The sequence below is a fragment of the Chryseobacterium sp. 6424 genome, from assembly GCF_003692615.1.
GTDB lineage: Bacteria > Bacteroidota > Bacteroidia > Flavobacteriales > Weeksellaceae > Kaistella.
The window spans coordinates 2,364,527-2,479,869 of the sequence record NZ_CP023540.1; the positions used below are offsets into that span (position 1 = coordinate 2,364,527).

Below are 115,343 nucleotides of genomic sequence, written 5' to 3' on the forward strand. Positions count from 1 at the left end.
CATTGGCGCCAACGGGAAGGGTGTGGACGCCATTTTCAACGGTGCCGATGACAATGCAAGTGGCGTTACCCTGATGCTGGGACTGGCAGATTATTTTAAAGACACCGATCCTGCATTTTCTATGATGTATGTTGCCTTCAATGGGGAAGAGAAGGGCATGAAAGGCTCGCAGGCGATTGCGGAAGTGCCTTCTTTACAGTCTCATTTTAAAAACATCACTGCGCTGTTCAATTTTGAGATGGTTGCTACCGAATCTCAGTTCGGGCCGAATACACTGTATATGACGGGTGATAACTTTTCGGATCTTGATGAACTTATTAACGCATCTGCTGAAAACAAACTGAAAATACACCCAGATCCTTACGTGGGACAACAGCTTTTCTACCGTTCGGATAACGTGGTCTTCGCGAGGAAAAACATCATCGCCCACTCCTTCTCAACAGTGGATATGCGCACTGCCACCCATTATCATAAGGCCAATGATGACATCAGTGTAGTGAAATTCGGTAACCTTACCAATCTCATCAACAGTTTCGGGAAAACAGTACAGAAACTTACCCCACAGAATTTCAGCCCGAAATATAACGATACGGTAAAACTACAGCGATAATCTTTTTACATTCTAAATTCCGTAATTTTGCGCGAAATTTCTTTCAATGAAACCATTACACCGCATACTTTCCTTCGCTGGCCCTCATCAGAAATATCTTTTCGGCAGCATGTTTTTTAACATCATGTATTCTTTACTGAATATTTTTTCCGTGGCCACCATGTTGCCCATCCTGGGACTCATGTTTGGCACGGTGGAAAAAGTGGATACCACTGTGGTCCCCACGTATAGCGGCCGGTTGGTAGACTTTTTCGCGTTTGCGAAAGATTGGGTGTACTATACCATACAGACCAATATTGATACGCATGGTACCGTTCGGGTATTGGCGATACTCTGCGCTGTTACGGCGTTTGCCTTTCTGTTGCGCAATATCTTCCGTTATCTTGGCGCGTATTTACTCGTAAATTATCGTGTAGGCATTACTAAAGACCTGCGGACTGCGATGTACGAGAAATTCCTGAAACTGCCGGTATCATTCTTCACAGAGAAACGGAAAGGTGATATGATGAGCCGTATTTCCAACGATATCGGTGCCGTAGAAAGCGGTATTATGGGCAGTTTGGTAGATGTCATTAATGCGCCGTTTATGATTATCACTTCCCTGATAACACTGTTCATTCTGTCACCAAACCTTACACTTTTCTCGTTGTTGGTTTTCCCACTGATGGGCGGATTGATCGCCTGGGTAGGCAAAAGCCTCAAAAGAAAAGCCACCGCCGCCCAGGAAGAACTCGGGAATCTTTTTTCACTTGTAGATGAAACATTGAAATCATCAAAAGTCATTAAGATCTTCAACGCGGACCGTATTTTAAGAAACCGCTTCAACACAACGACCAACAACTGGAAAAAATACGCCATCGGAATGAGCCGCCGCCGCGAGTTAGCCTCACCCATGAGCGAATTTTTGGGTTCCGTAACCATTTTAATCATCACGTGGTTTGCCGGCGTACAAATTCTTAACGAACAAACGATGGAGCCTGAAACATTCTTGGTGTTCATCGGGATGTTCTTTCAGATTTTAGAACCCGCAAAAAAACTCTCAAGCGCGGTATCGAACATCCAGGGTGGACTTGCGAGTCTGGACCGGGTTTCAGAGGTGTTGGATTATGACTTAAAAGTCGAGGAAATCGCAAATCCTATCGGACTCTCTACCCTTCAGGATAAAATTGAGTTCAAAAACATCGGTTTTTATTATGATAAAGACAATGTAATCCTGAAAAACTTCAGCCTTACCCTTCCAAAGGGAAAAACCGTGGCACTCGTAGGCCAATCTGGCTCAGGTAAAACAACGATCGCGAATCTTTTAGCCCGTTTTTATGATGTTTCTGAAGGCGAAATACTGGTGGACGGACAAGACATCAGGAACCTGAAACTACAGCAATACCGCGATCTTCTGGGAATGGTAACGCAAGAATCAGTACTTTTTAATGATTCGGTTTTCAATAATATTTTGATGGGGAAACCCGAGGCGACCGAAGCGGAGGTAATCGCCGCGGCAAAAATCGCCAACGCCCACGAGTTCATCGAAAATCTACCGGAAAAATACTATACCAATATTGGTGACGACGGGAATAAACTTTCCGGAGGCCAAAAACAAAGGGTTTCCATCGCACGTGCTGTACTGAAAAATCCACCCATCATGATTCTGGATGAAGCAACTTCCGCCTTGGATACCGAATCTGAAAGATTCGTGCAGGATGCATTGGAGAAAATGATGGAAAACCGAACTTCTCTCGTGATCGCGCACCGACTTTCAACCATACAAAAAGCCGATTGGATCGTAGTGATGGAACGCGGAAACATTGTAGAGCAAGGCACACACGAAGATTTGATGAATAACAACAATGTTTACCGAAAACTGGTGGAACTGCAGAATTTTGGGTAAGGATGTTAAAGAAAATGAACGTTTAATTCACTTTCCAATCATTTTTTTGATCGAATTCAGCTTCATCAAAGCTTCAATCGGCGTCAAGGTATTGATGTCGATTTTTGTGAGTTCCTCACGAATGTTCTCCAAAACAGGATCGTCCAGCTGAAAGAATGAAAGCTGCAGATTTTCGTCGGTAAGTGCCTTGGTTTTACCTTTAGACCCGCTCTGGCTTCGACTTTTTTCTAAAGTTTTCAACACTTCGTTTGCGCGGTTCACCACTTTTGATGGCATGCCGGCAAGTTTCGCCACATGGATCCCGAAACTGTGTTCGCTGCCGCCAGGAAGCAGTTTCCGCATGAAAATAATGTTGCCTTTGTTCTCCTGAATGGAAACATGGAAGTTTTTAATCCGTTCGAAAGTCACCGTCATTTCATTCAGTTCATGGTAATGTGTCGCGAACAGCGTTTTGGGCTGAGTCGGGTGCTGGTGTAGGTATTCTGCGATCGCCCACGCAATCGAAACACCATCGTACGTTGATGTTCCACGCCCGATTTCATCCAAAAGAATCAGGCTTCGCTCGGAAATATTATTAAGGATATTCGCGGCCTCATTCATTTCCACCATGAACGTAGATTCGCCCGCCGAAATATTATCTGTGGCGCCGACTCTGGTGAAAATCTTGTCCAAAACCCCGATTTCAGCGTGTTTCGCCGGAACGAAACTTCCGATCTGTGCCATCAGGCAGATGATTGCAGTCTGTCTCAGAATCGCGGATTTACCCGCCATGTTCGGACCGGTTACCATGATGATCTGCTGCGCATCTTTATCTAAAAACACATCATTCGGGATATACTTTTCGCCCAGTGGCAAAGCATTTTCGATGATCGGATGTCTGGCTTCCTTTAAGTTTATCTCAAAACTGTCATTTAAAACCGGTCTTGTATAACTTTCCGAAACCGCCAGTTCAGATAATCCGACGCCACAGTCGATTTCGGCTATGATTTGTGCATTTTCCTGAATGCTGTCAATAAAAATCATCACATAGTTGCACACTTCACGGTAAAGTTCATGTTCAATTTTCGAGATTTTTTCTTCAGCGCCGAGGATTTGGTCCTCATATTCTTTAAGTTCAGCGGTAATATACCTTTCGGCGTTCACAAGTGTTTGCTTCCTGATCCAGTCCTGTGGTACTTTATCTTTATGCGTGTTACGAACCTCGATGAAATAGCCAAATACGTTGTTGAAGCTGATTTTCAGGCTGGATATGCCGGTTCTTTCAGTTTCGCGTTCGCACATTTCGTCAAGGAAGTTTTTGCCTTTGCTCTGTAAACTCCGCAGATGGTCTAATTCTTCAGAGATACCGCTTTTAATCACATTACCTTTGGCAATGTTTACCGGAAGCTCCTCATTCAGGTAATTTTGCAGATAGGTGATAAGTTCCTCAAGGTTGTTCAGTGGTTGTACCCACGCCAACACCTCATCAAATGGGTGTAAGAGCTTTTTAATCTCATGGATGTTGAGCAGGCTTTGGCGCAAATAACCAAGTTCTTTAGGGCAGATTTTCTCCGAGGCCAACTTCCCCATCAGACGGTCGAGATCCGAGATGGATTTCAGGAGTTGCTGAATTTCATATTTCAGATGGTCTTCCTTATTGAAAAACTCGATTAAATTGAGCCTTCGGTTAATCTCATCCACCGATTTTAAAGGTAAAATAAGTCTTCGCCTAAGCAACCTTCCGCCCATTGGGGTAGCGGTTTTATCAATAATATCCAGCAGCGACTTTCCCTGGGGATAGCTTGGATAGACGATTTCGAGATTTCTGAGCGTAAAATGATCCATCATCAGATAATCTTCCTGCGGAATTACCCGAATCCTGGTGATATGCTGCAAAAGCGCATGGTGCGTATCTTCCACCAGATAAGCGAAGATGGCGCCCGCAGCCACAATCCCCAGCTTGAAATCTTCAGCCCCGAACCCTTTTAAAGAGTTGGTCTTAAAATGGCTGGTGAGTTTTTCGTACGCATAATTATACTGAAATGCCCAATCTTCTAACTTGAAGGAGTTTTTGTTTCTTAACTGGCTCGGCAGTTCGATAGACCTTTGATAGATGACTTCGCTGGGATCAAATGTGTGGCAGATGTGCAGCAACTTTTCGAGGTTTCCCTCGGAGATCAGGAATTCGCCGGTAGATACATCCACCAAAGCCACGCCGTATTTTTCTTTCTCACGGTGTACAGAGAGGAGAAAATTATTCTTTTTGGAGGACAACACCTGCTCATTGAATGTCACACCGGGCGTTACCAACTCTGTCACGCCACGCTTTACAATTCCCTTTACGGATTTAGGGTCCTCTAACTGGTCACAGATGGCCACGCGCAACCCCGCACGCACGAGTTTTGGCAGGTAAGCATCTACCGAATGATGCGGAAAACCAGCCAGTTCTATAGCGCTTTCCCCATTGGCACGCTTGGTTAGAACAATACCCAGGATCTGCGATGCTTTAATGGCATCCGCACCGAAGGTTTCGTAAAAATCCCCTACCCGAAACAGCAACAGCGCATCCGGATATTTCGCCTTGATGGTGTTATACTGCGTCATTAAAGGAGTCTCTTTCTTTGCCATCGGTTACGGTTGGGTGGCGGTGAAGCCTTTATTTTAGTTAATTTTGCCAAAAATACAAAAATGTCATCCATCAAGAAACTGAAACTGGAAGAATTAGGCCGCATAGATGTTGAAACCTTTAAGGAAACCGAAAAAATTCCGCTGGTTGTAGTGCTGGATAATGTTAGGAGCATGCATAATGTCGGCGCGATTTTCCGTACGGCAGATGCCTTCGTGATCGACGAAATAATCCTTTGTGGAATTACGCCCCAACCGCCACACCGCGAAATCCATAAAGCAGCCTTGGGAGCGACTGAAAGTGTAGCGTGGCGTTATGAAAGAAGCATTGCTGAAGCGCTACAAAACCTAAAAGAACACGGATTTAACATTATTGGGATCGAGCAAACCTCGGCTTCTGTGCCGATTACTGATTTCCCGGTGGTTAAGGACCAAAAATATGCGCTGGTTCTGGGAAATGAAGTGGAAGGGTTAAGTGATGAAGCCTTCACGCATTATGACACTTTTCTGGAAATCCCGCAACTGGGTACCAAGCATTCACTAAACGTGTCGGTTTGTGGCGGTATTGTGATGTGGGAATTCTTCCGGAAACTGATATAAAAAAAATCCCAGCCGAGGCTGGGATGATAATGTTGTAATTCTCAGTTCTAGAAACTGCTTTGTGTTTGCGTATTTGGTTCGCCCGCACCGGCATCTGTGTTATGCGCAGCTCCTTCATTACCATTACCTGTTGCTGCTACTTTACTCTGTACCTGAGAAGCTACTTCACCCGCTTTAGTCTTCAGATCGCTGCCAAACTTATTGAAGTTATCTTTGGCGTTGTTCAGGGTATCTTTTACTTTCTGTTTGTCTTCAGGGGTAGCGTTTTTATATTTCCAGTATGCTACCGCTCCTAAACCTAATAAAGCTAATAAGCCATTTCTTTTAGTGCCCATGATTTTAATATTTTTGTGTTTGTTTAATTAACGCCAATGATGTAAAAACTGTGCCACTAACGCTCCGCTTGCCGTAAATTATGTTAAAACTTTACCAAAAAAATACCCTGCCGAAGCAGAGCATCTTTAATTATCCTAAATATGGATATTTATAATCTTTAGGAGAGACAAAAGTTTCTTTGATGGTCCGTACCGAAGTCCAGCGCAATAAATTCATCTTAGAACCGGCCTTATCATTGGTTCCCGAAGCCCTGGCACCACCGAATGGCTGCTGCCCTACTACCGCGCCCGTAGGCTTATCATTGATATAGAAGTTGCCTGCCGCATTCTCCAGCGCGTTATACGCTTCCTCAATCGCGTAACGGTCCTGCGAGAAAATAGAGCCTGTTAAAGAATAAGGTGAAGTTTCATCCACAATCTTCAGGGTTTCTTCCCACTGCGCGTCTTCATATACATAAACAGATAGTATCGGGCCGAAAATCTCTTCACAGAAAGACTCATATTTAGGGTTGGTGGTGAGGATTACGGTAGGTTCCACAAACCAGCCTTTCTTATCATCGCAATTGCCACCAAAAATTACTTCAGCTTCAGCAGAACTTTGTGCCCGTTCGATATAGGCTTTACATTTATCGAATGAACCTTTACTGATTACCGCGTTTACGAAGTTTGAAGGGTCTTCCGGGCTACCCATTTTCACCGTCTTCAGTTGTGCGCCCATGATTTCTTGTACTTCGCTCCAGAGCGACTGTGGGATATAAGCCCGCGATGCCGCGGAGCATTTCTGCCCTTGATACTCGAATGCGCCACGCACCAATGCTGTTGCAACAGCGGCGGCATTTGCTGAAGGGTGTACCATTACGAAATCTTTTCCGCCGGTTTCTCCTACAATCCTTGGGTAGGTCCTGTACTGATGGATATTGTTACCAATTGTTTTCCACATATCCTGGAATACCGTTGTAGAACCGGTGAAGTGCAATCCGGCAAAATCAGGATGCGTCAATACTTTCGCAGCGGTATCCTTACCATCAGTAAAAATCATGTTGATGACCCCGGCTGGCAATCCTGCTTCGGTAAGTACATCCATAATAACCTTAGCAGAAAGGATTTGTTTATCTGAAGGTTTCCATACCACCACGTTGCCCATCATGGCCATGCAGGTGGGCAGGTTACCGGCAATTGCCGTGAAGTTGAAAGGTGTTACCGCAAAGCAGAAACCTTCCAGCGGACGGTACTCAGTCCTGTTCCAAACACCGGCATCGGATACAGGCTGTTCGGAATAAATTTCCGTCATAAATTCTACATTATACCGCAGGAAATCTATGAACTCACAAGCCGAATCGATCTCTGCCTGGTGTACATTTTTACTTTGACCAATCATGGTAGCGGCATTCAGGCGGTCTCTGTAAGGGCCTGCCACCAGTTCGGCTGCTTTCAAAAAGATAGAGGCGCGTTGCTCCCAGCCCAGTTTGTTCCATTTTTCTTTGGCTGCGAGTGCCGTATTAATGGCCTCATCCACATGTTGCATAGTGCCTTTATAATAAAAGCCAAGATCGTGCTGGTGATCCTGTGGGGACTGTAAGGCCACTTTTTCCTCAGTCTTCACTTCTTTTCCATTAATGATCATGGGAATTTCGGCTTTTTCACTCCACATTTGCTTGTACATGGAAATAAGTGACTTTACCTCTGCAGAGCCTGGTTCATAAGTCCTTACGGGCTCATTTACAGCAAAAGGCACCTGCGATATTGCTTTGGTCATATTAAATATTTTAGGATTAATTTTTATAAGAGTTACAAAGTTACATGAATTAAAGTAATGTTCCAAAAGCCAAAAACTGGCCTATACTTCAACTTTTACCAGCATTTTTTCTGTGACGGTTTTACTAAGAACGGTAGTGCGGTTCCCTACTTTTATCGTCATGGAGTGGTCGTAAGGCTCGATTTCGTGTACTTGTATTTCGGTGCCGAGTTGCAAATTTTTAGCATTCAGGAAATTCAGGAAATCATCATCACTGATGGTTACAGCGGTAAAAACAGACTGCTCACCCAGGCTACAGTCGCTGAGTTTCTTCAAATCCTGCGCAATGATGTTGCCATATTTATCCGGGATCGGCTCACCATGCGGATCGAAGCGCGGGTAGTTCAGCAGTTCATCCATTTTATCAAAAAACGTTTCGGAATGTATATGCTCCAGTTGCTCGGCAATTTCGTGTACGTTTTCCCAGCCGAAATTCATTTTTTCAACAAGAAACATCTCTGTAAGACGGTGTTTACGCACCACCAGAGCAGCCTGTTTTTTCCCCAGACCTGTGATTTTTAATGGTTTATAGCTTTCATAAATCACCCATTCTTTCTCCGCAAACTTCTTCATCATGTTATTAACGCTGGGCATCTTCACATCCAGAAATTTACTTATTTCATTGATGGTCACCGTATGATCCTGGCTCATTAAATGGAAAATGGCTTTAAGATAGTTTTCTTCGGTTAGGGAAATCATAAAGTTAGATTATAAACTGTGCAAATCTAACATTAAAATTTAACTCGGAATATTTGACAAATAGTTAAAATATCAATGAAATCACCCACGTAATAACCTCTTTTTATTATTTTTAAACAATGAATTACTCCTTTAAAAACGATTATGCCGAAGGCGCGCATCCAAAGATTCTGGAAGCTCTGTCACGCACCAACCTGCGCCAGCAAGCAGGTTATGGCCTTGATGATTATAGCGACGAAGCAAAAAAATTGATTCAAAAACGGCTCCGCCATCATTCAGAAATACATTTTGTGTCGGGTGGCACGCAAGCGAATCTTACCGTTATCGCTGCTTTATTAAGACCTCATGAAAGCATCATTTCCGCGGAAACCGGGCATATTTTCACCAATGAAGCCGGCGCGATTGAGGCGACAGGTCATAAAATACACGCAGTGGCCACTGCTGATGGGAAATTACGCCCTGATGACTTACAGAAGGTATTAGACGCGCATCAAAACATCCCACATCAGGTAAAACAGAAACTCGTTTACATCTCTAACTCTACTGAAATCGGCACTATTTATTCCGCCGGAGAATTACAGGACCTTTACCGATACTGCCAAGCAAAAAAAATGTATCTCTTCCTGGATGGTGCACGTTTGGGACATGCTTTGACCGCCGAAAACAATGATCTAACCTTAGAAATCATTGCCAAAAATACGGATGTCTTCTACCTCGGCGGCACCAAAAACGGTGCGCTTATTGGGGAAGCCATTGTCATCAATAACGAAGCACTGCGAGAAGATTTCGGTTATCATCTTAAACTGCGCGGCGCACTGCTTGCCAAAGGCCGGTTACTCGGCATACAGTTTCTGGAGCTTTTCCGTGATGATCTTTATTTTGAACTGGCAAAACACGCCAACGCACAGGCGATGAGGATTAAAGAAGCCTTCAGCCAGGCTGGCTGCCACTTTCTTGCTGAAACCTACACCAACCAGATCTTCCCGATTCTTACACAAGATCAAATTGAACATTTATCTTTGAATTATGAATTTTATATCTGGAAAAAGCTTGATGACCAACATTCCGCCATCAGAATCATCACTTCGTGGTACACACCGGAGGATATTGTAAACCAGTTCATAAACGAAATAAAACAACTGAAATGAAAAAACTTGCCCTTATCTGCAGTGCTGTAATCTCCTTGTCGGTATCAGCACAGCAATCAACGAAAGACCCGGAACTTGTCCGTTACGCCGCATCAGTCAATCAAGACACCCTGAAAGCGCATATCGAAAAACTCGTAAGTTTCGGTACCAGGCATACAATGAGCAGCACCACTGACCCGAAACGTGGTATTGGTGCCGCACGTAACTGGGTATTGAATAAGTTTAAACATTACGCGAAAAATACGGGCGGCGGCATGGAAGTCTTCCTGCACACTACAGACTTGGCCCCGGACGGCAAACGCATCAGCAAAGCCACGAACTTGGGCAATCCCACCGCAATTTTGCGCGGCACCAATCCCGAGGACAAAAGGATATTCATCATCTCCGGCCACCTGGACTCTCGGGTTTCTGATGTGATGGATTTCTCCAGCGACGCACCGGGCGCTAATGATGATGGCAGCGGTGTTGCGGCAGTTATTGAAAGTGCCAGAATATTAAGCAAATCAAAATTTCCGGCCACCATTGTCTTCGTTGCCGTAAGTGGCGAAGAACAGGGACTGCTCGGCGCCAGGCTATTAGCCGACAAAGCAAAAGCAGAGAACTGGCAGGTAGAGGCCGTTCTTAATAATGATATGATTGGCAGCAACCGCTTTGATGCGCCTGAACATGAAATAAAATCAAAACTCAGGATCTTCAGTGAAGGTTTGCCCGCATTCGAAACAGAAAAAACGGCTGCTGCGCTGCGGAATCTCGGTTTAGAGAATGACGGAAGGGCACGGCAACTTGCCCGATACATCAAAGAAACCGGTGAGATTTACATACCTGAAACTGATATTAAACTGATTTACAGGAATGACCGCTTTTTGCGTGGCGGAGACCATACCCCCTTCGTGAACCATGGCTTCACGGCGGTGCGGCTTACTGATTATTACGAGAACTTCGATCATCAGCATCAGGATCTACGGACAGAAAACGGCATAAAGTACGGCGACCTCATCGAATTTATGGATTTTGAATATCTTAAGAACAATACCGCACTGAATATTACCGTACTGGCCAATCTTGCAAAAGCCCCGCAGCAGCCTCAAAAAGTATTGATGGACGTTAAAGACCTTAGTAACAAAACAAAACTGAGTTGGGAAAAACCACTCACCGGCTCTGTAAAAGGATATTATATTCTGATCCGTGAGACTGACAGCCCTGTTTGGACCGAAAGAATCTTCACTACCGAAACCAGCGCTGAAATAGCATATTCGAAAGATAATTATCTGTTTGCCGTACAAAGCGTTTCGCCTACCGGAAACCCCAGTTTGCCTGTGGTCCCGAGAATCTCGAGATAAAAAAAAGTCCGTTTCTGCTTGAAGAAACGGACTTTTGATTTTTTTTAAAAGTAATTTTATAGATCCTCAAATTTATCCACAATCTTCTGGGACACACCCGTCTTGCTGAAGCCACCATCGTGGAAGAGGTTCTGCATGGTGACTTTTTTGGTAAGATCCGAGAAAAGGCTCACGCAATAGTTAGCACAATCCAACGCGTCAGCATTACCCAGTGGCGACATGCTGTCCGCAAAATTGAAGAAGCCGCTGATGCCCTTCACGCCGGCGCCGGCCTTGGTCATCACTGGTGACTGCGAAATGGTGTTTACGCGCACTTTTCTGTCGCCCCAATAATACCCAAAACTTCTGGCGATACTTTCGAGGTAAGATTTGTTATCAGCCATATCACCGTAGTTAGGGAACGTTCTTTGTGCTGCGATATATGTAAGTGCGAGGATAGAGCCCCACTCGTTCATAATATCTTTGTCCCAAGCCGCTTTCATCACTTTATGGAAAGAAACTGCCGAGACGTCCCAACCTTTTTCTAAAAAATCATAATTAAGGTCTGTATAAGCTTTTCCTTTTCTGATATTTACGGACATCCCGATGGAGTGCAGGATAAAATCGATCTTGCCGTATTTTTCCTGTGCATGGGCAAAAAGTTTCTCAAGGTCTTCCACGGAAGTTGCGTCTGCAGGCACCACATCGGACCCTGTTTTTTTGGCAAGTTCATCAATTTCCCCCATTCTCATCGCGATGGGTGCATTGGAGAGGATGAATTCTGCTCCTTCTTCGTGGCATCTTTCGGCTACCTTCCAAGCGATTGACTGGTCGTTGAGTGCGCCAAAGATGATTCCTTTTTTACCTTTTAATAATCCGTATGACATAATCTTAAGTATTTTGCAGACAAATTTATAATATTTATTGTTTAAAGCATAAAAAAAGGGAACCAAATTGGCTCCCTTGTGGAATGATATAATTAGGATCAGTTGGTACGTTTGTTCCATTCGGCTTTTACATCTTCGCCGGCATCTTTTACGTCGTCGGCCGTGTTATCTGCCCAATGTTTGGTTTTTTCCCAGGCTTCTGCTAGGGCATCCTTGGTATCTTCCCAGGCATCTTTTACATTTTCTTTGGCCCGCTCCATCCATCCTTCGCTGGTTGCCTCACGGTCGTTGGCTTTTTGCTCGCGGATGTAATCTTTGGCTCTGTCTGCATAATCGTTAACGGTCCATTTGGTTTGGTCTACTGCTCTTTCGGCATTGTCATAATGTTGTGATTCCATAATACTTTTTTAAATTAATATTTTGTGATTCGTGAAAAATGAAATTTGATGGGTTGGTTTATTCAAGTTCTGTTCCCAACTCGTGCTACAAATGTTAAATATTTCCTAATTAAATATTAATATGATTACAGAATCTTTATTTCTGAAACATTCAGGCGTACCACAAAAAAATTGCCGGAAAGAAATTCCGGCAATGATATTTTTTATTTAATGATCCTTTCGAGCACCCAATCGATCATATTCTTTTCAGATGCTTTATGATCCGCTGAAAACTCGCCCCGGCGGCGGTTGGCTATCACCGCATTTACTGTAAGTGCCTTATGACCGAGGAGTTTCGCAAGGCCGTAAATGGCGGAAGTTTCCATTTCGAAATTGGTGATGCCCAGGTCATTCAATGTTTCCAAGAAACGGTCATCAAGGGCTTTTAGACGGAGTTGGCGGCCCTGTGGCGCATAAAACCCAGGGAAGGTCGCGGTATTCCCATGATATTTGGCATCTTTATAATAGTCGGAAATATCCTCTGCCCAATCCGAGAAATACAGCATCGGCTTGATTTTCTGATAAGGGAATTTTTCTAGAAACTGTCGGGAAAAATCATTCTCGAACTGGTAATCGGAGTAGAAATGCATCAACCCATCAAGCCCAACCACGTTTTGTGTCACCAACATCTGGTCCACCTCCACTTCAGGATTCACACTTCCACAAGTTCCCAAACGGAATAACTGTAGCGCTTTATGTTCGGTCTTAAACTCTTTGTTCTGAAGATCGATATTCACTAAAGCATCGAGCTCATTCATCACAATATCAATATTTTCAGTACCAATGCCGGTTGACATCACGGTAATACGCTCTCCGCGCAGCGTACCGGTGTGGGTATAGAACTCTCTTTTGTTTTTCTTGATTTCTACCGTATCGAAGTTCTGTGAAACTTTGGCCACACGGTCGGGGTCGCCCACCAAGATAATTTTTTCTGCGATATCTTCAGGTAAGAGATTCAGGTGGTACACACTGCCATCGGGGTTTAACACCAGCTCCGAGGCTGCTAACTTATTAAGCATAATCCGTATATTTTTAAAATTAAAAAAAATTCCTCTTTTGAAAAAAGGAATTTAAAGGTACGTAGTTTTTTCGTTCCGGTGAAATGATTTTCCTGATTTTTATCCTCCCACGCGCTTGGTTTTATAGCCCATTTCCTGCAGGATTTTCATTATTTTATCGCGGTTGTCGCCTTGTATGACAATAACACCGTCCTTTTCAGAGCCCCCGATACCAAGGGTGGTTTTTATCTTCTTTGACAGGCTTTTCAGTTTGTCATCATCACCTTCGAAGCCTTCGATTAAAGTTACAGGTTTACCGTTGCGCCCTTTTTTCTCAAACTTGCAGACAAGCGGTTCTTTCTGTACAAACGTTTCTTCAGGCATCTCAAATTCCTGCTCCTGATGGTCGGGGAAAAGATTTTTCAGTTGATCTCGTAAATCCATGAAACAAAAGTAATAAATCCGCCACTAATATTTTAACACACATTTAAAATGAGTTAATTGGTTCGTTTTTTTCCGAACTAAAGGTTATCTTTGCTCGCTTATTAAAAAATATGCCTGCAAGTTTAGTTATAGATCAAGAAATTTTTCAGGATCTGGTGAAGTTTTATGGTGAAACTTTCCAGTTGCCGCCATTAGGCGCCAAGATTTATGCATATGTAATCTTCGATTTCGAAAAGAAAGGGATTTGTTTCGAAGAATTCGTGCAGGTGTTTGCCGCGAGTAAAAGTTCGGTCTCAGCCAACCTGAATCTTTTATTGAACGCCAAGCTCATCAAAGATTTTAATACCCTTAATGAACGTAAACGTTTTTTTGTAATCAATGATGACTTCGTTACACTCCGCTTCCTTAATATCATTAATAAAATGAAGCAGGAAATTGTAATTTTGGATAAACTGCAGGCATTTTGGCCTATTAAAGACGAAAAAAAGCAACAACGACTTGAAAGTTATAAAATGTTGCTTAACAAAAATATTACAAACATTGAAGAAACCCTACATAAGATTTAAGATGAGAAATACGCTATTCACACTTTCACTGGCCTTACTATCGGTAACAGCCTGTAAAAAGAAAGAAGAAACAAAGCAAGAAGGCCCTAAAGAAGTACCGGTGGTCGAAGTGCAGGTGCGCAATGTAACGGGATACCAAAGCTTCCCGACCTCTATTCAGGGGCGTGTGAACAATGACGTCCGTGCAAAGATCCAAGGATATATCACCCAGGTTTTGGTGGATGAAGGGCAATATGTTACCAAAGGACAGCCGCTTTTCCGTCTTGAGACCAATACACTGAATGAATCTGCAGATGCGGCACGCGCCGGCATTGGAGCCGCCCAATCTGGCGTTGCGGCAGCACGCGCTAATGTAAATGCTGCACAGGCCGCGGTAAACGCCGCACAGGTAGAGGTAAATAAACTCGTGCCACTGGTTCAGAAAAACATCATCAGTAATGTGCAGCTGGAGACTGCCAAAGCCAACCTTGCCCGTGCGCAGGCACAGCTTTCGCAAGCACAGGCCGCACAGCAGCAAGCCAACGCCGGGGTTTCCCAGGCTTCTGCCAATTATAAGGGCGTACAGGCCAATATTGATTATTCTGTCATCCGTGCCCCCATTTCCGGGGTGGTAGGTAAACTTCCACTTAGGGTCGGCAGCCTTGTAGGACCTTCCGATCCGCTGCCTTTAACTACAGTTTCCGATACCAGTGAAATCTACGCTTATTTCTCCATGAACGAGCGCGAATATCTTGACTTTCTGGCAAATTCTTACGGAGCTACACTTCCTGAAAAAATTAAAAATCTTCCGATGGTAGATCTTATTCTGGCTAACGGAAGTCCTTACAGTGAAAAAGGGAGAATACAGGCGGTAACCGGGCAGATCGATCCGCAGACGGGTACCATACAGTTCCGTGTATCCTTCAATAATGCCTCTAAACTCCTCAGTAACGGAAACAGCGGTACGATTCGGGTGCCTAAACTGTATAACCAGGCATTGGTGGTTCCTGAAAGCGCCACTTTTGAACAGCAGGGATTGGTGTACGTATTCCGGGTAGAGCAGGATACCGCACGAAATATACTTATTGGCGTTACCGACCGTGTGAATAATCTTGTTGTCGTAAAAGAAGGCCTTAAAAAAGGCGAAAAAATTGTGGCCCAAGGAGTAGGAACTTTGAAACCCCGAACTGCCGTAAAACAGAAACCGGCGAACTTTGATGAAATCGTAAACGCCATAAAACCCATCTTCTAATGGTAAAACAATTCATAAACCGGCCTGTCGCAGCCAGTGTCGTATCTATTCTTATTGTCATCTTAGGAGTCTTGGGTCTTCAGGCGCTGCCCATTACCCAATATCCTGATATCGCACCGCCCACCGTAAGCATCTCGGCAAACTATACCGGTACAAGCGCCGAAACGGTAATGAACAGCGTCATCATCCCGATAGAAGAGCAGGTAAATGGTGTGGAAGGGATGGATTATATTTCGTCCTCAGCCAGTAATAACGGTTCGGCAAACATCCAGATTTTCTTTAAACAAGGCGTAGATCCTGATATTTCCGCGGTAGAAGTACAGAATAAGGTGCAGCGCGCTTTGCCGCTTCTTCCTGGGGATGTAACCCGCTCCGGTGTAACGGTACAGAAACAGCGTACCAGCGCCCTGATGTTCCTGTCTTTTTATACAGATAATAAAGACCTGAGCGAAGTATGGCTGCAAAACTATTTGAACATCAACGTCATCCCTGAACTGAAAAGGGTAAACGGCGTAGGTGACGCGCAAGCTTTCGGTGGTAAGAACTTTTCCATGCGGGTATGGATTGATCCTGCTAAAATGGCCGCTTACAGCCTGGAACCTTCTGAAGTCATTGCTGCCATCAACGAGCAGTCGCGCGAAGCCGCTGCGGGCCAACTCGGGCAGAACAGCGGTAACGCCTTTGAGTATGTTATTACCTACAAAGGCAAATTCAATGAAGCCGAAGATTATGGCGACATCATCTTGAAATCCCTAGGAAATGGACAATTCCTGAAACTGAAGGATGTGGCTGAAATCAATCTTGACGCGCAGTCTTACAGCACCATCGGTGAAAATAACGGACGCCGGTCAGTGAGTATGGGGATCTTCCAAACCCCAGGTTCCAATGCGCAGCAAATCATTAAAGATATTAAAATCTTCCTCGAAAACAACCAGAAAACCATGCCTGAGGGTGTAGGGTATACCATTAATTTCGATACCAATGACTTTCTTGAAGCGTCTATCGGGAAGGTTGTTACTACCCTTCTTGAAGCTTTCGTGCTGGTATTTTTGGTAGTGTATATTTTCTTACAGGACTTCCGCTCTACACTCATCCCCGCCATTGCGGTACCGGTTTCCATTATCGGGAGCTTCTTCTTCCTAAACCTGTTCGGTTATTCACTTAATCTATTGACGCTGTTTGCTTTAGTATTAGCGATTGGGATTGTGGTCGATGACGCTATTGTGGTGGTAGAGGCAGTACACGCCAAAATGGAGAGCGGCGTTAATGATGCCAAGAAAGCCACGGTAAGCGCCATGAACGAAATTACCGGTGCTATTATTTCTATTACGCTGGTAATGGCGGCGGTTTTCATTCCGGTGACTTTCATTACCGGGCCAACTGGGGTATTTTATCAGCAGTTTGGGATAACACTTATTGTGGCCATCCTAATTTCGGCTGTTAACGCACTTACCCTCAGCCCTATGCTTTGTGCACTTTTCCTGAAACCCAATGCCGCGCATCATAAAGAATATGCACAAATGAATTGGGGACAGAAATTCTTTTATAAATTCAATACTGCTTTTAATACGGCTACAGACCGGTACGGGCGTTCGTTCGTGTTCCTTTTAAGACACAAATGGGTTACTTTGATAATCTTTGCCGTTGGCGGACTGTTTTTCTGGTGGTCAAACGCCAATATGCCTTCCGGATTTGTACCCAAAGAAGACCGTGGGATCATCTTTACGGATGTCGCGTTGCCACCAGGCGCTTCCATGGAACGCACCTATAATGTACTGAAGGACTTGCAGAACGACGCAAGAAAAATCCCCGGGGTAGCGAATGTGACCTTTACCGCCAGCCGTGGCTTTATGTCTGGTAGCGGCTCTAACGCTGGACAGGCCTTCATCAGGCTAAAACCTTTTGATGAAAGATCTTCTGATGCTGAACAGTCGGTAGAGGCGATTACCAAGAAACTTTTTGGGCTTGCGGGTAAATATCCGGATGCTAAAATTGTATTCTTTTCCCCGCCAAGTATCCCAGGATTTGGTACCAGTGATGGTTTCTCTGCGGTATTGCTCGATAAATCGGGCGGAAGCCTGAAGCAATTGGATGAAGTTGCAAAACAATATCTTGGCGCACTGATGGAAAGACCGGAAATTCAGTTTGCGCAGACTTCGTTCAACACCAATTACCCTCAGTTCGAGATGGTGATTGATGTACCACGCGCCAAAGAAACCGGTGTTTCAGTCTCGGATATCCTAAGCACCATGCAAGGATATATTGGTGGGGTGTATGCGGCAGATTTCACCAAATATGGTAAGCAGTTCCGGGTAATGGTACAGGCCTTTCCCGACTCGCGCAACGATCCTTCAGACCTCAGCAGTATTTTTGTGAAAACAGCTTCCGGGCAAATGGCTCCCATCTCTCAGTTTGTAACCATGGAGAAGACCTTCGGCCCGAAATCGGTAGAACGTTATAACTTGTTTACTTCCATCTCAATATCAGGCTCCAATAATCCTGGCTTTTCAACAGGTGATGCCATTAAAGCAGTGCAGGAAGTGGCTGCCGATAAGTTACCAGCAGATTATGTGGTGGAATTTACCGGTCTTTCAAAAGAAGAATTGAGTTCAGGTTCGCAAACAGCGGTGATATTTATGCTCAGTCTGGTATTCGTGTACTTCATCCTTGCCGCACAGTATGAAAGTTTCTTGCTACCCTTGGCGGTCATCTTTTCACTTCCGTTAGGCGTTGCCGGCGCATATTTCGGGCAGAAAATCGCTGGTCTTGAAAACAACATCTATTTCCAGATCGCACTTATCATGCTTGTAGGACTACTCGCTAAAAACGCGATTCTTATCGTAGAATTTGCCGTACAGCGCCGACATCATGGCGAAACGCTGGCCATGGCTGCCATAAACGCTGCAAAAGCACGTCTGCGACCTATCCTGATGACTTCTTTTGCATTTATTTTCGGCATGTTACCATTGGTCTTTGCCTCAGGTATCGGTTCTGTAGGAAACAGGTCTATCGGCACGGGCGCCGCGGCTGGGCTTTTAATCGGTACGTTTTTCGGTTTGCTGGCCATACCTGTGCTGTTTGTGATCTTCCAATGGCTGCAGGAAAAAGTAAAGCCTATCAAAGCAGAAGACATTCATCTTGCAGAATAATTTTAATTGTGAAAGACATAACAATGAAAGTTAACATTAAATATATTATCGCAATCATTGCGCTCCCGCTGATACTCGCTTCTTGCGCTGCGGGGGAGAAATACACCAGGAACCCAGAAGTCTTGAACGAAAACCTGTTCCGTACAGATATGCTGCCGACAGATTCTGCCAGTATCGCGACCGTTTCCTGGAGAGCTCTTTTTACAGATCCCATTTTACAGAAGCACATACAAAAAGGTTTGGATAACAACCTGGATATCCGCATCGCATTACAGAACATCAGTGCTGCCGAAGCTTACCTGAAACAAAGTAAAGCTGCCTACCAGCCCACGGTAAGTATCGGCCCGTCGTACAACTTCCAAACACAGTCATTGAACACCCAGTTAGGCCAATTGGTGGGCGAACGCCGCTACAACCATATTTATGATTTCGGTGCCGATATCGTTTGGGACATCGACATCTGGGGAAAAATGAAAGCGGAGGAACGCGCACGTGCAGCCGAATATTTCGGGGCGGTCTCTACACATCAGGCAGTAAAAAGCGACTTGGTTGCCGCCATTGCCTCAGCATATTATCAATTACTGACATTTGATGAACAGAAGAGAATTATTACAGAAACCATCTCTCTGCGCCAAAAAAACCTGGAAACCACACGCGCCCTGAAAGACGCGGGGACCTTCACCGAAGTGGCAGTCCAGCAGAGTGAAGCCCTGGTCTTCAACGCCCAATCAATGCTAATCGACACCGAGACGCAGATACAGTTGCTGGAAAATGCCATGAGCTATCTCTTGGCCATCCCTTCCCAAAGGATCGAACGCAGCACACTTGCGCAACAGAAAATGCCTGAAAACTACAAACTGGGGTTTTCAGCGAGCCTGCTTTCTAACAGACCAGATGTAATGGCTTCGGAATACAACCTGATCTCTGCTTTTGAACTTACCAAGGCAGCTAAGGCACAGTTCTATCCTTCGCTCCGCATCAGTGGCAGTGGCGGCATCCAAAGTTTGGATATTGATAAATTATTCAATGCCAACTCTTTATTTGCGAGTGTTGTAGGTGGTCTCACACAACCGGTACTGAACCGCAGACAAATCCGCACGAATTATGAAGTAAATATTGCCAACCGCGAAAGGGCTTATCTGAATTTCCGCAAAACGCTTTTGACAGCGGGCCGGGAAGTGTCTGACGCATTACGGGTTTACGAAGTGCAGGACAGTTTCATCGATCTTAAACGTAAAGAACTTGAAGCATACCGACGTTCGGTAAACTATTCCGAAGAACTTGTGAATTTCGGGATGGCCAACTATCTGGAAGTAATTAATGCCAGTGTAAATGCCCTGAATGCAGAACTGAACATTTCTAACGCTGAATATAATAAAATGCGTGCAGGAATAGAACTCTATCAAGCCCTTGGTGGCGGATGGAGATAGAACCAAACAATAAAAAGCCGAAGCATGAACTTCGGCTTTTATTTTTTAGAATCATTTAAGCAAGACACGGAAGGTGTCGCCCTGCCGGATGTCTCCGCTGTTATAGCCTTTCAGGAACCATTCTTTACGTTGGGCGGAGCTACCGTGGGTGAAACTTTCCTGGTTTACATATCCCTGCGAGCGCTTCTGTATATTATCATCCCCCACTGCTTCTGCTGCAGAGATGGCAGACTCTATATCCCCTGGTTCAAGGAATTTTTCCCGTCGTTGCGTGTGATGTGACCAAAGGCCGGCATAAAAATCAGCCTGAAGCTCTGTCGCCACCGAAACACGGTTGATATCCGCTTCAGAATATTGTCCACTGGTACGGATGCGGTTGGTTTCCTGAAGAGTTCCCAGCAAGTTCTGTACATGATGCCCCATTTCGTGAGCCATCACGTAAGCTATGGAAAACTCGGTTACCTGTGCGCCGAAGCGCTGTTGCAGTTCCTGGAAAAAACTCATATCCATATAAACCGTTTGGTCTGCCGGGCAATAAAAAGGTCCCATGGCTGCTTGTGCGGTACCACATCCCGACTGTGTCACATTCTCAAACATCACCACGCGCGCCGGTTGGTATTGTAGGCCGTTTTCTCTGAAAATTTCATCCCACGTCTGCTCGTTTTCGGCAGTAATCATCTGTACGAACTCCCGGACTCTCAGTTCGTCGGCTGTAAGATCGCGCTGGGAGGTCTGTGCTCCTTGGGTGATGCCTGAAGACAGGATCGCCGAAGGGTCACCGCCTAAAAAAAATACAATCGCGGCAATGATCAACGAGCCAAGGCCACCACCGACCAGCATCCCGCCACCGCCTGAACCTCTTCTGTCATCCACATTACCGCTTCTGTCGTTTGTCCATTTCATAGTTTTTAATTTTTAAATAGATAGAGTCTTATAGTAAATAATTATTTCCCGAAGTAATTTGCTATTTTTGAAATCAATTTGAATCCCATGATACAAAAAATAAGCCGCCTTAGCGCAGTTGCCCTACTGCTGTTATTAAATCTTTCCTGCACGCAGGAAACTACCAAGGAAGACACTGTCACTGCTGTATCTAAAAACGGTGCTGTAGAGACCACTGTGTCTGTAGAACATGCAGATTCCGCCGATGTGCTTATCACGAGGCACAAAGTTTGGGTGAAAAATAATCTTGTGAAAGAAGTTACTACACGGGATACGATTCCGGCGTTGGGAGACACTATTTTACCGGTCACCAGCAATGGTAATGAAATACAGCAAAAAGCCAGAAAAGATTACGAGTTCTACATCACCGTACAATAAAAAATCATGAAAAAAAGTAAACAAATCACCCTGCTCTTTCTTACCGGCATCTTGGCCAGCTGTACTACAGAACCGGAAGAAAAATCTTGGGGAACCGAAAAAAAAGTGTACATGAGGTCAGATTCTACCGCACAGTACAGCCGTTCCAATGGTTTCCTTACGGGGCTGCTGCTGTATCATGCTTTCCGCCCATACGGTTATTATGGCGCAAACGGTTTCCAGCGGGGTTATTACAGTGATGCTATTTCTACGAAATCCAATACCGGGACCAACCCTTACAAAGGAGCTGTGGTGCGTGGCGGCATGGGCAAATCGGGCTTTCAGGCATCTTCATAATTAAGCATGAACAGAATTTCTACCATTCCGCGTAAAAACTGGCAGCACAAACTTGAGGCTTTAGGTTTCGGGTATCACTCTTTGGAGGAAGCCTACTGGGACGAAACGGCTTATTACACGTTTAACCCTACAGAAATACAGGAACTCGAAAAAGCTACAGCACAACTCTGGCAAATGTATCTGGAAGCCGTGGAACATGTTATATCAAAGAATCTTTTCTTCAAATTCCATATCCCGGAATGGTTCAGAGCCGCCATCATCGATAGTTGGGAACAGGATTTTCCTTCGGTGTACGGACGTTTCGATTTGGGTTTCGATGGTGAAAACATCAAACTGCTCGAATTCAACGCAGATACGCCTACATCATTGCTGGAGGCTTCTGTAGCTCAGTGGTACTGGCTTCAGGATAAATTTCCGGCGCACGATCAGTTCAATTCTATTCATGAAAAATTGATTGATTATTGGGCGTATTTAAAACCTTATCTTCAAAGTGATGCTGTACATTTCGCCTCGCTCACGAATATGGAGGACGTTACCAATGTAGAATATATGAGAGATTGCGCCTCGCAAGCCGGTTTAGAAACAGCCTACATCGCTGTTCAGGACATTGGCTGGGCAGAGGATATTAAAGAATTCATTGGCGCCGACAGGGAAATCATGAAAGTCATCTTCAAGCTCTACCCTTACGAATGGATTATTGAAGAGGATTTCGGGAGAAAACTTGCTGGGAACATCAATAAAACCCAATGGATTGAACCTGCATGGAAGATCTTAGCGTCTTCTAAAGCGATGCTGCCTATTCTTTGGGAACTGTACCCAAATCACCCTTACTTGCTGGAGTCTTATACGGAAGCCAGAAATTTGTTGAACTACGCCAAAAAACCGCTTTACTCGAGGGAGGGCGCTAATGTTACGCTGTATAAAAACCATTTACCCGTTGAGCAAAACTCAGGAATATATGGTAAGGAAGGATTTATTTATCAGCAACTGTTTAACTTGCCAAATTTTTCAGGTAATTATCCTGTGATCGGCAGTTGGGTTATCGGGCAGGAAGCAGCCGGCATAGGCGTTCGAGAGAGTACAAACCTAATCACCAATAATCAAAGCAGATTCGTACCACACCTTATCACCGAGCATTAATGGCCGAAGCCAATGTTCCCTTTCTTTGCGGAGCGCTTTCTTATAAAATCAATCATCTGTAGTGCGGTAGCTGCTGCCTCCACGCCTTTATTACCATGTTTACCCCCACTGCGGGCTATGGACTGTTCTTCGGTATCATCCGTCAGCACGCAGAATATCGTAGGCGTATCTGTAAGGATATTACAGTCTTTGATGCCTTCCGCTACCGCGGAACATACATAATCGAAATGCGGGGTCTCGCCACGAATGACGCAGCCGATGGCGATTACCGCATCGAACTTCCGTTCCTTGCAAAGCTGCATGGAGGCATAACTGAGTTCAAAAGCGCCCGGTACATTAAATACGGTGATGTTATCTGTGGATACACCTTCGGCTTCTAGAGTGGCTAAGGCACCATCGCGGAGGTTGTGGGTTACAAAACTGTTCCATTCCGAAACAACGATGCCAATTCTGAAAGAACCGGCATCATCAATCTGTAATGGTTGGTAATCGGAAAGATTTACGGTAGCCATTTATTTTAATTTAGTAGTATTTCACCATTTCGATATAGGCATCAGACATCCCATTGTCGTAATCCTGATATTTTTCATCGATGGATGAGAAGTATTTTTTAGCGTCTTCTTTCTTCTTCAACGCCAGTGCTACAATGCCTGCTTTTCTTGTAAAGTAATAAGATGTATAAGGATCATCAGAGGCGGAAGTGGCCTTGTCTAACAAAGACAGCGCCTCGTCGTTCTTATTAAGATTAAGCTGTGCATCAGCCATCGCGCCATACTTCAATGCCATGAGCACTTTATTTTTAGACGAAAATTTATCTAAAAGATCATACGCCTCCTGATATTTACCGGCTTTGAATTTCAGAAGGCCTGCATTATACGCAGATAATTTACCGGCTTTGGTATCAGAGAAATCTTTGTAAGTCCCAAGGTAACCAGGATTTGCGGCAGTCTTACCACCTAAAGCCAGGTCTTCCTTCCCTTCGGAGAGGTTTTTCTGTGCAGACAGGTAGCTCAGCGTAGCTTCCTCATTTCGTGGACCTACATAAAACTGTTCATACGCAAAATATCCCAAAACCGCCGCAATCAGCGCTACAAAAACGGTGACTAATGTTTTTGCATGCCTCTCGATGAACCTTTCGGTATCCAGTGCGCCGCGGTCCAGATCTTTGAAAACTTCCACGGTTTCTTTACCCTCAAGTTCTTTATTGTTTGGATTGTTGATATTTTTTGCCATAATTGTTTAAAAAATTGAAGTGCAAATTTAACTGTTTTGGAATGATTTACAAAATAATGCTTGAAAAAACATTTCCGCTGTTAATCGGCTAAAATGTGCCCTGAAAATTCTGTAAAATAGATAGAATCCTGAATTAATAATTTAAAATACTATAAACCTCTGCATTGAAATGCTGGAGACGTTTTTCACCCTGAAGAGCTTCCAGACCAATCAAAAAACTAAACTGTGAAACGGTTGCGCCCTGTTTTTCCACCAATTTGGCAGCAGCTTCGGTGGTGCCGCCTGTCGCCAGCAGGTCATCATGGATCAGGATTCGCTGGCCGGGTTTTATCTGCCCTTTACGCATTTCAATTTCCGCGGAGCCGTATTCGAGTTCATACTTTTGTCCGATATATGGTGGTGGCAATTTGCCGGCTTTTCTGATGAGTACAAAAGGAACCTTCAGTGCCACAGCTATAGCGATACCGAAAAGGTAGCCACGGCTTTCGATGCCACAAACCGCATCAATCTTACCACGACTGAAATCAACAAGATCTGTTATAATGTCTTCATAAAGTTCTGGCTTCAAGAAAATCGGGGTGATATCCTTAAACTGAATCCCGGGTTTCGGGAAATCAGGGATGTTTTCTATGGTTTGCTCTAATTTAGCAATCAGATCAGTGTTCGTCTTCATTTAGTTGATTTTATAACTAGAGATTTTCCATTCACCGTTTACATTTTTCAGCCCGAAGGTTACCTGCAATGCTGTGGTGTTGCCATTCTTATCTGTAACGTCGTACGTCGCATTTACATTGGCAGCAGTGGCAGAGGTATTGGTGGTGGTTAAGTTTTTCACAGCGATATTTTTCACACCTCCAAATCCTGAATTGGGGTTGGAAAAGTTTTCATAAGAGCCCCAACTTGGGTTATCCGCGACTTCATAAGCCCCACGGAGGTTTTGTGAGCTAAGATTATTGAGGAAACGTGATACACTGGTTTTGGGATCTGTGGTTGGTGCTGCTGGCTGTATTTCAGTGCCGGGATTCTCTCCGGTAAGATCAGTGCTGGTATCCGTGCCTGAAACGGTTTGGTCCGCAGCGCCCCAGATGGCATCAGTAATGCATTTGGGTTAACGGCTACCCCAATTTTAGACATTTTAAAGGTCTTCTTAGTGGTTTTAACAGAAACGGTGATATCAATCTTATTATCCGAGATTTTCTCTGAAGGTAAAGACGCAAATTTCAAGTTAAATCCTTTGAAATTGTTGTCCTGCATCAGATTCTTTGAGGTAAGGATCTTATTGCCGCCGCTGTACACCTCCAGTGTAACCTCCAGCGCCGCACCGTTGAAGATGGCAGGTTTGCCTGTGGCATCCATCAACCTTGGAACAATCTGTAGTGATTTCGGTCCTAAAATACTGTCGTTTCCTACAGGTATCGTGGTTATCGAGAGCGATTTTGCAGACACATCATTCTGGTCCGATTCTTTGGCCTCTTCGGTACCGAAAATATTCATTTCCCCGAGCGATGGTGGGCCGGTGCTGGTCCATTCTATGCCGTGTCGTTGTGCCACCTGATCTGCCAGCGCAAAGATTTGCGGCACTCTCATCCCATCAATGAGTTTACCAAGCGCATTAAGTTCATTAACATCACCTTCTGCATCAACCCCAAATGTTTTGAGGATATACAAAGCCTCATTGAATTTTACCTGCTGCAAAGTCGTAAGGCTGGATGCCATATCGTTGATACTGGCTTGCAGGGCTTTCGTAGAACTCGCATCTACTTTATCTTTTTTACAACCTATTAAAATCAGGCAAAGTGAAAAAAGGAACAAAAATCTTTTCATAAAAGAAGGTTTCGTACAAATTTATAAAAAATCCCGACATGAAGCCGGGATATGAGTACACTCGTGTAGTATGTAATTAGAATGGATATTCGTAAATTTTTGATTCCTTCACGAATGGGTTTCCTTCTGGGATCAATTTCAGTTTTGAAAGTGCTGTAAGTACGACAAATACGAACAAACCTAACCCAAACAGCACTGAACCTAAATTAAGTAACAATACTTCTACCGTTTGCCAATAAGGTCCTACAGTCCCTGGCATTACCATGTTGAAATAATCTAACCAGTGGCCGATAAGTACGATAACCGCTACTGTGGTAACTACGGTGTAATTTCTCTTAATGCTTGAGCTTACTAATACCAATAATGGGATAAGGAAGTTAAGGATCAGCATTGGAAGGAAGGTTGCTGAGTAATATTTGAATCTTCCAAAGAAATAATTCACCTCTTCCGGTACGTTGGCATACCAATACAGCATAAACTGGCAGAACCAAGTGTACGTCCAAAGCATGCTGGTAGCAAACAGATACACCCCAAGGTCATGCAGGTGATTATCATTGAATTGGGGTAATACACCTTTCTTCTTCAAATAAACACTGATGAGGGTAATCGCAGCAATAGCGGAAGCCAGACAGCTTACCATCGCATACCAGATGTACATGGTGGAATACCAGTGCGTATCAATCGACATTAACCAGTCCCAAGCCCAGGCAGCGGAAGCAAATCCGAAGAATGCGATATAACCTACACTCCAGCTATAATATGTTGCATACACTTTCCTGTCTTTTGTATCATCCACTTTACGTGAAAGTGATTTCAGTTTCCAGGCAAAGAAAGAGGCACCAACTACATAAATGATGTTACGGATCACATATCCAGGGATATTTAGGAAACTGCTTTTTTCAAAGATGATGGAGTCGAAATGTGGGTCGCCCTGGGTAGTGGTAGCCGGATCCATCCAGTGGAAAAGGTGTCCCATATGGGTAATGTTCAGCAACATGATGATGAGCAGAAGCCCCCCAGCCCAAGGAATGAAAGATGCTATAGCTTCCATTACTCTGAGGACAATGATAGACCAACCCGCGTGTGCAGCATTCTGAATACTATAGAAGAATAGCGCACAGCAACTTAGCGCGAAAAGGAATACCGCTACCGTGTGAATAGCTGCCAAAGGCTGGTTGTGTACCTGCATCTTCGCGTGATCTAGATGTGCCTGATGATCCTGTGGTCCCACCAACTCGCTGGAGTGTGTCGGGGTGTGATCGCCGCCAGCATGTGCGATTTCCATCATGTGCTCAATTCTAGCATCATCAATATTATGATTCATCAAATAACCTGCTCCGAAAAGCACCAATCCCAAAACGATTAATATGATGGAATATAATCTTAACTTAGGTGAAAAACTATACATTATAAAATCTTTTTAATTTTTAGGACTTGTTGAAACATTTCCTGTATTAACCTGTGTGGAAACGGTAGGAGTTCCGGCACCAGGCGCTGGAGAATCTGTAAGGGCTGCGGCAGCACCAGGTACAGAAGTCGTAGTACCCATGGTTGTAGATGATGCGGTGGCTAAACCTCCTTTAAATTCGTTCATCACGTACATCGCCACTCTCCACTGGTCGCCAGGCTTTAACTGTCCTGCATAAGAGCCCATTGCGTTTCTACCGTGCTTGATAACATATTTTACTGAAGCGACAGTAAGCTCACGGTCTTTGTAATTCGGCACTCCGCTGTAGGCACCGCTTGCGACTATAGAACCTTGCCCATCCCCACCGGTACCGTGGCAGGCAGCACACGCTTGGTTATAGAGCACTTTTCCACGTTCGATATCCTTCTTCTGATTTGCAGGATTGAGTGGTGAAGTGTTCTCGAGTTTCGCCGCCTCATAACCCGCATTATAATCATCAATCGATATCCCTGAATTTGATGCCGCATCTGTGATACCATCAGAATTCTGTGCGACAGTACCATCAACTGGGCGAAGACCTGTGGCTCCCCCGTTCTTTACAAACGCAGGGATTTCATTTTCATGGTCTGAATAAGCATCTTTAGCTTTCATCAAAGGATCATAAGCTACCGGATAATACATATCGGGAAAATATACCAAAGGCGGATTTTCTTTACTGCAGGAACTTATTGAAAGCACTGCAAATCCTAAGATTGCTGTAAATTTTAATATATTCGGTTTCATCTTAAGCATCTTTTACAGTTATTTCTTCAACTCCGGTATCAATAAGGATTTGTTTTACCGCATCGATGTTATCTGCATGCAGCTCAATCATAAACTTATCGTCAGTAGTACGCGGGTCCGGATTTTGTGGCGGACAGCCCGGGTACATCTTATTTCTGATCAGGAAGGTAAGCGACATCATGTGTGCGGCGCAAAATACCATTAACTCGAACATTGGCACTACAAACGCAGGCATGTTCTCTGCCCAACTGAACGCTGGCTTACCACCGATGTTCTGTGGCCAGTCATGGTTCATGGTATAGTAAGTTACCAAAGCACCTATGGTTACCCCGTACACTGCATAGATAAAGGCAGCATCAGAAATACGGGTTTTCTTCAGCCCGAGTGCTTTGTCAAGACCATGCACCGGGAATGGGGTGTACACTTCAGCAATTGCGATACCTTTATCGTTAAATGCATGAACGCCCGTCATTAAATCATCATCGTCGGCATAGATACCGTATATTTTTTTAGTGGTGCTCATCTTCTTCTTTTGCTTTATAAGTTTCACCGGATATTTTCAAAATAGACTTCAATTCTGCCTGTGCGATTACAGGGAAAGTTCTTGCGTATAATAAAAACAGTACTCCAAAGAAGCCAATTGTTCCTAAATATACCCCAACATCTATAATGGTTGGTTTAAACATTGTCCATGAAGACGGCAAATAATCTCTTGAAATGTTGATTACGATAATATCAAATCGCTCGAACCACATCCCGATATTAATAATCAGTGCAATGATAAACGTGGCGAAGATATTTGTCCGTACTCTTTTAAACCAGAAGGCTGCAGGAACTACAAGGTTACAGATAATCAGCGCCCAGAATGCCCACCAGTAAGGACCGGTTGCCGCGCCCGGCGAAAGATATACGAAATCCTCGTACCGTGAACCCGAATACCAAGCGATAAAATATTCACAGGCATAAGCCACAGTTACCATACCGCCAGTTACCACGATTACGATATTCATGATTTCGATGTGGTACATGGTGATGTAATCTTCCAGATGCGCTACTTTTCTTGCAACAAGCAAAAGCGTCTGTACCATCGCGAATCCTGAGAAGATCGCACCTGCAACGAAATATGGTGGATAAATGGTGGAGTGCCAACCTTTAATTACTGAAGTAGCAAAGTCAAAGGATACTGTGGTGTGTACCGAGAATACCAGCGGCGTCGCTAAACCAGCCAGTACCAGTGACAGTTCCTCGAATCTTTGCCAGTGCTTGGCCTTACCACCCCAACCGAATGCCAGGAAGGTGTAGATTCTTTTAGTCCAAGGTGTTTTTGCACGGTCACGGATCATCGCGAAATCGGGGATAAGTCCCATGAACCAGAATACTGTTGATACCGAGAAATAGGTAGAAATCGCGAATACATCCCAAAGTAGCGGCGAGTTAAAGTTCGTCCAAAGTGAGCCGAACTGGTTTGGCAAAGGGAATACCCAGTAACCTACCCAAACTCTACCCATGTGAATTACCGGGAAGATGGCTGCCTGCACTACCGCAAAGATCGTCATTGCTTCCGCGGAACGGTTTACAGACATTCTCCAGCGTTGTCTAAATAATAAAAGTACTGCGGAGATAAGGGTTCCGGCGTGGCCAATACCTACCCACCATACGAAGTTGGTAATATCCCAACCCCAGTTATTGGTTCTGTTAAGTCCCCAAGAACCGATACCGGTACCGATGGTGTAAGCGATGCAACCAAATCCGTAGATGAAGAGCACCAAGGCGATCCAAAATGAGATCCACCAGAGTTTTCCGGCTCTTTCTTCGATAGGTCTGGCGATATCTTCTGTAATATCGTGATAAGTCTTATGACCAATAATTAAAGGTTCCCTTATCGGAGCTTCGTAATGTCCTGACATTTTTTACCTATTTATTATTTTAAACATTTTGTTCTTTTCTGTTTCTCACCTTCGTATGGTAGAAAACGTTTGGTTTCGTACCAATCTCTTCTAACAGGGTGTATCTTCTGTCAGACTGGAAGAGGCTTCTTACTTCTGAGGTATTATCGTTCATATCCCCAAACCTCATAGCTCCGGTAGAACATGCATTCACACAAGCGGTAGTAAACTCTCCGTCACGTACTTTTCTGCCTTCTTTCTTCGCTTCAAGGATGGTTCTTTGTGTCATTTGGATACACATTGAACATTTTTCCATAACCCCTCTTGTTCTTACTACCACATCTGGGTTCAGTACCATTCTACCTAAATCATTGTTTTGATTAAAGTCGAATTTATCATTAAGGTTATAAGTAAACCAGTTGAATCTACGTACTTTGTAAGGACAGTTGTTCGCACAATATCTTGTACCGATACATCTGTTATATGCCATTTGGTTTTGGCCCTGCTTACCATGTGATGTCGCCGCTACCGGACAAACAGTCTCACAAGGTGCATGGTTACAGTGCTGGCACATTACCGGCTGGAAAATCACATCTGGGTTGTCTGCCGGGTGATTAAGGATACCACTGTCTTTATCGAACGCATGCCCGTACATACCAGGAACATCCAGTCCGCCTGCTACAGCTTCCTCTGGTGATAACTTACCATCTCTGTTCTTATCAAGTTCCGCAGGTACAGAAGTAGAGTAATAGCGGTCGATACGCAACCAGTACATATCACGCGACATTCTTACTTCTTCCTTACCTACTACCGGCACGTTGTTTTCTGCCTGGCAGGCGATGATACACGCGCCACAACCGGTACAGGAATTAAGGTCGATCGATAGGTTGAAGTGTGGCCCATCAGTTTCATCAAAAGCATCCCAAAGGTCGATTTTGCCTGCTGGCATCGCACCACCGATGGTATGATATTCCAAAGGCTTGTTCCAGCCTAATTTTTCGTCGTCAAATTTTACATTGAGGAAGGTGTCCAGAGAAACTTCTCTTGCGATTTCGTAACGTCCCATCAGGGTGTTCTGAAGCTGCATGCCTGCAAACTCGTGCATATCGCCGGTTTTCTCGATCTTCACGTTGCTTACGGCAGAATTTACGCCATCAAATAATGGGAACGCATTAATACCAGTTTCTGCAACTTTACCGGAATTCTTTTTACCATACCCTAACGCCAACCCAAGTGAGCCTTCGGCTTGCCCAGGCTGAATGAATACCGGCACCCCTTCAAGAGTAACGCCATTGGCTGTAAGGTTGACCTTGGAACCGTTCAACTGCATTCTGGCGTTCAGCTCATTATCGATCCCAAGTCTGGCAGCATCCTTTGGTGAAATGGTTAAATAGTTATCCCATGACAGACGTGTGATTGGGTCCGGAAGTTCCTGAAGCCAAGGGTTATTGGCCTGTGTACCGTCTCCGATGGAAGTCTTGGTATAAAGTACAAGCTCAAGATCGGAAGCTTTGAAGTTGCTTAATTCGGCAGTTGCCTGCGCAGCATTACCCCCTGCATAAGAAAGCGTGGCTGTGTTCCCGCCCGAAAGTACCCCGTTATAAAGGGCTTTGTTAAAAGAAGTCCCACCAATCAGTGTAGCAGCGTTAGCCTTTAGATAATCGTAATAATTATTTGCCGGACTGTTTTTACCGTTAATCCAAACCAATAAAGATTCCTCAATCTGTCTGGATTTATAGATTTTCTGAATAGTTGGCTGCATCAGGGTGTAAACACCGGTTTGCGGCGCCAGATCTCCCCAAGACTCCAGCCAGTTGGCTACGGGGATCACTGCCTTGGCAGCTTTATACATTTCGTTTTTCTTATCAGCAACAGCAATCACATAAGGTACGCGTGCAAGGGCTTTTTTAAAATCTTCGCCTTTGTTACTGGAGTGGATTGGGTTGATGTTATTGGTAATAAGCACCCCAACCTGTCCACTGTTCATCCATCCTAGAAACTCTTGATATCTGCGTGCATCAAATTCTTTAAGGAAGTTGGCCTTCCCGGTAAATGCAACAGAACCTAATTTTTGGTTGATAAGGTGTGCCAATACGTGTGCTCCTTTGGAGCCGTCAGCGAATACTACAGCGTTGCTGCCTTTCGCCTGAAGTTCTTTTACAATCTCTGCGGCTTCTTTGCTGGTGGTTCCGCCATTCAGCCCGTTGTACACTTCTACAAGCACTTTATTAACAGCGCTTGGCTTGAGTTTAATTCTAGTATCGGCGTTAGCACCTGTAAGCGACATGTTAGACTCTATCTGAATATGTCTTAACATGTTTGGCCCAGGAACTCTGGCTGCGGCATAAGACCCTTCAAGGGAAGTACCGTTATGCTCTCCTAAGAAATCTGCCTGGAAGGACACTATCAGTTGCGTGGCGGAAAGGTCATATACAGGTAATGCCCGCTGACCGAAAACCTCCTCTGCGGCATCCAATGCAGCTGTAGAAGGAACGGCATCGTAAGTTACGAGTTCCGCTGTAGGATATTTTGCTTTGAAATCACCAAATAATTTCTTGAAAGTCGGTGAAGGGAAAGAATGTGAGAGTACCACAATTCGTCTGCCGTTCGCCTGGGCTTCGGACAATCCTTTGAGGACGAAATCATCAACTTTATCGAAAGTCTCATCTTTACCATCAAGTTTTGGCTGCTTCACTTTATCATTATCATATAACGAAAGTACAGCTGCCTGCGCTCTTGCGTTGGTTTTACCCAACTCGCCAGCCATAGGGTTCGGCTCTATTTTAATAGGGCGCCCTTCTCTGGTTTTTACAAGTACGCTTGCGAAATCATACCCATCGAAATAGGTTGTTGCGTAATAATTGGGTACGCCAGGGATGATTTCATGTGGTTTTACCACATAAGGAATTGTTTTGATTACGGGAGCTTCACAGGCTGCAAGTGTTACTGCAGCGGTAGAGAAACCTAAGAGTTTTAAAAAGTCCCTTCTGGAAGATCCGCCGGATTTTTCTTCGCCCAAGACCTCATCTACCGGAATCTCATTCTGAAATTCTTTCTGAGCCAACTTGCCGTTGAGGCTTGGATCTTTCAGTTCGTGAATACTTCTGAATTGTATTTTATTTGAAGCCATTGATACTTCTAATTTTTGTTATTAATAATGACATTTACCACACTCAAGACCTCCAATTGCATCGACGGTAATTTTGGCTTGTGAGCCGTACTGTTTTTTCAGTTTGTCGTGCAGATTTTTGAAGTATTCTTTATTATAACCATTGTTCATATCAACTTCGGTCGTACGGTGACATTCCACACACCAACCCATGGTGAAATCGTTGGCCATCTGTACCACATTCATGGTGTCAATCTGTCCGTGGCACGCTTTACATACCACATCAATCTTCGCGTTCGGGTTTTTCTTATTGTGGGAGTTGATGATTGCTTGTTCACCTGCAACAACGTGCTGAGAGTGATCGAAATATACAAAGTCTGGCATATTGTGGATTCTCACCCATTCAACCGGCTGTGTTTTGCCCGTATACTGCTGTGTGGAAGGATCCCAACCTGTTGCGGCGTATATTTTCTGGATTTCTCCGTCATAAAACGCTTTGTCTTTTCCTGGCTCCATGTATTTCCCGTTATATTCGGAAATGGTACGGTGACAGTTCATACACACGTTCATGGATGGGATTTCTGATACCTTACCATATTTTGCACTTGAGTGACAAAGTTGACAGTCAATCTTGTTTTCGCCTACGTGGATTTTGTGTGAGAAATAGATGGGTTGCTCCGGCTTATATCCTTTGTAAACCCCAATCCACATTAGTGAATTCCAGATCCCGTAAGCAGCCAAGATTGCCAGTACACCGAGGATACCTTTACCTACATAATGATATTTCTGATACAAACGTCCCCATGAAACCGCCTGGTTAGCCTGCGAACCCGCAAGCTCCTCGCTTTGCTGCAATTTCACAAGTTCGTTAAGCTTCATAAGCAACCACAGCAACAATGCGCCAATGGCCAACATAGAGATCAGAATGATTTTTGAGTTTTGGGATTCTGTTTTAGCAGTTTCCAGCGCTTCCGCGGATACGGTCGCATTATCCCCCGCGCCTGCGGCATCGGCAGCTGGCTCAGCGGCTGGCGGATTAGTGGTATACTCTAAGATATCATCAATGTCCTTATCCGAAAGATTCGGGAACGGGAGCATCTCTACCTTATTGTATTTTTCGTAAACTTCATTGGCATACTTATCACCAGAAGCTCTTAAGGACTTATTGTCTTTAATCCATTTATGGAGCCAATCGGTATCGAGATTCTGCTCTGTTTTAAGTCTGTCTACCACACCACCGAGTGAAGGACCGATGAGGTCTTTATCCAATGCGTGACATGCCGTACAGTTAGCTTTGAAAAGCTTTTCACCGTTCTTGGCATCTCCTTGGGCGTAAATAGAAGCACTGGTCGACAGCAATAGACCTATTGCGATAAGACCCCTCTTGTAATGCTTTCTCCAACTAATCATTTATAAAATATTGGGTTAGTAAAATATTTGAGTTTACTTTTCAATTGGGCAAAAATAAGACTTTTAACAGAAAATTAACGCCCGAATGATAAACCACCGCGTATTTGCGGTAATTTATACTAATTCTAAATAAGTGTGGTTGGTATAAATTTTATTTGTTATATTTTTGCCTAAAATTACTTAATGAAACCGATACTCCGAATATTTTTTGCACTTTTTTTAATTTCTTCCCAGACTATTGATGCCCAGCAGATTGTAAAGACCGACACCCTCGGCAGCACACCACTTACAATGAGTATGGATAAAGATGTGGACAACCTTCTCAGCAACTTCGAAGATAAATGTGCTACAAACCTGGCGCGTGCTGAAGACAACCCGAGAACGACTACCCCCAGAGTTACTGTGCCTGAAAGAGAGCTTTCCAAAGCAGAGATTTGCCGCAGAAACCCGCGTATTATGGGTTATAAGATCCAGGTAGCTGTAGTGAAAAGCAATGAAGAAGCCCGTGAAGTCGGGGCGTATTTCAGACGACGCTTCCCGAATATGAAGGTGGAAATTGATGCTTCACTAAGGCCTAATTACAAAGTACTCGCAGGCAGCTATCTAAGTAAGCAGAGCGCCGCGGCAGACCTGTCCCGTATAAGACAACATTTTAAATCTGCCATTTCCGTGCAATACCGCGTTTTCTGTGTGGAAGCAAAGTAACTATGAAGCACCAAAAAACAGACTTTCCCCAAAAAGTTAATAAATTATACTTTTATTGATGACTTTTAAATATAAAGAGTTCGGTATTGTACCGGACTCTTTCCTTTTAAACTTAGTCGAGTTCTGTTGGGAAAGTATTAGTGGATATACATTACCTCAAATCGAAACCCAGCGGTGGAACGGAACTTTTTGGTGTAAAAAGTTATGAATTTAGGGTTCCGAAGTAGTTTTCAATCACCTTGTTACCGAAACAAGTACGAAATACCGGACCTAAAAGTGATGTCAAAGCGCTTTGTCCCATAAAAAATGCCCCAAAAGCGTTACTTTTTGGGACAGTCTAAAATTCGGGAACTTTTTTATTGGAGTTATTTTAGTTTTTCACCAATAGCCGGAAGCCTTCGCCATGTACATTGATGATTTCCAGGCCTGGATCATCCTTTAACAGCTTCCTGAGTTTAGCGATATACACATCCATACTTCTGGCGGTGAAATAGTTTTCTTTTTTCCAGATTTTCCTGAGGGCTAAATCCCTCGGCATAAAATCATTACGGTGCATACAAAGCAGTTTTAGCAGTTCGTTTTCTTTAGGAGAAAGTTTATACTCGTGATCACCGACACGCAATTGCCGCAACATGGAATCAAAGAAAATATTGCTGATCTTAAACTGCTCTTGTTCATCATCCTCCGCCACGGTACTACGCTGTAGGATGGCTTTTATCTTATACAGAAGCAACTCCGTATCAAACGGTTTGGTGATATAATCATCCGCGCCCAATTGATAACCTTTAAGGATATCTTCGCGCATATTCCGGGCGGTAAGGAAGATAATCGGTGTGTTTTTATCAATGCGCTTTACGTCTTCCGCAAGGCTGAAGCCGTCTTTTTTGGGCATCATCACATCAAAGATGCAGATATCGAATTCGTTTTCGGTGAATTCTTTCAATCCTTGTTCCCCATCTGTCGCCAGTGTGACTTCAAAGTTATTTATGGTGAGATAATCCTTGAGAACTGCGCCAAAACTTTGGTCATCTTCTACTAATAAGATCCTGTTACTCATAATTTATTGATTTTTAGTTTATGCCAGCTTACGCTTTCGGCTGTTTAATTTTATTTATACCATCGGCAATTTTACAGTAAAGGTACTGCCAATGCCTTTCTGCGATTCTACCGTAATCTGCCCTTTATGGAGCTCGATAATCTTCTTCACATAGGAAAGCCCCAGTCCTTGCCCTTTTACGTTATGGATATTGCCTGTCTCTTCGCGGAAGAACTTCTCGAAAATGCGGGTTTTATTGGTCATATCCATCCCCATGCCTTTATCAGAAATCTCTATTACGTACCAGTTGCCTTCGTTTCTTGTCCGTACACGGATTTGCGGTGCCTCTGGTGAATATTTATTGGCGTTATCGAGTAGATTTACAAGAGCGTTTGAGAGATGAAATTCATCCACTTTAAAATGATATTTGTGGGTGTTGAATTCCTGTACCAACGTTCCGTTTCGCTGGGCAATCAAAATGCCAAACGATTCCGATATTTCTTTTATAAGCGAGCGCACATCCGTCTCTTTCAGGAAAAGTTTGACTTCGTTTCTTTCCAGTTTCGACATATTAAGCACGTTTTCCACCTGTTTTTTCATCCGCAGGTTTTCCTGTTTGATGAGGCCGGAATAGTATTTCACCTTTTCTGGGTTGGTGGCGATTTTATCATTCGCCAATGAATCTGTGGCTACGGAAATGGTGGCCAACGGTGTTTTGAACTCATGCGACATATTGTTGATGAAATCGGTTTTCACTTCCGCGATCTTTTTCTGCCGCATCATGTAATTAATCGAGATGATATAAATGCCCAGGATGGTAAGCAATGACATGAAGGTCCCGAGCAGCATGGGCAAATTATTCTTCGCCAAGGAATAATCTTTGCGTGGGAAAACCAGTGCCAGCGTGTACAAAGTACGGTCTTTACTATCTGTAAACAGCGGATAGGTATAGTTGCTTTTATCTTTCTGGTCGAGATAAGTGCCGTTTACAATCTTCGTCAGTTTGTTTTGCTTATCCATCACCGCGAAACCGAATTTGGTGTTTAGTCCATTCATTTTCAACTCTTTGGAGAGTACCGAATCTAAAAGTTTCAGGTTTACACGTTTCTCAATCGGAAGGTTAGAGGCGCTAAGTTTCGCAAACTGGCGCAGGGCATACGTATTGTTATTGATATCTTGGCTGAGTTGCGCGGTAAGAGGCTCCGTATTTTCTCTTTTGATCTTCAGGATGCCCTCATCGGTATAAAGTTTGGTCAACAAAAGACTGTCGCCGCGTGCCGAGATGGGGACGTTCTGGTTTTCGATGATACTTTTCTGCCATATTACGGTAGAACGGTTCGCCGAGTCGGAATTTTGCTGTATATAAGTTCCGGTAGGCTGCTGACTGCTGTCAATAACATTTTTGGCAAAATTTTTATAGTCCTGATTGAAGTATTTATCCAACTCCAGTTGCTGGGTTTTAAGGGCCGAAGTTTCCAGCGCAGAATATACGCGGTTCGAAAAATCCTGATTGAGCGCAGAGTACAGTTCTTTGATCCAGTAAAGTTGCAGCGTAACAAAAACGATCATCGAGATCGTCATCAGTACAGAAATAAAAGGAATAAACCTGTTATTCATTCTTTAAATTTAGTTTTTGAATGTTAAAATTACTCTTTTTAACAATATCTAAACCAAAAAACACATGAAATATTGTATTACCTGTGTTAAATAAAACGATTTTAACGAATTATATTTAATTAAATTTGAATAACAGACAGTATATAAGCCAATTAAAAACTTAAAAATATGAACACAGAAGTTATCTTCAATGCCGACAATGAAGCAAAGCAAATCTACGTAATGCAGGTTTTCCCGGTGGACGTTACAGTTTTATGGGACCATTTTACCAACGCCGAACTGCTGGATCTTTGGTGGGCGCCAAAACCCTGGACCTGCGAAACCATCACCTTAAATTTTCAGGAAGAAGGCGTTTGGCAATACGCCATGGTTGGCCCGGAAAACGAAAGACACCACGCCGCCGCCACGTATCATGAGATCAATCTGCACCGCAGTTTCGACTGGACGGATTATTTCACCAATGAACACGGCCAGGAAGACCGAAGGTTCCCCTCAGTAAAATGGCTTTTTGGTTTCACCGGTGTTGAAAATGGTACTAAACTAACGATCAACATCCACTTCAATGATGTTGCGGAAATGAACCAGATGCTTGAAATGGGTTTTGAACAGGGCTTCCGGCAGGCGCTCTCGCAACTATCTAAGATTCTTTCGGAAAAAGGTCTTCATCAATAAAATACTGAATGATCGCTTTCTTCATCAGGATCTGCTGTTCATTAGGCCGCAACTCCGGCAGTTTGTCTACCTGATTGAAGTGCGGGTATCCATCATCATCATAATGCGAAAATGTGTAGTAGCCAAACGGCTCCAGAAGTCGGCATACCGCGATGTGCAGAATATTCAGTTTATCGTCTTTGGTATATTTCTGTTGCCCACTGCCCAACTCCTGTACACCGATAAGAAATAGGATGGTATCAATTGGCGGATGCGCGTCGGTCCCGAAATTTTCAGTAAAGAAAGCTTCTACCAGTTCCCAAAGTTGGCTGTCGGTTTTATTTTCCATGGTGGTTCTGTTCTAATTTCAGGATGAATGCGTACTCCAACGCGTCTTCTTTTAACGACTCGAATCTTCCGGATGCGCCGCCGTGCCCGGAACTCATGTCTGTTTTGAAAAGCAGCAAGTGGTCATCAGTTTTCAGTTCACGTAATTTGGCTGTCCATTTTGCGGGCTCCCAATATTGCACCTGCGAATCATGAAACCCGGTTGTAATCAACATATTAGGATAATCTTTGGCTTCTACGTTATCATACGGCGAGTAGGATTTCATGTAGTCGTAATACTTTCTGTTTTTCGGGTTTCCCCATTCATCATACTCACCGGTCGTCAGCGGTATGGTTTCATCAAGCATGGTAGTAACTACATCCACGAAGGGCACCTGCGCAATGATGCCGTTAAAAAGTTGCGGCTCCATATTTACCACAGCACCCATCAGCAGGCCACCAGCACTGCCGCCCATCGCGTACAGATGTGCGGCAGATGTGTAATTTTCTGCTATTAGATGTTTGGCAGCATCAATAAAATCGTAAAACGTATTCTTCTTACGGAGCATTTTCCCGTCCTCGTACCACTCGCGGCCCAGATATTCGCCACCACGGATATGCGCGATAGCATACACAAACCCACGATTGAGCAACGATAACCGAACATTTGAGAAGCTTGCGTCCACCGTATGACCATAACTTCCGTATCCGTAAAGCAATAATGGTGTTTCCGCGGATTTTTCTGTATCACGGTGATAGACTAATGAGATGGGGATTAAAGTTTTCTTGTCGCGCGAAGGTGCCCAAATACGTTCTGAAACATAATTTTCTTGTTTGAAATCTCCACCCAAAACTTCCTGCTGCTTCAGCACCGTGGAAGTCCTGGCCTGCATATCATACTCAATAGTGGCATGTGGACGGGTTAATGAAGTATAACCAAAACGTAACTTCTGGGTATTAAATTCAAGATTCAAACCAATATAGGCGGTGTATGTAGGATCTGAAAACTCCAGATAATGGGCCTTTCCGGTTTCGTTTTCAATGATTTTGATCTGCAGCAAGCCTTCGGTACGTTCTTCCAGCACCAGATAATCACTGAAAATCTCAAAACCTTCCAGCAGCGTGTCTTCCCGGTGTGGGATCACTTCCTCCCAATGCGCTTTGCCGGGCGTAGCGACTTTGGTTTTCACAATCTTGAAATTGGTGGCATCATCGGCATTTGTAATGATGTAAAACTCATCTTTATAATGCTCAACCGAATACTCCAGGTCTTCGGTACGTGGATGTATGATGTGCCAGTCTGCGTGCACATCCTCAGCCGGGATATAGCGCACCTCATCGGAAACCGTGCTGGAACTTGCAATGAAAATATACTCCAGCGACTTGGTTTTGAATACATTTACATCAAAGGTTTCATCTTCCTCATGAAACACCAGTAAATCATTGGCCGGATCATCACCAAGGCGGTGGCGGTACACCTGAAAAGCCCGTAGGCTCTCATCTTTCCGGATGTAAAATACGTGCTGATTATCATTTGCCCAAACGGCTTTCCCGGTCGTGTTGGGTATCGCATCGCCCAACATCTCGCCGGTTTCCAGATTTTTAAACTGTAAGGTATAGATGCGGCGGCCCACATTATCGGCAGAATAAGCCATCAGCCGGTTATCAGGCGACACTGCTACACTGCCCACCTCCATATAACTTTGGTTCTCTGCGAGCTGATTTACATCTAATAGCAATTCTTCTGGGTTCTCCAGCGAATTGAGTTTCCGACCGAAAATAGGATATTCTTTCCCCACTTCGAAACGTACGAGATACCAATATTTATTGAAAAAATAAGGTAAACTTTCATCATCTTCTTTATAGCGCGCCTTCATTTCATCGAAAAGTTGCTGCTGAAGCTCTTCTGTATCTTCCATCTGCGCATCGCAGTATTGGTTTTCGGCTTCGAGGTAAGAAATTACCTCAGGATTATCGCGTTCATTGAGCCAGAAATAAGGATCAACACGGCGGTCACCGTGCATCTCGAGGATTTTATCTATCTTTTTTGCTTTAGGAGCATTCATAGGACATTACTTTGGTTAAAAGGCTTTTAAAGCCTGATGTAAAACAAAAACCATCTTAATCCAAAGGATAAAGACGGCTTGCATGGTATTTTAGGTAAGAAGTTTATTTATTGACACTTCTTATATATTTCTCTATCGCCATCGTCATTGAAGGGCTTTCCTTGGTTGGCGCCATCACATCCACACGAAGCCCGGCTTCCTTGGCCGCCTGCTCGGTAGTTGTTCCGAAGACTGCGATTTTGGTATCTTCCTGCTTGAAATCTTTAAAATTCATGCCTAAGGATTTAATCCCTTGTGGACTGAAGAACACCAGCATATCATAATCAGTAATCGAGATATCACTAAGGTCGCTGCAAACGGTTTTATACATGGTAGCGCGGGTCCAGTCGATATTGGCAGAATCCAGGGTTTTCTGAATATCCGCACTTAGAATATCTGAGGCTGGCAAGAGGTATTTCTCTGTAGGGAATTTCTTGAAAAGTGGCAACAGATCAGAGAATGTACGCTCCCCGAAAGAGATCTTGCGCTTTCTGTACACGATATGCTTTTGCAGGTAATTGGCAATAGCCTCGGACTGGCAAATGTATCGCATCGTATCAGGCACTGCAAAACGCATTTCTTCTGCCAGACGGAAGTAATGGTCGATGGCGTTTTTACTGGTGAAAATGATCCCGGTAAACTGAGAAAGATCAATCTTTTGTGCGCGCAGCTCCTTCGCATCTACTCCTTCCACATGGATAAAAGGCCTGAAATCTATCTTAATTTTTTCTTTTTTAGCCATCTCAAGATACGGAGATGATTCATTGGGAGCAGGCTGTGAAACAAGTATTGCTTTAATTTTCATCATTAAAAATTCTTAGATAAATAATAGTTTCCATAACACCAAAACAGGTATTATTTGAAGGGTGCAAATATACAAAAATTTATAATACCACTTTTGAGGCAATACGCGGTCCTTATGGAAGATATAGTACAGCAACTTGCCTGAAAAAAGTGCGATGATGCTGTAAAAGAAAACCTGCAGCATCACCTCCCGATCGAGTGGGAAATAAAACTGTAGCACACAAAAAACCATCAGTACTACCGAGAAGCAGAAATAAAATTTGGAAGCTACGAAACTGAACAACTCCCAGCGCGTACCTGCACTGGTACCTGCAAAGAAAAGATAGCTAAGTATGGTTCTTAAAATATAATACAGCGTTACTACCATGAAGGTGAAGCCAAACTTATTCAGTTCGTAACCCAAAAGGCGATAATCTGTAACAAACTTCGGCACTACCGGGATATTAGGTGATATCAAAGCTGAAAAAACCAGGCTGAAAACCAAACTGATGATGATACCGCTAAGGAAATTATTCGCCGAATCCGGAAACTTCTGCAGTAGAAACTCCAACACCGAAGAGTCCCTTTTAAGCGACCGCAGCATGAATACATACAGAAAAATGCAGCCTATCAAGAGGAAAACTACCCAGTCATTCTGTTGCGGGATACGTATCAATTGTAATTTTTTTGCAAAAGTAAGAATATTAGTGCACCTGGCGACTGCCACCGCAAATTATCTGCCAACCTGCCACGCAAGACACCTACAACCAAAGCCGGAAAAGTTTATCTTTGCAAATTATTTATCCGGATGAAGAAACTCGTCATAATCCCCACCTATAACGAAAAAGAAAATATCGAAAACATCATTACTGCAGTTTTTGCCTTGCAGCAGGATTTTCATATTCTTATCGTAGACGACACTTCACCCGACGGCACCGCCCAAATCGTAGCAAACCTACAGCAACGCTACCCGGAACATCTGCATCTTACCGTAAGAAAAGACAAAGATGGCCTTGGCAAAGCCTATATCCACGGTTTCCGCTGGGCGCTGCAACAACAGTATGACTTTATTTTCGAGATGGATGCTGATTTCTCGCACAACCCGCAGGATCTTATAAGACTTTTTGATGCCTGCCAAAACGCGGACATGAGCATCGGCTCGCGCTATTCCCGCGGCGTGAATGTGGTAAACTGGCCCATGGGGCGCGTGCTGCTCTCTTATTTCGCTTCCAGATACGTGCGGTTTATATTAGGAATACCGGTGCACGATACGACCGCAGGCTTTGTATGTTTTTCAAGAAAAGTGTTGGAGAATATCGGTCTGGAGAATATTAAACTGAAGGGCTATGGCTTCCAGATCGAAATGAAGTACCGGGCTTTCAAAAAAGGTTTCCGCATCGTTGAAGTCCCGATTATTTTCACCAACCGCGAACTGGGCGAAAGCAAAATGAACGGCGGCATCATCCACGAAGCTGTTTTTGGCGTACTGAACCTGAAGTTGAAATCAATCCTCGGAAAGCTATGAAAAAACTCCTTCTCCTATTCATGTTCGCCATCATTGGCTGTACCGAGTTGATAGATAAGCCCAAAAACCTGCTCCCGAAGGAAAAAATGTCGAAGATCATCGCTGAAATGGCTATAAACGACCAACTGAACACATATTTGCCACCCACCAATATGGAGAACGCTACGCGCTACGTCCTTAAAAAACATCAGGTAAATGCAGCGGCTTTCAACGACAGTTATACCTATTATATAGCAACGGGAGACCTTGATGACATTTTGTCTGAAGCACAAAAATTACTTCTAAAGAAAGATCCAGCAGCAGAAGATTACATTAATAAGAAAATGAAAGACAATAAGAATACACCTGTCTTTGCACGATAATTATGAGCACACCTTTTTTTGAAATAAACAATACCACCACCGGAAAGGCCAGAGCAGGCACCATCACTACCGATCACGGACAGATAGAAACCCCCATTTTCATGCCGGTAGGCACCGTAGCTTCGGTAAAGACCGTACATCAGCACGAACTGAAGAACGACATCAAGGCGCAGATCATCCTGGGGAATACCTATCATCTGAACCTTCGCCCAACCATGGATGTGATGCAGGCCGCAGGCGGACTCCATAAATTCATGAACTGGGACCTGCCAATCCTTACCGATTCCGGCGGATACCAGGTGTTTTCGCTTTCAAAATCACGCAAACTTAACGAAGAAGGTGTAAAATTCAAATCACATATCGACGGAAGCACGCATTTCATCTCACCAGAAAAATCCATGGAAATCCAACGCCAGATAGGTGCCGACATCTTCATGGCTTTTGATGAATGTACGCCTTACCCTTGCGAATATAATTTAGCCAAAACTTCGATGGAAATGACGCATCGATGGCTAAAGCGCTGTATTGAATGGACAGAGAATAATCCTGAGATATATGGTCACAGGCAAAGGCTTTTCCCAATTGTCCAGGGCTCTGTATATTCAGATTTAAGAAAAATCTCCGCGGAATTTATTTCAGAGCAGAATGCGGCAGGAAATGCCATCGGCGGGCTGTCCGTAGGCGAACCTGAAGAAGAAATGTACCACATTACCGATGAGGTAACGGATATTCTACCGAAAAACAAACCGCGCTACCTGATGGGAGTCGGCACCCCGTGGAACATCCTGGAGTCTATAGGCCTGGGAATTGATATGATGGACTGTGTGATGCCTACCAGAAACGCACGTAACGCCATGCTGTTCACCTGGAAAGGCGTGATGAACATGAAAAACGAAAAATGGAAGAACGATTTTTCCCCACTCGATGAAATGGGCACAAGTTATGTAGACTCGGCTTATTCGAAAGCGTATGTACGCCATCTTTTCGTGGCCAAAGAATACCTCTCGAAACAGATCGCCTCGGTGCACAATCTGGCTTTCTATCTCGATCTCGTACGCGTAGCACGCCAGCACATCATCGCCGGGGACTTCTATCAATGGAAGGACTCGGTAGTTCCGGTACTTAAGCAGCGCCTGTAAAAAACGCATTTCGCTAATGAAGATTATTGATTTATATATCATTAAAAAATACCTTGGCACGTTTGTGTTCATGCTCGGGCTTTTAACCATTATCGTACTGATTATTGATGTACAGGCAAAAGCCCCGCGTATTGAATCGAACGGATTTTCGGTAGGTGAATTCCTGATTAATTTCTATCCCTTTTGGATTGTCAATCTCATCATCACCTTCATGTCGATACTGGTTTTTATTTCAGTAATTTTCTTCACTTCCAGAATTGCCAATAATACCGAGATTGTTGCCATCATCAGTTCAGGCGCCAGCTTTCACCGTTTTGCACGGCCTTACTTTATAACATCGACCTTTATTGCGGTAATGGCTTTATTACTGAATCATTTTATTCTGCCCATTGCCAACATCAAGAAAAACGAGTTGGAGCCTTATACCTATAACGCCAAGAACAGGGCCGAATTTACAGGCAATTCCGAAGTCAGCACACAGCTTTCCCGTACCGAATACATTTTCATCAAAAGCTATAACCGCCAGGAAAAAAGAGGCTCGGGATTCATGTATCAGAAATATGATGCCAAGCGGCAACTCACGTACCAACTGATTGCCAATGAGTTTCAGTGGTCTGCCGAGAAGCAGCACTTCATGATGAATAATTATCTGGAAAAAACCATCCTGAAGAACGAAACCGAAAAACTACGAAACGGCGACTCTATCACCAAAAGTTTCGGGCACCCGCCGGAAGAACTTTTCCCTGATGTGCTGTTGGGACAGAATAAAACCACGCCAGACCTTATCGCCTTCATCAACCGTGAGAAGGAAAAAGGTAACGCCAACCTTAATAATTATCTGAACGAGCTTTACCAGCGGACATCCATGCCCGTCTCGGTCATCATCCTTACATTTTTAGGGTTATCGCTGGCTTCGCAGAAAAAACGCGGTGGCTTGGGACTGAATTTGGCGCTTGGGATCGCACTGGCCTTTGTATTTGTATTTTCCTTTGAAGCGTTAAAGGTCGTTTCCGAGAACAAAACGCTTCCCCCCATGCTCGCCATGTGGCTGCCAAACATTGTCTTCGGGCCGATCGCCCTTTGGCTTTATATAAAAAGAGCCAATCAGTAGAGTAATTGTATCTGCTTGTGGAAGAAACGCTGTAACCCATCGTTCTCGAGGTCTACCCAAAGATATCCTTCGCCATCCATTTGTTTAATGATGCCATTTTGTCGCACTCCATTCAACTCAAAGACAGAGATACGTTCCTTACGGTACAAATGATCGTTAACGGCTTTGGTTGTTTCATCGGCTGAAATGTGCCGTGCAAACCCTTCTTTCAGAAAATCAAACAGTTCCGCAGCGACTTGCTTAGGTTTAAAAGAAATGCCTGTTTGTGTGAGTAATGAACCGGCTTTAGGAAGCTTGGAGAAATCAGTCTGAAGAATATTTAACCCAATTCCAACGATTAAATACCGCTCACTATTTATATTTTTCTTTTCGGTGAGGATCCCGGATACTTTTTTATCCCTTATAATAATATCGTTCGGCCACTTTATATCTACGGCGACAGCAGCCATTTTGGCCAAAAATTCGGCAAGCAGCACTGCGGTACGAAAATTGAACAATTCTGGAAGCAAATGCACCTGCTGCTTTATTGCCATGGTAAAAGCGAGATTCAGCCCGGCTTCAATATCCCACGTATTGCCATACTGGCCTCGGCCTTGGGTTTGGTTACATGTAAAGAGCGCGAAATAATCTGAAGGGTTGGCACCCAGATAACCGAGGATTTCCTCATTGGTAGATTTGCACGCATCAATGTAAACCAAGTGACTCATTTATGAAAAATTTAAGATTTACGCAGGCGCAAAGGTGGCTTAATTTAAATAAAAAAACAATAAATTTGCAGTTTATACAAAATTTTTAATGAATAAAATTACAGAAAAACAACAGCTTACTGATAAAATTGTAGAAGCAATACAAGATACAAAAGGGGAAGACATCATGATCTTCGACCTTTCAGGCATAGAAAACTCCGTTACGCAAACCTTCATTATCTGCACCGGAAACTCTAATACTCAGGTCTCCGCCATCTCCGGAAATATCGAGAAAAAAGTTCGTAATGAACTGCACGACCGTCCTTGGCATGTGGAAGGTACTGATAACGCCATGTGGGTCCTGCTGGATTATGTCTCCGTAGTCGTACACGTGTTCCAGAGACAAACCCGCGAGTATTACGACATCGAAGAACTTTGGGGTGACGCGAAAATCACTAAAATTGAAAATAACTAATGATGTTTGACGAAATAATTTTCGTCAAAATTTTTATAAAAAAGATATGAATAAAAACAAAGGATTCAACTGGTTTTTCCCCATTCTTATTACCGCAATCCTGCTGATTTTCTTTACGAATATGAACAGCAGCTCCAGCAGTAATACCCTGGATGAGGAAGGCTTTTACCAACTGCTGAGGCAAGGCAAAGTACAGGATGTACTCATCTATAAAGACACCGAAAAAGCGGATGTATTTTTAACAAAAACCGCTAAGACAGAACAGGCAAATAACACACAACAAGACAGCAGTCCCTTTTCTGCGTTTGATTTTGCGCCAAAACCCGATTACACCTTAAGTTTCGGTGACCTGCAACTATTTTTGGAGCAATTCGACCAAATCAAGAAAGAAAACCCTGCCATTACGACTAAAAAAGATTACGGCATCGGTAAAAACCCAATGACAGAGCTGCTGTTTACTGCACTCTTCTGGATTGGGATCATGGCACTCTTCTATTTCGTCATCTTCCGCAAGATGATGGGCGGCGGTGGCGGTGGCCCCGGCGGACAGATCTTCTCTATCGGGAAATCTCGTGCGAAATTATTTGACGAAAAGGATAAAATACAGATCACATTTAAAGATGTAGCCGGCCTTGAAGGTGCTAAAGAAGAAGTTCAGGAAGTTGTTGATTTCCTTAAAAATTCTGATAAATACACGAAACTGGGTGGTAAGATCCCGAAAGGCGTATTATTAGTAGGCCCTCCCGGGACTGGTAAGACACTTTTGGCTAAAGCCGTTGCTGGTGAGGCTAAAGTGCCGTTTTTCTCACTTTCAGGATCAGATTTTGTGGAAATGTTCGTGGGAGTAGGTGCATCACGTGTACGTGATTTATTCGCTCAGGCAAAAGCAAAATCACCCGCGATCATATTCATTGATGAAATAGATGCGATAGGACGTGCTAGGGGGAAAGGAAACTTTACCGGTGGTAACGATGAAAGAGAAAACACCCTGAACCAGCTACTGACGGAAATGGACGGTTTCGGTACCGATACTAACGTGATTGTAATGGCTGCTACCAACCGTGCGGATATCCTCGATAAAGCGTTGATGCGTGCCGGACGTTTCGACCGTTCCATCTACGTTGACCTGCCTGAACTGCACGAGCGTAAAGAAATCTTTAACGTTCACTTAGCTAAGATTAAACTGGATGATAATATCGACCGCGAGTTTCTGGCTAAACAAACCCCAGGTTTCAGCGGTGCGGATATTGCCAACGTTTGTAATGAAGCAGCCCTTATCGCTGCCCGAAACGGCCACGAATCTGTTACCAAGCAAGACTTCCTGGATGCGGTTGACCGTATCATCGGTGGTCTTGAAAAAAGGAATAAAGCCATCAAACCATCTGAAAAGCGCCGTGTAGCCTACCACGAAGCCGGACATGCCACTATTTCTTGGCTGGTAGAACACGCGGCTCCATTGCTGAAAGTGACTATCGTACCGCGTGGCCGTTCATTAGGTGCAGCCTGGTATTTGCCAGAAGAAAGACAGCTTACGACTACAGAACAGATGTATGACGAGATCTGTGCAACACTTGGTGGTAGAGCTGCGGAGCAGACTATTTTCGGAAATATCTCAACCGGCGCGCTTTCTGACCTGGAAAGAGTAACTAAACAAGCCCTGGCCATGGTAACCATCTACGGATTGAATGATAAACTTGGGAATATCTCTTACTACGACAGCTCTGGCCAATCGGAATATAATTTCGGTAAACCATATTCTGATCAGACTGCGAAAATGATTGATGAAGAAATTTCTAAAATCATTGAAACACAATACCAGCGTGCTTTAAACATCTTAACCGAAAACCGCGATAAACTGGATGCTTTGGCCAATAAATTATTGGAAAAAGAAGTCATCTTCCGCGAGGATCTTGAAGAGGTATTTGGGCAACGTGCCTGGGATCCGGAACTTACAGAACATCCTGTATCCACCGTAATTCCAGGTAATGAAGCTTCCGAGACTATTCAGGCTCCGGAATCAGACACTCAATTATAATTAATTTTTCATTATCCTGATTGTTGTGTGAAAAACACTGCAATCAGGATATTTTTATTAAATACCAATTCTTATCAAATATTTTCTATTTTTGTAATAACAATCGCTAATTCAGTAGAAAATTGAGTTTATTCAAAAAAATTGTCGGGAAAATTTTCAATCAGCCAGAAGTAGAAGATGCGCGGGATGTGATAAAACTCGGGGACCAGCTGAAAAACGCTGATCTGGATTATAAGTTTGCACAACTGTTCACCCATTCGGGTGGTATTTTCAACTATTGTGCGGATGAGGCCGAAGCGCTGCAAACCCTTAATCAGATCCTTAAGATTGAAGGGATAAAATCTGTATTCTGCTGGGATGAAGACCTGAAGAATTTTCTTGATGTGGTGAATGTTCCTTACACTACCCAACTTGAGCTTTTTAATGATTGTGCGTTTATTACCTGCGAATATCTTATCGCTTATGATGGCCGCATCATGCTGTCCCATCATAATATCCTGCACTACCACTCCTCGAGACTGCCCTCAAAAATCATCATCATGGCTAATGTTTCGCAGATTGTCACCAATCTGAACGATGCCATGAGCAAGATAAAACGCAACGGAAATATCCGCAATCTGACATCCATCAGCGGCAGCAATTCAAAGCTTGACACCCCCAACAAAGACAATACAAAACTTTTCTTACTTTTGCTCGAAGATTAAGGCACTGCTCTTAAAATTTGTTTAATTACCAACCCGTTTATTTTGGATAAAAATTTGCTTCAGCGGCTGTTTGGCGGCGCACTTTATGGTTTGCTGGTCCTTCTTTGTACAACCCCGCTGGGCGCTGCAATGGTAAATCAATTGTCGCCCGGGCTTGTAAGACAAGAGAGTCTGTATTATGGCATGATTACGCTTTTTCTGTTTATTGGTGCGTGGGAATGTATGAAGATGATGAAATTCGATCCTAAAAGTTGGGAGAAATGGCTATTGGTACCCATCATCGGTTTTGTTTTCTACCGTTTTTCAAAAAGATATTTCGAGCACGGTTTTTACTTTGATTTCAACCTGTCAGAAATCTTGGCCCTGTCGCTTATCGTAATTGCGGTGGTGACGCTTTTTAAGTTTTCAAAAGAACTTTACTATGATAACGGTAAACTGATCTTTACTGTTATTTATACAGCTTTGCCCTTCAGCTTTGCGCTCGGTTTGCCCAAATTTTCACCGTTCGACAACACCTTTACGCTTGAAGTATTCTTTCTTTTTGTATTGATTTGGAGTAGTGATTCCTTTGCCTATTTTACCGGAAAATTCTTCGGGAAACATAAGATGGCACCAAAAATCTCACCTAAAAAGACTTGGGAAGGGTTTGCGGGCGGTGTCGTGTTGACGCTGGTGCTCGGTTATTTCATCGAGATTTATCAGCCAGACCTTCGTGGTAACTGGGTGGTAATGGGCTTTCTGGTTGCGGTTTTCGCTCCGTTGGGAGACCTTGTAGAAAGCCAGTTGAAACGAACATTCGGGGTAAAAGATTCAGGTAATGTAATCCCGGGCCATGGTGGCATCCTCGACCGGCTGGATAGTTTTATCATCTGCGTACCTGTTGTATATTTGTATTTTATTTTAGAAAAATTTATTTAGTCGTACTGCTATGAAGTTACATAAAGAATCTAAAGGGACCATAATTGTTGCGAGTATCGTATTTGCTGCAGCAGCCTTTCTGTCCGTATATTACCTTCAGCAGTGGTCTTTGCTGATTATTGTTCCGCTTTTGGTCATTTACGGGCTGGTATTTTGGTTCTTTCGGGTGCCAAACCGCGAAATTCTGGATCATAAAGAGAACGTTATCGCCCCCGTTGACGGCAAGGTGGTGATGATCAAAGAGGTACAGGAAGATGAATTCATTAAAGGAAAAGCCATACAGATTTCCATTTTCATGTCACCACTGAATGTGCATATCTGCCGTTATCCGGTCTCAGGAAAAGTGATTTACAAAAGATACCATCCGGGGAAATATCTGGTGGCGTGGCACGAAAAATCTTCTACCGAAAATGAAAGAACCACGGTAGCCGTACAGAGTCTTACCAATCACCAAGTCGTCTTCCGCCAAATCGCAGGGTATGTAGCACGGCGTATTGTATTTTATTGTAATGAAGGCGATCAGGCAAAAGCAGGCCACGAGTTTGGCTTTATTAAATTCGGCTCACGCATGGATATCTTTCTGCCATTAGATACCGAAATCACTTGTAAGATCGGTGATAAAACCAAGGGCGGACTTGATGTGATTGCCAAAATGAAAGAATAACATTCCCCGAAGAATTGATTAAGAATAGCCAGGATTTCCCAGTCTTGGCTTTTTTTATTATTTTTAAGAGCACCAAAACCTCCGAATCATGAGAACACTCGTATATATACTCTGCATTCTTGCGGTCATCAGCTGCAATGATGAAAAAGAAAAAAGCCTTGAACTAAGAGAACAGCACCTCTTAGAAAAAGAAAAAGCGTTTGCCACCAAAGAGATAGAATATGAAAAACTGATGGCACTGCGCGACAGCCTCGAGAATGAAACCATCGCCCCTGTGGTAGAGGAAAACTTTCCTGAGGAAATCCTGGGAAGCTGGAGTGGCAAGATGATTTGCACAGAAACCTCGTGTGCTGAACATGTGGTGGGTGACCAAAGGACAGATTCCTGGGAATTTACGCCTGATGGCCTGAAGATGGTTAACAAAACCGGTGGCGAACGCCTTTTCACCGGTAAAATCTCTGGAAATGAGTTGGTGTTGGCCTCCGATATCAGTTCGAATACCACCAATACCTCCGAAATCGTGCTAAGCCTCACCGATTTGCAGACCGGCCGTCTGAAAGGCACACGTTCTCTTACCGGTAAAAACGACTGTATTGCCAGGTTCTCTGTAGAACTTGAAAAAGTAAAAAAATAATCATGCTCACCATCCTTAATATCTCTCATTTCATACTACCGCTTGAAGATCCGGTGCTTAAATTTCTGGTCGTACTCATTATTATATTGTTCGCACCCATCTTACTGAATAAAATCAAAGTCCCACACCTGCTAGGATTAATTATCGCCGGTGCGGTGGTGGGGCCCAATGGTTTCAATATCCTCCCACGCGACAGCAGTATCGTGGTTACCGGCACTACAGGTCTGCTCTATATCATGTTCCTGGCGGGGTTGGAAATCGACCTTACCGAGTTTAGAAAGAACAAATGGAAAAGCCTGGGTTTTGGCGCCTATACTTTTATCTTCCCGTTCGGTTTGGGCTTTCTAGCGGCTTACTTATTAGGTTTCAGTACACTTACGGGCCTGCTATTTGCAAGTTTATTCTCTTCGCATACCCTTATTTCGTATCCTATCATCAGCAAAATGGGCATCACCCGTAATCCGGCAGTGAATATTACGGTAGGCGGCACCATGATTACCGACATTCTGGCGCTTTTGGTTTTGGCTGTGGTAGTGGGCATGACAACGGGTGAAGTAAACGCGATGTTCTGGACGAAGCTGTCCGTAGGGTTGGTACTCTTCGCTGTGATTGTGCTTTTTGTATTCCCTATTATCGGGCGATGGTTTTTCAAAAAAATCAATGATAAAATTTCGCAATACATCTTTGTGCTTGTGATGATATACCTTGCCGCACTGCTTGCTGAACTTGCAGGCGTTGAGGCGATCATCGGGGCGTTTCTGGCAGGTTTAGCGCTTAATAAACTGATACCGCATTCTTCCTCATTAATGAACCGGATAGATTTTGTCGGGAATGCGATCTTCATCCCTTTCTTCCTCATCAGTGTAGGCATGTTGATAGATGTTCGTGTGTTTTTCAAAGATTTTGAAACTATAAAAGTAGCTTTACTGATGCTTTCGGCTTCAATTGGCGGGAAATATCTGGCCGCGATCATTACACGTAAAACCTTTTCGTTCACAAAAGCGGAAGGTGGGATGATTTTCGGTCTCAGTTCCGCCTCCGCAGCCGCCACACTGGCGGCCGTGATGGTAGGTTACAACATTGTCATCGGCGAAACCGAAACAGGCGAACCTATAAGATTACTGAATGAAAGTGTGTTGAACGGCAGTATTTTACTCATCCTTGTCTCATGTACCATTTCTTCTTTCGTTACCCAAAAAAACGCAGAGATAATATTGAATGCCGACAATGAAAACACATTGGCAGAAACCGATCCTGATGAGGAGAAAATCTTGCTCGCGCTGAATTATGAAAGCACCGTGGAGCCGCTTACAAATCTTTCTCTACTACTGAAATCTAAAAACAATAGCCAAAACATCCTCGCGATCAATGTCATTAATCATGAAACACAGGATTCCTCGGAAAAAAACGCTGAAAAAATCCTTGAAAATTCGGTGAAGATCGGGGCCTCCGCTGATGTTCAGATAACACCGCTGAAAAGATTCGATAATGATGTGCAGAACGGCATCAGTAATGAAATTAAAGAGCATAAAGTAACCGACCTTGTAATTGCGGTAGATCCTGCCAAAGGCTTTTCACCGAGTTTTGTGTATAACTTATACAACGGCTATCTGAACAATTATTCTGTCAACGTGCTGGTATATCATGCGGTGCAACCCATAGCGACCATCCAGCGACATATTGTGGTGCTGCCTGAAAACGCGCATCTGGAGTCGGGTTTCTTTCATTCTCTACTTAAAGTTTGGAATATCGCACGGAACTCAGGCTCAAAAATTGAGTTCTACGGAAGTGAAAAAACCATAAAAGTCCTAGAAAATATCCGAAAGAAAATTAACATCAACGCTTCTTTCTACATCTTCAATCATTGGAATGAAATGGAGAAAATCTTCGGGAAAATGAAAGATAATGATGCCTTCATCCTCTTCATGGCCAAAAGAGATATGATTTCCTATCAGCCGCAGATGCGACAGGTACCTAATTACCTGAACGGGCACTTCCGCGACCGCAATTACCTGCTTATCTTCCCTTCAAAAGAGACAAAGCATGAGTATGAAAGACTCACCCGCGATATTGGCAATGCCGATGATTTCGTGGAAATCGGCAACATCATCGGGAAAATATTCAAATAAAAAAAAAGGAATCAGTTCTTTTTAACTGGTTCCTTTTTTTAATCTACTTGGATGTACTTTTTAGATCGGAACGAAAATTACAGCAGCCACCGCGGCCAAACCTATCGCTACTGAAGAAAACACATCTATTTTCTTAGCCTCGCGGATCTCCTCCCTTTTCAGGATAATGGATTGTCTTTTACGGTCTTTCCCATACACATTTTGCTCATCTACTTTCAGGACTTCCATTTTTACGTAACGTGCGTCCTTTAGCTGGAAGGTGTAACGTTGGTACAACTCCAAAGAATTATTTCTGAGCGGCTTATCCGGTGTCACTACGCGGGTATGGCAGGAAGATAAGGCAAATATGACGATGGTAAACAGCAAAGCGCGGAAGGTTTTCATTTTTTTATTTTCTCAAATGTAATAATTAAAGATCAATTCCCAAAGGATGCATCAGTATCTTGCATTCAGGTCCTTGGCAATCAGCCAGGCTTCACTCCAGCACGCTTGAAAGTTAAAACCACCTGTAACCGCATCAATATCAATAACTTCGCCAGCGATATAAAAATTAGGCAAGACTCTCGAAGTCATATTTTTGAAATTAATTTCCTTTAAATCTACGCCGCCGGCGGTTACAAATTCATCTTTGTAGGTAGATTTTCCGGTGACTGACATCTCATTTTGACAAAGGTTTCTGATGATACTCTCAATTTCCTTAGAAGTCAGCGTCGAAATGTTTTTGTCTAAATTCACCTTTGAGAGCCAAAGAATCCTGTGCCAGAATCTTGTCGTAACATCAAATATTTTCGATGCACCGATGGTTTTCTTTGGATTTTGCTGACGGTAATTTTTAAAAGTTTGTACAGCATCTTCAAGGTCAATGCCCAGAAAATTAACTACAATCTGAAACTGGTATTTCAAATCGGCCAGTTCGCGGGCTTTCCAGGCTGAAATTTTAAGGATTGCCGGACCTGAAAGTCCCCAATGTGTGATGAGCATCGGACCGGATTCATCCATTTTCAGTTGCGGAATCGAAACTTCTGCATGGGCGAAACTGGTTCCCATCAAATCTTTCAGCGTATCGTTCTTAATGTTAAATGTAAACAGCGAAGGCACGGCAGGTACAATTTTGTGACCCAGACTCTGAATCAGCTTTAAAGATTTCGGTGAACTTCCGGTGGCGTAAATGACGTAATCGGCCATGAAGGCTCCGCTGTTGGTTTTAATCTGATATTGATTCTCAATTTTTTCAATTGCGGAAACGACACTCTGGGTTCTTATTTCAAAATTCTTTGCCTTTACAGCCTCCAAAAGTGTATTGATGATGGTTTGCGATGAATTGCTTTCGGGGAAAATGCGGTGGTCGCCTTCTATTTTTAGTGGAACATTGCGCGTTTCGAACCACTCCATCGTATCGCCGGGCTGAAATTTGTGGAAGACGCTCAGCAGTTCTTTGTGACCCCGCGGATAGAAACCGACGAGTTCGCGCGGGTCGAAACAGGCATGCGTCACGTTACATCTGCCACCACCCGATATCTTTACTTTTTGCAGCACATCGGAATTCTGTTCGAGGATGGTTACGTAGTATTTTTCGGCGTCCAGATTGGCTGCACAGAAAAATCCGGCCGCGCCGCCACCGATGATGACTATTTTTTGTTTTTGCATACACTTCAGACTTACGTGTGCAAAAATACTGTTTTTCTAACCGGTGATTAATGCTTAATTTTGTGCATGCCCGTGAAAATGAAAACGGGTCTGCAATAGGGATTGCCCAAATAAAAATTTTATAAATTATGTCTGTATTTCACTATAAATTCGATGTGCGCTGGAGCGATATCGATGCGAATAAACACCTTGCCAACTCGTCTTATGTGGCCTACTGTGCGCAGACGCGAATGGCCTTTATGAACAAATATCACATGGGCCTGAAGGAGCTGAGCCGCTGGGGAATAGGGCCGGTGATTTTGCATGAACGCTACTCTTTTTTCAAGGAAATCTATGCGGACCAGACGGTTTTTGTGACGGCTGAGATCTCTGGAATGAGCGAAGATGCGAGCATTTATCAGTTTATCCATAAGTTTTATCTGCCAGACGGGACGCATTGCGCTACGGCGGAGGCCACGGGCGTTTGGATCGATATGATGCTGAGGAAAACCACGACACCACCGGATGACATCCTGGAAGTGCTGAACGAATTCAAGAGCGAAAATACAAAGGTTCTGACGCGTGAGGATCTGCGTGAGCTGCCTTTCAAGCCCGAGAATGTGGAAGCTTTCCACAAGCAGGGAGCGTTTGCGTGGCGAAAGAATGCGGACGAAAATAATTCCCCGGAAACTTCAAAATAGATTAAGATTATGCTCGAAGATAAAAATCCTCAACTTACACCGATTTCGACTTACGGTGAATTTGGCTTAATTAAACATCTAACCGAAAGTTTTAGTTTCGAAAATTCATCTACGGAAGTTTCTATTGGCGACGACGCGGCAGTGATCGATCCGCAAAACCAAAAAGTGGTGATTACGACCGATGTTTTGGCTGAAGGCGTGCATTTTAATCTAGGTTACGTTCCGCTGAAACATCTTGGTTACAAGGCTGTAGTAGTGAATCTGAGCGATTTGGCTGCGATGAATGCGACTCCGACTCAAATCCTGGTTTCGCTGGCGGTTTCGAACCGTTTTCCGGTGGAAGCGCTGGAGGAAATCTACGCGGGAATCGCGCTGGCCTGCAAGCGCTACAAAGTGGATCTGGTGGGTGGCGACACTACGAGTTCAACATCCGGCCTGGTGATGAGCATCACGGCGATCGGGCTTGAAACTTCGGAGAACCTGGTGAAAAGGAACGGCGCGAAACCTAACGACCTGCTGGTGGTGACCGGTGACCTCGGCGGTGCGTATCTTGGCCTGCAGATTCTCGAAAGAGAGCATTCAGTTTATCTCGCAAATCCAAATATGCAGCCTGAAATGGAAGGTTACGACTATATTCTGGAGCGTCAGTTGAAGCCGGAAGCACGTACGGACATTAAAAAAACCTTAAAAGAACTGGGCGTACAGCCTACATCAATGATCGATATTTCGGATGGTTTGTCATCTGAAATACTGCATCTTTCCGATCAGAGTAAAGTTGGTTTCAGACTTTACGAGGAAAAAATCCCGATGGATTCGCTTACGATTTCTACGGCCGAAGAACTAAACCTGAATCCGGTGATGTGCGCGCTGAATGGCGGCGAAGATTTCGAATTGTTGTTTACCATCGCACCTGAAGATTTTGAAAAGATCAGAAATCATCCGGATTTCAGTATTATCGGTCACGCGGTAGATTTGGAGCAGGGAAACTATCTGGTAGCGCGAGGCAGCAATGAATTAATTGCACTTAATGCGCAGGGTTGGGATGCTTTTCTGAATAAAGCTGCTCACATTTAAACAAATAAAAATCCCCGATCTTCACAGAACGGGGATTTTAGTTTATAACCGGATTGCCCGGTAATGCGTTGCTTACGCGTTTGGTTCAATAGATACGAAAGATCTGTTGTTTGCTTTCTTTCTGAAAACTACTTTACCGTCTACTAAAGCGTGAAGTGTGTGGTCTTTGCCCATACCCACGTTTTCACCCGGGTGGTGCTGCGTACCTCTCTGTCTCACGATGATGTTGCCGGCAATAGCCTCCTGACCTCCGAAAATCTTCACGCCAAGTCTCTTGGAATGTGATTCTCTACCGTTTTTGGAACTACCAACTCCTTTTTTGTGTGCCATTTTATTCTAAGGTTTTTTGGTTTAAAATTATTCAGCGCTTTCGCTGGTTTGGTTCTCTGTAGCTGCAGGCTCAGTAGCTGCGGCTTCTTTTTTAGCTTTCGGTGCAGCTTTTTTCTCTTTCTTGTTGTTATCAAAACCAGTGATTCCGGTAATAACGATCTGAGTCAAAGACTGTCTGTGGCCGTTTTTCTTTTCGTAACCTTTTCTACGCTTCTTTTTGAAGACTATTACTTTGTCAGCCTTCACGTGGTCAAGGATTTCGGCATCTACGGTGATACCGCTTACAGCTGGGGCGCCGACTGTTGTAGAACCGTTTACGGTAAGAAGAACTTTATCGAAAGAAACTTTTCCTCCTTTATCTCCTTTCAAACGGTTTACAAACAATTTCTGGTCTTGCTCAACTTTGTATTGAAGCCCTGCTATTTCTACAATTGCAAACATTGTTTATAAGTTTTGTTAGTTAATTCGAGGTGCAAAGATAAAAAATAATTTTAGATTGTAAATTATAAATTTTAGATTTTGTCTAATGCGGAATTATTCTAATTTTGAGCCACTTATCGTATTCCATGAAAAGAGATCTCTACATTGATTTTGCGAAAGGTTTTGCAACGCTTTCCATTATATTTATTCACACCGTATTCTGGTCGGGACAGTTTTATATTCCGACAGAAGTACGTGTCTTGTCGCTTTTAATTGATGTGCCGCTTTTCTATGCGCTGAGCGGCCTTACGTCGGGTGGAAACGTAGAAAAAACGCTTTACCGTCTGCTAAAACTTCAGATCACCTTCATGATTTTCGTTACGCTGCTCTTTTTTCTGGATTATCTTTTTAAAGTTTTTGGTCTTAATGTTTTCGGTCTCGCCTGGATGCAGGATTTCTACTCGACTTTTGGCTCGAAATACGTTCCGCAAAGCATTTCCGACGTCCCGCAGTGGCAGAACCTCGGCAACTGGTATCTGCACCAATACACCAATGCCGACACTTTCCCTGTAGTGATGGGAAGTTTCTGGTACTTGAAAGTTTACTTTATTCTAACAGTTTTCGGTGTGTTGATTTTAAGATTTTTCCCGAAACACGTCAAATGGTTCATCGCGCTGTGCTTTGGTTTAACCTTGATATTCAACCTGTTTCCTCATTATTACCCGACGGGTCAGGTTGGTTACGTGGCGTTGTATCTCGGGATTTTCCTTTTAGCCAATCAACTTAAAGGCAAAAAAATTCCGACAAAAGTAGCCGCAGTTTTATACGGAATTTTGGCTTTAATCCTGATTATTCTGTTCTGGAATGAAGGCAAAGAGTTTTTCTTAAAAATGAACAAAGCCAAATTTCCACCAAAACTTCTGTACGTTTTTTGGTCATCGTTCTCGTTGCTGACGCTTTTGGTTTTGTACAACCGCCTGAAAATCTCGAAGGAAAGCTTAGTCACTTTCATCGGTAAAAACGCGATATTCTTCTACTTTGCGCAGGGCATCAGTTCATCGCTGGTTTATTTCCTCGTCGTTTCACTCAAAGAAAAAATAGTGTGGTGGGCTTTGATGCTTTTAATTTACCTCATCAATGTCGCGTTGGCCTTTGGAATTGCGGTTTTGTTGAAGAAATTTGATGCGCTGAGTTGGAAACTGCTTGAATTTCTACGTAAAAAAACCGCCTCAGCAAACTGAAACGGTTTTTGATTAAGTCAGCAGGCAATTAGTCGGCTCTGCGGTTCCCTCTGGCCACTACTGCGATCAAAATTATCAGCAGTAAGGCACCAATTACCCAGTAAATCGGGTTGGTAAACCATTCTTCTGTCGTCGTAGTTTTTGTGGTTGTTACGTCAACATTCAGATCGGGAGAGCCGGTTCCGTTTTGTGCAAATGCCATTACACTAAAGAAAAAAGTAAGTACAAATACTCCCAATTTTTCGAGCTTGGATGATAATAATTGCGTGTTCATAATTTATTTTTTTTAATGTTTATAAAAATTGTGTTCCAATATTTATGCCATCACCTGTTAAACTTGCGAAATCCGCAACTGCGGTGGTTGCTGTCATTCGGTTTTTAAATTTAAAATATTGGTAAATTTGCGTGTAAAAATCTGACATAAAATGTTTAAACTAAAGCTACTCACCGACCCGCGCTGGGCGAATATTGCCGAAGGTAATTTGGAAGAAATTCTTACAGACCACGCCTGGTGCGAACAAAAAGCGACTACCAACGCGATCACGCTGATCACGATGCTTCCCGAATATCCCGAAATCATTACTGAACTCATCAAAATCGCGCAGGAAGAACTCGAACATTTCCAGATGGTGCACGAAATTATCAAAGCGCGCGGTTACGAGTTCGGGCGCGAACGCAAAGACGATTACGTGGGCGAACTTCTCAAATTCGTACGCCAGGGCGGCAACCGGGACGAAAGAATCATCGACCGGATGCTCTTCGCCGCGATGATCGAAGCGCGAAGCTGTGAACGTTTTAAAGTCTTAACTGAAAACATTAAGGACGAAGAACTGAAAGTTTTCTACAGAGAACTGATGATTTCCGAAGCCAATCACTACACCACTTTCATCGGTTTTGCGCGACAGCTCGGCAACCCGGAAGAGGTGAACCAACGCTGGGAAGAGTGGCTGGCATACGAAGCCGAAATCATAAAATCTTACGGTAAAAAAGAAACCATCCACGGATAAAAAAATTCTGCCGATGTTGGGCTGAATTAAGTATTTTTACGTCCCGACAAGACCATCCCATGAACCGCGAGCGTACCGAACAGCTACTGAACACTTTTGCCAAATCCTTTTTCCAGGGTTTGCTCATCATCGGTCCGTTTGCCGTAACCATCTGGATTATCTGGTATATCGTCTCGAGTATCGATAACATCATTCCGGCGGTTTCCGAAAGGCTTTATCCGGGCATTACCTTCATGATCGTGGTCCTCGGCACCGCGCTGATCGGTTATCTCGGCAACAAATTCATCATCGGACGCGTAGTGGTAGACAGTTTTGATTATCTTCTTGAACATACTCCCGGCATTAAATTTATCTACACTTCATTAAAAGATGTAATGACGTCTTTTGTGGGCGACAAGAAGAAATTCAACCAACCGGTCCTTATTAAAACCACCGATGAGCCCGAAGTTTGGCGCATCGGCTTCCTTACCCAAAGCGACCTTTCATCCGTTGGTTTCCCCGAATATGTATCGGTTTACCTACCGCATTCTTATGCGGTGTCTGGGTGGGTAGTGTTTGTACGCGCAGAAAATCTTGTTGTTCTCGAAAACGTAACGGCGGCGCAGGCGATGAAGTTTGCTGTGAGCGGCGGCGTGGCTGGTTTCCATTCGGATGACAATGTATTCAAGGCGCCGGAATGAATCTGAGTTTAAGATTAAGATTTTGATCTCAAGATATCTTCCCCGCCAAACCTCAACCTTAAACTTAAACGTAATGAAACTCCCATACGCAGAACCTTACCGCATAAAAATGGTGGAAGAAATCCGCCAATCCACGCCCGAAGAGAGAGAACAGTGGCTGAAAGATGCCAACTATAATTTATTTAATTTAAAGTCGTCACAGGTCTATATCGATCTTTTGACCGATTCCGGAACCGGCGCAATGAGCGACCAACAATGGGGCGCGCTGATGACCGGCGACGAAAGCTATGCCGGTTCCAGAAGTTTTGATCAGCTGCACGACAGCGTTCAGAACATCACCGGCTATCCTTATCTTTTGCCAACGCACCAGGGAAGAGCGGCTGAAAACGTGCTGTTTTCAGTTTTGGTTAAAGAAGGCGACGTCGTTCCCGGAAACTCGCATTTCGACACCACGAAAGGACATATCGAGTTTAGGAAGGCGCACGCGATCGACTGTACCGTCGATGAAGCTTTCGATATCGAAAACCTACATCCATTCAAAGGGAATATTGATTTAGAAAAACTTGAAAACGTTTACAAAAGTCATCCGAAAGAACAGATTCCGTTCTGTTTAATTACGATTACGTGCAATTCCTCCGGTGGGCAGCCTGTTTCGCTTGAGAACATCAAAGCCGTAAAAGAACTTTCCGACCGTTACGGCATCCCGATTTATTTTGATTCCGCCCGTTTCGCAGAGAATGCTTATCTCATTAAAAAAAGAGAAGCCGGCCAGGAAAACCGCACCATCAAAGAAATCGCAAAAGAAGTTTTTTCTTACGGTGTGGGCATGACGATGAGCTCAAAGAAAGACGGCCTCGTAAATATTGGCGGATTCATTGCGCTGAGCGATGAAAAGATCTTTAATGCCGCCTCTAATTTCACCATTATTTACGAAGGTTTCATCACCTACGGCGGAATGGCTGGCCGCGACATGGCCGTGCTGGCTGTTGGTCTGAACGAAGCCACGGAATTCGATTATCTTGAAAGCAGAATCTCGCAGGTAGAATACCTTGGTAATAAACTGATTGAGTACGGCATCCCGATCCAGAAACCCATTGGCGGACACGCCGTCTTTGTCGATTCGCAGAAGTTTTTGCCCAACATTCCGCGCGAAGAATATCCTGCGCAGACTTTGGCCAACGAAATTTACAAAGAAGCTGGCATCCGCACCGTAGAAATCGGGACTTTGCTGGCCGACCGCGATCCCGGAACCCGCGAAAACCGCTACCCGAAACTCGAACTAGTGAGGCTTGCTATCCCGCGCAGAACCTACACGAACAACCACATGGATTATATCGCCGTTGCCATCAAAAACGTGTACGACCGCCGCGAAGAAATCGAGAAAGGTTACAACATCACCTGGGAATCTGATATTTTAAGGCATTTTACGGTGAAGCTGGAGGAGGCTTAGGATTCCGGACACTATCATAAGTATTGCCTTGCAGCGAAAGCCATTCTTTAAAATTATTATGAAGGAATTACTCTGTATTTTACTGTGTTTACTGACCTCAATCCAAAAAGCTAATGCACAAAGTAAAAAGTTCTCGGATATTGAGGTGGGATATTATATGAAACATACACCAGATTCGCTCGTCCGGGAAAAATACTTTGAAGCTGAGATGGTTCTTATACTGAATAATAATCAGTCTTACTATTTTAATCCCGCTATGGTGGTATTTTATGAAAATTTAGACAAAGCTGTATCGACGTATTCGAATGTCCAGGAGATCGCAAGAAATCCGATCTCTCTTCCTAAAATCCGGCACAGTGCGTGGAGAGAAAATGAAAATATTTTTATTACGTCACCATTAGGCAAATACAATTATACCTATAAAGCTTCTAAAATTAAATGGACACTACTCAGTGAAGTAAAAAATATAGGGAATTACAATTGCAGACTTGCCACTGCAACAATCGATGGAGATACAATCTATGCGTGGTACACTACACAAATCCCGTTCGACGAAGGCCCTTTCAAATTTAAGGGACTTCCAGGATTAATTTTGGAAGTGTACAATAAAAGTGGGACCATTGAAATTGAGGCGACAAATGTTGCTATGAACAATGTACCCATTGTGAAGATGAATGAAGCTTTGCAGGTCTCTCTAAAGGACAGATCTGAGTTCATGTCTGCTCGGGATAAGTACCATAGGTATCCTTTTGACAATAATTTCCCCAAGGAAACCGTGGATAGAAAAATTAATGAGCTAGAGAAAATTAATGTTTTTTTAGATTAAGAACCAATTAAACTCTGCAATTAAATATTTTTTTGCTTTCACCACAATGTAAATTCACGTTATTTTTCGCTCTTTAATTGGGAATGTCATTGCGAGAAGCGACCGCAGGAAGCGACGAAGCAATCCCATGATTAAAAACGTTTTCTTAAACAAGGGATTGCCACGCTTCACTTCGTTTCGCTCGCAATGACGAACGGGCAAGGGATTGCCGCGCTCCGCTTCCTTCCGCTCGCAATGACGAATGAATAAAGCTCAAAATCCGTAACGCACGTCATTGCGAGGAGCGACCGAAGGAAGCGACGAAGCAATCCCATAATTCAAAAGGTCATCGTAAAAACTAGGGACTGCCGCGCTCCACTGCGTTATGCTCGCAATGACGAACAGGCGGGGGATTGCTGCGCTGCACTGCTTTCCGCTCGCAATGACACCGGCTATAAAGGAAAGTCATTATCCAACCCGAATTCAGCGCATACATCATCATACAAATCCCCCCATTCAGGATTGAACTTGGTGATAAGATCTAATTTCTTCTGGCGCGAACCGGCTTTTAACTGTTTCTCTCTGCCAATTGCGTCTCCAATTTCCTGGAAGGCCTCCCAATAAACCAATTTATCAAGATTGTATATCGCAGAAAAACTGTTCTTATATTTCTTCTGTTTATGTTCTAGAATTCTGCCAGGCAGGTTGGAAGTCACACCAATATAAAGCGTGGTGTGGTTCTTATTGGTAAGGATGTAGATGAAGCCGGGTTTCATATTACTTTTTTTTGAAGTGTGGGGTTGCTTCGTCGTGTCATTGCGAGGAGCGACCAAAGGGAGCGACGAAGCAATCCCATGATTAAAAACGTTTTCTTAAACAAGGGATTGCCGCGCTCCACTTCGTTTCGCTCGCAATGACGTTGGTCGATTAAACTTCCTGCAAACTAGCATGAACCTTCACCAGCTCCTGTTGAACATTCGGCGGCACCAACTGATACTCCGAAAACTTCATCGTGAACTTTGCGCGTCCGCCCGTGATGGAGCGCAGGGTGGAACCGTAATCGTGCATTTCGGCCAGTGGAACCTCAGCCAGGATTTTCTGGTAATGCCCTTCAGAATCCATCCCCGAAATCATGGCGCGGCGCGTCTGCAGATCGCCCATCACATCGCCGGTATCTTCGTCCGGACAAAGGATCTCAACAGAATAGATGGGCTCAAGCAACTGCGGCCTGGCTTTATGGAAACCTTCGCGGAAAGCGCCTGAAGCCGCCAGCTGGAATGAAATATCGTTGGAATCCACACTGTGCATCTTGCCGTCGTACACGGTTACACGCACGTTCTGGCAATGCGAACCGGTAAGCGGACCTTCTTTCATCTGCTGCATAATGCCTTTCTTGATGGCGCCGATGTAGCGGTTGTCTATCGCGCCACCCACGATGCACCAGTAAAAGGCGAGCTTGCCGCCCCAAGGCAAATCTTCGATATCTTTCTGGCGGATGTTTACGCCGGTAGGTTCGGGCATATCGTCGTAGTAGTTCTCCACCCGCATGTGTATTTCGCCAAACTGGCCGGAGCCGCCCGACTGTTTCTTGTGGCGGTAATCGGCTTCTGCCTGGCCTGTGATGGTTTCGCGGTAAGGGATCTTAGGATTCTCGAAATTCATCTTCACGCCAAATTCCTTCTGGATGCGTTGCTTCACGAGATCGAGATGCAACTGGCCTTGGCCGTGAACGATGGTTTGTTTCAGCTCGGCAGAATGCTCGACTCTCAGCGTGGGATCTTCTTCCTCGATGCGGTGAAGTGCGGAGACGAGTTTTTCCATATCGGCCGTAGAATCGGTTGAAACTGCTTTGCGGATGCGGCTTTCGGGGAATTGCATTGGGCGGATCTTTCTGTCGAGACCTTTTGAATTCAAGGTATTGTTCGAATGTCCGTATTTAAGTTTAACCGTTACACCCAAATCGCCCGCTACCAGTTCATCCACGGGAATCCTGTCTTTACCTTCGGCTACAAAAAGCTGGGAGATGCGTTCTGTCTCGCCGTTATTGGCGTTGACCAATTCATCGCCGGGTTTCAGTTTTCCGCTTAAAACTTTAAAGTAAGAAACCATGCCGACCTGCGGTTCAGAAATGGTTTTGTAGATGAATATGGTGGTTTTATCGTTCGGATCATAGGAAATCTCTTCGCCGTTTTCGAGTTTGCGGGCCGGTCTGTCGGCGGGTGACGGTGCGATGTCATCAATAAAACCCATCAGCCTGCCGCTGCCCATATCTTTCAGTCCGCTGGTGACGAATACTGGGAAAAACTGCTGCTTGGCGAGTGCTATGGTGATACCTTTGGCCAAATCATCTTCGGAAAGGTTGCCTTCCTCAAAATATTTTTCCATTAAACCCTCTTCATTCTCGGCGGCGATTTCCACTAAAGCGTTGTGCATTTCGTTGGCGCGTGCCATTTCACTTTCGGGAATTGGTTTTTTCTCTGGTTTGCCGCCATTTTCCGGGAATTCGTACATCACCATGCGCAAAGCATCGATGATTGCGTTGAAACTCGCGCCGGAATTATACGGATACTGAAGCGGAACGAGTTTAGGACCGAATCTTTCTTTGGCCTGTTCTAAAGTTCGTTCAAAATCCGCCTTCGGATGATCCATCTGGTTGATGACGAAAATGGCGGGTGTCCGGTATTTTTCGACATATTCCCACACGAGTTCAGTTCCCACTTCCACGCCGTTGGCGGCATTCAGCACGATGATCGCGGTATCGACCACCTTTAACGAAGAAACGACTTCGCCAACGAAATCGTCAAATCCTGGGGTATCGATCATGTTAATTTTGTTGTTTTTCCAGTTCACGAACATCTGGTGGGAGAAGATGGTTTTGCCTTTTTCGTGTTCCAGGTCGGTATGGTCGCTCACCGTGTTCTGTCCTTCAACGGAGCCACGGCGTTTGATGGCCCCGCCCTCGTAAAGCATTGTTTCAATCAGCGTAGTCTTGCCACTGTCGGAATGCCCGAGCAGCACCACGTTGCGTAGATCTTTGGTATTAGCACTCATAATATATTTGTTTAAATTATTTAATGGAATGCTAAAAAGGAAATGACCGGCATTTGATTTTTAGGTAGTTAAAGTTACGAAAGATTTGCGCGGCCGGTGAATGTTTTCGTAAAATGGACGGATGATATTTGGCAGTCTGAGTGCTTTTAAAGATATCAGGTATGTGCCGAATCTCTTTCAGGAAACCGAATTATTTTGGTTGATGATATGATTTATAATAATCTCCGCATGGATCCGCGAGTTTTCGATGAACCAAAGGTGGGTGTCTTTGCCGCCGCAGACAACGCCGGCCAAATACAGATTTTCGACATTGGTTTCCATAGTGTCGGAATTGTAGGCCGGGATGAGCTTGTCGCCTTCTAATTCGATACCGGAATTTTGAAGAAATTCAAAATCGGGAAGATAACCCGTCATTGCCAACACAAAATCATTTTCGATCTCGTGAATGTTGCCCGTTTCATCTTTAAAAAGGACCGTTGATTCTTTAATCTCAACGACTTCTGAATTAAAATATGCTTTAATGCTTCCTTCCGCAATACGGTTTTCAATATCGGGCTTCACCCAGTATTTAACCGACTTTGAAATTTCCGAATTCTTAATGATCATGGTGACCTCCACTCCCTTTCGATAAGTTTCCAGCGCCACATCCACAGCGGAATTGCTCGCGCCGATGACCACAATTTTCTGGTTGGCGTAAGGATACGGTTCAGTGTAATAATGTTTTACTTTGGGTAGGTTTTCGCCTTTGATGTTTAACAGATTCGGAATATCATAGAAACCGGTGGCAATGATTACGTTTTTCGCCAGATAATTTGCTTTCGAGGTTTCAATTTCGAGGATATTATTTTTTGAAACCTTTAAAACTTTCTCGTAGAGATTAATTTTGAGTTGTTTCTGCCGCGCAATTCCCTGATAGTATTCCAGCGCATCCTGTCTGCCGGGTTTTGGAGAAGTTGTGATGAAGGGAATTTCAGCGATTTCGAGTTTTTCGGCCGTCGAGAAAAAGCGCATGTACAACGGGTAATGATAGAGTGAATTGACGATGGTGCCTTTTTCAATGATCAGATAATTTAAACCGTTCTTTTCGGCTTCCAAAGCACAGTTCAAACCGATGGGTCCGGCGCCGATAATCAATACATCTAAAATTTCCATGATGCTAAATTACAAATGAAATGCTAAACTGAATTGATGCACAAAAAAACGGACAGAAAAATCTGTCCGTCGTCGTTTATAGAAATTAACAACTATATATTTTTAAGCTTTGTAAGGTATTTTGGAATTCCAAGCACTAACGCACAGAGTACTATTGCCACTTTCAGATACCAATATAAATAATCTTCAAAATTAAGAGCATTATAAACTAATATCGCTACCAGAGCTGCTAAAATAAGAGTCTGGACTGTAAAATTATCTCTCACAGAGTTTGTTCTGCCGCGTGTGAGCAAAAGCACCGCAATTAGAGCTATTGTAAACCAAATTTCCATATTAACAATCTTTTGCACACACATATGTATAAGCTGCTGCTGCAACATCCATAAATGGAGCTGGACCATCCCACAATGATATTCCAAATCCTTGCGCTACACAACTTGCACCGCATAGCCAGCTAGGTAGCTTTTCTCTGCCGTTAGAGTTTTGAGGTAGAGTAGTTACTGCATTTTCAAGTCTGAAGACATCATTACTATCTTTTTGTAAATCAAAGGAAATTTTTCCATCTTCAAATTCATTTGTGAAATAAGCCTTTCTATTTTCTAAATCAAACTCAACAATCAATCCATCAATCTTCGAGTTTAAAAACTCATCTGTAGATCTCATATCGCTAAAAACAACATTAGAACTATTTTTTCCTGTGCTACTAACAACTTGTTTTTTAAAATTCGTTATTAAATTTTCATTGGCATTCTCAATAATTTCTTGTCTCTCACTACAAGAATTTAATGTTATGCTTACTGAGCCTAATAACATTAATGATAAAAAGAAATTTTCTTCATAATAATTTTATTTAATTTTTCCAAATATAAAAAATTTATCTTGTTCTCTAAAGATTTTATACAACAAAAACGGACAGAAAATTCTGCCCGATCCGTTTAAATATTTCTCAAATACTATTTAAAACTTAATTATAAGTAAATTTGCAGCTATTGAAAAACCCACATGAAACAATACTCCGCCAAACGCAGCATTCAACTGTTAGCCTACCTTTTGAAAGAATACGGAATTTCTAACGTGGTGATCTCGCCAGGCTCCCGAAATGCGCCACTCGCGATTCATTTTTCTGAAACTGATGGGCTGAACTGTTATAGTATTGTGGATGAAAGAAGCGCTGGCTTTGTAGGTCTTGGCATGGCCAAAAGCGAGAAAAAGCCAGTCGCGTTAACGTGTACCAGCGGCTCCGCGGCAGCTAATTATTATCCGGCTGTGACAGAGGCGTTTTATTCAAACATCCCATTATTGCTGCTTACGGCAGACCGCCCTTCTGATTATGTGGATATTTTCGATGGACAAACCATCCGCCAACAAGGGATTTTCCAACAACATTCGTATGGCGATTTTCAGCTTGTAGAAGACTCAAAAACAAATGCGGAGGAAGAGAATTTCAGTATCATAAAAAAAGCTATCGAACGCTGTATCGAAAAGCAAGGACCGGTGCACATCAACATCCCATTAGAGGAACCGCTTTATGAAATGATGGCTGAACTGCCGGTTTTCCCGCCGGTAGAAAAAACTTTACAGAAAAAGACCTATACCTTACCTCCTAGACTGGCTGCTAACTGGCATCTTTCAAAAAGGGTGCTTATATTGGTCGGCACACGCGATTACAGTGAAGAGTTGCAGATGCAACTCGCACAATTGGTGAAAAACCATTCTGCCGTGGTGCTGACAGAGGTAAACTCGAATCTGCATCATGAAAAATTCTTCCCGTATATCGACCGCTATATCTTCAACTTCACTGAAGAGGATTACCGTACTTATGCACCGGATTTGCTGATTACTATTGGCCAAAACGTGGTTTCTAAGAAAGTGAAACAGTTTCTGAGGAAAGCTGCGCCAAAAAATCATTGGCATATTGATGAAGCGTGGCACCCAGACACTTTCTTCGTCCTCAATGAAAAAATCGAGAGCCGCCCCGAAGCTTTTTTTTCCCAATTGCTGAAGCATATTACTCCCGAACCGCAGGCGTACTACAACCTATGGGATGTATTGCGTGATAAAAAAGACCTTAAACACCAGGAGTATTGCCTGAAGACCTCTTTCTCGGATTTTAAATTCTTCGAGATATTATCTGATAAAATTCCGGAGAACGTACAGTTGCATTTCAGTAATTCCTCAGCGATCCGTTACGCGCAACTTTTTGAGTACAAAAAAAACCATATCCACTGCAACCGTGGCACCAGCGGCATTGATGGCTCTACCTCCACCGCCATGGGCTTTGCGATGCGCCAACAGCAGCAAACCGTATTGGTCACCGGTGATGTGAGCTTCTTTTATGACATCAACGGATTATGGAACCCCTACATCCCGCCGTATACACGTATCATCATTTTTAACAATGCCGGTGGCGAAATCTTCAAATTCATACCAGGGCCCGATACGACCAATGCGTTAGAGGAATTTATTCTTACCCGTCATCACCACAATGCTGAGTATCTGGCCAAACATTTCGGTTTCTCTTACAGCAAAGCAGATGACGAAGATACACTCATCCGTATTCTGGATAACTTCTTTAAACCTGATGCCAAGCCTAAAATACTTGAAGTAGATACTACGGCTGTAGAAAATGCGGCGGTCCTTAAGGCTTATTTTCAATTTCTGAAAGATTAAAGGCCTTCCCCATAATATTTGGTCATGTATTTGTAAATGAATTTTTAAGTATAAAAATTTGTCTTATGAAAAATACAGGCGTGTTGATTATTGCAGCAACAGTCTTAAGCAGTTGCTCGCAAACAGAAACCAAGACAGAAACCATTGAAAATTCCGATGGAACTGTGAGCGTGAAAACCATTGAAACTGAAAAAACTTCCGCGCTGGATTCTGCTACCATACAATCTACGGTAAATAACGCAAAAGAAAAACTGAATGAAGCCGGAAAAACCCTCAATGAGGCAGGGAAAGACATTAAAGTTGCCGCCCAAAAAGGTGCTGAAAAAGTAGAAAAAGGCGCTGAGAAGGTACAGGCCGACCTTAGCACGAAACGCCGGGATACGGTGCGGTAATTACCGATTCATCTCCAATAGCGGTTCTATATATTCACGGTCGTTGCTCAACCGTGGCACTTTGTTTTGTCCACCAAGTTTACCGCGTGCCGACATCCATTGATAAAAGAGTTGCGGTTTTGCCACATGCACCAATGGCCGCTTCAGGGTCATGTTATTATAGCGTTTGGCTTCGTAGTCGGAATTCAAGGATTTCAGCGTGTCATCAAAGATATCTGTAAATTTTTCAAGGTCATCGGGCATTTCCGAAAACTCAAAAATCCATTCGTGGGCGCCGCTGTCGCCGTCCTTCATAAATACGGGAGCACCGGTGAAATCCGTTAACGACGCGCCGGTTTGGTCACAGGCTTTGGCCAAAGCGTTCTCAACATTATCAATCATGAGTTCTTCACCAAATGCATTGATGTAGTGCTTCGTTCTGCCGGAAATTTTAATCCTAAAAGGCGAAAGAGAGGTAAATCGCACCGTATCACCAATTAAATAACGCCAAAGACCACTATTGGTCGTAATCACCATCGCGTAATTTTTACCCAATTCAACCTCTTGCAGCGGAATGGCATTACGGTCTGATGAATGAAAGGTTTCCATGGGGATGAACTCGTAGAAGATGCCATAATCCAACATCAGCAACATTTCATCGCTGTTAGGCTGGTCCTGAATGGCAAAAAAACCTTCGGAGGCATTGTAAATTTCGTAGTAATTGATGTTTTTCCCGATAATTTTACGGTATTGTTCGCGATAAGGTTTAAAGCTGATACCGCCATGGAAAAAGACCTCAAGGTTTGGCCATAGCTCAGAGACGGTCTGATGTCCTGTGTCCTGAAGCGTTCGCTGCAATAAAACCATCATCCAGCTCGGTACACCGGTGATGCTTCCTACATCTTCATGCTTCACTTCGGCAACGATGGCTTTCAGCTTGCTTTCCCATTCAGACATCAGAGATACTTTTTTGCTTGGCGTAGTGGTAATCTCTACCCAGAACGGCAGGTTTTCGATCATAATTGCTGAAAGGTCACCAAATTTCGTATTATAATCCTCATACAATTCCGAACTTCCGCCCAAACGTAGGTTTTTATTCTGAAACAAAGTATTCTCCGGGTGGTTATTGGCGTAAATAGACAACAGATCTTTACCGGCCTTAAAATGGCAGTCTTCTAAACTTTCTTCAGAAATAGGAATGAATTTGCTTTTGGCATTCGTGGTGCCTGATGATTTGGCGAACTTGCGGATGTAACCGGGCCAAAATACATCGGGCGTGCCACGGCGCGCCTTTTCAATATAAGGCTCAAAGTCTTCATACGTAACGATCGGAACATTTCTCCGGAAATCTTCATAAGTAGCGATGGAGCTGAAACCATGGATTTTTCCATAATCGGTATTTTCGGCATGATACAACTGAGAAAAAAGTACGCCGTGCTGGGTTTCCATCGGCCGCTCCATGAAATTCTGAATCTGATCGATCCGCTGGCGGATAAACCAATTAACTACGGTATTGAAAAGTGCCTTTGTTGCCATTGAGACAAATATAATATTTTTCGTTTAGAGAACCGTTACTTTCAGATGCAAAAAAAATTCCGCCTTTAGAAACGACGGAATTCTTATCTGAACTGTTTTAGTTAGCAGTATTCATTGTAAGCAGCCTGCAGATTGGCGGCAATAGCACCGGCAGGATTTCCTTCGATGTGATGACGCTCCAGCATGTGTACGAGTTCGCCATCTTTGAAGAGCGCCACGCTTGGGGAACTTGGTGGGAATGGTGCTAGCATTCTGCGGGCTTCCGCCACCGCGTCCTTATCTACACCTGCAAATACTGTGACCAACTGATCTGGTTTTTTATCGCCGGTGAGGGAGAATAATACACCTGGGCGCGCAGCACCAGCCGCACAACCACATACCGAGTTGATGACCAGCAGGGTAGTCCCATCTTTAGTAAGCGCGTTTTTCACTTCTTCGGGAGTGGATAGATCCTGAAATCCTTTATCTGTAAGTTCTGCCTTCATCGGCTTTACTAATTCTTCTGGATACATATTGAATGGTTTTTAATTAAGGGTTAATGATTGAACACAAATTTACGAATTTTTAAACAATCATTTGCATATGCAATTTTGTAATGAACAATGAAGGTTACACATTGTGCTATCCCATGTTTCCCTTGAATCTAAAGTCCTAAAAAAACCCGAAACAATAATTGTCTCGGGCTCAATCAAATCGATATGCAAAGGTTGAATATCCTTGGTAAATAGAGCAGTGTACACTGCCCGGGTATTAGGAAAGCAGCTTTTTAGCCATTTCAGAAATGGATTTTCCGTCGCTTTTACCTGCAAGGGCTTTACTGGCGGTTCCCATTACTTTTCCTAAATCTTTGGCGCTTTCAGCACCTGTTTCAGCAATAATTCTCTTTATCTCTGTTTCTAATTCTTCAGCAGATAATTGCTGTGGCAGAAATTTTTCAATGATTTTCATCTGTGCCATTTCCACCTCAGCCAGGTCTGTCCGCTCCTGTGCCGCAAATTGCTCATACGAATCCTTACGCTGCTTGATCATGCGCTGCAAAATGGCAATCTCCTGTTCGGCAGATACCTCGGCACCGCGGGCTTCAGTTTTGAGTAAAATGATTTGAGATTTCACTGCCCGCAAAGCATCAAGTGCGGTTTTATCTTTCTCACGCATTGCGGTTTTAATCGCGTCATTAATGGTATTTTCTAAACTCATGATGTTTTTTATTCAGAAGCCAATTTTAATCTACATCTTTATTGAGGAAACGGTTTTCGCGCACCTGCATCCTGCCGTTATCTTCGGAAAGAAACGTGCTGATGCGGTGTTCTGAAGCGTTGTTCCCATCAATCGAAATATTTTTTCTGCGAAAAGCCGGCACACGCTCAAAGTCGTTATCCGCCTCGGCGGTTTGATAGCGCGAATTGAACTCTTTAAGCTTGTTCCGTCTTTCAGATATTTTTTCGTTTGACGTGGACTTGCTGATAAAGGTAAATTCGTCCTCATAGGTTTCTACTGGCGTCTCCTTTATCTCTTCAACGGGTTGTGGCACCTGTACGGTGGATTTTTGAACCGGTTGTTCTTTGATTTCTGCTTTTGGCTGCGGTGCTTCAGCCATTGGCTCCTCAATCGGTTCGTTTACGAAAAAAGTGAATTCGTTGGGCTTATCGTTAGGAAATGCACTTTTATTTTCTTTCTTTACAGGCTCATCTTCTACATCAAATTTAATTGAATGAGATTCTGGCTCCTCTGTACTTTCATCTTCAAGTGAAAAGTGACCGAAGTCTGAACTGTTGTCCGCGCTATGCTGTTGCGGTGCGGTAAATTCTTCTTCTTCAAGGGTAAAAAATTGTCGTTCAGCAGAAGTCTCGCGATTTCCGGCGGTAGTGGTCTCTACATTTTTCACTGAAAATTCCGGTGTTGGGCGGTCATCCTCATCATCTAAAACAAACAGGCCACGACGCGTAAAATCTTCGCGGCGAATTTCTTCGCGTTCTGTTTTTTGGCTTACCGGAGTTTCTGATTTTGGCGCTACGGATATTTCATCGGACAGTGAGAATTTAATTTTCTCGGAAATGCCGGAATGTTTCTGGTGATCTTTTGCAAAACCGGTGGCAATGACCAGTACGCTTACGGAATCTCCCAATTCCTCATCGGTACCCACCCCAAAAATAATGTCTGCGGTATGGCCAGCTTCTTTCTGGATATGATCCATAATTACACCGATCTCATCCATGGTAACTTCTTCAGAGCCACTTCTGATGAGTAACAGTACGTTGCGTGCGCCGGTGATTTTGTTGTCGTTCAGCAGTGGAGAATCAAGGGCTTTTTTCACAGCTTCTTCGGCTTTGTTCTCGCCGGAAGCAATACCGTTGGACATTAATGCGGTACCGGAATTGGCGAGCACCGATTTGGCATCACGGAAGTCGATGTTTACATCAAAGTAGCCGGTAATTACCTCTGCCATGCCTTTTGCGGCATTGGTTAGTACCTCATCTGCTTTAGAAAAACCAGATTTGAAACCGAGGTTCCCAAATTGTTGACGAAGTTTATCGTTATTAATGACGATTAAAGAATCTACGTTATTTCGAAGTTTATCCAACCCGGCATCTGCCTGCTCAAGCCTTCTTTTACCTTCAAAACTAAAGGGTACGGTAACGATACCTACGGTAAGGATGCCCATGTCTTTGGCGACTTTGGCAATTACTGGCGCAGCACCGGTACCGGTACCACCGCCCATACCAGCGGTAATGAAAACCATCTTGGTATTCTGCCCCATGGCAGCTTTTATATCTTCTATACTTTCAATAGCGGCTTTTTCGCCTACTTCGGGGTCGGCGCCGGCACCGAGGCCTTCGGTGATGGAAACGCCTAACTGTACTTTATTTGCAACGGGATTGTTGTCGAGGGTTTGGGCATCGGTATTACATATCACGAAATCTACACCGTGGATGCCTCTTTCGTACATGTGCTTCAGCGCGTTGTTACCGCCGCCCCCAACACCAATAACTTTTATGATTGATGAATTGCCTTTTGGTAGATCAAAGGAGAATCCTGGGGTGTTCATATTTTCCATAACTAAATTTTTTATAACTAATCAATCGATTATCCACAGGTATGGTGGCCTGCGATTCATCCTTGGGTTTTTACTCTACTTCTTCGAAGAATTTCTTTACGCTTTCCATAATTTTCTGGCCGATGGTAAGCTTGTTCCGGCGCTTTTCGGTGTGTTGTGTCACCATTTCCTCCTCAGTTACTTCCGCTGTTTTTTCTGCCACATTCTCTGCTGGGGTGTCTATTGCCTCTGGTTCTTCCGTCGGTGCGGTTACATGGCTTTTCTTATCACGGATTTTTAGACTTTCCATCAACAAACCGATTGAGGTCGCATATTCGGGACCTTTAAGGGCTTGATTTCTATCATTAGCAATATACTCATTCGAAAACCCGATACGGCTGTCAAAACCTGTGGTATAATTTGCTAACTGACGCAGATGACGCAGGTTGGAGCCACCGCCTGTCAACACAATTCCTGCAATCAGTTTCTTCTTCTGTTCAAAAGCGCCGTAGGCTTTCAGTTCGGTATTCACCATTTCCAGGATTTCTTCTACTCTGGCGTTTACGACCTGGGCCAGCGTCTTAAGGCTGATTTCTTTATCGGGCCGACCATGCAATCCGGGAATGGTTACAAAAGTACTATCTTTTTCAAGTTCTGGCACTGCTGAGCCGAACTTTACTTTAAGTTGCTCCGCATGTTTCTCGATAATCGAGCAACCTTCTTTGATGTCTTCGGTAATGATGCCGCCACCGTATGGGATTACGCAGGTATGACGGATGATGTTGTCTTTAAAAATCGCAATATCTGTGGTACCGCCCCCAATATCTACAATCGCCACACCGGCTTCTTTTTCTTCTTTGGTAAGTACGGCTTCGGACGAAGCTAATGGTTCCAGCGTTAGTGCTTCCATCTCCAGACCTGCTTCGCGCACACATCGGGCGATGTTGCGGATGCTGCCCATCTGCCCTACCACGACGTGGAAATTGGCCTCGAGACGTTTGCCGTGCATACCTACCGGCTCTTGGATTTCGCCTTCGGAATCTACCTTATACTCCTGCGGAAGTACGTGGATGATCTCTTCACCAGGCAACATGACCAGTTTCTTGACCTGATCTTTCAGTTTTTCAATATCATCTTCGGTGATGTACTGATCGGGATTATCGCGCATGATATAATCTGAATGCTGCAGCGAACGGATATGTTTGCCCGCGATCCCTACTGTAACTTTGCTAATCTCTACCCCCGAGCTTGCCTGGGCCTGGGCAACGGCGGCTTTGATGGATTGTATGGTTTGCGAAATATTGTTCACAATGCCTTTGTGAACGCCTAAACTTTTGGCGGTGCCTACGCCGAGGATTTCGATCTTGCCGTGGGCATTTCGCCGTCCCACAATGGCCACAATTTTAGTGGTACCAATGTCGAGTCCTACTGAATACTCGTGATTTTCCATTTCTGTATGTCGATTTGATTTTTTTTCTGCTATTATTTGATCCGAATGTATGGGCTAGTTGGTTCTGGCTTTTGCCGCATCTGCTACGGTTGGGGTTTTTGCCAGTTCTTTTCGACCAAGATTTATCAGACTGTCGTTTTCTTTGAAATTGGGGTTTAAGGTAGTAACGATTTGGTTATCGTATTTTACTGATATTTTGCTGTACTTTTCAGGTTGCTGATAAACAAGATATTTCTCTACGAATGTTTTAAAACCTTCTACCTTTAAATGTATTTTGTCCAGATCGCCAATTTCTACCTTATAATTTCCGGTACTGGTGAGCAGGTTGTAGCCGCCCTTTTCTTTTGAGATCCCGATGAAATATTTCCTGCTAAATTCATCTTTCTCTATTTTATACACGAGTTCGGCCAGTTTGGGATATTCCGAGGGATCTACCTTGCCGGTGACCAGCATGCATGGGAACGAGTAATTTTTAGAAACAGGAAATTCTGTTCCTTTGGTATCGACATAAAAGTCCTCATCTCCTCTGCTGAGCCGGAATGCCGGAACTTTCTGGCGGATATCGATAGTCAGGTTACCGTTAAGGTTCAGATATACATTGGCGCTGTCTACGGCTGGCAAGGCCCTGAGTTCTTTTTCAAGCTCCGGAATATCAATATCCCCCACTTTTTTACCGGGATTGGATTTTTCAACCATCTGCTTCACTTCTTTTTCATCGATGAAATAGACGGGGCGGGTAGTTTTCAGCAGGTTTACCGTCACTTTTTCCATCGGTTTGTGGTGAAATCTCTTCAAAGAAAAGCTCAGCAAAAATCCGAAGATGATTACGGTAATCAATATTTTTAATATTCTGAATTTCTTTTTCATTACACTGTTGCGATATTAGTTTTCGCTGAAAGCCATTCTACAATACCATCGTACAAAGTATCAATATTTCCTGCGCCCACGGTAAGCAGGATGTCGAAATTTTTATTCTTAATGATTTCAAAAGCATTTTCAAGAGTGGCAACTTCCTTCGCTTCCATCGCTATTTTCTCTGCGAGCCATGTGGAGGTGATGCCTTCAAAATTCTCCTGTAATTCCCTTGCCGGATAAATATCAAGTAAAACCAGTTCATCAGCAGCACTGAGGCTTTGCGCAAAAGCATCCGCGAAATCCCGTGTACGGCTAAACAAATGTGGCTGGAAGACCACCAGCAACTTCTTATCCGGATAAAAAGTTTTTACCGAGCCAATGACCGCATCAAGTTCGGTGGGGTGATGGGCATAATCATCAATATAAATTTTGTCCCCGTACGTGTGCTTGGCATATCTTCTTTTAATGCCTTTAAACCTGGCAATAGCGCGCTTTAGCGTTTGAAAATCTACCCCTAATGAATGCAGCAAGGCAATGGCCGCAGTAGCATTTTCTACATTATGGATACCCGGGATTTCCCACTCGAAGTCTTTAACTGTTTCGTTTTCTGTGTGGAAATCAAAATATATTTTATCACCAATTTCGCGGATGTTATCGGAATAAAAATCGGCTTCTTCATTTACCGCGTATGTTTTCGTCTCGCGACCGATATTGATGCCTTTTCTTACGAACAGTTGTTGGGCTGAAGGCACCAAACCGGCAAAATCGCAGAAGCTTTTCTCAATAGTTGCCGTGTCGCCATAAATATCCAGATGGTCGGCATCTGTTGAAGTGATTACGGCCCAGTCGGGTGAAAGATTCAGGAAGCTGCGGTCGTATTCATCGGCTTCTAAAACCGAAAAATCGCTTCCGTTAAATATAAAATTAGAATGAAAATTCTCTGCAATCCCGCCCAAGAACGCGGAAAACGACAAATCGGCTTCTTTGCAGAGATGCGCTACCAAAGATGAGGTAGTGGTTTTGCCATGTGTGCCGGCCATCGCGATGCAGTTGGTACTTTGGGTAATCATGCCGAGCACTTTGGCCCTTTTCAGCACCGTGAAACCTTCTTCATGAAAGTGTTTGAGAATACCGAGTTTCTTTATCGCAGGCGTAAAGATCACTAAAGTATTCTCTTTATCTAATCCTACTATTTTATCATCAATTATATCTTCAAAAACAATATCGATCCCTTCCGATACCAAAGCCGAAGTCAGTTTCGTTACCGTTTTATCGTACCCAAGCACCTTTTTCCCGGAAGCATGGAAGTAGCGCGCCAGCGCACTCATACCGATGCCGCCGATGCCGACAAAATAGAAGTTCTGATAGGTGTTTAAAGATGTCATGTAGCTGTTATGATGTGAGTTTGAGTAGGGTTACAATTTGATCTACTATTTTACCGGTAGCCTGCGGTTTAGCAAAAAAAGCAAGATTTTCTGACATTTCGCGACGTAAAGCTGCATTTTCGCACATTTCGCTTAAAATAGGCCAGAATTTCTCTTTCATTTCACTGTCTTTTACCATTCGTGCCGCGTTTTTTTCTACCAGCGTGAGTGCATTTTTGGTCTGATGATCCTCCGCCGCGTACGGAAAAGGTACCAAAAGCACCGGCTTCTGTGCCAAAGCCAGTTCTGAGATGGCGATAGCGCCCGCGCGGGATACGATAATATCAGCCGCGGAGTATGCCAGTTCCATATTCTGGATGAACGCGACGGTTTGAAGGTTGCGGCATTGGCGAGTTTCTGTTTCCTGAAGGATTTGCTGATAATCATTCTTACCGGTTTGCCAGATCAGCTGGTAATCGCGGCTTAATATTTTACCTAAATGCTCTTTCCACGCATTGTTTAAAGTAGCGGAACCTAAGGAGCCACCGACGGAAAGGATGGTCAGCTTATCTTTATCCAGGCCCAGCCTTTCCTTGGCTAAAGCAGGATCTATGAGATTCGTGACGATGTTTTGCCTTACCGGATTGCCCAAGAAAAAGGTTTTGGTATCCGGAAAAAAATGCTCCATATCCGGATAGGCAGTAAAAACTGCCCGTGCTTTTTTAGCCAGAAACTGGTTTGTTTTTCCTGGCAAGGAATTCTGTTCCTGCAAGAAAATGGGGACGCCTGCGAACGAAGCGGCAAATAGCGCCGGACCGCTGGCAAAGCCACCAGTACCGATGGCAAAATCGGGATTGAAATCTTTGATGATTTTCCTGGTTTTCAGTAAGCTCGAAATAATTTTTACAGGCAGCCCGATATTTTTTATGAGACTGCTTCTGTTGAAACCTGCGATATTCAGGCCCTCAATCTTATAGCCGGCAGCCGGAACCTTTTCCATCTCCATCTTACCGTTGGCGCCAATAAACAGAAATGAGGCTTCCGGAAATCTCTTCCGAAGCTCATCCGCAATGGCTACCGCAGGGAAGATGTGCCCGCCAGTGCCGCCACCGCTCATTAATATCTTAAGTTGTCTGTTCATGGACTGTTAAAAATGCTTCTTTTATGCTATATCATTAATTTCTTCGATGTTCTGTTTCTTGCCCATCCCTTCTTCATCATATACTTGAATTCGCGAACTAACGTTCAATATAATCCCTAACTGCAGATAGGTTACCAATATGGATGTTCCACCGTAGCTGATGAGTGGCAATGGCTGCCCGGTTACCGGGATAAGATTTACCGCCACCGCAATATTTACGGAAAGCTGCACAAAGATCATGATCCCCAGACTCAGCACAAGTAAACTGCCAAAAAAAGCTGGCATCTTACTGGCAATCATCACGATACGGATAATCATTATTAAATACAGGGAAATAAGTACTAGTGCACCAATAAACCCATATTCTTCGACAATAATCGCAAAAATAAAATCGGAGGCTGACTGGGGCAGCATTTGTTTCAGCGCGCTTTTCCCGGGTCCCATGCCTGTAATCCCACCATGTACGATGGCAGCTTTCGCCTGCATTACCTGATAATTCTTGGCCTTATCGATCTCGTTTTCTACCTGAGACTCTTTGTTAGAATTCATAAAGACTTCCACACGGCTCATCCAGGTATGCACCCGGTTGTTCTCAATTACATCGGTCTTCAGCGCCAGAAACATGAAAACGGCAATGGCAGCACCGGAAATGCCCACAAATCCAAAGATATACTTTTTATTGAGTTGGCCAATCAGCATAACCGCCAGCGATACCATTAGAATCATCAGCGCGGTAGAGCCGTTGTCTTTGGCTACCAAACCAAACACCACCAGCACCGGCCCGAATAGATAACAAATATTTTCTATGGGTAATCTTTCACGTTTGATTTTTTTGGTAAGATACCTGCACAGATATATGACCAGTAATAAATACGCAAACGACGAAGGCTGAAACGAAATGGGCGTCCCCGGGATCTTCAGCCAACGAGAAGCCGAAGCCCCATCGATGGTTTGCCCTGTAAACATGGTAAGTAACAACAAAAGTACCATAACAATAAGGCCTATACTGCTAAGTTTGCCGATGTATTCGTATTTTACCGTGCCCACACCACGCATGATCGCAAGCCCAAGCAATACGAAGAAAGAATGCTTGATAAGGTGGGAGGTCGTAGTCCCACTGTTTACAATATACTCTAAATTAGAACTGGCCGAATACACGGGAAATACCGAGAAGAACGAGATCAGTAAAATCACGCTCCACAGTACTTTATCGCCTTTCAACAGCTCGAATTTGTTTTCTGTTTCCTGCATTTTTTAATCAATCATTTACGGTGGCAGCTTTTAGCACTTCGGCTTTGAACTGGTTTCCACGGTCTTCATAGTTATCGAAAAGGTCGAAACTGGCACAACACGGGGAAAGCAACACCGTATCTCCCTGTTCAGCAAGTGACTTTGAGATCTCAACGGCCTGCTGCATGCTCGAGGTGCTGTATATGAGGTCTTTTTTTCCCTCGAAAAACCTGATGATTTTATCATTATCCAACCCCAGGCATATCACCGCCTTCACTTTCCGCTGTACGAGTTCTTCTATTTCGGTATAGTCATTCCCTTTATCAGTACCACCAACGATCCATATGGTTGGTCGTTTCATGCTCTCCAGCGCGTAGTACGCGGCATTTACATTAGTCGCTTTGCTGTCGTTAATATATTTCACACCATCAATTTCCGCCACCTGCTCTAACCGGTGTTCCACCGCCTGAAAGGTCATCAGTGAGTTCCTGATACTTTCATTACTGATCTTCAGTATCTTACCCGCCAACGAGGCCGCGAGGCTGTTTGCGACATTGTGATTGCCCGACAATGCCAGATCTTCCACGTTCATCACGAGTTCATCCTGTAACTTCACGACAATATTATCATGGTTCAGGTATGCGCCTTCTTTTAGTTTTTCCTTTAAAGAAAAGGGGATCATGCGGGCTTTTATCTCTAATTTTTCGAGCAGGTTCTGGCTCATTTCATCATCTTTGTTGTAGATGAAGAAATTATCATTTTCCTGATTTTCGGTGATCCGGAATTTTGCCAATGCATATTCCTCATAATTATAGTTATACTGATCCAGATGATCCTGACTTAAATTCAGCAATAATGAAATATGCGGGCGAAAATTCTGGATATCATCCAGTTGGAAAGAGCTTACTTCCAGCACATAATAGTCGAAATGTTCATCAGCGACCTGCTTTGCGAAACTCTTACCGATGTTTCCACCCAATCCTACGTTTAAACCATCATTCTTCAGGATGTGGTAAATCAATGAAGTGGTGGTGGTTTTACCGTTGCTACCAGTGATGGCAATAATTTTTGCGCTGGTAAATTCTGCTGCAAATTCAATTTCTGAGGAGAGCCGGATGCCTTTCTGGGCAATTTTATAGATGATTTCGGCTTTTTTGGGGATTCCGGGGGATTTAATCACCCAGTCGGCCGCCAGTATTCGCTCTTCATCGTGCATCCCTTCCTCAAACTCGATGCCGGCTTCAGAGAGCAGTTGTTTGTAATGGTCTTTTATCTGTGCCTTATCGGAAAGAAAAACTTCCAGCCCTTTCTTTTTAGCCAGATAAGCCGCGCCAAAACCGCTTTCTCCCCCACCTAATACTACTATTTTCATGCTTTGTGTTTTATCTTACTTTGAGTGTGATTAAACAAATAATGGCGAACAGTACACCAATGATAATCATACGGTTAACAATTTTACTCTCGTGGTAACCATCTTTTTGATAATGATGATGCAGTGGCGACATTTTGAAGAGTCGGTTGTTCTGGGCATACTCCAGTCCGTATTTTCTTTTTCTGTATTTGAAAACTGCAACCTGTAGCATTACGGAAACATTCTCAATCAGGAAGATGCCGCAAAGCACCGGAATCATCAGTTCTTTTCTGAGGATAATAGCCAGAACGGCAATAACGCCCCCAAGCATTAAACTGCCGGTATCTCCCATAAATACCTGTGCCGGATAGGTATTGTACCAGAAAAATCCGATGACGGCCCCTACCAGCGCCAGCGCGAAAATGGTGGTTTCACCCATATTCGGCAGGAACATAATATTCAGGTAATCCGCAAAAATGATGTTCCCCGACAGGTAGGCAAAAAATGCCAGCGTAAGCAGTATGACGACACTGGTGCCGGCCGCAAGCCCATCGATACCATCGGTGATGTTGGCCCCGTTCGATACAGCGGTAACAATGAAAATCACCATCGGGATGAATACTGCCCAAGCCCAGTCGTGCGCCTCATCGGGCGACATCCAGAAGAGTAACCCGCTGTAATCAAACTCGTTATTTTTAACGAAAGGTACGGTAGATACGGTAGATTTTTCGGTAGGCATAAAGTTTTTTTCCACAGAACTGCGGTTAATGACTTTAGCATCGGCGTATTTCCTTTTCACGGTAACATCAGGATGAAAATACATGATTACGCCTACAATAAGGCCCAGCCCTACCTGGCCAATGATTTTAAACTTACCGCTAAGGCCGTCTTTATTTTTCTTTATTTTTTTCAGATAATCATCAATAAAACCGATGATGCCCATCCACACGACTGAAACTATCAGTAAAACGATATAAATATTGAAAATCCGCGTAAAGAGTATCACGGGAATCAGTGTTGCAAGGATAATGATGAGGCCACCCATGGTAGGTGTACCTTCTTTCTGTTTCTGACCTTCCAGGCCAAGATCACGAACCAGTTCCCCCATCTGCTTACGGCGCAGGTAGTTGATGATTTTTTTCCCGAAAACCAATGCAATCGTCAGTGACAGCAATACGGCCATCCCTGCACGGAAGGAGATGAATCTGAACATGCCAAGTCCCGGGATATGAATGCCGATACTGGTAAGATATTCGTAGAGGTAATATAACATTGGTTTCTTCTTTTAATTAAATTCTTTATTTCGACATCATCCTGGCCAGCTCAAGCACCGTTTGGCGGTCATCAAAGTGATTTCTCACGCCGTTGATTTCCTGATAATCTTCATGCCCTTTGCCTGCGAGCAAAATAATGTCTTTCGGTTCAGCAAACTTTATCGCCATTTTAATAGCCTCTCGCCGATCCGGGATCGAGGTATATTTACTGAAATTCTGCGGTTCTACGCCTGCCTCAATCTCTTTAATGATGGCTACAGGATCTTCCGTACGAGGGTTATCGCTTGTAATGATGGTTAAGGTAGATTTTGCGGTGGCAATTCTGCCCATTTCGGGGCGCTTGGCATGGTCCCGGTCGCCACCACAGCCGAAAATGGTGATCAGACGTTCATTTTTTGTACGGATTTCGTTGATAGAATCCAGGATATTTTCCAAAGCATCCGGTGTATGCGCATAATCAATGATGAAGAAGATGCCACTGTCTGATTTCAAAGTTTCAAAACGGCCTTTTACGCGTTGCAGGCTTGAAATGGCCTTCAATGCTTCATCTTCACGAAAACCACATTCTAAGGTAACAGCGTAGGCTAACAGCAAATTATAAACGTTGAATTTACCGGTTAAAGTCGTCCAGAATTCTTTTCCATTAAAATTCAGCAGCATGCCGTTGAAATCTGCTTCAAAGATTCTCCCTTGATAATCTGCCATGGTTTTCAGCGCGAAGGTTTTTTTCTTGGCGCGGGTATTCTGAAGCATTACCTTACCGTTTTTATCATCAATATTGGTGATGGCCACCGCTGCTGGACCCAACTGATCGAAAAACCTTTTTTTAACCCAAAGATATTCACTGAAGGTTTTATGATAATCAAGATGATCGTGCGTGATATTGGTAAATCCGCCAATTTTGAACTGCAACCCTGCTGTTCTGGATTGGTGTATGCCGTGTGAAGACACTTCCATAAAGGCATATTCGCAGCCCGCATCCACAGCTTTCGCCAACATACGGTTGAGGGTGAGTACATCTGGCGTGGTATGGGTGGAAGGAAACACCTCATCGGCAATACGATATTCTACTGTCGAAATCAAAGCCGACTGAAATCCTAAATTTTTGAATATATCATACAGTAAAGTAGTGACAGAAGTTTTGCCATTGGTACCGGTAATGCCTATCAACTGTAGTTTGGATGATGGGTTATCATAAAAATTAGAAGCGACTATCCCCAGTACCAGCTCGGTATGATCTGCCACAATATAAGTGATCGAGGGATGCAATGCAGCCGGCAATTCTTCACATATAACAGCCACCGCTCCTTTTTCTATAGCGGAACTGATGTAAGTGTGCCCATCCGTCATGCAGCCTCTAACCGCGATATAGAGCGAGTTTTCAACAATCTTACGGCTGTCGAAAGCGATATGGAAAATCTGCGGATTTGGCGAACCGATGATTTCTTTAACGGTGATTTTATTTAATAATTGCTGAAGCTCCATTTTTTTATAGACAAATCTTTATTTTGTGGCCCGAGGGCATTAATTCTGTAAACTAAGGTAGATGCGCTGGCTTTTCTTGATCGTTGTCCCTTCCAGCGGAAATTGCTCGCGGATGCGGCCAACCCCTTTGTAGTCCACACGATAGCCTTGGTTTTCGAGTTGCGGAATTACATTTTTACCGATAAGACCCACCACTTTGGGCATCTGTTTATTCTTTACTGTAACTTTTACCGGCGCAGGCAACATTTTACTAAGGTCTACTTTTTTATCGACCAACATTTCCTTTTCCACATTCTGCGGTGTTTTAAGGAAAGTTTTGCCCGCAATTTCCTTAAATACCGGTGCTGCTACGGTAGAGCCATAATAACTTTTCGAGTTATCTGGCTGGTTAACCATTACGATGCAGGTATATTTTGGGTTGTCTGCCGGATAAAAACCTGCAAAACTTGCCTGGTATTTTGATGGTCCGGGTTTCCAGTATTCGAATCTGGCGGTACCGGTTTTACCTGCCATTTTCAGATTTGGTGTAAAGATGCTTTTTGCCGTTCCCTTTTCCACCGCTTTGGTTAAAGCATTTGTCATCATGGCAATAGCCTTATCGGATGCAATTTTTTTCACCATCACTTCCGGTTTGGCGGTATAAAGTTCCTGCCCATCTTTCATAATCCTATCAATGAAAAGCGGTTTCAGCATCTTTCCGCCATTGGCAATCCCGTTATAGAAAGTAGTGAGTTGCAAGAGATTGAATCTGGAAGCATATCCGAACGAGAGCGAAGCCAAGGCACCCTTGCTCCAACGGGGACTTTCCGGTGTCTGTATATAAGGCTTGGCGATCCCGGGCAGCTCGATATCCATCTTTTCAAACATCTTCCAGCGTCTTAAATGATCGAGAAAAACTTCTGGCTTATCCGCGTAATATTGGGTAATGAGTTTGGCCGAACCTACGTTGCTGGATTTTGCCAACACATCAGAAATATCATAAATTCCGCCGCCGTGTCCATCAGAAACTCTTTGTTTAGCGTATACCCACACGCCGTTCCCTACATCCACAGTGGTATTTTCATCGATGAAGCCATCATCCATCGCAGCCAACAGTGATACTGTCTTAAAGGTGGAGCCGGGTTCAGTGGCATCCTTCAATGCGTAATTATAGGAGTCCACATAGATGCCCGGTTCTGTCCTTTTAAGGTTTACCATGGCTTTTACTTTGCCGGTGGCCACTTCCATCACCAATACGCAGCCGTGGTCTGCATTGAAGTTGATCAATTGTTTTTCGAGTGCGGAATGCGCGATATCCTGAATGCGCAAATCTATAGTGGTATATACATCCTGCCCGTCAATTGGTTCTTTCACCTTCCAATAATCAATGGGTTTCCACTGGCTTGAATTTACGCGCTGTTCAAGACGCTTTCCGTTGGACCCGGTCAGATATTTTGAAAAAGCGCCTTCTAGGCCTGATTTGGTTTCACCGTTATCCATACCGATGGTTCCGGCACCGATTTGTGTGGTGGCTAATTCTCTTTTAAAATTACGGTCTACGATGAAGCCGCCGCGGTTTTTCCCTTTTTTAAATATCGGAAATTTACGGATGCGGTCATATTCATCGAAATCCAGGCCTTTTACTAAAGAATAATACTGGTTGTTGGCTTTCTTTTGCTGATCGAGACGGTCGCGGAAATAACTGCGTGGTTTGCCGAACATTTTCGAGAGCGAATCTGTGAGCGCACCGATGTTATTGGAGTACACGGTATCTTTAATCACTTTAAAATCGAGGTACACATCATAGCGCATGACGGTGGTCGCCAATATGCTCCCATCCGCCGCGTATAAATTGCCCCGGGCAGCTTTCAGAGTTGCTTCGCGGTAGTTCTTACTGATGTAATCTTCCTTAATTTCCTGTACATTGGTATTTTGCAGCACGAGGATCCGGGCAAGAAACACGGTAAACAGGATGAAGGCTGCCCCGGCAAAGAGGTAGCCCCATCTCAGGGTTTTTGAGCGTTTATTTTCGAATTCATTCTGTACCGCCATCTGTACTGTCGAGTTTTATCAATAATTTATGCGGATGATTCTCCAGCGAAAGCAGAGAATCCTGCACCATTTCCTTTCCCAGTTCAGACTCCAGTTTTACTTTGATGAGTCTGCTTTGCGCGTAGGCATTGCGGGATTTGTATTCTTCGGTTTGTTCTTTCAGTTCGTTTACCAATTCTATTTTCTGACTTACGAGGTGGTTGCTGTAGATCATAATCATCAGCAGCACGAATACAAGCAGGAAATATTTGTAATGAATCTTCACTTCATCACGGTTCAGGAAGTTCCCTTTAATGATATCGATAAAGGTAAGTTTCTTCTGAGGGTGATATTGTTTTTTCCTGGCCATCTATACTTTTACAGCTTTATCCCCACACGCATCTTTGCGCTGCGCGCGCGGGAGTTTTCTTCTATTTCTTCCTCACTGGGCACTATGGCCTTGCTTTGCAGCAGATCAAAACTTTTACTAAAGTTTCCGTACACATCTCTTGCGGGCTCTCCCTCGAACATGCCGTTTTTAAGGAAACGCTTTACCAAGCGGTCTTCTAAGGAATGGTAAGAAATCACCACCAGCCTGCCGTTGGTGTTCAGCATTCTGTGAGACTGCACCAGCATTTCTTTAAGCACTTCCAGTTCTTGGTTTACCTCAATACGAATAGCTTGGAAAACCTGCGCGAAAAATTTATTCTGCTTAAACTGCGGGATGTAACTGAAGAGTTTTTTCAGGTCATCCGTGGTTTCCACAGGTTTTATCTTGCGGTGATGAACGATTTCGCGTGCGAGTTTTCGGGCCTCACGCAGTTCACCATAATAATAAAAGAGGTCTGCCAACTGCTCCTCCTCATATTCGTTGATGACTTTTTTAGCATCCAGCGTCTGCATCACATTCATGCGCATATCCAGCGGCGCGTTACTTCGGGTGGAAAATCCCCGCTCTGCCGCATCGAACTGATGTGACGATACGCCTAAATCTGCCAAAATACCATCTACTGCCGGCACCCCGTACATTAATAAGGAGTTCTCGAGAAACCTGAAATTCTGATTAATGAGGGTAAACCGTTCATCATCAATGGTATTATTCAGCGCATCCAAATCCTGATCGAAGCTGTACAGCCGCCCTTTCGGTGAGAGTTTCGTGAGGATTTCCGCTGAATGTCCGCCGCCGCCGAAGGTGACATCTACATAGGTTCCATCGGGATTCGTCACCAAATCTTCCACACTTTTCTTCAGCAAAACCGGATTGTGATACATCTTTAATTCTATTTTATGTGGTTCGCAGTTACACCTCGTTCTCCCCAAGGCTGAGATCACCCATAACTTCCTCCGCAAGTTTTGCGAAATCTTCCTCGGAGGTAGCGATCACCTGTTCATAGGCCTCTTTATCCCAAATTTCGAAAAGTTCACCGGCACTGGTGACAACAATTTCTTTCTTCAGCGCGGCAAATACCATCAAATCTTTTGAGATCTGCAACCGCCCCGCGTTATCGGGCTCTACGGTCTTCAGACCAGCGGTGAACCGGCGGATAAAATCGGTGTTTTTCTTCTGAAACCTGTTGAGTTTGTTGATCTTTTCCATCAGTTTTTCCCAGCCGCTCATAGGATATACTTCCAGACACGGTTGAAACACGGAACGCTTGACTACGAAGGAGCCACCACCAAAATTCTCCATCTGTTTTACGAGCGGAGAAGGCAGTTTGACGCGCCCCTTGTCGTCAATCTTACATTCATAAGTACCGATGAAATTTTTCATTTGGGACAAAATTATATAAATTTTTCTAATACCTCCCACTTTTTCCCACTTTTTGACTTAATGTTAATAAGTTCTGACCATCATATTAAGTTATTGATTTTCTTTATTTTACATTAAAAATAAATGTGGAAAATTTTATCTGGTAAGATTTGTGTAGTACCGACAATTTATTTACATTTATTTGAAAGATGTAATTATGTAGTTGGTCTTTAATTTGTATTTTTGCAAGGCTTATTAAGCACCTTTATGAGATTTATTACTAAAAAAGAAAAAAAATACTCTTTCATTGAAGCTGGGGAAGGACACCCGCTGATTTTGCTGCATGGCCTGATGGGCGGTTTAAGCAATTTTGACAAAACAGTGAAGTTCTTCTCGGAAAGAGGGTACAAGGTGTATGTTCCGGTGCTGCCCGTATATGATTTACCGGTATTACATACCAATCTGACGACCATCGCAAAATACGTTGCCAAGTTTATTGAAGAAAAATGTACCGAGCCCGTAACAGTGGTCGGGAATTCTATGGGAGGCCATATCGGGCTGATCCTTACCTTAGCTAAACCTGAACTGGTGAAGCATCTGGTGCTTACCGGAAGCTCTGGCCTGTATGAAAGAACTTTTGGCGACAGCTTCCCCCGAAAGTCAGATAAACAATACATCCGGAAAAAAACGGAAGAGGTATTTTACGACCCTGCCGTAGCTACAGACGAATTGGTAGATGAAGTTTTCAGTGTAGTGAATGACCGCATGAAAGGCATTAAAACCGTATTGCTGGCCCGAAGCGCCATTAAACATAATATGCTGAACGACCTGCCGAAGATTAAGACGCCGGTTTGCCTGATCTGGGGCCGCCAAGATAATGTAACTCCGCCAGAGGTTGCTGAGGATATGCATAAATTCCTACCCAATGCCGACCTCTTCTGGATTGATGAATGCGGGCACGCCGCCATGATGGAAAGGCCCGATGAATTCAACGAAGTACTGTATCAGTGGCTTCAGAAACAAAATTAAACAAAGCGGAAGTTGAACGACTTCCCTTTTTTATTTCATATTAATAAGAAAGAAATGGTTATTAAAACAGCAGAATTTGTAAAAAGCAGCGGCAAATGGCAGGAATGCCCCGAACCGGACATGCCGGAATATGCTTTCATAGGCCGCTCCAACGTGGGAAAATCATCCTTGATTAATGCCATGATGAAACGCAAAGACCTGGCGAAAACATCGCAGACGCCCGGTAAAACGCAGTTGATTAATCATTTTCTGGTAAATGATGAATGGTATCTTACCGATTTGCCCGGCTACGGCTACGCCAGAGTATCTAAAAGTATGCGCCGCGATTTCGAGAAGCTCATCACTAATTATATCCTCAACCGCCGAAACCTGGTCAACCTTTTTGTACTGATTGATGTACGGCACACCCCGCAGAAAATTGATATTGAGTTTATAGAATGGTGCGGGGAAAACAGCGTGCCGTTTTCGATTGTATTCACCAAAGCCGACAAGCTAAAACCCAATGCAGCGGCACAAAACGTATCTGATTACAAACAGGAGTTGCTGAAAACCTGGGAAGGGCTGCCAGAAATCTACACCACCTCTGCCGAAAAACAGACAGGAACCGAGGAAATACTGGCCTTCATTGAAAAAACCAACCGATTCTTATCACAAAATAAAGTACGTTTTACCTAAATGCGTATCCTCTGGAAGATCAAAACTTTTGATGCACTGTCTTCAACAGAAGTCTATGAACTGCTGAAGTTGCGCCAGAAAGTCTTCATCGTTGAACAGACTTGCCCTTACCTGGATGCAGACGGGACTGATCTGCATGCCTTACACCTCTGGGCTGAAATCGACGGAAATTTTGCCGCCTATTGCCGTATCTTTCCAAATGAGATAAAATATCCTGAAACATCTATTGGCCGTGTACTTACACACCCGAATTACCGCCGGCTATCATTGGGGAGAACCTTAATGCGTATCGCAATCGGTACCATCAACGCCAGATTTCCCGGTCATGGCATTAAAATTTCAGCACAAGACTATTTACTCCATTTCTATGAAAGTTTCGGTTTTGAGGAAACAGGAAACAAATATCTGGAGGATGACATCCCTCATTCTGAAATGATTAGGCGATTTATTTAATACTAAAAAAATTTGGCAGCAATTTAATAAACAGATCAAGACTGCGGAACAAGATACACTTTTACCGACTATATACTTGGATAGGGCCCACTCCCCGTCCATTTTTTTTGTAAAAGAAACAGAATTGCCATGATTTTTAGTATTTTAGCCTACTAAATTATTTATCAATGAAAAGAACACTTTTACTGCTCACCTTTATGATGAGCTTTTTACAGTTGAAAGCCGATGAAGGGATGTGGCTGATGACCATGATCAAGCGACTGAACGGTGTAGATCTGCAAAAACAGGGACTGAAGTTAACGCCTGAAGAGATTTATTCCGTAAACAAATCAAGTTTAAAAGATGCTATCGTACAGTTCGGTGGAGGCTGTACCGCAGAAATAGTTTCAAAAGAAGGGCTGCTTTTTACCAATCACCACTGTGGTTATGGGCAAATCGCGGAACTTTCCACCCCAGAGAAAGATCACCTTACCAACGGTTTCTGGGCTATGAAAAGAAGCGAGGAACTTCCTGCCAAAGGTCTTTCCGTTCGTTTTTTAGTGAGAATGGATGATGCCACCCAACGCATCAATGCCAAACTGAACAATAATATGTCGGCTGAGGAGCGTAAAGCCATCATGACGCGGAATATAAAGCCATCCAGAATGAAAATTCTGAAAACGGTAAATATTCGGTCGTGGTAAGAGATTTCTTTAACGGGAATGAATTCTACTACTTTGTTTATCAGGATTTTAAAGACGTACGTCTTGTAGGAACACCACCAAACGCCTTAGGAAAATTCGGTGGTGACACCGATAATTGGGAATGGCCACGCCATACCGCAGATTTCGCAGTATTCCGTGTGTATGCTGACGCTAACGGAAACCCGGCAGAATATTCGCCGAACAACGTTCCTATGAAGCCGAAACACGCTTTGCCAATTTCCCTTAAGGGTTACCAGCCAGGCGACTTCACCATGATCGTAGGTTTCCCAGGAAGAACCAACAGATACCTTACTTCTTTCGGGATCGAGCAGATGGTGACCAAAGATTATCCGGCATGGGTAGAAGCCTCTAAATTGGCTATGGATGTAATGAAAAAATACATGGACAAAGATCAGGCAACAAAATTGAATTATGCTTCGCAATACGCATCGGTAGCAAACTACTGGAAAAACAGACAAGGCACCATCGACGCGGTGAATAAAAACGGAACTATTGCCGACAAGAAAAAACTTGAAGACAAATTTCAGGTTTGGGCACTTCTTCCAGAAAATGAAGCCGCGTATGGCAGCGTGCTGAACGACATCAAGGCCAACTACGCACAATTCTCTAACCGTAATGTAGAGCGTAACTACTCTTCACAATTGCAGAGAAACGCCAAATACATCATGTTGGCTTACCAATTGGGATCGATGTTTAAAAGCTACGCAGACCAGGATGCTGCCGGACAAGCGGCTATGAAAACAAAAGTAGCCGACGCTATCGATAGAATGTATGACGGCTTCAACGCACAGCTTGAAGGTGAAATGCTAAACGCTATGGTGACACTTTACCAGCAAAAAGCAGCAAAAAGCGATGCCAGCCCAACCTTATTGGCGGCAGATGCTAAGAATCTTTCAAATGTAGCCTACGCCTCATTATTCGCCAATAAAGAAGCAGCCTTGAACTTCCTTAACAATCCTGACCGTCTGAAGATAGATGCAGACCCGCTCTTTAAACTGGCGAACGGTTTTGTGAACGACCAAAAACTAGCTTCAGATAAATACGCGAAAGTAGATGAAGCGTTTGCTAAAAACAGCCGAATCTTCCTTGACGGACTTAGAAAATCGCAGCCTCAAACAGCTTTCTATCCGGATGCGAATTCTACCATGAGACTCACAACTGGTTCTGTGCAGACATTGCCTGTAAGAAACGACAGAAACTATGCAGGTATCAGCCAGAAGAATAACTACTACACCGATATTAACGGAATGGTAGCGAAATACAAGAAAGGTGATGAAGAGTTCGATCTTCCACAGGACTTCCTGGATTTGGTGAAAAGAAAGGATTTCGGACAGTACAAAGATAAAAAAGGCTTCATGCCCGTAAACTTCCTTTCGAATAATGACATTACCGGCGGTAACTCTGGCTCACCAATCCTTGATGGACACGGCAGACTGCTTGGTTTAGCTTTTGATGGGAACAGTGAAGCCCTTAGTGGTGACATCATTTTCGATCCGAAACTGCAGAAAACCATCAATGTAGACATCAGAATGGTACTTTGGATCATTGAAAAATACGGTAAAGCAGGTCACCTCATCAGTGAAATGACTTTAGTGAAGTAAATATCCTTTAAATACAAATGAAGCCTGTTGATTCTTTCAACAGGCTTTTTTAATATTCATGTTTTCGCTAAGTAAAATACTCCTGCGTCCGCAATTAGAATAAGTTTTGATTAGTCTTCTTCGCCTAATTTAAAATTTATAATAGATGACCGACAAATTATTCTGAAGTCCAAACATAAAAAGCGGAGAAAATCCTCCGCTCTTTGTTATTCATTTCCGGTTTCTAACATGCCCAGTTCGCCATAATGTTTCTTGAATTTGGCGATTTTCGGTCCAACAACAGCGCTGCAGTATGGTTGTGTAGGATTTTCGTTATAATATCCCTGGTGATACTGCTCTGCCGGCCAAAACTTCTCGAACTTCGCGAGTTCGGTTACATATTCGCCGTGCCATCTGCCGGTTGCTTCAGAGGCTTTCAGGGCTTTTTCAGCGTTTTGTCTTTCCTTTTCATCTTTATAGAAAATTACAGAACGGTACTGCGTACCAATATCGTTGCCCTGGCGGTTAAGCTGCGTAGGATCGTGTAGGAAGAAGAAGACATCCATCAATTGTTCATACGAAATAATTTTAGGGTCATAGGCAATCTGCACCACCTCTGCATGACCGGTTTCGCCGGTGCAGACTTCCTCATAGGTTGGATTTTCTTTATGTCCGCCCGAATAACCGGAAACGGCCACATCCACGCCTTTCAGCATATTAAAGCAACTTTCCACACACCAGAAGCACCCGCCACCAAAGGTGATATACGACAAATTTTGTTTATCCATTTGTTGAGTTTTGTTTAAAGGTTTTTTAGCTTCCTGCCCGCTGCAGGAATATAAAATTAATGACATCAAAAATACTAAAATCTTATTCATATCATGATAACGGTTAACTATTGTGAAAATTTTAAATACTTATTCAAAAGCAGGTAAATTTCCACTAATGTTTTGAATAAAAAAATGAACATCCACTGCTGTGATGTTCACTCTATAATATATTGAATAATGCTTATTTTTCCCAAACCAAGGCACTTGCACCTAAGATGGCCGCATCAGCCTCATCCAGTTCGCTGAAAACGAGCTTTACTTTATTCCGGAAGATTGGCAAAAGATTGCGCTCCATGTGCAGCTTGGTAGGTTTCAGGATGAAATCCCCTGCCTTAATGACGCCACCAAAAAGCAAAATGGCTTCGGGGGAAGAAAACATCACGAAATTAGCCAAAGCCTCGCCCAGTTTCTGCCCGGTATATCGGAAAACTTCAATGGCGGTTGGGTCGCCTTTCTTGGCGCATTCGTGCACTACTTTAGAGTTGATGGCTTCTTCGGGATAGTCATTCAGCATAGATTCGGGAAACTCGGCCCGCATTTTTTTTGCGGTAATGGCGATACCCGTAGCCGATGCATAGGCCTCCAAAGAACCTTCGGAACCGGTGCTCCAGTGTTTTCTACCGCCTGGTTTTACGATGGTATGCCCCAGTTCGCCAGCGAAACCATCATGACCGTAAATCAACTGGCCACCACTGATGATGCCACTTCCTACGCCGGTACCCAGCGTCATCATGATAAAATCTTTCATGCCACGAGCGGCACCGAACATCATCTCACCAAGTGCTGCGGCGTTTGCATCATTGGTCATTTTACAGGGTACACCAAATTTAGCCTTCATAAGTTCGGCAAAGGGTACTACACCTTTCCAGCGAAGGTTGGGGGCCTGCTCTATCGTGCCACGGTAATAGTTGGCATTGGGCGCGCCAACCCCGATCCCATCAAACTGTCGCTGAGAGCCATGTTTGTTGAGCAAAGGCGCTATACGGTCGTACAAGGCATCTATAAAATCCTCTACTTTCTCATAATTATCCGTGCGAATGTTGCCTTTCTCTAAAATTTCTCCGCGGTGGTTCACCAAACCGTATTTGGTATTGGTACCACCGATATCTACGCCTAAGGCAACCTGCTTTGATAAATCTACTAATGACATTGGATGATAAAATTAAGACACTAAAAATACGAAAAATTAGCGCTATACGCATAAAAAAACTTCTCCACGAGGGTGAAGAAGTTTATGATATTTTACCTAAGATTACGCCGGGATTTCGCCTTTGTAAAGGAAGGATACGATTTCGCGGTTTATTTTTTCGACCATTTCGCTGAAGAGGTAGAAAGATTCTTGCTTGTAAATGACCAGCGGGTCTTTCTGCTCGTAAACCGCGCCTTGGGAAGAACGTCTCAGGTCATCCATCTCACGGAGGTGGAGTTTCCAGTTCTCATCAATAATGGCGAGTGAAATATTCTTCTCGAAATCATTAATCAAAGATTCGCATTTGGTCTCAAAAGCTTCTTTCAGGTCGGTTACAATCGTCATGGTTTTTACACCATCGGTGAACGGCACCTGTATCATTTTAAACATTGACCCTTGGTTTTGGTACACATTTTCAATGATTGGGAAAGATTTTTCCTTCAGCAACTCTAGTTTCATCCGGTAGTCTTCCGAAGCGGCTTTATAGAGGAGATCTGTAAGTTCAGGAATCTGTTTCGTCTTGAAATCATTTTCAGAAACCGGCGCTTCCATGGTGAAATGCTTGATGATCTCGAATTCAAATTCTTTGTAGTCATTCTCCACTTTAGTTTTAGACACAATGGATTGTGATACATCGAAGATCATGTTTGAAATATCGTATTTCAGGTGATCGCCGAAGAGGGCGTTCTTTCTGCGTTTGTAGATGACATCACGCTGCTTGTTCATCACGTCATCATATTCCAGCAAACGTTTACGGATACCGAAGTTGTTTTCTTCTACTTTTTTCTGAGCTCTTTCAATGGATTTTGAAATCATGCTATGCTGAATCACCTCACCTTCTTTATGCCCCATACGGTCCATCATCTTCGCGATTCTTTCGGAACCGAAAAGACGCATCAGGTTGTCTTCTAACGAAACGTAGAACTGCGAGCTTCCCGGATCTCCCTGTCGGCCGGCTCTACCACGTAACTGGCGGTCCACCCGACGAGAATCGTGTCTTTCGGTACCGATAATGGCCAATCCACCGTTAGCTTTCACTTCGCCTTGCAGTTTAATATCTGTACCTCTACCTGCCATATTGGTAGCAATGGTCACCACACCTGGTCCCCCGGCCATCGCTACAATCTCTGCTTCTTTAGCATGGAGTTTCGCGTTGAGTACGTTGTGCTGAATTTTCCGGAGTTGCAACGCCCTGGAAAGTAATTGAGAAATCTCAACCGAAGTCGTTCCTACCAATACAGGTCTTCCGGCGGCGGTTAGCCTTTCGATTTCTTCAATAACAGCGTTATATTTTTCGCGGTTGGTCTTGAATACCAAATCCTGCTTATCTTCACGTAAGATTGGCCTGTTGGTAGGGATTACCACAACATCCAGTTTATAAATCTGCCAAAGTTCGCTGGCTTCAGTTTCTGCCGTACCCGTCATCCCTGCCAGTTTGTTATACATCCGGAAGTAATTCTGTAATGTAATGGTGGCAAAAGTTTGGGTGGCGGCTTCTATTTTCACGTTTTCCTTGGCTTCAATTGCCTGGTGCAAACCGTCGGAATATCTTCGGCCTTCCATAATACGGCCGGTCTGTTCGTCAACGATTTTCACCTCACCATCAATTACTACATATTCATCATCTTTTTCAAAGAGCGTGTAGGCTTTCAATAGCTGGCTGAGGGTATGGATGCGTTCGGATTTTACCGCAAACTCGCTGAAGAGTTTTTCTTTCGCCTCGAATTCTTCTTCTTTACTTAAATTTTTGGCTTCCAGTTCGGCAATTTCGGTCCCGATATCATTCAGCACGAAGAAGTCTTTGTCTTCATTTCCGGCAGACATGTATTCTACCCCTTTATCGGTAAGATCGATCTGGTTGTTTTTTTCATCAATCACGAAATAAAGGTCTTTATCGACTTTTGGCATTTCGCGGTTGTTATCTGCCATGTACTGGCCTTCGGTTTTCTGCAATAAAGCTTTATTTCCGCTTTCTGAAAGGAATTTAATAAGCGGTCGCGATTTTGGCAATCCACGGTAAGCCTGTAATAATTTAAACCCTCCTTCCTTGGTATTTCCGTTGGCGATTAATTTCTTGGCTTCGTTAAAGATGGCGGAAACTGTTTTCTTCTGCATTTCGACAATTCTGTCTACAGAAGGTTTCAGTACGTCAAATTCCTGACGGTCGCCCTGCGGAACCGGACCAGAGATAATCAAAGGTGTTCTGGCATCATCCACTAAAACTGAATCTACCTCATCCACAATGGCGAAATTGAGTTCCCCCTGTACCAGTTCGGACGGGGATGTCACCATGTTATCTCGCAGATAATCAAAACCAAACTCGTTATTGGTACCATAGGTGATGCTGGATTGATATGCTTTTCGGCGGGCATCGGTATTAGGCTGATGAAGGTCGATACAATCTATGGTAAGTCCATGGAACTGATACAGTGGCCCCATCCAAGCGGAATCCCTTTTCGCCAGATAATCGTTGACGGTCACTACGTGTACCCCACGGCCAGGGAGCGCGTTAAGGTAAATAGGCAGCGTACCCACAAGGGTTTTACCTTCACCGGTAGCCATTTCAGCAATTTTTCCGCTGTGTAGAACTACACCACCAATGAACTGTACATCGTAATGCACCATATCCCAGACTACTGGTGTGCCTGCGGCATCCCAACGGTTTTTCCAGATGGCGGTATCACCCTGCACTTCAACGAAATCTTTCGTTAAGGCCAGTTGCCGATCAAGGTCGGTAGCGGTTACACGTATCTCGCCGTTATGTGCCAGCCTGCGCGAAGTTTCTTTGATGAGCGCGAACGCTTCGGGTAGAATCTCGTTTAAAACTTTTTCTTCTATTTGATAAGAATCTTTTTTCAGTTGCTCTACTTTTGTAAAGAGGGCTTCTTTCTCATCAATATTCGTGGAATTTTTAATTTGTTCCTGGGTTTGCTCGATCTGAGCGGTGATGTTTGCTGTAGCGTTTTTCAGCTTTTCTTTAAATTCTGCGGTTTTATCGCGTAATCCGTCATCGGTAAGTTGCTGGATCTGGGGCTCAACTGCTTTTATTTTAAGAACTACTTTTTTTACTTCTTTCAGGTCGGTGGCATTTTTATCACCAAGGAAACCTTTAAGAACTTTGTCTATAAATCCCATAAATTAATTTAGCTTTTTGCCGGTAGTGCATGCGGCATTTTCGCCCTACACAGGGCTATGTTAATAAAAGAGGGCTGAAGCATTTGCCGTAGCCCTTTCTGTTTTAGTATTCGTCTTCGTTCCAGAGGAAGTCGTCGTCGGTTGGGTAATCGCTCCATACTTCTTCAATGGATTCATAGATTTCCCCTTCGTCTTCAATTGCCTGAAGATTCTCTACCACCTCCATCGGTGCGCCCGTACGGATCGCATAATCAATAAGTTCTGCTTTCGTCATCGGCCATGGCGCGTCGCTTAAATATGAAGCCAGTTCTAATGTCCAATACATATTAAATAATTTTTTGCAAAAGTAAAAAAATAGGCGACATATCACATGTTTTTGTCGCTGATTTTCAACAAACTTTGTGTATTATGGCAAAGTTTTCAGGTTGCGTTTCTCAAAAACCATTCCACAAACTTTTTTATGCCAAAATGGAAATCTGTGGCAGGTGCGTAACCAATCAACGTCCTAGCTTTTGTGATATCCGCATGGGTAAGCTGTACATCGCCAGGCTGCATGGGAAGTTTATTTTTAATGGCTGTTTGCTGCAGGTTTTCCTCTATCGCGAGTACCATTTCCTGGAGGGTAACTACCTGATTTTCGCCGAGATTTATAATTTCATACACCGGTTTGTGCTGCTGGATATACATGATAGATTTTACAATCCCATCAATAACATCATCAATATATGTATAATCTCGTGCGGTGCTGCCATCGCCGTAAAAAGGGATTCCCTGTTTAGCGGAAATGAGTTTGGTGAATTTATGAATGGCAAGATCCGGTCGCTGGCGCGGTCCGTACACGGTGAAAAACCTTAGGTGAACCATGTCGATCCCATAAAGATGATGGTACACATGGCCCAAGATTTCGCCGCTTCTTTTGGTCGCCGCATATGGGGAAATAGGCTCATCCACGATATCGGCCTCGGAGAACGGAACTTTTTTATTATTGCCATAAACACTTGAACTTGAAGCCACTACACATTTACCAACCTTGAAATCGCGGCATAACTCCCATAAATTCAGAGTTCCTTTAATATTAACCTCTTCATACTCCAAAGGTCTTTCGATCGAAGGCCTTACGCCAGCCAGCGCCGCCAAATGTATCACGACATCTATCTGGTGACGCTCAAAGACCTTTCGCAAGCCTTCGATATCCCTAATATCCTGATAATAAAGCTGATAATTTGCGGAATCCGTCATAAAAATCAGTTTTTGGATGTCCGCTTCCTTATCTTCAAAAGTGAAGTCTGTGGATTTACCCACCGCCTCCAATGTGTTTTTAATTTTAATCTGATAATTATAAAAACTGTCAAAATTATCCACATTGATGACAGAATGTCCGTTTTTAAGCAGACGCTCCACAAGATGAGAACCGATAAAACCGCTGCCGCCGGTGACTAAGTAGATCATTCAGAATAGTGTTTAGCGCAAATTTAATTAAATTCAAATCATTAATTTTACTGAAAATTTCTCATATGCAGTTTACAGGACAAATACTGAAAATGACCACACAAAACGGGAAACCTATACAGTATTTCCTAAACCTGTCGCACGACCTGATCCACATGAACCAGGTCATCGGCAGAAACATTAAAATAAAACATGTAGGCTATGAATGCGTAAACTGTAGCAGCGACGAGAAAATTTACCGAATGGGATTCTGCAAAAAATGTTTTTTCGAGAGTCCTTATGCCAGTGAGACCATCATTCGGCCCGAACTCTCTACCGCACATTTGGGTATCGGGGACCGCGATCTTGAGGTGGAACAAACCATACAACTGGCCCCGCACATCGTTTATTTAGCTTATACAGGCGAAGTGAAAGTGGGTGTTACACGTGAAACACAACTGCTGACGCGCTGGATCGACCAGGGTGCTACATTCGCGCTGCCTATCGCGAAAACCACCAACCGTTATGAAGCTGGGATGATTGAAGTCGCCCTGAAAAAACACATCTCAGATAAAACCAACTGGAAAAAAATGCTTGAAGACGATTTCGAAGATGACCTGGACCTCGCTGACTTCCGTGAACAGATCAAAGAGCATTTTCCCGATAACTATCAGAATTTTTATACCATGGAGCACGAGATGATCCGGCTGGATTATCCGTATGAGGCTCCTGAGAAAATCACATCCTTTACGCTAGATAAATCTCCGGAATTCGAAGGTGTTCTGCGCGGTATAAAAGGGCAGTACCTTTCGTTCGAAGGGGGCCATTTCATTAATATCCGTGGGCATGAAGGCTATGTGATACAGCTTGATATTTCAAAAGACAGCCAGCCGCAATCACTTTTTTGACAGCAGATTGGCACTAAATTTTAATCTCCCGAAAGATGAAAAAAAAATACGTTCGGTTTCTATCTTTTACGCTGGGGATTTTAGTGCTGGTGATGTTGGTCATCAATTTCGGCATAAATTATTGGCTACAGCAGAACCTTTCCGGTTACATTAAGAAAAATTCTGCCTATCAGGTCAATTACGAGGATTTAAAAGTAGATTTCTTCACTGGGGATATCCTCGTTACGGCAATCAATATCAAAAACAAGAACCAAAACGACCTGAACACCATCGGTTTGCAGGGCAGCATCGATACACTTTCCGTCAGCAGGTTGGGCATTTATCAGGCGCTGTTCAACAAACGCATCAGTTCAACTGATATTTTTTTGGCAAATCCCGATCTTACTGTTCGTCTTGCAAAACCCGTTGATGATAAAACCGGGAAAAAACGCAATCCGGTTGTTTTTGAGAATCTGAAGATCCGTCGTGGCAACATTGCCATTTTTCGTCATACGCAACAAAAATTCCTGGGTGTAAAATCGTTGGACCTAAGCGTAGAAAACATTCAAATGACCGAAGAAAGTGTAGAAAACAAGTTGCCACTTGTATTTGATAGATACGACATCAGCGGAAAAAACTTCTTCTTCAGGCCAGATAATGTGTATGCCATCACCGCCCAGAACATTACCACCGAAAACGGACAGATGAGCGTTAAGCAATTTTCTGTGGTTCCGCTTCTCTCGCACCGTCGGTTTATGGCGTATTACCCCAAGAAGAAAAATCTTTTCGAGCTACATACCGCTGAAATGAATTTCCGTGATTTGGCTTTGGATGATAATAAAATTGTGCTGGCCAACGCACATTTCATCAATCCGGCGATCAAAATCATGACGACGGACGCAAAATCTGCAGCACAAAAAAAGGATTTCCCTTTTATCATTAATATGGAGGATGTCTTGTTGAAAAACGCCAAAGTATCTGTTATAAAACCTAACGGCGAATCCAGCGCGGCGGCTGATGACCTAACACTAAATATCCAAAAGTTTGTAATGGATGCTGAGACCACCAAGGCTGGCTTACCCTTTAGTTACGCCAATTTCAGTATCGCCGGGAAAAATGTTGGCTTTTCTTCTGAAAATCAAAAAGTACAAATCGCAAAAGTACAACTGAACCCCAAAAAAGCTGATTTCCAAAGCATTTCCGTTAAACCTACCAATACTGGGACAGTGGGCACATCATTAGATTTTGTGCTTCCGCGTTTAACCATGCAAATCAATGAATTTAAATTTATTGACAAGAAACTTAAAGCAGACATTCAGAACATCACTGCTAATAATTTAAAAGGCAGCATCTTAGCTAAAGAAAAAAAGAATATAAAGAAAGAGAATTACGACGGAATTCATTTCCCGCTACTCATCCAGAACATTGAGATAAAAAACAGCCAACTTAACTATCAGAAGGAAAACAGACCGCTTGTTCTGAATAACCTTAACCTCAAGATACAAAACATCGAGCTGAATGAACAAACCGCAAAAAACGCGATACCATTTAAAACCGGCAAGTATCAAATCACCGCCAATGGCGTAAATTATCAAACCAAGTTTTACCAAATCACCACCGGTGCCCTGAGGTTGAATAACAATCACCTGCAAATTGCTGGCACAACAGTAAAACCTAGTGTTTCCCGCGCCGCGTTTATCCGCATGATCCCTACAGAAAAAGATTTATATGATGTAAAAGTTTCGCAGATTACGATGAATGGAAAATGGGATATATTCAGCAACCGACAGTTCATCGATGCCTCATCAGTCACTTTGGGCAGCCTGAAGGCTAACATCTTCCGCAGTAAAATCCCAAAAGATGACACAAGTGAAAAGTCACTGTATTCCAGATTGTTAAGGAGCATTAAAATACCATTATACATCAAGGACCTACAAGTAAAAGACTCCTACCTTGAATATGAGGAAGATACCAAAAAAAGTGACGGGCCGGGCAAACTTATCTTCAGCAACTTTAATATGACGGTACAGCACCTGAATTCCGGTAAGATGAAAGGCAGACCTACACGTGTACCCATCGACATTACTTGTCGGTTCATGAACGCTTCGCCCATGCATGTGAAATGGAGTTTTGATACCGCCGCGCCCAATGATGACTTTACGATCGCCGGCAATGTGGCTGATCTGCCCGCCTCACGCATCAACCCTTTTATCGAGCCTTACTTGAAAATACGGGCTACCGGGCAGATTTCGGACTTGATCTTTAATTTCAAAGGAAACAGAAACGGCCTGATGGTACGCTGAACATGAAACATAAAGACCTGAAAGTATCCATCCTGCGGGAAGACGGGGAAAAGAATAAACTTTTATCAGCAGTCGCTAATTTAATTGTGCGATCAGACTCTGGCACTTACCCAGAGTCTGTGGTAGTGGACCCTGTGGAACGCGATAAAACAAAATCATTCTTCAATCTGTTCTGGAAAGGCATTGAACAGGGATTAAAGAAAACACTTATTGGCAAAAACGCAGAAAACACTGAAAAGGCCGTGAAGAACACCATGTCAGGCACGAAATCCGCCGTAGCGCAAGGCAAGGAAAACATCAAGGAAACAGCAGAAGACGTAAAAGAAAAAGTGCAGGAAAAGAAAGAAGGCCTGAAGAATCTTTTCAAAAAGAAATCCGAATAGTACTATCCGGATTTCTTTTATTTAATTATTATCGAAGTTGTACTGTTCATCTTCCTCTACCGGGATTTCCCGAATGAAATTATCAAACTCCGGCCCGTCATAGTTACTTTGGGCACCGTAAGCGTCGATAATCATCCCGATGTTGCCGTCATTCGCCTGGGCGACATATAGTACGGCGTTATCTTCAGGGCTGCTGTCGGCCTCAAATCGGTAGGACCTCAGGATTTTTAAATCTTCAGGTTTGTACACGTCATCTTTTTCTTTAAGTTTCATTTCGCCGTTCTCGTCCATCAGGAACTCCTGTGTAACGTTCTTGGCTGCTAATTTTGCCAGCACTTGGCTTAGCGTGAGCATGGGTTTCGGTTGCATAATGTTATTTTTTCAACGAAAAAGCAAATACTGTGCAATCTCAACCAAGTCGCTCTAAATTATCCTGTGACAGAAATATGGATGAACTGTAAACTTTCCTGAAATATAAAAGCTATATTTGCAGAACAACGGGTGAATCGTGTGAAACTCACGAACTGTCGCGCAACCGTAATCTACCCCAGTAGGAAGTCGGATCCCCAAAAACTTTCGCGATTTGAAGTAAAAACCCATCAAAGGTTTTTATTCATTTCAAATGTATAATGATATAAAAATTAAAGATGGATTACGAAGACAAAATCAAATCCTCAGAAACACACGTTTTTAAAGTGGTTTTCCCTAATACCACGAATCACCACAACACCATGTTCGGCGGCAAAGTCATGGAAATGATGGATGAAGTAGCCTTCATGACAGCCACACGCTTCGCCCGCAAATCCTTTGTAACCGTAAGTTGCGACCGTATTGACTTCAAAAAGCCCATCCCTGCGGATACGCTTGTAGAACTAATTGGTAAAGTAAAATACGTTGGCAACACCAGCCTTAAGGTAAACATCGAAGTATTCGTAGAAGATATGTATCAGGAGATTCGGGAGAAGGCAGTTTCTGGTGATTTTACATTAGTGGCCATAGATAGCAATAAGAAAGCAACAAAGATCTTCCCGAATTAACAAACCAGTCTGTAGATAAGCGAACCCATCAAAGCATTCTATAACCCAACTTTAACCGCACAAAACAAAAAACGCTGCTAATCAAATGATTAACAGCGTTTTATGTACCCCAGACGGGACTTGAACCCGTACGTCCTTGCGGACACAGGATTTTAAGTCCTGCGTGTCTACCAGTTCCACCACCAGGGCGGGTAAAAAAAATAGAAGTTCTGTAAAAAACTCCTATTTCATTGAGCGAAAAACGGGATTCGAACCCGCGACCCCGACCTTGGCAAGGTCGTGCTCTACCAGCTGAGCTATTTTCGCGATTATTAGTGCGGATGAAGGGACTCGAACCCCCACGCCTCACGGCACCAGATCCTAAGTCTGGCGTGGCTACCAATTACACCACATCCGCAATAAACTTCTTCTCTTTTTTTGATGAGTGCAAATATAAAGACTTTTTCCTTTTTAAACCAAACAATTTTGAAAAAAAAATTAATTTATTTATTTTTTTACTTCCTCGCTTTCTTTTTAGCAGCTTTATTTATTACTTTTACATCTTTAATTAAAGATTATGGAATTACAGGGAACTATTAAAAAAATAACTGACATTCAGACTTTTGCGAGTGGCTTTCAGAAAAGAGAAATGATTTTGCTTACAGAAGAGCAATATCCACAGCCCATCAGCATTGAATTTTTGCAGGATAAGGCTGACCTTTTAAATAATTACCGCGAAGGCGAAAAAGTGAAGGTAAGCATCAACATCCGCGGTCGCGAGTGGACTTCCCCACAGAATGAAGTGAAATACTTTAACTCTATCGTTGGCTGGCGTGTCGAGAAAATGGATGCCGGCGGATTCGATGAGCCAACCGTTGCACGACCTGCGCAAAATGCCCCATCCGGCAACACCTCTGCCCAAAGCGATGTGTTCGCGGAAGATGAAGACGACCTGCCATTCTAAGAAAAGGTTGATATACATTGAAATCCTGCTGCCAAGCGGGATTTTAATTTTAAAAGATGGTTTACCTTCAAAAAAATGAAATCTCATTCCCAGACCCCGGACTGATGCACTCAGAAACCGGCTTGATGGCTATTGGTGGAGACCTTTCCCCCGAAAGACTTCTTTTTGCCTATCAGCTTGGGCTTTTCCCATGGTTCAATGAAGGCGAAGAAATCCTTTGGTGGTGCCCGGATCCACGGTTTGTACTGTATCCTAAGGAGGTGAAGATCTCCAAATCCATGAAGAAAATACTGCGTAATGGCGTGTTTGAGTTCACGGAAAACCAATGCTTTACAGAAGTAATGGAGTCCTGCAAAAATATCAACCGTAAAGATCAGGATGGTACATGGATTTCTGGCGAACTGATAAAGTCTTTTTCAGTGCTTCATCTACATGGTTTTGCAAAAAGCTATGAAGCCTGGCAGGATGGTGAGCTTGTGGGTGGTTTCTATGGCGTACAGATCGGCAATTTATTTTGTGGAGAAAGCATGTTCTCGAAAGTTAGCAATGCTTCGAAGGCATGTTTTCTTCATTTCGTGCAGGAACACCCTGAACTTGAACTGATCGATTGCCAGATCCATTCTGAACATCTGGAGCGTTTAGGCGCAAAAATGATCAGTAAGAAAGAATATTTAGAAATTTTAAAAAGAAATAATGAATCCTGAAAAAGAAAAATGGGTTTTACTGGTGCTGCTTTCGGTCATTTGGGGATCATCTTTCATCCTCATCAAAAAATCTCTGGCACATTTCAATCCTTATGAGGTTGGTGCGTTGCGTGTACTGATCGCCGGTATCATATTATTACCATTGGCACTGATGAACATCAAGAAATTCCCACGGAAGAACCTGAAATGGCTCCTTTTGGCCGCAGTTACCGGAAATTTCATCCCGATGTTTCTTTTCCCGATCGCGGAAACCGCTGTCAGCAGCAGCATTGCGGGCATCATCAACTCCATGATGCCTATTTTTGTCATCCTTGTTGGCGCCCTGTTCTGGAATTTTGGGACGACCAGAAGACAGGTGATCGGTGTTTTGATCAGTTTTAGTGGTGCGTGCATCCTGGCCTTTTCAGGAGGAGAAGGCGGACAACTGAAACTCATCCCTATTTTACTTTTATTGTTGGCCACCTTATGTTACGCCATAAGCACCACCACCGTGAAGTCGAAACTCAATAACATCCCAGCCAAGATTCTGTCAGCATTTGTTTTTTCATTTGTTTTGATCATTCCATCGGCTATTTCATTGGTTTTTGCCGGATTTTTCAGTGATTTTAAAAGTGATGCCAATTTATGGGCCGGCTTAGGATATGTAAGTTTACTTTCCATATTCGGTACCGGGCTTGCGATGATGCTTAATTACCGTTTGCTGGGAATCTCTACGCCGCTTTTTGCTTCTACCGTCACATTGCTGATGCCCGTAGTGGCGATTGTCTGGGGACTTATCGACGGGGAAAGTTTAACGCTGCTGCAAGCGATAGGCGCCATAATCATCCTGGCCGGGCTTATTTTCCTTCGTGCCAAGAATACAGCTACAAAATAAAAAACTACAATCCCCTGAGGCATTGCAGTTTGAAATAAATCTAATAAAAAGTAAAAATGAAAGGCGACAAAGATATACTTTTGCCCCTATATCATGCAAGTAAAATTTTAAAAAATTTAATTCTGCTCCTTCATCAGGTTTTTTAATAATTTCCTAAATTAGCCTAATGTTTACCAAAGACTACATCTCCAAAGATTATCCTGCTTTCAATGCTGGTGATGCTATTGAGGAAGCAAACGAAATCGCCAGAGAATTCGGGTATTCGCACATATTCATCAAGAAGAAAGGGATTTATCAGGGCGCCATCAGCCAGTCTTTTTTAGAGGAAAGCCCCGAAGGACCGTTATCTTCCCTCGAGATCCATTATGAAAAATTCGCGGTGTTGGATGATAACAACCTGCTCGATACCATCAAACTGTTCCATACCTTCAATGCCAATGTAGTCCCGGTAATCAATAAAGAAGAGCAATACCAGGGCTATCTCTCGTGTGACGATATCTTTAATGAATTCTCCAAATACGCGCTTTTCTCTGAAAACGGAGCGGTGAAGATCGTACAAACCAGCGGCCGCCACTATTCGATGACGGAAATCTGTAAGATCATCGAGACCAATAACGGCAAGATCTACGGTTGTTTCATCAATGCGATTACGGATGATTATATACAGATTACCATAAAATTCAATGCAGAAAATGCCAGTTCTATCGACGAAACTTTTGAAAGATATGGCTACAGCGTAGTGCATAAATACTATGATGATGAAAAAGAGGACTTGCTGAAAGACCGTTTCGGCTTCTTCCAGAAATATATGCAGTTTTAGATGAGGAAAGCAGCAATTTATTCCCAAAAAAGCGACCTGGATACCTTCCTGTATCTGAGCAAATTCGTTTCCGAACTCGAAAAACGGGGCATCCAGGCCATTTTATATGAAGAAATGGCAACGGCTATGCAATTCTCAAAGATTTTCGAAACCTTCACCGGTAAAGAAGACCTGGAAGAAAAGCGGCCCGAATGGTTCTTTACCTTTGGTGGCGACGGCACGATCGTAAACTCCTTAATGTTCGTGCAGGATCTTGAGATCCCTGTTGTCGGGGTGAATACCGGCAGACTCGGGTTTTTATCAAGTTTCAGCAAAGAAGAGGTTTTCCATAATCTGGATAACATCATCAAAGGCGAAGTGCACGTGAGCCGGCGTTCGGTTATCGAAATAATATCGCCTGAAAATGCAGGGTTCTTCCCGTATGCGCTGAACGACATTACCGTTTCCCGCAAAGAAACCACCGCTATGATCACGGTAGACTCTTATATTAATGATGAATTCCTGAACGTTTTCTGGGGCGACGGTGTAATCATCTCCACACCCACAGGCTCCACAGCCTATTCCCTAAGTTGCGGCGGACCAATAATCACGCCCAACAACAATACATTCGTCATCACGCCTATTGCGCCACACAACCTGAATGTGCGGCCACTGATCGTAAACGATGATGTAGAGATTCGGCTGAAAGTAGAAAGCCGCGTCCCACAGTATTCGCTTTCATTAGATTCCAGACTCGCGCATATGGAAACCGAGGTGGAGATTACACTGCGAAAAGCCAAGTTTCAGATTTTACTGATTCATCCGAAAAACCTTAGTTTTTATGAAACCATCCGCCAGAAACTGCTTTGGGGCAAAGACAAAAGAAACTAAATGTTTTGCATAAAATCCTTAACTTTACACGCCTTAAATAAATTAAATCTTCTAAAAAATAAATTATGAGCAGACGTTTTCCGGCAGGTGTTGCCACAGGTCAATTGGTTACCGAGATTTTTAATTATGCTAAGGAAAATAACTTCGCGCTTCCGGCAGTGAACGTTATCGGTTCCAGCAACATCAATGCAGTGCTAGAGACTGCTGCCAAACTTAATGCCCCCGTAATCATACAGTTCTCTAACGGCGGGGCTGCTTATAATGCAGGCAAAGGACTTAGCAATGATGACCAGAAAGCGGCCATCGCAGGTGCGGTTGCCGGCGCCAAGCACATCCACACGCTTGCGGAAGCTTACGGGGCAACAGTGATCTTACATACAGACCATTGCGCGAAGAAACTTTTGCCGTGGATAGATGGTTTAATGACAGCAAATGAAACGTTTTTCGCAGAAACCGGAAAATCCCTATACTCCTCCCACATGCTTGACCTTTCGGAAGAACCTATCGAGGAAAACCTTGATATTTCCTGTAAATATTTCGAAAGAATGGCCAAAATGGGCATGACCTTAGAAATTGAGTTAGGCGTAACTGGCGGTGAAGAAGATGGCGTGGACAATTCTGGTGTAGATTCATCAAAACTTTACACACAGCCTGATGAAGTGGCATACGCTTACGAAAGATTGAACGCGATCTCACCCAACTTTACCATTGCGGCCGCTTTCGGTAACGTACACGGCGTTTACAAACCAGGAAATGTAAAACTTACGCCGAAAATCCTTGATAATTCACAGAAATATGTTCAGGAAAAATTCGGCACTGCTGAAAAACCGGTGAATTTTGTGTTCCACGGTGGCTCGGGTTCTACCGTTGAAGAAATTCGTGAAGCCATTGGTTACGGCGCTATCAAAATGAATATTGATACCGACCTGCAATTTGCCTACACTGAAGGGATCCGTGATTACATGACACAAAACATCGAATATCTGAAAGCACAGATTGGAAACCCGGACGGAGACGACAAACCGAATAAGAAATTCTATGATCCGCGCGTTTGGGTAAGAAAAGGAGAAGAAACATTCGCGAAAAGACTTGTTCAGGCATTTGAAGACCTGAATAATGTAAATACACTTTAATATGTTTTGAGTTTTTAGCGTGTGAACACCAACTAAAAAATTAATCCGCTAAAACCTGAAATTTAAAATTTTAATAATGGCATTTGACTGGTTCAAAAGAAAGACAAAGAATATCACCACCTCAACCGAGGACAAGAAGGATTTACCAAAAGGGCTCTGGCATCAGACACCCACGGGTAAAATCATTGAGCACGAGGAACTTAAAGCAAATAATTACGTTTCGCCGGAAGACGGCTTCCATGTAAGGATCGGCAGCCGCGAGTATTTCTCCATCCTGTTTGATGATAATAAATACACCGAACTGGATGCGAATGTGGAAAGTGTGGATATGCTGAACTTCAAAGATACCAAATCGTACAGCGACCGCCTGAAAGAAGTAAAAGCCAAAACCCGGCTTACCGACTCCATCCGCAATGCTACCGGTAAGGTAAATGGCGTCGATATGGTGATTTCTTGTATGGATTTTGCGTTTATCGGCGGATCTTTGGGTTCGGTAATGGGCGAAAAAATCCGTCGTGCGGTAGATTACTGTATCGCGAACCGCTTGCCTTACATGATTATATGCCAGTCTGGCGGTGCCAGGATGCAGGAGGCCACTTATTCCCTGATGCAGTTGGCAAAAGTGCAGGCTAAACTTGCGCAACTTTCTGAAGAGGGCTTGCTATACATCGCTTACCTTTGCGACCCTACTTTTGGTGGTATCACAGCTTCGTTCGCGATGACGGCAGACATCATTATGGCAGAGCCAGGCGCGCTTATCGGGTTTGCCGGCCCGCGTGTAATTCGTGAGACTATTGGTAAGGATTTGCCTGAAGGCTTCCAGACATCCGAATTCCTACAGGAAAAAGGTTTCGTAGATTTCATCGTAAAACGTACAGAAATAAAAGAAAAAATCTCGAAAACGGTGAAACTACTGGTTCACTAATATTTAATTCTATAATCAAAATCTCTCCTGAAAAGGGGAGATTTCTTTATGAAAAGAGCCGTAAAAATCATCTTTAACACGCTTAGAACCCTCAGTATCGGTAAAATTTTACAGTTACTGAAGCTTTGTGTGCCTCATCCGCTCCTCACGCTGCTGGCCTTCTACGCCACAATCAGAAGTTTTGTACTCGCTCAAAAATTCTTCCCTCAAACAAGTTCCAAAAGCGGTATTGGCAACGCTTTCCGCCATGCTTTGTGGACCTGTTTAATAATGATGTACTGCTGTAAAGTGACTTCGCCTAAAAAAGCCCTTGTATTTTGTAAACGGATGACCGATTTGCATGAAGACCTTTTCCCGAATGAAAAGCCCGACCGTATGATGGATCTACATAATAATAAAGTGGGGATGGATCTCTTCATGGAAATGTTGCAGGGCATACACCGCCAGTTCTTCGAGACCAGTTTTTTCATTGAAAAACTGTTCATTAAAACAAAAACCGCCAGGGTCATGCAAGATTCCGACGGTGATTATGGTAATGAGCTAGTCTATATCGAAGAATAAAATCCTAGTTTTTAGCAACGCGGTACAATTTTCCGCTGTCTGATACTGCATATAGATGGCCGTTCTTAGCGCTTAATACATCACGTATGCGGTCGTTTTGGTCTGTCAAAAGCCATTCTTCTCCTACTACTTTATTGTTTTCAATCACCAGTCGGATAATTTTCTTACCACTGAGGCACGCAATCATCATGTTATTCTTCCATTCACCAATGTTACCTTTGTAGAAATCAATTCCACTCATGGATATGGAAGGATCCCAATAATAAACCGGTTGCTCTGTACCAGCTTTTTGTGTGGTTCCGTTATTGATTTTTTTGCCGCTGTATTCAATTCCGTAGGTCACATCGCCCCAGCCATAATTTTTTCCGGCTTGGATGAAGTTGATCTCGTCGCCGCCTCGCGGTCCCATTTCCGCATCCCAAAGTTGGCCCTTCTCATCAATGGCCATCCCCTGTGGATTTCGGATTCCGGTGGCATAAATCTCGGGTTTCCAACCAGCTAATGTAGGATTTCCGGGAGCAGGTTTGCCATCTTTGGTAATCTTAAGGATTTTACCCAGATAACCATCTTGCCGCTGCGCGTATGGTCTCATTTCCATGTCTGATCGTTCGCCGGTACTTACAAACAGGTGGCCATCCTTATCGAAAGCCAACCTGCTCCCAAAATGTTTATCGCCATCATAGGACGGGGTAGCACGGAAGATCACAACTGGGTTTTCGATCATTTTTTCATCGGCAGAGAGTTTACCTTTGGCCACAGCGGTATGGTTTCCACCACTCATGTGTTCTGAATAGGACCAATAGATCATTCGGTTTGAGGCAAAATCCGGGTCAAGGGCTACATCAAGCAAGCCACCCTGCCCTTTGTCGTCCACTTTGGGCAGACCTTCTACCTTCGACACGTTGCGCCCGTCCGCCGAAACGATATTGAAATAACCAGATTTGGCGGTGATTAATAATCTACCGTCTGGCAAATCAACTATAGCCCAGGGTTTATTTAAATCAGTATTCAGGATTTCCACTTGATAGGGAGTGGATGTTTTCACCCCTTTGATACGTGTTTGCCCAGCAAACGCAGGCTGATATTCCGGTGAATTTGGCGCGGCAGTCTCGGGATTAGCCAAAGTGGTGTTTACCGTAGCCGAAGGCTCTTGCGGGGCTGTAGCTGTGGTGTTATTCCCACTACAGGAGTTTAAGATAACGATCCCACAAAATGGTAGAACCTGAACCAGTAATGATTTCATAATTAATGTTTTTTTTAAAGGAAATTAATACTTTTTGCATCAAATATTGCGCCTGGACAAGAGTTATTCTGCTTTAAGACGGAAATTAACTGGCTTAAACACGTCGGCGGTATCTGTTTTGAAAAATATTCCGTTCTCACGTTCAGTAACATTAGGTTTAAACCCCAAAATCTTACGGGATTGTGTGAGTACATTGATGTGATACGTAAGACCGACTTTGTTTTCTTCAGAAATATTTTGCTGGATTCTGTTGATGACCACAGCCGTAGGCGGAATGGAGTCATGCGATAAACTGAAACTCACCTTATAGCCCCTCTCCCCTGAATTATCGTAAGTTTGATAAGCAGGCTGATGTACTTTTGGCAGTAGGTTTGCAGTACATGAAAGGGTGAAAAGTGCTGCCGCAACAAGTAAAATTGATTTAGATAATATATTGATTTTCATGTTTTCACGTTTTAATTTTGTTTACAATTAATAATATTACAAATGAACACTAAAATATATTTTTCGGGTTTAGCGCTGCTTACCTTGCTTCTAAGCGCATGCTCCCGGGATAATGATCCGGATCCTGCACCAAAAAATTCCGGCGAGACGAACGCTGTAAATGATTTCGTTTGGAAGGCCATGAATTCTTGGTATTATTGGCAATCCAATGTCCCTAAACTTGCTGATAACTTCAAAAACTCTGCCGAGTATTCTTCATTTATCAATGGTAAGACACCAGACGGCCTATTTTACAGTTTGCTTTATGACTATGGAAATACCGACCGCTTTTCCTGGATTGAAAATAACAATAACATTGTACGCGCCTCGCGTATAGCGGAAGTTGAGATGCTGACAGGATTCGATTATGCGGTATATCCGAAAGACAATAACGGTACAAACGCAGTAGCATTGGTAAACTACGTGGTCCCCGGCTCTTCTGCTGCGAATGCGGGCATCAAGCGTGGCGACATCATTACAAGGGTGAACGGCACACCGTTGACATTCAATAATTACCAACAGTTATCCGAAGATCAGTTTACCGTCACAAGAGCGGCCACCGCTACAATGACCGCCACAGCATTAGTAACTACCGACAAAGCGGAAAACATCGCCATCACAAAAACCAATATCGACGAAAATCCTGTGGCGCATTACCAAAAATACAGTTATGGCGGTAAAAACATCGGGTATTTGGTATATAACGGTTTTAAATCTGATTATAATGATGAATTAAATGCTGCCTTTGCTAAAATGAAGTCGGATGGTATTACCGAACTCATCTTAGATCTGAGATACAATGGCGGTGGCTCGTTGGAAACAGCAAAAGCACTTGCCCAGATGGTAAACGGCAACTACACCAACCAGCCTTATGTATATCTCGATTTTAATGCGAAACACAATGACCAGGATGGGATGGATTATCTAAGCAATACGGTAAAGACCTACAATATCGTGAACGGCTACCCTGAGCAAACCGGCCAACAAAATATCAATAGCCTGAACCTTAGCCGGATTTATGTCTTGGTATCATTTCAGACCGCTTCTGCAAGTGAACTTACCATCATCAGTCTTAACAAATATGTTCCGGTAATAACCATCGGTAATGAAACGACCGGGAAGTTTGTAGGCTCAATAACGCTTTACGATTCGCCAGCATCAGATTATACTTCTTATTCAACAAGAAACACCTCGCATAATTGGAAGTTGCAGCCCATCACTTTCTCTTATTACAACAAAGATAAAGATCCTAACCCCTCAGAAGGGATTGTGCCAAATTACGAGATCAATCCTTTAAGAGCCATCAATAACATCAAAGAGTTCGGTAATACTTCAGACCCTGAACTGAAGAAAGCATTGGAACTCATCACCGGGCAAACCATCAAGATGAAAACCGAATATCCCGAAACATATACCGGTGGAAAAATCCGTTTTCAGCCGAAAGTTGCTGGCGGCGGCTTAGTGATTGAAGACTTCGAGAGCTTCAAGAAAAGCCGTAAGTAAAGTACTGTAAAACACGTAAAGACAGAATCGCTACTCCATGCTTTTTCCGTATTTTTGCAGATTGTTTAATCTTAATTTAATGTGACCTCCGCAGCCTATCATGCAGTTCAAACTTCAATCTGAATATCAACCTACAGGGGACCAACCACAGGCAATTGAAAAACTCACCGCCGGCATTAGGCAGGGCGAAAAGTATCAAACATTGCTGGGGGTAACCGGCTCGGGTAAAACTTTTACCGTAGCCAATGTGGTAAACAAAGTGCAGAAACCGACGCTGGTTCTTGCCCATAACAAGACTTTGGCCGCACAGCTTTTTATGGAATTCAAGGAATTTTTCCCGGAAAACGCGGTAGAATACTTCGTGAGTTATTACGATTACTATCAGCCGGAAGCCTTCATCG

General features: G+C 43.6%; 109 protein-coding genes, 3 tRNA genes and 3 pseudogenes (2 of these 115 running past the window's edge). 52 read left to right on the forward strand and 63 right to left on the reverse strand.

Annotated elements, in window-relative coordinates; all coding sequences use genetic code 11:
- Positions 1 to 610, forward strand: the 3' portion of a protein-coding gene (locus CO230_RS11065) for a M28 family metallopeptidase (RefSeq protein ID WP_122028971.1). It extends 317 nt beyond the left edge of the window; 610 of the gene's 927 nt are visible here — the last part of the coding sequence; the start codon falls outside the window, past its left edge; the stop codon is at positions 608 to 610.
- Positions 611 to 656: 46 nt separating this feature from the next.
- Positions 657 to 2,495, forward strand: a complete 1,839-nt coding sequence (locus CO230_RS11070) for an ABC transporter ATP-binding protein (protein ID WP_122028650.1) — start codon at positions 657 to 659, stop codon at positions 2,493 to 2,495.
- A 27-nt stretch (positions 2,496 to 2,522) separates the two neighbouring features.
- Here the strand turns inward: CO230_RS11070 and mutS are convergent, their stop codons facing one another.
- The gene (gene mutS, locus CO230_RS11075) at positions 2,523 to 5,102 is read right to left on the reverse strand and encodes a DNA mismatch repair protein MutS (RefSeq protein ID WP_122028651.1); all 2,580 of its coding nucleotides are present in this window, start codon (positions 5,100 to 5,102) and stop codon (positions 2,523 to 2,525) included.
- A gap of 60 nt (positions 5,103 to 5,162) precedes the next feature.
- Here mutS and CO230_RS11080 point away from each other — a divergent pair, with 60 nt between their 5' ends.
- The gene (locus CO230_RS11080) at positions 5,163 to 5,699 is read left to right on the forward strand and encodes an RNA methyltransferase (protein ID WP_122028972.1); all 537 of its coding nucleotides are present in this window, start codon (positions 5,163 to 5,165) and stop codon (positions 5,697 to 5,699) included.
- Positions 5,700 to 5,746: 47 nt separating this feature from the next.
- On the opposite strand, the gene CO230_RS11085 is transcribed toward CO230_RS11080, so the two are convergent.
- The 3 genes from CO230_RS11085 to CO230_RS11095 all read right to left on the reverse strand — a co-directional run bounded on the left by CO230_RS11085 (position 5,747) and on the right by CO230_RS11095 (position 8,528).
- A complete protein-coding gene (locus tag CO230_RS11085) occupies positions 5,747 to 6,034 on the reverse strand; it encodes a YtxH domain-containing protein (protein ID WP_122028652.1) in 288 nt (95 codons plus the stop codon).
- 130 nt (positions 6,035 to 6,164) lie between these two features.
- On the reverse strand, positions 6,165 to 7,790 hold the full coding sequence (pruA, locus tag CO230_RS11090; RefSeq protein WP_122028653.1) for an L-glutamate gamma-semialdehyde dehydrogenase: 1,626 nt from the start codon (positions 7,788 to 7,790) through the stop codon (positions 6,165 to 6,167).
- Positions 7,791 to 7,871: 81 nt separating this feature from the next.
- Positions 7,872 to 8,528: a metal-dependent transcriptional regulator gene (locus CO230_RS11095; RefSeq protein WP_122028654.1), complete on the reverse strand. Its 657-nt coding sequence runs from the start codon at positions 8,526 to 8,528 to the stop codon at positions 7,872 to 7,874.
- Between the two features lie 119 nt (positions 8,529 to 8,647).
- Here CO230_RS11095 and CO230_RS11100 point away from each other — a divergent pair, with 119 nt between their 5' ends.
- Positions 8,648 to 9,676 (forward strand): threonine aldolase family protein, encoded by a 1,029-nt coding sequence (locus CO230_RS11100; RefSeq protein WP_122028655.1) that lies wholly within the window; start codon positions 8,648 to 8,650, stop codon positions 9,674 to 9,676.
- Complete coding sequence (locus CO230_RS11105) at positions 9,673 to 11,016, forward strand: M20/M25/M40 family metallo-hydrolase (protein WP_122028656.1); 1,344 nt, start codon at positions 9,673 to 9,675, stop codon at positions 11,014 to 11,016. The genes CO230_RS11100 and CO230_RS11105 overlap by 4 nt, the downstream gene beginning before the upstream one ends.
- A gap of 56 nt (positions 11,017 to 11,072) precedes the next feature.
- On the opposite strand, the gene CO230_RS11110 is transcribed toward CO230_RS11105, so the two are convergent.
- From CO230_RS11110 to CO230_RS11125, 4 genes are all read right to left on the reverse strand, one after another.
- Positions 11,073 to 11,882: an enoyl-ACP reductase gene (locus CO230_RS11110; RefSeq protein WP_122028657.1), complete on the reverse strand. Its 810-nt coding sequence runs from the start codon at positions 11,880 to 11,882 to the stop codon at positions 11,073 to 11,075.
- A 98-nt stretch (positions 11,883 to 11,980) separates the two neighbouring features.
- Positions 11,981 to 12,280, reverse strand: a complete 300-nt coding sequence (locus CO230_RS11115) for a hypothetical protein (protein ID WP_122028658.1) — start codon at positions 12,278 to 12,280, stop codon at positions 11,981 to 11,983.
- Positions 12,281 to 12,483: 203 nt separating this feature from the next.
- On the reverse strand, positions 12,484 to 13,338 hold the full coding sequence (locus tag CO230_RS11120) for a nucleoside phosphorylase (protein WP_122028659.1): 855 nt from the start codon (positions 13,336 to 13,338) through the stop codon (positions 12,484 to 12,486).
- 99 nt (positions 13,339 to 13,437) lie between these two features.
- Positions 13,438 to 13,761 carry a translation initiation factor gene (locus tag CO230_RS11125; protein WP_122028660.1) on the reverse strand — a complete coding sequence of 108 codons (324 nt, stop codon included), beginning with the start codon at positions 13,759 to 13,761 and terminating at the stop codon, positions 13,438 to 13,440.
- Between the two features lie 110 nt (positions 13,762 to 13,871).
- Here CO230_RS11125 and CO230_RS11130 point away from each other — a divergent pair, with 110 nt between their 5' ends.
- Genes CO230_RS11130 through CO230_RS11145 form a run of 4 tightly spaced genes read left to right on the forward strand, consistent with a single transcriptional unit; the run spans position 13,872 to position 20,137 of the window.
- Positions 13,872 to 14,327, forward strand: a complete 456-nt coding sequence (locus tag CO230_RS11130; protein WP_122028661.1) for a transcriptional regulator — start codon at positions 13,872 to 13,874, stop codon at positions 14,325 to 14,327.
- A gap of 1 nt (position 14,328) precedes the next feature.
- Positions 14,329 to 15,558 carry an efflux RND transporter periplasmic adaptor subunit gene (locus tag CO230_RS11135; protein ID WP_122028662.1) on the forward strand — a complete coding sequence of 410 codons (1,230 nt, stop codon included), beginning with the start codon at positions 14,329 to 14,331 and terminating at the stop codon, positions 15,556 to 15,558.
- A complete protein-coding gene (locus CO230_RS11140; protein ID WP_122028663.1) occupies positions 15,558 to 18,707 on the forward strand; it encodes an efflux RND transporter permease subunit in 3,150 nt (1,049 codons plus the stop codon). The genes CO230_RS11135 and CO230_RS11140 overlap by 1 nt, the downstream gene beginning before the upstream one ends.
- Before the next feature lie 23 nt (positions 18,708 to 18,730).
- Positions 18,731 to 20,137 (forward strand): efflux transporter outer membrane subunit, encoded by a 1,407-nt coding sequence (locus CO230_RS11145; protein ID WP_122028664.1) that lies wholly within the window; start codon positions 18,731 to 18,733, stop codon positions 20,135 to 20,137.
- Between the two features lie 51 nt (positions 20,138 to 20,188).
- Here CO230_RS11145 and CO230_RS11150 read toward each other — a convergent pair whose 3' ends face one another.
- Positions 20,189 to 21,040 carry a neutral zinc metallopeptidase gene (locus CO230_RS11150; RefSeq protein WP_122028665.1) on the reverse strand — a complete coding sequence of 284 codons (852 nt, stop codon included), beginning with the start codon at positions 21,038 to 21,040 and terminating at the stop codon, positions 20,189 to 20,191.
- 87 nt (positions 21,041 to 21,127) lie between these two features.
- Here CO230_RS11150 and CO230_RS11155 point away from each other — a divergent pair, with 87 nt between their 5' ends.
- Genes CO230_RS11155 through CO230_RS11165 form a run of 3 tightly spaced genes read left to right on the forward strand, consistent with a single transcriptional unit; the run spans position 21,128 to position 22,933 of the window.
- Complete coding sequence (locus CO230_RS11155; protein ID WP_122028666.1) at positions 21,128 to 21,457, forward strand: hypothetical protein; 330 nt, start codon at positions 21,128 to 21,130, stop codon at positions 21,455 to 21,457.
- A gap of 6 nt (positions 21,458 to 21,463) precedes the next feature.
- Positions 21,464 to 21,793, forward strand: a complete 330-nt coding sequence (locus CO230_RS11160; protein ID WP_122028667.1) for a hypothetical protein — start codon at positions 21,464 to 21,466, stop codon at positions 21,791 to 21,793.
- 6 nt (positions 21,794 to 21,799) lie between these two features.
- A complete protein-coding gene (locus tag CO230_RS11165) occupies positions 21,800 to 22,933 on the forward strand; it encodes a glutathionylspermidine synthase family protein (protein WP_122028668.1) in 1,134 nt (377 codons plus the stop codon).
- Here the strand turns inward: CO230_RS11165 and ribH are convergent.
- The 10 genes and pseudogenes from ribH to CO230_RS11215 form a co-directional block, all read right to left on the reverse strand.
- Entirely contained in the window at positions 22,930 to 23,445 is a 516-nt protein-coding gene (gene ribH, locus CO230_RS11170) for a 6,7-dimethyl-8-ribityllumazine synthase (protein WP_122028669.1), read from the reverse strand. The genes CO230_RS11165 and ribH overlap by 4 nt on opposite strands.
- Before the next feature lie 10 nt (positions 23,446 to 23,455).
- The gene (locus tag CO230_RS11175) at positions 23,456 to 24,166 is read right to left on the reverse strand and encodes a tetratricopeptide repeat protein (RefSeq protein WP_122028670.1); all 711 of its coding nucleotides are present in this window, start codon (positions 24,164 to 24,166) and stop codon (positions 23,456 to 23,458) included.
- A gap of 133 nt (positions 24,167 to 24,299) precedes the next feature.
- Complete coding sequence (locus tag CO230_RS11180) at positions 24,300 to 24,839, reverse strand: adenine phosphoribosyltransferase (RefSeq protein WP_122028671.1); 540 nt, start codon at positions 24,837 to 24,839, stop codon at positions 24,300 to 24,302.
- A pseudogene (locus tag CO230_RS11185) lies at positions 24,840 to 25,990 on the reverse strand (DUF6694 family lipoprotein).
- Positions 25,991 to 26,066: 76 nt separating this feature from the next.
- Complete coding sequence (locus CO230_RS11190) at positions 26,067 to 27,398, reverse strand: quinol:cytochrome C oxidoreductase (RefSeq protein ID WP_122028672.1); 1,332 nt, start codon at positions 27,396 to 27,398, stop codon at positions 26,067 to 26,069.
- 12 nt (positions 27,399 to 27,410) lie between these two features.
- Positions 27,411 to 28,190: a c-type cytochrome gene (locus CO230_RS11195; RefSeq protein WP_122028673.1), complete on the reverse strand. Its 780-nt coding sequence runs from the start codon at positions 28,188 to 28,190 to the stop codon at positions 27,411 to 27,413.
- Positions 28,183 to 28,704: a DUF3341 domain-containing protein gene (locus CO230_RS11200; protein ID WP_122028674.1), complete on the reverse strand. Its 522-nt coding sequence runs from the start codon at positions 28,702 to 28,704 to the stop codon at positions 28,183 to 28,185. Before CO230_RS11200 ends, CO230_RS11195 begins: the two co-directional genes overlap by 8 nt.
- Positions 28,691 to 30,088: an NrfD/PsrC family molybdoenzyme membrane anchor subunit gene (nrfD, locus tag CO230_RS11205; protein ID WP_122028675.1), complete on the reverse strand. Its 1,398-nt coding sequence runs from the start codon at positions 30,086 to 30,088 to the stop codon at positions 28,691 to 28,693. The genes CO230_RS11200 and nrfD overlap by 14 nt, the downstream gene beginning before the upstream one ends.
- A gap of 19 nt (positions 30,089 to 30,107) precedes the next feature.
- Complete coding sequence (locus CO230_RS11210) at positions 30,108 to 33,197, reverse strand: TAT-variant-translocated molybdopterin oxidoreductase (RefSeq protein ID WP_122028676.1); 3,090 nt, start codon at positions 33,195 to 33,197, stop codon at positions 30,108 to 30,110.
- Positions 33,198 to 33,218: 21 nt separating this feature from the next.
- Positions 33,219 to 34,586 (reverse strand): c-type cytochrome, encoded by a 1,368-nt coding sequence (locus CO230_RS11215; RefSeq protein ID WP_122028677.1) that lies wholly within the window; start codon positions 34,584 to 34,586, stop codon positions 33,219 to 33,221.
- Between the two features lie 183 nt (positions 34,587 to 34,769).
- On the opposite strand from CO230_RS11215, the gene CO230_RS11220 reads away from it, so the two are divergent.
- Positions 34,770 to 35,291, forward strand: a complete 522-nt coding sequence (locus tag CO230_RS11220) for an SPOR domain-containing protein (protein WP_122028678.1) — start codon at positions 34,770 to 34,772, stop codon at positions 35,289 to 35,291.
- Positions 35,292 to 35,661: 370 nt separating this feature from the next.
- Here the strand turns inward: CO230_RS11220 and CO230_RS11225 are convergent, their stop codons facing one another.
- Together CO230_RS11225 and CO230_RS11230 are read right to left on the reverse strand one after the other, a co-directional pair.
- Complete coding sequence (locus CO230_RS11225) at positions 35,662 to 36,348, reverse strand: response regulator transcription factor (RefSeq protein WP_122028679.1); 687 nt, start codon at positions 36,346 to 36,348, stop codon at positions 35,662 to 35,664.
- Between the two features lie 54 nt (positions 36,349 to 36,402).
- Positions 36,403 to 37,944 carry a sensor histidine kinase gene (locus tag CO230_RS11230; protein WP_122028680.1) on the reverse strand — a complete coding sequence of 514 codons (1,542 nt, stop codon included), beginning with the start codon at positions 37,942 to 37,944 and terminating at the stop codon, positions 36,403 to 36,405.
- 168 nt (positions 37,945 to 38,112) lie between these two features.
- Between CO230_RS11230 and CO230_RS11235 the strand changes: the two genes are divergently transcribed.
- Positions 38,113 to 38,616 carry an SRPBCC domain-containing protein gene (locus tag CO230_RS11235; protein WP_122028681.1) on the forward strand — a complete coding sequence of 168 codons (504 nt, stop codon included), beginning with the start codon at positions 38,113 to 38,115 and terminating at the stop codon, positions 38,614 to 38,616.
- On the opposite strand, the gene CO230_RS11240 is transcribed toward CO230_RS11235, so the two are convergent.
- The 4 genes from CO230_RS11240 to CO230_RS11255 form a co-directional block, all read right to left on the reverse strand.
- The gene (locus CO230_RS11240) at positions 38,582 to 38,944 is read right to left on the reverse strand and encodes a hypothetical protein (RefSeq protein WP_122028682.1); all 363 of its coding nucleotides are present in this window, start codon (positions 38,942 to 38,944) and stop codon (positions 38,582 to 38,584) included. The genes CO230_RS11235 and CO230_RS11240 overlap by 35 nt on opposite strands.
- Positions 38,934 to 40,988 carry a S9 family peptidase gene (locus tag CO230_RS11245; RefSeq protein WP_122028683.1) on the reverse strand — a complete coding sequence of 685 codons (2,055 nt, stop codon included), beginning with the start codon at positions 40,986 to 40,988 and terminating at the stop codon, positions 38,934 to 38,936. The genes CO230_RS11240 and CO230_RS11245 overlap by 11 nt, the downstream gene beginning before the upstream one ends.
- Before the next feature lie 103 nt (positions 40,989 to 41,091).
- Complete coding sequence (locus tag CO230_RS11250) at positions 41,092 to 41,832, reverse strand: uroporphyrinogen-III synthase (protein WP_122028684.1); 741 nt, start codon at positions 41,830 to 41,832, stop codon at positions 41,092 to 41,094.
- A 12-nt stretch (positions 41,833 to 41,844) separates the two neighbouring features.
- Entirely contained in the window at positions 41,845 to 42,486 is a 642-nt protein-coding gene (locus CO230_RS11255) for a DUF4271 domain-containing protein (RefSeq protein WP_228438146.1), read from the reverse strand.
- Between the two features lie 132 nt (positions 42,487 to 42,618).
- Here CO230_RS11255 and CO230_RS11260 point away from each other — a divergent pair, with 132 nt between their 5' ends.
- The 4 genes from CO230_RS11260 to CO230_RS11275 are packed head-to-tail and all read left to right on the forward strand — an operon-like array spanning position 42,619 to position 45,947.
- Complete coding sequence (locus CO230_RS11260) at positions 42,619 to 43,335, forward strand: polyprenol monophosphomannose synthase (RefSeq protein ID WP_122028686.1); 717 nt, start codon at positions 42,619 to 42,621, stop codon at positions 43,333 to 43,335.
- The gene (locus CO230_RS11265) at positions 43,332 to 43,697 is read left to right on the forward strand and encodes a DUF4296 domain-containing protein (RefSeq protein WP_122028687.1); all 366 of its coding nucleotides are present in this window, start codon (positions 43,332 to 43,334) and stop codon (positions 43,695 to 43,697) included. Before CO230_RS11260 ends, CO230_RS11265 begins: the two co-directional genes overlap by 4 nt.
- Positions 43,698 to 43,699: 2 nt before the next feature.
- A complete protein-coding gene (gene tgt, locus CO230_RS11270) occupies positions 43,700 to 44,836 on the forward strand; it encodes a tRNA guanosine(34) transglycosylase Tgt (protein WP_122028688.1) in 1,137 nt (378 codons plus the stop codon).
- Positions 44,837 to 44,852: 16 nt separating this feature from the next.
- Positions 44,853 to 45,947: an LptF/LptG family permease gene (locus CO230_RS11275; RefSeq protein ID WP_122028689.1), complete on the forward strand. Its 1,095-nt coding sequence runs from the start codon at positions 44,853 to 44,855 to the stop codon at positions 45,945 to 45,947.
- Here CO230_RS11275 and CO230_RS11280 read toward each other — a convergent pair.
- The gene (locus CO230_RS11280; RefSeq protein ID WP_122028690.1) at positions 45,941 to 46,654 is read right to left on the reverse strand and encodes a biotin--[acetyl-CoA-carboxylase] ligase; all 714 of its coding nucleotides are present in this window, start codon (positions 46,652 to 46,654) and stop codon (positions 45,941 to 45,943) included. The genes CO230_RS11275 and CO230_RS11280 overlap by 7 nt on opposite strands.
- 88 nt (positions 46,655 to 46,742) lie before the next feature.
- Between CO230_RS11280 and rsfS the strand changes: the two genes are divergently transcribed.
- The 7 genes from rsfS to CO230_RS11315 all read left to right on the forward strand — a co-directional run bounded on the left by rsfS (position 46,743) and on the right by CO230_RS11315 (position 54,192).
- Positions 46,743 to 47,108, forward strand: coding sequence for a ribosome silencing factor (gene rsfS, locus CO230_RS11285; RefSeq protein WP_122028691.1), 366 nt, complete (start codon positions 46,743 to 46,745; stop codon positions 47,106 to 47,108).
- Positions 47,109 to 47,154: 46 nt separating this feature from the next.
- The gene (gene ftsH / locus CO230_RS11290) at positions 47,155 to 49,143 is read left to right on the forward strand and encodes an ATP-dependent zinc metalloprotease FtsH (protein ID WP_122028692.1); all 1,989 of its coding nucleotides are present in this window, start codon (positions 47,155 to 47,157) and stop codon (positions 49,141 to 49,143) included.
- Positions 49,144 to 49,265: 122 nt separating this feature from the next.
- Positions 49,266 to 49,847 carry an LUD domain-containing protein gene (locus CO230_RS11295; RefSeq protein ID WP_122028693.1) on the forward strand — a complete coding sequence of 194 codons (582 nt, stop codon included), beginning with the start codon at positions 49,266 to 49,268 and terminating at the stop codon, positions 49,845 to 49,847.
- A 42-nt stretch (positions 49,848 to 49,889) separates the two neighbouring features.
- A complete protein-coding gene (locus CO230_RS11300) occupies positions 49,890 to 50,765 on the forward strand; it encodes a phosphatidate cytidylyltransferase (RefSeq protein WP_122028694.1) in 876 nt (291 codons plus the stop codon).
- Positions 50,766 to 50,775: 10 nt separating this feature from the next.
- Entirely contained in the window at positions 50,776 to 51,429 is a 654-nt protein-coding gene (locus CO230_RS11305; RefSeq protein WP_122028695.1) for a phosphatidylserine decarboxylase family protein, read from the forward strand.
- A gap of 88 nt (positions 51,430 to 51,517) precedes the next feature.
- Positions 51,518 to 52,063, forward strand: coding sequence for a hypothetical protein (locus CO230_RS11310; protein WP_122028696.1), 546 nt, complete (start codon positions 51,518 to 51,520; stop codon positions 52,061 to 52,063).
- A gap of 2 nt (positions 52,064 to 52,065) precedes the next feature.
- Positions 52,066 to 54,192: a cation:proton antiporter gene (locus CO230_RS11315; protein ID WP_122028697.1), complete on the forward strand. Its 2,127-nt coding sequence runs from the start codon at positions 52,066 to 52,068 to the stop codon at positions 54,190 to 54,192.
- A 60-nt stretch (positions 54,193 to 54,252) separates the two neighbouring features.
- Here the strand turns inward: CO230_RS11315 and CO230_RS11320 are convergent, their stop codons facing one another.
- Positions 54,253 to 54,576, reverse strand: coding sequence for a bacteriophage spanin2 family protein (locus CO230_RS11320; RefSeq protein WP_122028698.1), 324 nt, complete (start codon positions 54,574 to 54,576; stop codon positions 54,253 to 54,255).
- Positions 54,577 to 54,627: 51 nt separating this feature from the next.
- Positions 54,628 to 55,839 carry an NAD(P)/FAD-dependent oxidoreductase gene (locus CO230_RS11325; RefSeq protein ID WP_122028699.1) on the reverse strand — a complete coding sequence of 404 codons (1,212 nt, stop codon included), beginning with the start codon at positions 55,837 to 55,839 and terminating at the stop codon, positions 54,628 to 54,630.
- A gap of 128 nt (positions 55,840 to 55,967) precedes the next feature.
- On the opposite strand from CO230_RS11325, the gene CO230_RS11330 reads away from it, so the two are divergent.
- The gene (locus tag CO230_RS11330; protein ID WP_122028700.1) at positions 55,968 to 56,519 is read left to right on the forward strand and encodes an acyl-CoA thioesterase; all 552 of its coding nucleotides are present in this window, start codon (positions 55,968 to 55,970) and stop codon (positions 56,517 to 56,519) included.
- 9 nt (positions 56,520 to 56,528) lie between these two features.
- Positions 56,529 to 57,593, forward strand: a complete 1,065-nt coding sequence (gene thiL / locus CO230_RS11335) for a thiamine-phosphate kinase (RefSeq protein ID WP_122028701.1) — start codon at positions 56,529 to 56,531, stop codon at positions 57,591 to 57,593.
- 72 nt (positions 57,594 to 57,665) lie between these two features.
- On the opposite strand, the gene rpmA is transcribed toward thiL, so the two are convergent.
- Both rpmA and rplU read right to left on the reverse strand, forming a co-directional pair.
- Entirely contained in the window at positions 57,666 to 57,923 is a 258-nt protein-coding gene (gene rpmA / locus CO230_RS11340) for a 50S ribosomal protein L27 (RefSeq protein ID WP_055042030.1), read from the reverse strand.
- A gap of 30 nt (positions 57,924 to 57,953) precedes the next feature.
- Positions 57,954 to 58,364, reverse strand: a pseudogene (rplU, locus tag CO230_RS11345) (50S ribosomal protein L21); the annotation flags it as partial.
- A 125-nt stretch (positions 58,365 to 58,489) separates the two neighbouring features.
- On the opposite strand from rplU, the gene CO230_RS11350 reads away from it, so the two are divergent.
- Positions 58,490 to 59,584: an acyltransferase family protein gene (locus CO230_RS11350; protein ID WP_122028703.1), complete on the forward strand. Its 1,095-nt coding sequence runs from the start codon at positions 58,490 to 58,492 to the stop codon at positions 59,582 to 59,584.
- Positions 59,585 to 59,612: 28 nt separating this feature from the next.
- Here the strand turns inward: CO230_RS11350 and CO230_RS12245 are convergent, their stop codons facing one another.
- Entirely contained in the window at positions 59,613 to 59,858 is a 246-nt protein-coding gene (locus tag CO230_RS12245) for a hypothetical protein (protein WP_162990033.1), read from the reverse strand.
- Between the two features lie 151 nt (positions 59,859 to 60,009).
- Here CO230_RS12245 and CO230_RS11355 point away from each other — a divergent pair, with 151 nt between their 5' ends.
- The 4 genes from CO230_RS11355 to CO230_RS11370 all read left to right on the forward strand — a co-directional run bounded on the left by CO230_RS11355 (position 60,010) and on the right by CO230_RS11370 (position 63,547).
- Entirely contained in the window at positions 60,010 to 60,591 is a 582-nt protein-coding gene (locus CO230_RS11355; protein ID WP_122028704.1) for a tRNA-(ms[2]io[6]A)-hydroxylase, read from the forward strand.
- A 59-nt stretch (positions 60,592 to 60,650) separates the two neighbouring features.
- Positions 60,651 to 61,271, forward strand: coding sequence for a DUF502 domain-containing protein (locus CO230_RS11360; protein WP_122028705.1), 621 nt, complete (start codon positions 60,651 to 60,653; stop codon positions 61,269 to 61,271).
- Positions 61,272 to 61,344: 73 nt separating this feature from the next.
- A complete protein-coding gene (locus CO230_RS11365) occupies positions 61,345 to 62,721 on the forward strand; it encodes a tryptophanase (RefSeq protein ID WP_122028973.1) in 1,377 nt (458 codons plus the stop codon).
- A gap of 58 nt (positions 62,722 to 62,779) precedes the next feature.
- The gene (locus tag CO230_RS11370; RefSeq protein ID WP_122028706.1) at positions 62,780 to 63,547 is read left to right on the forward strand and encodes a GLPGLI family protein; all 768 of its coding nucleotides are present in this window, start codon (positions 62,780 to 62,782) and stop codon (positions 63,545 to 63,547) included.
- Positions 63,548 to 63,978: 431 nt separating this feature from the next.
- Here CO230_RS11370 and CO230_RS11375 read toward each other — a convergent pair whose 3' ends face one another.
- From CO230_RS11375 to CO230_RS11395, 5 genes are all read right to left on the reverse strand, one after another.
- Entirely contained in the window at positions 63,979 to 64,302 is a 324-nt protein-coding gene (locus CO230_RS11375) for a GIY-YIG nuclease family protein (RefSeq protein ID WP_122028707.1), read from the reverse strand.
- A gap of 151 nt (positions 64,303 to 64,453) precedes the next feature.
- Complete coding sequence (locus CO230_RS11380) at positions 64,454 to 66,577, reverse strand: elongation factor G (RefSeq protein ID WP_122028708.1); 2,124 nt, start codon at positions 66,575 to 66,577, stop codon at positions 64,454 to 64,456.
- Positions 66,578 to 66,754: 177 nt separating this feature from the next.
- On the reverse strand, positions 66,755 to 67,729 hold the full coding sequence (locus tag CO230_RS11385; RefSeq protein WP_122028709.1) for a YpdA family putative bacillithiol disulfide reductase: 975 nt from the start codon (positions 67,727 to 67,729) through the stop codon (positions 66,755 to 66,757).
- A gap of 92 nt (positions 67,730 to 67,821) precedes the next feature.
- A complete protein-coding gene (locus CO230_RS11390) occupies positions 67,822 to 68,061 on the reverse strand; it encodes a hypothetical protein (RefSeq protein ID WP_162990034.1) in 240 nt (79 codons plus the stop codon).
- A gap of 1 nt (position 68,062) precedes the next feature.
- On the reverse strand, positions 68,063 to 68,542 hold the full coding sequence (locus tag CO230_RS11395) for a hypothetical protein (protein ID WP_122028711.1): 480 nt from the start codon (positions 68,540 to 68,542) through the stop codon (positions 68,063 to 68,065).
- 189 nt (positions 68,543 to 68,731) lie between these two features.
- On the opposite strand from CO230_RS11395, the gene menD reads away from it, so the two are divergent.
- Positions 68,732 to 70,399, forward strand: a complete 1,668-nt coding sequence (gene menD / locus CO230_RS11400) for a 2-succinyl-5-enolpyruvyl-6-hydroxy-3-cyclohexene-1-carboxylic-acid synthase (protein ID WP_122028712.1) — start codon at positions 68,732 to 68,734, stop codon at positions 70,397 to 70,399.
- Between the two features lie 65 nt (positions 70,400 to 70,464).
- On the forward strand, positions 70,465 to 70,791 hold the full coding sequence (locus CO230_RS11405; protein WP_122028713.1) for a hypothetical protein: 327 nt from the start codon (positions 70,465 to 70,467) through the stop codon (positions 70,789 to 70,791).
- On the opposite strand, the gene CO230_RS11410 is transcribed toward CO230_RS11405, so the two are convergent.
- The 16 genes from CO230_RS11410 to mraZ all read right to left on the reverse strand — a co-directional run bounded on the left by CO230_RS11410 (position 70,792) and on the right by mraZ (position 89,271).
- Entirely contained in the window at positions 70,792 to 72,306 is a 1,515-nt protein-coding gene (locus tag CO230_RS11410) for a GH3 auxin-responsive promoter family protein (RefSeq protein WP_122028714.1), read from the reverse strand.
- A 101-nt stretch (positions 72,307 to 72,407) separates the two neighbouring features.
- A complete protein-coding gene (locus CO230_RS11415; RefSeq protein WP_122028715.1) occupies positions 72,408 to 72,818 on the reverse strand; it encodes a BrxA/BrxB family bacilliredoxin in 411 nt (136 codons plus the stop codon).
- A gap of 238 nt (positions 72,819 to 73,056) precedes the next feature.
- Positions 73,057 to 73,503, reverse strand: coding sequence for a GatB/YqeY domain-containing protein (locus CO230_RS11420; RefSeq protein ID WP_122028716.1), 447 nt, complete (start codon positions 73,501 to 73,503; stop codon positions 73,057 to 73,059).
- Positions 73,504 to 73,528: 25 nt separating this feature from the next.
- A complete protein-coding gene (gene ftsZ / locus CO230_RS11425; RefSeq protein WP_122028717.1) occupies positions 73,529 to 75,361 on the reverse strand; it encodes a cell division protein FtsZ in 1,833 nt (610 codons plus the stop codon).
- Between the two features lie 70 nt (positions 75,362 to 75,431).
- The gene (ftsA, locus tag CO230_RS11430; protein ID WP_122028718.1) at positions 75,432 to 76,790 is read right to left on the reverse strand and encodes a cell division protein FtsA; all 1,359 of its coding nucleotides are present in this window, start codon (positions 76,788 to 76,790) and stop codon (positions 75,432 to 75,434) included.
- Between the two features lie 54 nt (positions 76,791 to 76,844).
- Positions 76,845 to 77,657: a cell division protein FtsQ/DivIB gene (locus tag CO230_RS11435; protein WP_228438147.1), complete on the reverse strand. Its 813-nt coding sequence runs from the start codon at positions 77,655 to 77,657 to the stop codon at positions 76,845 to 76,847.
- Positions 77,657 to 79,030: a UDP-N-acetylmuramate--L-alanine ligase gene (gene murC, locus CO230_RS11440; protein WP_122028719.1), complete on the reverse strand. Its 1,374-nt coding sequence runs from the start codon at positions 79,028 to 79,030 to the stop codon at positions 77,657 to 77,659. The genes CO230_RS11435 and murC overlap by 1 nt, the downstream gene beginning before the upstream one ends.
- A gap of 7 nt (positions 79,031 to 79,037) precedes the next feature.
- A complete protein-coding gene (murG, locus tag CO230_RS11445) occupies positions 79,038 to 80,150 on the reverse strand; it encodes an undecaprenyldiphospho-muramoylpentapeptide beta-N-acetylglucosaminyltransferase (protein ID WP_122028720.1) in 1,113 nt (370 codons plus the stop codon).
- 21 nt (positions 80,151 to 80,171) lie between these two features.
- Positions 80,172 to 81,401 carry an FtsW/RodA/SpoVE family cell cycle protein gene (locus CO230_RS11450; RefSeq protein ID WP_122028721.1) on the reverse strand — a complete coding sequence of 410 codons (1,230 nt, stop codon included), beginning with the start codon at positions 81,399 to 81,401 and terminating at the stop codon, positions 80,172 to 80,174.
- A 7-nt stretch (positions 81,402 to 81,408) separates the two neighbouring features.
- Positions 81,409 to 82,752, reverse strand: coding sequence for a UDP-N-acetylmuramoyl-L-alanine--D-glutamate ligase (gene murD / locus CO230_RS11455; protein WP_122028722.1), 1,344 nt, complete (start codon positions 82,750 to 82,752; stop codon positions 81,409 to 81,411).
- A gap of 10 nt (positions 82,753 to 82,762) precedes the next feature.
- The gene (mraY, locus tag CO230_RS11460) at positions 82,763 to 84,004 is read right to left on the reverse strand and encodes a phospho-N-acetylmuramoyl-pentapeptide-transferase (protein ID WP_122028723.1); all 1,242 of its coding nucleotides are present in this window, start codon (positions 84,002 to 84,004) and stop codon (positions 82,763 to 82,765) included.
- 25 nt (positions 84,005 to 84,029) lie between these two features.
- Positions 84,030 to 85,490, reverse strand: a complete 1,461-nt coding sequence (locus CO230_RS11465) for a UDP-N-acetylmuramoyl-L-alanyl-D-glutamate--2,6-diaminopimelate ligase (RefSeq protein ID WP_122028724.1) — start codon at positions 85,488 to 85,490, stop codon at positions 84,030 to 84,032.
- A 39-nt stretch (positions 85,491 to 85,529) separates the two neighbouring features.
- On the reverse strand, positions 85,530 to 87,521 hold the full coding sequence (locus CO230_RS11470; protein ID WP_122028725.1) for a penicillin-binding transpeptidase domain-containing protein: 1,992 nt from the start codon (positions 87,519 to 87,521) through the stop codon (positions 85,530 to 85,532).
- Entirely contained in the window at positions 87,505 to 87,870 is a 366-nt protein-coding gene (locus CO230_RS11475) for an FtsL-like putative cell division protein (RefSeq protein WP_122028726.1), read from the reverse strand. The genes CO230_RS11470 and CO230_RS11475 overlap by 17 nt, the downstream gene beginning before the upstream one ends.
- An 8-nt stretch (positions 87,871 to 87,878) precedes the next feature.
- Positions 87,879 to 88,772 carry a 16S rRNA (cytosine(1402)-N(4))-methyltransferase RsmH gene (gene rsmH / locus CO230_RS11480; RefSeq protein ID WP_122028727.1) on the reverse strand — a complete coding sequence of 298 codons (894 nt, stop codon included), beginning with the start codon at positions 88,770 to 88,772 and terminating at the stop codon, positions 87,879 to 87,881.
- A gap of 28 nt (positions 88,773 to 88,800) precedes the next feature.
- Positions 88,801 to 89,271: a division/cell wall cluster transcriptional repressor MraZ gene (gene mraZ, locus CO230_RS11485; protein WP_122028728.1), complete on the reverse strand. Its 471-nt coding sequence runs from the start codon at positions 89,269 to 89,271 to the stop codon at positions 88,801 to 88,803.
- Between the two features lie 246 nt (positions 89,272 to 89,517).
- Between mraZ and CO230_RS11490 the strand changes: the two genes are divergently transcribed.
- The 4 genes and pseudogenes from CO230_RS11490 (at position 89,518) to CO230_RS11505 (ending at position 93,712) form a co-directional block, all read left to right on the forward strand.
- Positions 89,518 to 90,279 carry an alpha/beta fold hydrolase gene (locus CO230_RS11490; protein WP_122028729.1) on the forward strand — a complete coding sequence of 254 codons (762 nt, stop codon included), beginning with the start codon at positions 89,518 to 89,520 and terminating at the stop codon, positions 90,277 to 90,279.
- A 54-nt stretch (positions 90,280 to 90,333) separates the two neighbouring features.
- Positions 90,334 to 90,954, forward strand: a complete 621-nt coding sequence (yihA, locus tag CO230_RS11495; protein ID WP_122028730.1) for a ribosome biogenesis GTP-binding protein YihA/YsxC — start codon at positions 90,334 to 90,336, stop codon at positions 90,952 to 90,954.
- Positions 90,955 to 91,407 (forward strand): GNAT family N-acetyltransferase, encoded by a 453-nt coding sequence (locus CO230_RS11500; RefSeq protein WP_122028731.1) that lies wholly within the window; start codon positions 90,955 to 90,957, stop codon positions 91,405 to 91,407.
- 167 nt (positions 91,408 to 91,574) lie between these two features.
- Positions 91,575 to 93,712 (forward strand): annotated as a pseudogene (locus tag CO230_RS11505) (S46 family peptidase).
- Positions 93,713 to 93,918: 206 nt separating this feature from the next.
- On the opposite strand, the gene msrA reads toward CO230_RS11505, so the two are convergent.
- From msrA to CO230_RS11530, 5 genes are all read right to left on the reverse strand, one after another.
- Positions 93,919 to 94,569 carry a peptide-methionine (S)-S-oxide reductase MsrA gene (msrA, locus tag CO230_RS11510; protein ID WP_122028732.1) on the reverse strand — a complete coding sequence of 217 codons (651 nt, stop codon included), beginning with the start codon at positions 94,567 to 94,569 and terminating at the stop codon, positions 93,919 to 93,921.
- 133 nt (positions 94,570 to 94,702) lie between these two features.
- Complete coding sequence (locus tag CO230_RS11515; RefSeq protein WP_122028733.1) at positions 94,703 to 95,671, reverse strand: ROK family protein; 969 nt, start codon at positions 95,669 to 95,671, stop codon at positions 94,703 to 94,705.
- Between the two features lie 102 nt (positions 95,672 to 95,773).
- Positions 95,774 to 98,845 (reverse strand): preprotein translocase subunit SecA, encoded by a 3,072-nt coding sequence (gene secA / locus CO230_RS11520; protein ID WP_122028734.1) that lies wholly within the window; start codon positions 98,843 to 98,845, stop codon positions 95,774 to 95,776.
- A 103-nt stretch (positions 98,846 to 98,948) separates the two neighbouring features.
- Positions 98,949 to 99,170, reverse strand: a complete 222-nt coding sequence (locus CO230_RS11525) for a DUF2795 domain-containing protein (RefSeq protein ID WP_015807225.1) — start codon at positions 99,168 to 99,170, stop codon at positions 98,949 to 98,951.
- 95 nt (positions 99,171 to 99,265) lie between these two features.
- A complete protein-coding gene (locus tag CO230_RS11530; RefSeq protein ID WP_122028735.1) occupies positions 99,266 to 100,294 on the reverse strand; it encodes a GDP-mannose 4,6-dehydratase in 1,029 nt (342 codons plus the stop codon).
- Between the two features lie 65 nt (positions 100,295 to 100,359).
- Here CO230_RS11530 and CO230_RS11535 point away from each other — a divergent pair, with 65 nt between their 5' ends.
- Genes CO230_RS11535 through CO230_RS11545 form a run of 3 tightly spaced genes read left to right on the forward strand, consistent with a single transcriptional unit; the run spans position 100,360 to position 103,846 of the window.
- The gene (locus tag CO230_RS11535) at positions 100,360 to 101,181 is read left to right on the forward strand and encodes a DUF2797 domain-containing protein (RefSeq protein ID WP_122028736.1); all 822 of its coding nucleotides are present in this window, start codon (positions 100,360 to 100,362) and stop codon (positions 101,179 to 101,181) included.
- Between the two features lie 35 nt (positions 101,182 to 101,216).
- On the forward strand, positions 101,217 to 103,463 hold the full coding sequence (locus CO230_RS11540) for a hypothetical protein (RefSeq protein ID WP_122028737.1): 2,247 nt from the start codon (positions 101,217 to 101,219) through the stop codon (positions 103,461 to 103,463).
- A gap of 2 nt (positions 103,464 to 103,465) precedes the next feature.
- The gene (locus tag CO230_RS11545) at positions 103,466 to 103,846 is read left to right on the forward strand and encodes a hypothetical protein (RefSeq protein ID WP_122028738.1); all 381 of its coding nucleotides are present in this window, start codon (positions 103,466 to 103,468) and stop codon (positions 103,844 to 103,846) included.
- A 21-nt stretch (positions 103,847 to 103,867) separates the two neighbouring features.
- On the opposite strand, the gene CO230_RS11550 is transcribed toward CO230_RS11545, so the two are convergent.
- Positions 103,868 to 104,215: a hypothetical protein gene (locus CO230_RS11550; RefSeq protein ID WP_122028739.1), complete on the reverse strand. Its 348-nt coding sequence runs from the start codon at positions 104,213 to 104,215 to the stop codon at positions 103,868 to 103,870.
- A gap of 278 nt (positions 104,216 to 104,493) precedes the next feature.
- Here CO230_RS11550 and CO230_RS11555 point away from each other — a divergent pair, with 278 nt between their 5' ends.
- Positions 104,494 to 104,883, forward strand: a complete 390-nt coding sequence (locus tag CO230_RS11555) for an acyl-CoA thioesterase (RefSeq protein ID WP_122028740.1) — start codon at positions 104,494 to 104,496, stop codon at positions 104,881 to 104,883.
- Positions 104,884 to 104,988: 105 nt separating this feature from the next.
- Here CO230_RS11555 and CO230_RS11560 read toward each other — a convergent pair.
- The 3 genes from CO230_RS11560 to CO230_RS11570 form a co-directional block, all read right to left on the reverse strand.
- Positions 104,989 to 105,072 (reverse strand) — tRNA-Leu (locus CO230_RS11560).
- A gap of 44 nt (positions 105,073 to 105,116) precedes the next feature.
- Positions 105,117 to 105,189: transfer RNA gene (locus CO230_RS11565), tRNA-Gly, on the reverse strand.
- 9 nt (positions 105,190 to 105,198) lie between these two features.
- Positions 105,199 to 105,280: transfer RNA gene (locus CO230_RS11570), tRNA-Leu, on the reverse strand.
- A gap of 159 nt (positions 105,281 to 105,439) precedes the next feature.
- On the opposite strand from CO230_RS11570, the gene CO230_RS11575 reads away from it, so the two are divergent.
- From CO230_RS11575 to CO230_RS11610, 8 genes are all read left to right on the forward strand, one after another.
- On the forward strand, positions 105,440 to 105,826 hold the full coding sequence (locus CO230_RS11575) for a DUF3127 domain-containing protein (protein WP_122028741.1): 387 nt from the start codon (positions 105,440 to 105,442) through the stop codon (positions 105,824 to 105,826).
- 56 nt (positions 105,827 to 105,882) lie between these two features.
- A complete protein-coding gene (gene aat, locus CO230_RS11580; RefSeq protein ID WP_122028742.1) occupies positions 105,883 to 106,530 on the forward strand; it encodes a leucyl/phenylalanyl-tRNA--protein transferase in 648 nt (215 codons plus the stop codon).
- Positions 106,520 to 107,404 carry a DMT family transporter gene (locus CO230_RS11585; protein WP_122028743.1) on the forward strand — a complete coding sequence of 295 codons (885 nt, stop codon included), beginning with the start codon at positions 106,520 to 106,522 and terminating at the stop codon, positions 107,402 to 107,404. The genes aat and CO230_RS11585 overlap by 11 nt, the downstream gene beginning before the upstream one ends.
- Positions 107,405 to 107,570: 166 nt before the next feature.
- Positions 107,571 to 108,224: a CBS domain-containing protein gene (locus tag CO230_RS11590; protein ID WP_122028744.1), complete on the forward strand. Its 654-nt coding sequence runs from the start codon at positions 107,571 to 107,573 to the stop codon at positions 108,222 to 108,224.
- Positions 108,225 to 109,094: an NAD kinase gene (locus CO230_RS11595; RefSeq protein WP_122028745.1), complete on the forward strand. Its 870-nt coding sequence runs from the start codon at positions 108,225 to 108,227 to the stop codon at positions 109,092 to 109,094.
- A 65-nt stretch (positions 109,095 to 109,159) separates the two neighbouring features.
- A complete protein-coding gene (fbaA, locus tag CO230_RS11600) occupies positions 109,160 to 110,227 on the forward strand; it encodes a class II fructose-bisphosphate aldolase (protein WP_122028746.1) in 1,068 nt (355 codons plus the stop codon).
- 76 nt (positions 110,228 to 110,303) lie between these two features.
- Entirely contained in the window at positions 110,304 to 111,152 is an 849-nt protein-coding gene (gene accD, locus CO230_RS11605; RefSeq protein ID WP_122028747.1) for an acetyl-CoA carboxylase, carboxyltransferase subunit beta, read from the forward strand.
- Positions 111,153 to 111,200: 48 nt separating this feature from the next.
- Positions 111,201 to 111,713 carry a DUF6973 domain-containing protein gene (locus CO230_RS11610; protein WP_122028748.1) on the forward strand — a complete coding sequence of 171 codons (513 nt, stop codon included), beginning with the start codon at positions 111,201 to 111,203 and terminating at the stop codon, positions 111,711 to 111,713.
- Positions 111,714 to 111,717: 4 nt separating this feature from the next.
- On the opposite strand, the gene CO230_RS11615 is transcribed toward CO230_RS11610, so the two are convergent.
- On the reverse strand, positions 111,718 to 112,956 hold the full coding sequence (locus CO230_RS11615; protein WP_122028749.1) for a PQQ-dependent sugar dehydrogenase: 1,239 nt from the start codon (positions 112,954 to 112,956) through the stop codon (positions 111,718 to 111,720).
- A gap of 63 nt (positions 112,957 to 113,019) precedes the next feature.
- Entirely contained in the window at positions 113,020 to 113,400 is a 381-nt protein-coding gene (locus CO230_RS11620; RefSeq protein ID WP_122028750.1) for a hypothetical protein, read from the reverse strand.
- Between the two features lie 42 nt (positions 113,401 to 113,442).
- Between CO230_RS11620 and CO230_RS11625 the strand changes: the two genes are divergently transcribed.
- Positions 113,443 to 114,942: a S41 family peptidase gene (locus tag CO230_RS11625; RefSeq protein ID WP_122028751.1), complete on the forward strand. Its 1,500-nt coding sequence runs from the start codon at positions 113,443 to 113,445 to the stop codon at positions 114,940 to 114,942.
- A gap of 100 nt (positions 114,943 to 115,042) precedes the next feature.
- Positions 115,043 to 115,343: the 5' end (the start) of an excinuclease ABC subunit UvrB gene (uvrB, locus tag CO230_RS11630; RefSeq protein WP_122028752.1), read on the forward strand. It continues 1,688 nt past the right edge of the window; 301 of the gene's 1,989 nt are visible here — the first part of the coding sequence; the start codon lies at positions 115,043 to 115,045; the stop codon falls past the right edge of the window.

Coding starts and splice junctions, on each gene's coding strand:
- CO230_RS11070 (WP_122028650.1), top strand. CDS start 657: ATGAAACCATTACACCGCATACTTTCCTTCGCTGGCCCTCATCAGAAA.
- mutS (WP_122028651.1), bottom strand. CDS start 5,102: ATGGCAAAGAAAGAGACTCCTTTAATGACGCAGTATAACACCATCAAG.
- CO230_RS11080 (WP_122028972.1), top strand. CDS start 5,163: ATGTCATCCATCAAGAAACTGAAACTGGAAGAATTAGGCCGCATAGAT.
- CO230_RS11085 (WP_122028652.1), bottom strand. CDS start 6,034: ATGGGCACTAAAAGAAATGGCTTATTAGCTTTATTAGGTTTAGGAGCG.
- pruA (WP_122028653.1), bottom strand. CDS start 7,790: ATGACCAAAGCAATATCGCAGGTGCCTTTTGCTGTAAATGAGCCCGTA.
- CO230_RS11095 (WP_122028654.1), bottom strand. CDS start 8,528: ATGATTTCCCTAACCGAAGAAAACTATCTTAAAGCCATTTTCCATTTA.
- CO230_RS11100 (WP_122028655.1), top strand. CDS start 8,648: ATGAATTACTCCTTTAAAAACGATTATGCCGAAGGCGCGCATCCAAAG.
- CO230_RS11105 (WP_122028656.1), top strand. CDS start 9,673: ATGAAAAAACTTGCCCTTATCTGCAGTGCTGTAATCTCCTTGTCGGTA.
- CO230_RS11110 (WP_122028657.1), bottom strand. CDS start 11,882: ATGTCATACGGATTATTAAAAGGTAAAAAAGGAATCATCTTTGGCGCA.
- CO230_RS11115 (WP_122028658.1), bottom strand. CDS start 12,280: ATGGAATCACAACATTATGACAATGCCGAAAGAGCAGTAGACCAAACC.
- CO230_RS11120 (WP_122028659.1), bottom strand. CDS start 13,338: ATGCTTAATAAGTTAGCAGCCTCGGAGCTGGTGTTAAACCCCGATGGC.
- CO230_RS11125 (WP_122028660.1), bottom strand. CDS start 13,761: ATGGATTTACGAGATCAACTGAAAAATCTTTTCCCCGACCATCAGGAG.
- CO230_RS11130 (WP_122028661.1), top strand. CDS start 13,872: ATGCCTGCAAGTTTAGTTATAGATCAAGAAATTTTTCAGGATCTGGTG.
- CO230_RS11135 (WP_122028662.1), top strand. CDS start 14,329: ATGAGAAATACGCTATTCACACTTTCACTGGCCTTACTATCGGTAACA.
- CO230_RS11140 (WP_122028663.1), top strand. CDS start 15,558: ATGGTAAAACAATTCATAAACCGGCCTGTCGCAGCCAGTGTCGTATCT.
- CO230_RS11145 (WP_122028664.1), top strand. CDS start 18,731: ATGAAAGTTAACATTAAATATATTATCGCAATCATTGCGCTCCCGCTG.
- CO230_RS11150 (WP_122028665.1), bottom strand. CDS start 21,040: ATGAAATGGACAAACGACAGAAGCGGTAATGTGGATGACAGAAGAGGT.
- CO230_RS11155 (WP_122028666.1), top strand. CDS start 21,128: ATGATACAAAAAATAAGCCGCCTTAGCGCAGTTGCCCTACTGCTGTTA.
- CO230_RS11160 (WP_122028667.1), top strand. CDS start 21,464: ATGAAAAAAAGTAAACAAATCACCCTGCTCTTTCTTACCGGCATCTTG.
- CO230_RS11165 (WP_122028668.1), top strand. CDS start 21,800: ATGAACAGAATTTCTACCATTCCGCGTAAAAACTGGCAGCACAAACTT.
- ribH (WP_122028669.1), bottom strand. CDS start 23,445: ATGGCTACCGTAAATCTTTCCGATTACCAACCATTACAGATTGATGAT.
- CO230_RS11175 (WP_122028670.1), bottom strand. CDS start 24,166: ATGGCAAAAAATATCAACAATCCAAACAATAAAGAACTTGAGGGTAAA.
- CO230_RS11180 (WP_122028671.1), bottom strand. CDS start 24,839: ATGAAGACGAACACTGATCTGATTGCTAAATTAGAGCAAACCATAGAA.
- CO230_RS11190 (WP_122028672.1), bottom strand. CDS start 27,398: ATGTATAGTTTTTCACCTAAGTTAAGATTATATTCCATCATATTAATC.
- CO230_RS11195 (WP_122028673.1), bottom strand. CDS start 28,190: ATGCTTAAGATGAAACCGAATATATTAAAATTTACAGCAATCTTAGGA.
- CO230_RS11200 (WP_122028674.1), bottom strand. CDS start 28,704: ATGAGCACCACTAAAAAAATATACGGTATCTATGCCGACGATGATGAT.
- nrfD (WP_122028675.1), bottom strand. CDS start 30,088: ATGTCAGGACATTACGAAGCTCCGATAAGGGAACCTTTAATTATTGGT.
- CO230_RS11210 (WP_122028676.1), bottom strand. CDS start 33,197: ATGGCTTCAAATAAAATACAATTCAGAAGTATTCACGAACTGAAAGAT.
- CO230_RS11215 (WP_122028677.1), bottom strand. CDS start 34,586: ATGATTAGTTGGAGAAAGCATTACAAGAGGGGTCTTATCGCAATAGGT.
- CO230_RS11220 (WP_122028678.1), top strand. CDS start 34,770: ATGAAACCGATACTCCGAATATTTTTTGCACTTTTTTTAATTTCTTCC.
- CO230_RS11225 (WP_122028679.1), bottom strand. CDS start 36,348: ATGAGTAACAGGATCTTATTAGTAGAAGATGACCAAAGTTTTGGCGCA.
- CO230_RS11230 (WP_122028680.1), bottom strand. CDS start 37,944: ATGAATAACAGGTTTATTCCTTTTATTTCTGTACTGATGACGATCTCG.
- CO230_RS11235 (WP_122028681.1), top strand. CDS start 38,113: ATGAACACAGAAGTTATCTTCAATGCCGACAATGAAGCAAAGCAAATC.
- CO230_RS11240 (WP_122028682.1), bottom strand. CDS start 38,944: ATGGAAAATAAAACCGACAGCCAACTTTGGGAACTGGTAGAAGCTTTC.
- CO230_RS11245 (WP_122028683.1), bottom strand. CDS start 40,988: ATGAATGCTCCTAAAGCAAAAAAGATAGATAAAATCCTCGAGATGCAC.
- CO230_RS11250 (WP_122028684.1), bottom strand. CDS start 41,832: ATGAAAATTAAAGCAATACTTGTTTCACAGCCTGCTCCCAATGAATCA.
- CO230_RS11260 (WP_122028686.1), top strand. CDS start 42,619: ATGAAGAAACTCGTCATAATCCCCACCTATAACGAAAAAGAAAATATC.
- CO230_RS11265 (WP_122028687.1), top strand. CDS start 43,332: ATGAAAAAACTCCTTCTCCTATTCATGTTCGCCATCATTGGCTGTACC.
- tgt (WP_122028688.1), top strand. CDS start 43,700: ATGAGCACACCTTTTTTTGAAATAAACAATACCACCACCGGAAAGGCC.
- CO230_RS11275 (WP_122028689.1), top strand. CDS start 44,853: ATGAAGATTATTGATTTATATATCATTAAAAAATACCTTGGCACGTTT.
- CO230_RS11280 (WP_122028690.1), bottom strand. CDS start 46,654: ATGAGTCACTTGGTTTACATTGATGCGTGCAAATCTACCAATGAGGAA.
- rsfS (WP_122028691.1), top strand. CDS start 46,743: ATGAATAAAATTACAGAAAAACAACAGCTTACTGATAAAATTGTAGAA.
- ftsH (WP_122028692.1), top strand. CDS start 47,155: ATGAATAAAAACAAAGGATTCAACTGGTTTTTCCCCATTCTTATTACC.
- CO230_RS11305 (WP_122028695.1), top strand. CDS start 50,776: ATGAAGTTACATAAAGAATCTAAAGGGACCATAATTGTTGCGAGTATC.
- CO230_RS11310 (WP_122028696.1), top strand. CDS start 51,518: ATGAGAACACTCGTATATATACTCTGCATTCTTGCGGTCATCAGCTGC.
- CO230_RS11315 (WP_122028697.1), top strand. CDS start 52,066: ATGCTCACCATCCTTAATATCTCTCATTTCATACTACCGCTTGAAGAT.
- CO230_RS11320 (WP_122028698.1), bottom strand. CDS start 54,576: ATGAAAACCTTCCGCGCTTTGCTGTTTACCATCGTCATATTTGCCTTA.
- CO230_RS11325 (WP_122028699.1), bottom strand. CDS start 55,839: ATGCAAAAACAAAAAATAGTCATCATCGGTGGCGGCGCGGCCGGATTT.
- CO230_RS11330 (WP_122028700.1), top strand. CDS start 55,968: ATGTCTGTATTTCACTATAAATTCGATGTGCGCTGGAGCGATATCGAT.
- thiL (WP_122028701.1), top strand. CDS start 56,529: ATGCTCGAAGATAAAAATCCTCAACTTACACCGATTTCGACTTACGGT.
- rpmA (WP_055042030.1), bottom strand. CDS start 57,923: ATGGCACACAAAAAAGGAGTTGGTAGTTCCAAAAACGGTAGAGAATCA.
- CO230_RS11350 (WP_122028703.1), top strand. CDS start 58,490: ATGAAAAGAGATCTCTACATTGATTTTGCGAAAGGTTTTGCAACGCTT.
- CO230_RS12245 (WP_162990033.1), bottom strand. CDS start 59,858: ATGAACACGCAATTATTATCATCCAAGCTCGAAAAATTGGGAGTATTT.
- CO230_RS11355 (WP_122028704.1), top strand. CDS start 60,010: ATGTTTAAACTAAAGCTACTCACCGACCCGCGCTGGGCGAATATTGCC.
- CO230_RS11360 (WP_122028705.1), top strand. CDS start 60,651: ATGAACCGCGAGCGTACCGAACAGCTACTGAACACTTTTGCCAAATCC.
- CO230_RS11365 (WP_122028973.1), top strand. CDS start 61,345: ATGAAACTCCCATACGCAGAACCTTACCGCATAAAAATGGTGGAAGAA.
- CO230_RS11370 (WP_122028706.1), top strand. CDS start 62,780: ATGAAGGAATTACTCTGTATTTTACTGTGTTTACTGACCTCAATCCAA.
- CO230_RS11375 (WP_122028707.1), bottom strand. CDS start 64,302: ATGAAACCCGGCTTCATCTACATCCTTACCAATAAGAACCACACCACG.
- CO230_RS11380 (WP_122028708.1), bottom strand. CDS start 66,577: ATGAGTGCTAATACCAAAGATCTACGCAACGTGGTGCTGCTCGGGCAT.
- CO230_RS11385 (WP_122028709.1), bottom strand. CDS start 67,729: ATGGAAATTTTAGATGTATTGATTATCGGCGCCGGACCCATCGGTTTG.
- CO230_RS11390 (WP_162990034.1), bottom strand. CDS start 68,061: ATGGAAATTTGGTTTACAATAGCTCTAATTGCGGTGCTTTTGCTCACA.
- CO230_RS11395 (WP_122028711.1), bottom strand. CDS start 68,542: ATGTTATTAGGCTCAGTAAGCATAACATTAAATTCTTGTAGTGAGAGA.
- menD (WP_122028712.1), top strand. CDS start 68,732: ATGAAACAATACTCCGCCAAACGCAGCATTCAACTGTTAGCCTACCTT.
- CO230_RS11405 (WP_122028713.1), top strand. CDS start 70,465: ATGAAAAATACAGGCGTGTTGATTATTGCAGCAACAGTCTTAAGCAGT.
- CO230_RS11410 (WP_122028714.1), bottom strand. CDS start 72,306: ATGGCAACAAAGGCACTTTTCAATACCGTAGTTAATTGGTTTATCCGC.
- CO230_RS11415 (WP_122028715.1), bottom strand. CDS start 72,818: ATGTATCCAGAAGAATTAGTAAAGCCGATGAAGGCAGAACTTACAGAT.
- CO230_RS11420 (WP_122028716.1), bottom strand. CDS start 73,503: ATGAGTTTAGAAAATACCATTAATGACGCGATTAAAACCGCAATGCGT.
- ftsZ (WP_122028717.1), bottom strand. CDS start 75,361: ATGGAAAATATGAACACCCCAGGATTCTCCTTTGATCTACCAAAAGGC.
- ftsA (WP_122028718.1), bottom strand. CDS start 76,790: ATGGAAAATCACGAGTATTCAGTAGGACTCGACATTGGTACCACTAAA.
- CO230_RS11435 (WP_228438147.1), bottom strand. CDS start 77,657: ATGAAAAAGAAATTCAGAATATTAAAAATATTGATTACCGTAATCATC.
- murC (WP_122028719.1), bottom strand. CDS start 79,030: ATGACATCTTTAAACACCTATCAGAACTTCTATTTTGTCGGCATCGGC.
- murG (WP_122028720.1), bottom strand. CDS start 80,150: ATGAACAGACAACTTAAGATATTAATGAGCGGTGGCGGCACTGGCGGG.
- CO230_RS11450 (WP_122028721.1), bottom strand. CDS start 81,401: ATGCAGGAAACAGAAAACAAATTCGAGCTGTTGAAAGGCGATAAAGTA.
- murD (WP_122028722.1), bottom strand. CDS start 82,752: ATGAAAATAGTAGTATTAGGTGGGGGAGAAAGCGGTTTTGGCGCGGCT.
- mraY (WP_122028723.1), bottom strand. CDS start 84,004: ATGTTATATTACCTCTACGAATATCTTACCAGTATCGGCATTCATATC.
- CO230_RS11465 (WP_122028724.1), bottom strand. CDS start 85,490: ATGGAGCTTCAGCAATTATTAAATAAAATCACCGTTAAAGAAATCATC.
- CO230_RS11470 (WP_122028725.1), bottom strand. CDS start 87,521: ATGGCGGTACAGAATGAATTCGAAAATAAACGCTCAAAAACCCTGAGA.
- CO230_RS11475 (WP_122028726.1), bottom strand. CDS start 87,870: ATGGCCAGGAAAAAACAATATCACCCTCAGAAGAAACTTACCTTTATC.
- rsmH (WP_122028727.1), bottom strand. CDS start 88,772: ATGTATCACAATCCGGTTTTGCTGAAGAAAAGTGTGGAAGATTTGGTG.
- mraZ (WP_122028728.1), bottom strand. CDS start 89,271: ATGAAAAATTTCATCGGTACTTATGAATGTAAGATTGACGACAAGGGG.
- CO230_RS11490 (WP_122028729.1), top strand. CDS start 89,518: ATGAGATTTATTACTAAAAAAGAAAAAAAATACTCTTTCATTGAAGCT.
- yihA (WP_122028730.1), top strand. CDS start 90,334: ATGGTTATTAAAACAGCAGAATTTGTAAAAAGCAGCGGCAAATGGCAG.
- CO230_RS11500 (WP_122028731.1), top strand. CDS start 90,955: ATGCGTATCCTCTGGAAGATCAAAACTTTTGATGCACTGTCTTCAACA.
- msrA (WP_122028732.1), bottom strand. CDS start 94,569: ATGAATAAGATTTTAGTATTTTTGATGTCATTAATTTTATATTCCTGC.
- CO230_RS11515 (WP_122028733.1), bottom strand. CDS start 95,671: ATGTCATTAGTAGATTTATCAAAGCAGGTTGCCTTAGGCGTAGATATC.
- secA (WP_122028734.1), bottom strand. CDS start 98,845: ATGGGATTTATAGACAAAGTTCTTAAAGGTTTCCTTGGTGATAAAAAT.
- CO230_RS11525 (WP_015807225.1), bottom strand. CDS start 99,170: ATGTATTGGACATTAGAACTGGCTTCATATTTAAGCGACGCGCCATGG.
- CO230_RS11530 (WP_122028735.1), bottom strand. CDS start 100,294: ATGATCTACTTAGTCACCGGCGGCAGCGGTTTTATCGGTTCTCATCTT.
- CO230_RS11535 (WP_122028736.1), top strand. CDS start 100,360: ATGCAGTTTACAGGACAAATACTGAAAATGACCACACAAAACGGGAAA.
- CO230_RS11540 (WP_122028737.1), top strand. CDS start 101,217: ATGAAAAAAAAATACGTTCGGTTTCTATCTTTTACGCTGGGGATTTTA.
- CO230_RS11545 (WP_122028738.1), top strand. CDS start 103,466: ATGAAACATAAAGACCTGAAAGTATCCATCCTGCGGGAAGACGGGGAA.
- CO230_RS11550 (WP_122028739.1), bottom strand. CDS start 104,215: ATGCAACCGAAACCCATGCTCACGCTAAGCCAAGTGCTGGCAAAATTA.
- CO230_RS11555 (WP_122028740.1), top strand. CDS start 104,494: ATGGATTACGAAGACAAAATCAAATCCTCAGAAACACACGTTTTTAAA.
- CO230_RS11575 (WP_122028741.1), top strand. CDS start 105,440: ATGGAATTACAGGGAACTATTAAAAAAATAACTGACATTCAGACTTTT.
- aat (WP_122028742.1), top strand. CDS start 105,883: ATGGTTTACCTTCAAAAAAATGAAATCTCATTCCCAGACCCCGGACTG.
- CO230_RS11585 (WP_122028743.1), top strand. CDS start 106,520: ATGAATCCTGAAAAAGAAAAATGGGTTTTACTGGTGCTGCTTTCGGTC.
- CO230_RS11590 (WP_122028744.1), top strand. CDS start 107,571: ATGTTTACCAAAGACTACATCTCCAAAGATTATCCTGCTTTCAATGCT.
- CO230_RS11595 (WP_122028745.1), top strand. CDS start 108,225: ATGAGGAAAGCAGCAATTTATTCCCAAAAAAGCGACCTGGATACCTTC.
- fbaA (WP_122028746.1), top strand. CDS start 109,160: ATGAGCAGACGTTTTCCGGCAGGTGTTGCCACAGGTCAATTGGTTACC.
- accD (WP_122028747.1), top strand. CDS start 110,304: ATGGCATTTGACTGGTTCAAAAGAAAGACAAAGAATATCACCACCTCA.
- CO230_RS11610 (WP_122028748.1), top strand. CDS start 111,201: ATGAAAAGAGCCGTAAAAATCATCTTTAACACGCTTAGAACCCTCAGT.
- CO230_RS11615 (WP_122028749.1), bottom strand. CDS start 112,956: ATGAAATCATTACTGGTTCAGGTTCTACCATTTTGTGGGATCGTTATC.
- CO230_RS11620 (WP_122028750.1), bottom strand. CDS start 113,400: ATGAAAATCAATATATTATCTAAATCAATTTTACTTGTTGCGGCAGCA.
- CO230_RS11625 (WP_122028751.1), top strand. CDS start 113,443: ATGAACACTAAAATATATTTTTCGGGTTTAGCGCTGCTTACCTTGCTT.